Annotated in this window: 86 protein-coding genes, 5 tRNA genes and 1 other RNA gene (1 of these 92 only partly in view); 37 read left to right on the plus strand and 55 right to left on the minus strand. The window is 67.8% G+C overall.

Going from position 1 to position 88469, the window contains the following annotated elements; translation table 11 throughout:
* Positions 1-198: the end of a TetR family transcriptional regulator gene (locus ACWCPQ_RS17840; RefSeq protein ID WP_449900010.1), read on the plus strand. It extends 507 nt beyond the left edge of the window; 198 of the gene's 705 nt are visible here — the last part of the coding sequence; its start codon lies beyond the left edge, outside the window; its stop codon occupies positions 196-198.
* A gap of 36 nt (positions 199-234) precedes the next feature.
* On the opposite strand, the gene ACWCPQ_RS17845 is transcribed toward ACWCPQ_RS17840, so the two are convergent.
* The 8 genes from ACWCPQ_RS17845 to ACWCPQ_RS17880 form a co-directional block, all read right to left on the minus strand.
* On the minus strand, positions 235-789 hold the full coding sequence (locus tag ACWCPQ_RS17845) for a hypothetical protein (protein ID WP_449900012.1): 555 nt from the start codon (positions 787-789) through the stop codon (positions 235-237).
* 511 nt (positions 790-1300) lie between these two features.
* Complete coding sequence (locus tag ACWCPQ_RS17850; protein ID WP_449900014.1) at positions 1301-1732, minus strand: acyl-CoA thioesterase; 432 nt, start codon at positions 1730-1732, stop codon at positions 1301-1303.
* 19 nt (positions 1733-1751) lie between these two features.
* Positions 1752-2705: an AraC family transcriptional regulator gene (locus ACWCPQ_RS17855; RefSeq protein WP_449900016.1), complete on the minus strand. Its 954-nt coding sequence runs from the start codon at positions 2703-2705 to the stop codon at positions 1752-1754.
* A complete protein-coding gene (locus ACWCPQ_RS17860; protein ID WP_449900018.1) occupies positions 2636-3274 on the minus strand; it encodes a hypothetical protein in 639 nt (212 codons plus the stop codon). Before ACWCPQ_RS17860 ends, ACWCPQ_RS17855 begins: the two co-directional genes overlap by 70 nt.
* Before the next feature lie 77 nt (positions 3275-3351).
* The gene (locus ACWCPQ_RS17865) at positions 3352-4491 is read right to left on the minus strand and encodes a DUF5925 domain-containing protein (protein WP_449900021.1); all 1140 of its coding nucleotides are present in this window, start codon (positions 4489-4491) and stop codon (positions 3352-3354) included.
* A gap of 319 nt (positions 4492-4810) precedes the next feature.
* Positions 4811-6232, minus strand: coding sequence for an NAD(P)(+) transhydrogenase (Re/Si-specific) subunit beta (locus ACWCPQ_RS17870; protein ID WP_449900023.1), 1422 nt, complete (start codon positions 6230-6232; stop codon positions 4811-4813).
* A gap of 3 nt (positions 6233-6235) precedes the next feature.
* Positions 6236-6556, minus strand: coding sequence for an NAD(P) transhydrogenase subunit alpha (locus ACWCPQ_RS17875; RefSeq protein ID WP_327148238.1), 321 nt, complete (start codon positions 6554-6556; stop codon positions 6236-6238).
* A complete protein-coding gene (locus ACWCPQ_RS17880) occupies positions 6556-7689 on the minus strand; it encodes a Re/Si-specific NAD(P)(+) transhydrogenase subunit alpha (protein WP_449900026.1) in 1134 nt (377 codons plus the stop codon). Before ACWCPQ_RS17880 ends, ACWCPQ_RS17875 begins: the two co-directional genes overlap by 1 nt.
* A 278-nt stretch (positions 7690-7967) precedes the next feature.
* On the opposite strand from ACWCPQ_RS17880, the gene ACWCPQ_RS17885 reads away from it, so the two are divergent.
* The 3 genes from ACWCPQ_RS17885 to ACWCPQ_RS17895 all read left to right on the plus strand — a co-directional run bounded on the left by ACWCPQ_RS17885 (position 7968) and on the right by ACWCPQ_RS17895 (position 10022).
* Positions 7968-8426, plus strand: coding sequence for an HIT family protein (locus ACWCPQ_RS17885; RefSeq protein ID WP_449900029.1), 459 nt, complete (start codon positions 7968-7970; stop codon positions 8424-8426).
* Positions 8427-8542: 116 nt separating this feature from the next.
* Complete coding sequence (locus ACWCPQ_RS17890) at positions 8543-9379, plus strand: maleylpyruvate isomerase family mycothiol-dependent enzyme (RefSeq protein WP_449900031.1); 837 nt, start codon at positions 8543-8545, stop codon at positions 9377-9379.
* A 1-nt stretch (position 9380) separates the two neighbouring features.
* Positions 9381-10022 (plus strand): Type 1 glutamine amidotransferase-like domain-containing protein, encoded by a 642-nt coding sequence (locus tag ACWCPQ_RS17895; RefSeq protein ID WP_449900033.1) that lies wholly within the window; start codon positions 9381-9383, stop codon positions 10020-10022.
* A 50-nt stretch (positions 10023-10072) separates the two neighbouring features.
* Here the strand turns inward: ACWCPQ_RS17895 and ACWCPQ_RS17900 are convergent, their stop codons facing one another.
* Positions 10073-10519, minus strand: coding sequence for a GtrA family protein (locus ACWCPQ_RS17900; RefSeq protein WP_449900249.1), 447 nt, complete (start codon positions 10517-10519; stop codon positions 10073-10075).
* A 167-nt stretch (positions 10520-10686) separates the two neighbouring features.
* On the opposite strand from ACWCPQ_RS17900, the gene ACWCPQ_RS17905 reads away from it, so the two are divergent.
* The 3 genes from ACWCPQ_RS17905 (at position 10687) to ACWCPQ_RS17915 (ending at position 13494) form a co-directional block, all read left to right on the plus strand.
* Positions 10687-11742 (plus strand): NAD(P)/FAD-dependent oxidoreductase, encoded by a 1056-nt coding sequence (locus tag ACWCPQ_RS17905; protein WP_449900035.1) that lies wholly within the window; start codon positions 10687-10689, stop codon positions 11740-11742.
* A gap of 65 nt (positions 11743-11807) precedes the next feature.
* Positions 11808-13166 (plus strand): FAD-binding oxidoreductase, encoded by a 1359-nt coding sequence (locus tag ACWCPQ_RS17910; RefSeq protein ID WP_449900037.1) that lies wholly within the window; start codon positions 11808-11810, stop codon positions 13164-13166.
* A gap of 40 nt (positions 13167-13206) precedes the next feature.
* Complete coding sequence (locus ACWCPQ_RS17915) at positions 13207-13494, plus strand: GNAT family N-acetyltransferase (RefSeq protein WP_449900039.1); 288 nt, start codon at positions 13207-13209, stop codon at positions 13492-13494.
* 87 nt (positions 13495-13581) lie between these two features.
* Here ACWCPQ_RS17915 and cutA read toward each other — a convergent pair whose 3' ends face one another.
* Complete coding sequence (gene cutA, locus ACWCPQ_RS17920; RefSeq protein ID WP_449900041.1) at positions 13582-13908, minus strand: divalent-cation tolerance protein CutA; 327 nt, start codon at positions 13906-13908, stop codon at positions 13582-13584.
* Between the two features lie 227 nt (positions 13909-14135).
* Here cutA and ACWCPQ_RS17925 point away from each other — a divergent pair, with 227 nt between their 5' ends.
* Positions 14136-14702, plus strand: a complete 567-nt coding sequence (locus tag ACWCPQ_RS17925) for a Uma2 family endonuclease (protein ID WP_449900044.1) — start codon at positions 14136-14138, stop codon at positions 14700-14702.
* An 84-nt stretch (positions 14703-14786) separates the two neighbouring features.
* On the opposite strand, the gene ACWCPQ_RS17930 is transcribed toward ACWCPQ_RS17925, so the two are convergent.
* Positions 14787-15440 (minus strand): hypothetical protein, encoded by a 654-nt coding sequence (locus ACWCPQ_RS17930; protein WP_449900046.1) that lies wholly within the window; start codon positions 15438-15440, stop codon positions 14787-14789.
* Positions 15441-15491: 51 nt separating this feature from the next.
* Between ACWCPQ_RS17930 and ACWCPQ_RS17935 the strand changes: the two genes are divergently transcribed.
* The gene (locus tag ACWCPQ_RS17935) at positions 15492-15989 is read left to right on the plus strand and encodes a hypothetical protein (RefSeq protein WP_449900048.1); all 498 of its coding nucleotides are present in this window, start codon (positions 15492-15494) and stop codon (positions 15987-15989) included.
* 3 nt (positions 15990-15992) lie between these two features.
* Here ACWCPQ_RS17935 and ACWCPQ_RS17940 read toward each other — a convergent pair whose 3' ends face one another.
* Positions 15993-16451, minus strand: a complete 459-nt coding sequence (locus tag ACWCPQ_RS17940) for a VOC family protein (RefSeq protein ID WP_449900050.1) — start codon at positions 16449-16451, stop codon at positions 15993-15995.
* A 63-nt stretch (positions 16452-16514) separates the two neighbouring features.
* Between ACWCPQ_RS17940 and ACWCPQ_RS17945 the strand changes: the two genes are divergently transcribed.
* Positions 16515-17102 carry a TetR/AcrR family transcriptional regulator gene (locus ACWCPQ_RS17945; protein ID WP_449900052.1) on the plus strand — a complete coding sequence of 196 codons (588 nt, stop codon included), beginning with the start codon at positions 16515-16517 and terminating at the stop codon, positions 17100-17102.
* Positions 17103-17216: 114 nt separating this feature from the next.
* On the opposite strand, the gene ACWCPQ_RS17950 is transcribed toward ACWCPQ_RS17945, so the two are convergent.
* The 7 genes from ACWCPQ_RS17950 to ACWCPQ_RS17980 all read right to left on the minus strand — a co-directional run bounded on the left by ACWCPQ_RS17950 (position 17217) and on the right by ACWCPQ_RS17980 (position 23673).
* Positions 17217-18032, minus strand: coding sequence for an alpha/beta fold hydrolase (locus tag ACWCPQ_RS17950; protein ID WP_449900054.1), 816 nt, complete (start codon positions 18030-18032; stop codon positions 17217-17219).
* A gap of 78 nt (positions 18033-18110) precedes the next feature.
* A complete protein-coding gene (locus ACWCPQ_RS17955) occupies positions 18111-18326 on the minus strand; it encodes a hypothetical protein (RefSeq protein WP_449900056.1) in 216 nt (71 codons plus the stop codon).
* A gap of 280 nt (positions 18327-18606) precedes the next feature.
* Entirely contained in the window at positions 18607-19767 is a 1161-nt protein-coding gene (locus tag ACWCPQ_RS17960; RefSeq protein ID WP_449900058.1) for an acyl-CoA dehydrogenase, read from the minus strand.
* Positions 19768-19884: 117 nt separating this feature from the next.
* Positions 19885-20589 carry a TetR family transcriptional regulator gene (locus ACWCPQ_RS17965; RefSeq protein WP_449900061.1) on the minus strand — a complete coding sequence of 235 codons (705 nt, stop codon included), beginning with the start codon at positions 20587-20589 and terminating at the stop codon, positions 19885-19887.
* Between the two features lie 33 nt (positions 20590-20622).
* Positions 20623-21903: a hypothetical protein gene (locus ACWCPQ_RS17970; protein ID WP_449900063.1), complete on the minus strand. Its 1281-nt coding sequence runs from the start codon at positions 21901-21903 to the stop codon at positions 20623-20625.
* A 77-nt stretch (positions 21904-21980) separates the two neighbouring features.
* Positions 21981-22508: a 5-(carboxyamino)imidazole ribonucleotide mutase gene (purE, locus tag ACWCPQ_RS17975; protein ID WP_449900066.1), complete on the minus strand. Its 528-nt coding sequence runs from the start codon at positions 22506-22508 to the stop codon at positions 21981-21983.
* Positions 22501-23673, minus strand: coding sequence for a 5-(carboxyamino)imidazole ribonucleotide synthase (locus ACWCPQ_RS17980; protein WP_449900250.1), 1173 nt, complete (start codon positions 23671-23673; stop codon positions 22501-22503). The genes purE and ACWCPQ_RS17980 overlap by 8 nt, the downstream gene beginning before the upstream one ends.
* Before the next feature lie 87 nt (positions 23674-23760).
* On the opposite strand from ACWCPQ_RS17980, the gene ACWCPQ_RS17985 reads away from it, so the two are divergent.
* Positions 23761-24312, plus strand: a complete 552-nt coding sequence (locus tag ACWCPQ_RS17985; RefSeq protein WP_449900068.1) for a GtrA family protein — start codon at positions 23761-23763, stop codon at positions 24310-24312.
* A gap of 19 nt (positions 24313-24331) precedes the next feature.
* On the opposite strand, the gene ACWCPQ_RS17990 is transcribed toward ACWCPQ_RS17985, so the two are convergent.
* The 6 genes from ACWCPQ_RS17990 to ACWCPQ_RS18015 form a co-directional block, all read right to left on the minus strand.
* Positions 24332-25642: a sensor histidine kinase gene (locus tag ACWCPQ_RS17990; RefSeq protein ID WP_449900071.1), complete on the minus strand. Its 1311-nt coding sequence runs from the start codon at positions 25640-25642 to the stop codon at positions 24332-24334.
* A gap of 1 nt (position 25643) precedes the next feature.
* Entirely contained in the window at positions 25644-26321 is a 678-nt protein-coding gene (locus tag ACWCPQ_RS17995; RefSeq protein WP_030522487.1) for a response regulator transcription factor, read from the minus strand.
* A 72-nt stretch (positions 26322-26393) separates the two neighbouring features.
* Positions 26394-26906, minus strand: a complete 513-nt coding sequence (locus tag ACWCPQ_RS18000; RefSeq protein WP_449900074.1) for a PH domain-containing protein — start codon at positions 26904-26906, stop codon at positions 26394-26396.
* Between the two features lie 338 nt (positions 26907-27244).
* Entirely contained in the window at positions 27245-29380 is a 2136-nt protein-coding gene (locus tag ACWCPQ_RS18005; protein ID WP_449900251.1) for a 3-hydroxyacyl-CoA dehydrogenase NAD-binding domain-containing protein, read from the minus strand.
* A 133-nt stretch (positions 29381-29513) separates the two neighbouring features.
* Positions 29514-30725, minus strand: coding sequence for an acetyl-CoA C-acetyltransferase (locus ACWCPQ_RS18010; RefSeq protein WP_449900076.1), 1212 nt, complete (start codon positions 30723-30725; stop codon positions 29514-29516).
* A gap of 297 nt (positions 30726-31022) precedes the next feature.
* The gene (locus ACWCPQ_RS18015; protein WP_449900078.1) at positions 31023-33572 is read right to left on the minus strand and encodes a DNA polymerase III subunit gamma and tau; all 2550 of its coding nucleotides are present in this window, start codon (positions 33570-33572) and stop codon (positions 31023-31025) included.
* Between the two features lie 140 nt (positions 33573-33712).
* Between ACWCPQ_RS18015 and ACWCPQ_RS18020 the strand changes: the two genes are divergently transcribed.
* Positions 33713-35989 (plus strand): MMPL family transporter, encoded by a 2277-nt coding sequence (locus ACWCPQ_RS18020; protein ID WP_449900080.1) that lies wholly within the window; start codon positions 33713-33715, stop codon positions 35987-35989.
* Positions 35986-36681 (plus strand): TetR/AcrR family transcriptional regulator, encoded by a 696-nt coding sequence (locus tag ACWCPQ_RS18025; protein WP_449900083.1) that lies wholly within the window; start codon positions 35986-35988, stop codon positions 36679-36681. The genes ACWCPQ_RS18020 and ACWCPQ_RS18025 overlap by 4 nt, the downstream gene beginning before the upstream one ends.
* A gap of 1 nt (position 36682) precedes the next feature.
* Here the strand turns inward: ACWCPQ_RS18025 and ACWCPQ_RS18030 are convergent, their stop codons facing one another.
* Positions 36683-37594 carry a neutral zinc metallopeptidase gene (locus ACWCPQ_RS18030; RefSeq protein ID WP_449900085.1) on the minus strand — a complete coding sequence of 304 codons (912 nt, stop codon included), beginning with the start codon at positions 37592-37594 and terminating at the stop codon, positions 36683-36685.
* 299 nt (positions 37595-37893) lie between these two features.
* Between ACWCPQ_RS18030 and ACWCPQ_RS18035 the strand changes: the two genes are divergently transcribed.
* Positions 37894-39501, plus strand: coding sequence for a DUF2207 family protein (locus ACWCPQ_RS18035; RefSeq protein WP_449900087.1), 1608 nt, complete (start codon positions 37894-37896; stop codon positions 39499-39501).
* Between the two features lie 58 nt (positions 39502-39559).
* Here ACWCPQ_RS18035 and ACWCPQ_RS18040 read toward each other — a convergent pair whose 3' ends face one another.
* Complete coding sequence (locus ACWCPQ_RS18040) at positions 39560-40837, minus strand: ROK family protein (protein WP_449900089.1); 1278 nt, start codon at positions 40835-40837, stop codon at positions 39560-39562.
* A 655-nt stretch (positions 40838-41492) separates the two neighbouring features.
* On the opposite strand from ACWCPQ_RS18040, the gene ACWCPQ_RS18045 reads away from it, so the two are divergent.
* The 3 genes from ACWCPQ_RS18045 (at position 41493) to ACWCPQ_RS18055 (ending at position 44274) form a co-directional block, all read left to right on the plus strand.
* Positions 41493-41867: a hypothetical protein gene (locus tag ACWCPQ_RS18045; RefSeq protein WP_449900092.1), complete on the plus strand. Its 375-nt coding sequence runs from the start codon at positions 41493-41495 to the stop codon at positions 41865-41867.
* 107 nt (positions 41868-41974) lie between these two features.
* Entirely contained in the window at positions 41975-43558 is a 1584-nt protein-coding gene (locus ACWCPQ_RS18050) for a hypothetical protein (RefSeq protein ID WP_449900094.1), read from the plus strand.
* Positions 43558-44274 (plus strand): ESX secretion-associated protein EspG, encoded by a 717-nt coding sequence (locus tag ACWCPQ_RS18055; protein ID WP_449900097.1) that lies wholly within the window; start codon positions 43558-43560, stop codon positions 44272-44274. Before ACWCPQ_RS18050 ends, ACWCPQ_RS18055 begins: the two co-directional genes overlap by 1 nt.
* A gap of 22 nt (positions 44275-44296) precedes the next feature.
* Here ACWCPQ_RS18055 and ACWCPQ_RS18060 read toward each other — a convergent pair whose 3' ends face one another.
* Entirely contained in the window at positions 44297-44869 is a 573-nt protein-coding gene (locus ACWCPQ_RS18060) for an HhH-GPD-type base excision DNA repair protein (protein WP_449900100.1), read from the minus strand.
* A 266-nt stretch (positions 44870-45135) separates the two neighbouring features.
* On the opposite strand from ACWCPQ_RS18060, the gene ACWCPQ_RS18065 reads away from it, so the two are divergent.
* Entirely contained in the window at positions 45136-45942 is an 807-nt protein-coding gene (locus ACWCPQ_RS18065; RefSeq protein ID WP_449900103.1) for a methyltransferase domain-containing protein, read from the plus strand.
* 15 nt (positions 45943-45957) lie between these two features.
* Here ACWCPQ_RS18065 and ACWCPQ_RS18070 read toward each other — a convergent pair whose 3' ends face one another.
* Together ACWCPQ_RS18070 and ffs are read right to left on the minus strand one after the other, a co-directional pair.
* Entirely contained in the window at positions 45958-47244 is a 1287-nt protein-coding gene (locus tag ACWCPQ_RS18070; RefSeq protein WP_449900105.1) for an aminotransferase class I/II-fold pyridoxal phosphate-dependent enzyme, read from the minus strand.
* An 816-nt stretch (positions 47245-48060) separates the two neighbouring features.
* Positions 48061-48155: signal recognition particle sRNA small type (gene ffs / locus ACWCPQ_RS18075), an RNA gene on the minus strand.
* A 144-nt stretch (positions 48156-48299) separates the two neighbouring features.
* On the opposite strand from ffs, the gene ACWCPQ_RS18080 reads away from it, so the two are divergent.
* Positions 48300-49328, plus strand: a complete 1029-nt coding sequence (locus ACWCPQ_RS18080; RefSeq protein ID WP_449900107.1) for a hypothetical protein — start codon at positions 48300-48302, stop codon at positions 49326-49328.
* Positions 49329-49371: 43 nt separating this feature from the next.
* Here ACWCPQ_RS18080 and ACWCPQ_RS18085 read toward each other — a convergent pair.
* Positions 49372-49457 (minus strand) — tRNA-Ser (locus tag ACWCPQ_RS18085).
* Positions 49458-49613: 156 nt separating this feature from the next.
* Here ACWCPQ_RS18085 and ACWCPQ_RS18090 point away from each other — a divergent pair.
* Entirely contained in the window at positions 49614-50351 is a 738-nt protein-coding gene (locus tag ACWCPQ_RS18090; RefSeq protein WP_449900108.1) for a hypothetical protein, read from the plus strand.
* Between the two features lie 28 nt (positions 50352-50379).
* On the opposite strand, the gene ACWCPQ_RS18095 is transcribed toward ACWCPQ_RS18090, so the two are convergent.
* Positions 50380-51732, minus strand: a complete 1353-nt coding sequence (locus tag ACWCPQ_RS18095) for a wax ester/triacylglycerol synthase domain-containing protein (protein WP_449900110.1) — start codon at positions 51730-51732, stop codon at positions 50380-50382.
* Positions 51733-51840: 108 nt separating this feature from the next.
* Positions 51841-52038, minus strand: a complete 198-nt coding sequence (locus ACWCPQ_RS18100) for a DUF397 domain-containing protein (RefSeq protein ID WP_449900111.1) — start codon at positions 52036-52038, stop codon at positions 51841-51843.
* 449 nt (positions 52039-52487) lie between these two features.
* Between ACWCPQ_RS18100 and ACWCPQ_RS18105 the strand changes: the two genes are divergently transcribed.
* Genes ACWCPQ_RS18105 through ACWCPQ_RS18115 form a run of 3 tightly spaced genes read left to right on the plus strand, consistent with a single transcriptional unit; the run spans position 52488 to position 54740 of the window.
* The gene (locus ACWCPQ_RS18105; RefSeq protein ID WP_449900113.1) at positions 52488-53045 is read left to right on the plus strand and encodes a DUF309 domain-containing protein; all 558 of its coding nucleotides are present in this window, start codon (positions 52488-52490) and stop codon (positions 53043-53045) included.
* Entirely contained in the window at positions 53042-53980 is a 939-nt protein-coding gene (gene gluQRS, locus ACWCPQ_RS18110; protein WP_449900115.1) for a tRNA glutamyl-Q(34) synthetase GluQRS, read from the plus strand. Before ACWCPQ_RS18105 ends, gluQRS begins: the two co-directional genes overlap by 4 nt.
* A gap of 46 nt (positions 53981-54026) precedes the next feature.
* Positions 54027-54740 (plus strand): RDD family protein, encoded by a 714-nt coding sequence (locus ACWCPQ_RS18115; RefSeq protein WP_449900119.1) that lies wholly within the window; start codon positions 54027-54029, stop codon positions 54738-54740.
* A gap of 15 nt (positions 54741-54755) precedes the next feature.
* Here the strand turns inward: ACWCPQ_RS18115 and ACWCPQ_RS18120 are convergent, their stop codons facing one another.
* A complete protein-coding gene (locus ACWCPQ_RS18120) occupies positions 54756-55316 on the minus strand; it encodes a DUF4190 domain-containing protein (protein WP_449900122.1) in 561 nt (186 codons plus the stop codon).
* Positions 55317-55353: 37 nt separating this feature from the next.
* Between ACWCPQ_RS18120 and ACWCPQ_RS18125 the strand changes: the two genes are divergently transcribed.
* Positions 55354-56127, plus strand: a complete 774-nt coding sequence (locus ACWCPQ_RS18125; RefSeq protein ID WP_449900124.1) for a queuosine precursor transporter — start codon at positions 55354-55356, stop codon at positions 56125-56127.
* 408 nt (positions 56128-56535) lie between these two features.
* Here the strand turns inward: ACWCPQ_RS18125 and tgt are convergent, their stop codons facing one another.
* The 5 genes from tgt to ACWCPQ_RS18150 form a co-directional block, all read right to left on the minus strand.
* A complete protein-coding gene (tgt, locus tag ACWCPQ_RS18130) occupies positions 56536-57789 on the minus strand; it encodes a tRNA guanosine(34) transglycosylase Tgt (RefSeq protein ID WP_449900126.1) in 1254 nt (417 codons plus the stop codon).
* A 123-nt stretch (positions 57790-57912) separates the two neighbouring features.
* Positions 57913-59823 (minus strand): ABC transporter ATP-binding protein, encoded by a 1911-nt coding sequence (locus ACWCPQ_RS18135; protein WP_449900128.1) that lies wholly within the window; start codon positions 59821-59823, stop codon positions 57913-57915.
* Positions 59824-59956: 133 nt separating this feature from the next.
* Positions 59957-61690, minus strand: a complete 1734-nt coding sequence (locus ACWCPQ_RS18140) for an ABC transporter ATP-binding protein (RefSeq protein WP_449900130.1) — start codon at positions 61688-61690, stop codon at positions 59957-59959.
* Complete coding sequence (locus ACWCPQ_RS18145) at positions 61684-62217, minus strand: RrF2 family transcriptional regulator (RefSeq protein ID WP_449900133.1); 534 nt, start codon at positions 62215-62217, stop codon at positions 61684-61686. Before ACWCPQ_RS18145 ends, ACWCPQ_RS18140 begins: the two co-directional genes overlap by 7 nt.
* Before the next feature lie 47 nt (positions 62218-62264).
* A complete protein-coding gene (locus tag ACWCPQ_RS18150; RefSeq protein WP_449900136.1) occupies positions 62265-62855 on the minus strand; it encodes a TetR/AcrR family transcriptional regulator in 591 nt (196 codons plus the stop codon).
* A 256-nt stretch (positions 62856-63111) separates the two neighbouring features.
* Between ACWCPQ_RS18150 and ACWCPQ_RS18155 the strand changes: the two genes are divergently transcribed.
* Positions 63112-65499, plus strand: a complete 2388-nt coding sequence (locus ACWCPQ_RS18155; RefSeq protein WP_449900137.1) for an MMPL family transporter — start codon at positions 63112-63114, stop codon at positions 65497-65499.
* A gap of 73 nt (positions 65500-65572) precedes the next feature.
* Here ACWCPQ_RS18155 and ACWCPQ_RS18160 read toward each other — a convergent pair whose 3' ends face one another.
* The 3 genes from ACWCPQ_RS18160 to ACWCPQ_RS18170 are packed head-to-tail and all read right to left on the minus strand — an operon-like array spanning position 65573 to position 67905.
* Positions 65573-66292: a maleylpyruvate isomerase family mycothiol-dependent enzyme gene (locus ACWCPQ_RS18160; RefSeq protein ID WP_449900139.1), complete on the minus strand. Its 720-nt coding sequence runs from the start codon at positions 66290-66292 to the stop codon at positions 65573-65575.
* A gap of 27 nt (positions 66293-66319) precedes the next feature.
* Complete coding sequence (locus tag ACWCPQ_RS18165) at positions 66320-66775, minus strand: very short patch repair endonuclease (protein ID WP_449900141.1); 456 nt, start codon at positions 66773-66775, stop codon at positions 66320-66322.
* Positions 66772-67905: a DNA cytosine methyltransferase gene (locus tag ACWCPQ_RS18170; protein WP_449900143.1), complete on the minus strand. Its 1134-nt coding sequence runs from the start codon at positions 67903-67905 to the stop codon at positions 66772-66774. Before ACWCPQ_RS18170 ends, ACWCPQ_RS18165 begins: the two co-directional genes overlap by 4 nt.
* A 303-nt stretch (positions 67906-68208) precedes the next feature.
* On the opposite strand from ACWCPQ_RS18170, the gene ACWCPQ_RS18175 reads away from it, so the two are divergent.
* A complete protein-coding gene (locus ACWCPQ_RS18175; RefSeq protein ID WP_449900146.1) occupies positions 68209-69273 on the plus strand; it encodes an alpha/beta hydrolase in 1065 nt (354 codons plus the stop codon).
* An 8-nt stretch (positions 69274-69281) separates the two neighbouring features.
* On the opposite strand, the gene hisC is transcribed toward ACWCPQ_RS18175, so the two are convergent.
* Positions 69282-70364: a histidinol-phosphate transaminase gene (hisC, locus tag ACWCPQ_RS18180; RefSeq protein WP_449900148.1), complete on the minus strand. Its 1083-nt coding sequence runs from the start codon at positions 70362-70364 to the stop codon at positions 69282-69284.
* Positions 70365-70458: 94 nt separating this feature from the next.
* Between hisC and ACWCPQ_RS18185 the strand changes: the two genes are divergently transcribed.
* From ACWCPQ_RS18185 to ACWCPQ_RS18200, 4 genes are all read left to right on the plus strand, one after another.
* Positions 70459-71199 carry a dienelactone hydrolase family protein gene (locus ACWCPQ_RS18185; RefSeq protein WP_449900151.1) on the plus strand — a complete coding sequence of 247 codons (741 nt, stop codon included), beginning with the start codon at positions 70459-70461 and terminating at the stop codon, positions 71197-71199.
* A gap of 92 nt (positions 71200-71291) precedes the next feature.
* Positions 71292-71381, plus strand: a tRNA-Ser gene (locus tag ACWCPQ_RS18190).
* A 36-nt stretch (positions 71382-71417) separates the two neighbouring features.
* A tRNA-Arg gene (locus tag ACWCPQ_RS18195) sits at positions 71418-71490 on the plus strand.
* Positions 71491-71561: 71 nt separating this feature from the next.
* Entirely contained in the window at positions 71562-71870 is a 309-nt protein-coding gene (locus ACWCPQ_RS18200; RefSeq protein ID WP_449900153.1) for a putative quinol monooxygenase, read from the plus strand.
* 327 nt (positions 71871-72197) lie between these two features.
* On the opposite strand, the gene ACWCPQ_RS18205 is transcribed toward ACWCPQ_RS18200, so the two are convergent.
* The 3 genes from ACWCPQ_RS18205 to ACWCPQ_RS18215 all read right to left on the minus strand — a co-directional run bounded on the left by ACWCPQ_RS18205 (position 72198) and on the right by ACWCPQ_RS18215 (position 74396).
* Positions 72198-73046 carry a hypothetical protein gene (locus tag ACWCPQ_RS18205; protein WP_449900155.1) on the minus strand — a complete coding sequence of 283 codons (849 nt, stop codon included), beginning with the start codon at positions 73044-73046 and terminating at the stop codon, positions 72198-72200.
* A 131-nt stretch (positions 73047-73177) separates the two neighbouring features.
* Positions 73178-73714, minus strand: a complete 537-nt coding sequence (locus ACWCPQ_RS18210) for a VOC family protein (RefSeq protein WP_449900158.1) — start codon at positions 73712-73714, stop codon at positions 73178-73180.
* A 70-nt stretch (positions 73715-73784) separates the two neighbouring features.
* The gene (locus ACWCPQ_RS18215; RefSeq protein WP_449900160.1) at positions 73785-74396 is read right to left on the minus strand and encodes a TetR/AcrR family transcriptional regulator; all 612 of its coding nucleotides are present in this window, start codon (positions 74394-74396) and stop codon (positions 73785-73787) included.
* 177 nt (positions 74397-74573) lie between these two features.
* On the opposite strand from ACWCPQ_RS18215, the gene ACWCPQ_RS18220 reads away from it, so the two are divergent.
* Positions 74574-75398 carry a ferredoxin reductase gene (locus tag ACWCPQ_RS18220; protein WP_449900162.1) on the plus strand — a complete coding sequence of 275 codons (825 nt, stop codon included), beginning with the start codon at positions 74574-74576 and terminating at the stop codon, positions 75396-75398.
* An 82-nt stretch (positions 75399-75480) separates the two neighbouring features.
* Here the strand turns inward: ACWCPQ_RS18220 and ACWCPQ_RS18225 are convergent, their stop codons facing one another.
* The 4 genes from ACWCPQ_RS18225 to ACWCPQ_RS18240 form a co-directional block, all read right to left on the minus strand.
* Positions 75481-76737, minus strand: coding sequence for an SGNH/GDSL hydrolase family protein (locus tag ACWCPQ_RS18225; RefSeq protein ID WP_449900164.1), 1257 nt, complete (start codon positions 76735-76737; stop codon positions 75481-75483).
* Between the two features lie 420 nt (positions 76738-77157).
* Positions 77158-77245: transfer RNA gene (locus tag ACWCPQ_RS18230), tRNA-Ser, on the minus strand.
* 180 nt (positions 77246-77425) lie between these two features.
* Positions 77426-77860, minus strand: coding sequence for a nucleoside deaminase (locus ACWCPQ_RS18235; protein WP_449900166.1), 435 nt, complete (start codon positions 77858-77860; stop codon positions 77426-77428).
* Positions 77861-77888: 28 nt separating this feature from the next.
* Positions 77889-78428 (minus strand): tRNA adenosine deaminase-associated protein, encoded by a 540-nt coding sequence (locus ACWCPQ_RS18240; protein ID WP_449900167.1) that lies wholly within the window; start codon positions 78426-78428, stop codon positions 77889-77891.
* A 58-nt stretch (positions 78429-78486) separates the two neighbouring features.
* On the opposite strand from ACWCPQ_RS18240, the gene ACWCPQ_RS18245 reads away from it, so the two are divergent.
* Positions 78487-79446, plus strand: a complete 960-nt coding sequence (locus tag ACWCPQ_RS18245; RefSeq protein ID WP_449900169.1) for a prephenate dehydrogenase — start codon at positions 78487-78489, stop codon at positions 79444-79446.
* Between the two features lie 7 nt (positions 79447-79453).
* Here the strand turns inward: ACWCPQ_RS18245 and ACWCPQ_RS18250 are convergent, their stop codons facing one another.
* Entirely contained in the window at positions 79454-80068 is a 615-nt protein-coding gene (locus ACWCPQ_RS18250; RefSeq protein WP_449900171.1) for a putative glycolipid-binding domain-containing protein, read from the minus strand.
* 179 nt (positions 80069-80247) lie between these two features.
* Between ACWCPQ_RS18250 and ACWCPQ_RS18255 the strand changes: the two genes are divergently transcribed.
* Positions 80248-81249 carry a zeta toxin family protein gene (locus tag ACWCPQ_RS18255; protein WP_449900173.1) on the plus strand — a complete coding sequence of 334 codons (1002 nt, stop codon included), beginning with the start codon at positions 80248-80250 and terminating at the stop codon, positions 81247-81249.
* 52 nt (positions 81250-81301) lie between these two features.
* Here ACWCPQ_RS18255 and ACWCPQ_RS18260 read toward each other — a convergent pair.
* The 3 genes from ACWCPQ_RS18260 to ACWCPQ_RS18270 all read right to left on the minus strand — a co-directional run bounded on the left by ACWCPQ_RS18260 (position 81302) and on the right by ACWCPQ_RS18270 (position 83100).
* Positions 81302-81386, minus strand: a tRNA-Ser gene (locus ACWCPQ_RS18260).
* Positions 81387-81465: 79 nt separating this feature from the next.
* A complete protein-coding gene (locus ACWCPQ_RS18265) occupies positions 81466-82641 on the minus strand; it encodes an alpha-hydroxy-acid oxidizing protein (RefSeq protein WP_449900175.1) in 1176 nt (391 codons plus the stop codon).
* A gap of 90 nt (positions 82642-82731) precedes the next feature.
* Positions 82732-83100 (minus strand): hypothetical protein, encoded by a 369-nt coding sequence (locus tag ACWCPQ_RS18270; protein WP_449900176.1) that lies wholly within the window; start codon positions 83098-83100, stop codon positions 82732-82734.
* 173 nt (positions 83101-83273) lie between these two features.
* Between ACWCPQ_RS18270 and ACWCPQ_RS18275 the strand changes: the two genes are divergently transcribed.
* Complete coding sequence (locus tag ACWCPQ_RS18275; RefSeq protein WP_449900179.1) at positions 83274-84296, plus strand: NAD(P)H-quinone oxidoreductase; 1023 nt, start codon at positions 83274-83276, stop codon at positions 84294-84296.
* A 62-nt stretch (positions 84297-84358) separates the two neighbouring features.
* On the opposite strand, the gene ACWCPQ_RS18280 is transcribed toward ACWCPQ_RS18275, so the two are convergent.
* On the minus strand, positions 84359-85561 hold the full coding sequence (locus ACWCPQ_RS18280) for a cysteine desulfurase-like protein (protein WP_449900181.1): 1203 nt from the start codon (positions 85559-85561) through the stop codon (positions 84359-84361).
* 197 nt (positions 85562-85758) lie between these two features.
* On the opposite strand from ACWCPQ_RS18280, the gene ACWCPQ_RS18285 reads away from it, so the two are divergent.
* The 3 genes from ACWCPQ_RS18285 to wzt all read left to right on the plus strand — a co-directional run bounded on the left by ACWCPQ_RS18285 (position 85759) and on the right by wzt (position 88309).
* Positions 85759-86349: a bacterial proteasome activator family protein gene (locus ACWCPQ_RS18285; RefSeq protein WP_449900184.1), complete on the plus strand. Its 591-nt coding sequence runs from the start codon at positions 85759-85761 to the stop codon at positions 86347-86349.
* Positions 86350-86568: 219 nt separating this feature from the next.
* A complete protein-coding gene (wzm, locus tag ACWCPQ_RS18290; protein ID WP_449900253.1) occupies positions 86569-87423 on the plus strand; it encodes a galactan export ABC transporter permease subunit Wzm/RfbD in 855 nt (284 codons plus the stop codon).
* Positions 87424-87436: 13 nt separating this feature from the next.
* Positions 87437-88309, plus strand: a complete 873-nt coding sequence (gene wzt, locus ACWCPQ_RS18295) for a galactan export ABC transporter ATP-binding subunit Wzt/RfbE (RefSeq protein WP_449900186.1) — start codon at positions 87437-87439, stop codon at positions 88307-88309.
* The last annotated feature ends 160 nt before the right edge of the window (positions 88310-88469 follow it).

Below are 88469 nucleotides of genomic sequence, written 5' to 3' on the forward strand. Positions count from 1 at the left end.
ATCCTGACATCCCTGGACCGGGTGATGCACCGGCTGACCAGCGACAACACCCGGCTGGCCGAACAGAGACCGGCCACGGGCGATCGATCGGCCGCGCCGACGCTGGATTTCTCCCTTTTCTCCCTGTTCGGCCCCGGTGTCGGAAGCCCCGCCGACGGACACGAAGCGAACCGGGCCGGCGGCCGGCGTAGCCACTAGACCACGGACAACCGGCGCCGGACCCCGGAAAATCGGCTAGTGCTGCCCGTGTGCCGTCCAGAGCACCTCGGCGACCGGCTGCCCATGGTGCGCGATGCCGACCGCGTCCAGGGCCGCACGCTTGAAAGCCTGCCCGGCCAGGCTCACACGATGGGGTGTGACCACGGCGAATCCCGCGCCGATCTCGATATCCGGGCCCCGGCCCCAGAGGTAGCTCTGCTGCGCCGTCCGCTCACGCCGCACCCGGAAGATTTCGCGCACCCGCGCGTCGGCCAGGTAGATATCCGTGGCGGCGGCCAGTACATCCAGATCATCGGCCCATTCCGCATCGGCGGGCACATCCACCCGAGCCGACGCTTTCGCGCCCAGGATCTCCAGCGCTCGCGTATCCCCGGGATCCGCCGTCAGCACGATGGTTTCGCAACCCGCGGTGGTCCGATCGAATATCCAACCGCCCAGGGAGTTCACGACCTCTGCCACTGTGGACGCCACCACCGCACCACGGTTGCGCATCGGCCGGCCCCCAGGATGGCCGGCCACCCGGCCGGCTTCACTTCCGAGATCGCCGGAAACAGCGAATTGCACTGCCATAACTGACTTTCCGTTCTATCGAACTACACCGCCGACGACCGCGGCGCCGCGTACACGCGGAGGCCACGGATACGCAACGGGATCCATCTCGCACGGCGAACCGGAACCCGGGGGCCGGACGCACCGGCCCGGGAAGTGCGGGCGGCCGGATCGGCCGCTCGCCGTGCCGACACCCACCGCGGCCGGAGCGGCAAGGCCGCCCGACCCGGTACGCGACGACCGCGCGGGCACCGACGATCACATGCACAGGTACCGCCCTTCCGTGCGACCGAGGAGATACCCCGGCCACCATGCCGCGCTGAATTCGACGCTGTGATCAGCACTCGGCGGCACCGACAGTAACACGGTTATCGCCTGTTCATGAGTGAATTCGATGGTTCTCGACGGTCGGCCCGCCGGAGCCGCGGGAGCGTCGCCGGGGTTGCGGAACTTCCGCGCGCAACCGGCGTGGGACCGCCGCACCCGCTTCGGGACTTCCCGGGCGCGGCCGTAGATCGGCGCGTTCCGCGATCTAGGCTTCCGTTTCGGTGACCAGCGCCGCGGCCGCCTCACGGATCACCTCGGGGATCTCCACCGGTTTCCGTGTCTCGGAATCCACGTAGACGTGCACGAAGGTCCCGGTCGCCGCCAGTTCCAGCTCGCTACCGGCCTCTCGGAAGATCGCGAGGTCGTAGGTGATGCTGGACCGGCCGAGCCGGGCGATCCGCAGACCCACCCGCAGCAGGTCGGGGAAACTCAGCGAAGCGTGGAAACGGCACGAGGTCTCGGCCACGATCCCGATGGCGGGCAGATCCCGGATATCGGTGCCCGTGGCGTCGATGAGCCACGCGTTGACGGCCGTATCGAAGTAGGCGTAGTAGGTCACGTTGTTCACATGGCCGTAGTGGTCGTTGTCGGCCCATCGGGTGGGCACCGGCCAGAGCACCGGATACTGCTGGGTCACCCGGCCGACGATACCGGGGTCAGCCGGCGGCGGGCACCGCGGCGGCCGCGGCGCCGAGCCGGTGATCACGGGGGCTCACCCCGAACTGTCGTTTGAAGGCGGTGCTCAACGCGAAAGCGCTGCCGTACCCGACCCGGCGGGCGATGGACTCCACCGTGTCCTCGCTGCCCTGTAACAGGTCGGCGGCCAGATCCAACCGCCATTCGGTGAGGAAGGACATCGGCGGTTCGCCGACCAGTTCGGTGAACCGCCTGGCCAGCGCCGCCCGCGAAACCCCCACCTCGCGAGCCAGGTCGGCAACCGTCCAGCCGTGCGCGGGATTGTGCTGGAGCAGCCGCAGCGCCTTGCCGACCAGCGGATCACTGTAGGCGTGGTACCACGGCGGGGCCTCGTTTCCGGCGAACCAGGTGCGCAGGGTCGCGATCAGCAGCAGGTCCAGCAACCGGTCCAGTACCGCACTCTGCGCGGGCTGGTCCTTGACCGTTTCCTCCACCAGCAGACTCAGCACCCGATCGTCGGAACGGCCACGGGGCACCACCAGCGTCCGGGGCAGCGCGCGCAGCAGACGCCGGCTCACCGCTCCCGCCTGCTCATAGGAACCCGTGACCAGTACCGTTTCCCCATCGGGGTCGTTACCCCACTGCCGCACTCCGAGACTCATCGTCTCGCAGAGCACCTCGCCGTCGACCGTGGTGGTGACCTGGCCGGGATTGATCAGGATCTGTGGCTCGGTGGCGGGGTCGTCGGCGACGGTATACGGACTCGGGCCCCGGAACACCGCCACATCACCGGCACCGAGCCGGTGGCGGCCGCCGTCCTCGGCCAGGATCCACGCATGGCCCCGGATCACGGCCGCGACGGTCAGCGGGGATTCATCCTGGATGCGTAGCGACCACGGCGGGCTCAGCAGCGACCGCAACACGAACGCGCCCCGCGCCCTCGGGCCCTCCAGCAGTGCCGCCAATGCATCCACTCCGCCAACGATAGCGGCGCCCTCTCTCTGGGAATACCCGTGACGACGGCATACCCGGCCAGGCGTACCGGGCCTGCCCGCGCACGGCGGATCTCCGCGCGGAGCCCGGGCGGGAGCAGCGGGCGGAACAGACCGTCGCGGCCGGCGCCACCGCACACCGACCGGCCCGACCCGGCCCAGGCGAGCGTCCAGACCGTCAGCGCGAGAAGCGCGATCAGATAGGCGTAACCACCGAATCGCCCCACCGCCACGAGCCGGTCCGCGCGCGAACTGTGCACGGACAGACCCGGACAGCCGGTCCGCAGCGTCATCCAGGGGAATTGATATTCCGGGTTGTCCCCCATGTCGGGCAGAGTGAGGGCGCTGGTCAGGAGCAGGATATCGGCGATCAGGAGTAACGGGTACGCCTCGGCCGGCGCAACGAACCCGAAGAGCACGAGCGGGCCGGTGAGCAGGATCGGGACGATACCGAGGGTCAGCATCGCGAAGATCAAGAACCAACCGGCCGCGAGGAATCGGGTACCGATCGCCAGCACCGCAACCCCACACTGCACAAGCCCCATCGACACCGTCCGCTCCTCCCGCCGCTCAGGTGATGCCCACAAGGTAACGGCAGGCACCGACAACCGTGGCGGGCCGGCGCGTGCTACAGATACATCCCGGTGTCCGGCGCCGCGTCGTGGACCGCGATGCTGCCGGTTCCATCGCGCAGTGCGACCAGTTCGGCGAGCGTCGCGCCCGCCGCCGGCGCGGACCCGCCCCGGTCACCCAGCCAGCGACGCGCCTCGGCGGCGGACAACCGGCCGATCTCCAACTGCGCGAGGCAACGGCCGGGCCGGGTCACCGCGGGGTGCAACCGGGAGAGATCCTCGTTCGTGCTGATCGCGACCAGGACGTCGCGACCCTGCCCCAGCATGCCGTCGGTGAGATTGAGCAGCCGGGAAAGCCCCTGCCCCGACGAGGACTTCGCCTCACTGTGGATCAGTTCGTCGCAGTCCTCGAGGATCAGCAGCCGCCAGCGGTCGGCCTCCTCGTCCTCCCCTTCGGCGCCCATGGCGGCCCGCATCAGATAACCGGGTTTGGCGAACAGCATCTCCGGATCGAGAACACAATCGGCCTGGCACCAGTCCGACCATGCGCGCGCCAGGGCTCGCAACGCGGTCGTCTTACCGGTGCCGGGCGGACCGTGCAGCAGCAGCAACCGGCCGCGGATATCGTCCGGGCGCAAGGCCATGAGCCGGTCCAGCGCGGTGGCCACCGGATCGCTGTAGTTGTCCCGGATCTCCGTCCACTCCGGAGTGGTGACGGCCAGCGCGCGCCGATGCGCCCCGTGCTCACCCTGGTGCCAGAAGCCCATCTTGACCGTCGCCCGCTCGTCACCGACCGGTTCTTCGGCATCGCGGACCGATTCGGTCACCACACGTTCGGCGAGCTCGTCGCTGACCGCGGTGACCTCTACCTGAGCAGATCGGTCCGGCCAGCGGTCGGCCCGCAGCGTCCAGCCGTCACCGAGCACCAGGATCGACCGCGAATCGGAATCGACCACCGAACGCGCGATCCGCGATCCGGCGGGACGCAGTTCCGCTTCCGGGCGGATCCGGTCCAGCCGGCGTTTCCGGTAATAGGGCTGTGTCCCACGGCCGAAGAACCCCAGCGTGAGCATGTCCAGCAGATCGCGGGCGGTGGAGTAGGAATCGAGTACGGCGTTCCACGCCAGCAGTTCGGCGGGATCCGCGGCGGGGGTGTCGGGACCGATCAGGCGCAATGGTTCGTGGTGTTCCAGCATTGCCGACAATCATCGACCCGGGCCCGGGCAGCGTCCACCTGTTTTTCACCACGGCACCCGCCGCGCCGAGACCCTGGGCAGTGAGCGTCGATTCGACCAGCGAAACGGTCTCGATCCCCTGCCCGGTCGCCTCCTCGATGATTCCGCTCAACCCGAACAGGAATCCCAGCCGGGCCCGGAACAACCAGATCGGCGACCGGACGAACCAGCGGACTGCAACAGTTTCGCTCCGGGACTCGCCATCGACCGACGGTACAACAGCAGCACGGCCCGGGCGCGGTCGTCGACCGCGGAACCCGGGACCGTGCTGCTCCCGTGACTACAGCGCTTTCAACTCCTCGGTCACCGCGCCGACGGATTTCTTCGCGTCGCCGAACAGCATCGAGGTGTGGTCGGAGTAGAACAGCGGATTGTCGATACCGGCGAAACCGCTGTTCATCGAACGCTTCAGTACGATCACCGATTTGGCCTGGTCGACATTGAGGACCGGCATCCCGTAGATCGGGCTGGCGGAATCCTCGCGGGCCGCCGGGTTGGTGACGTCGTTGGCGCCGATGACCAGGGCGACATCGGTACGGCCGAATTCGCCGTTGATATCGTCCATTTCCTTCATGGCGTCGTAGGACACCTCGGCCTCGGCCAGCAGGACGTTCATATGACCGGGCATCCGGCCCGCGACCGGATGGATCGCGTACTTGACCTCGACGCCCTTGGCCTCGAGCAGTCCCGCCATTTCCTTGACCGCGTGCTGCGCCTGAGCGACGGCCATACCGTAGCCGGGCACCACGATCACCTGGTTGGCATAGGCCATCTGGATCGCGGCGTCGGCCGCCGAGGTGGCCTTGGCCTGCTTCTGTTCGCCGCCACCGGAACCGGCGACCGCACCGCCGCCGCCACCGAAACCGCCTGCCACGATCGCCGGGATGGACCGGTTCATGGCCTTGGCCATCAGGTTGGTCAGGATGGTGCCGGACGCGCCGACGATCATGCCGGCCACGATCATGGCGGTGTTGTTCAGCGCCAGACCGGCCGCCGCCGCCGACAGCCCGGTGAGCGCGTTGAGCAGCGAGATCACCACCGGCATGTCCGCGCCACCGATGGGCAGCACCACCATCAGCCCCAGCACCCCGGCGGCCACGAGCAGACCGACCATCCACAGCTGCGAGACACCGCCGTCGGCGGCACCGAGCCCGATGACCACCGCGGCCGCGACCGCGATCACCAGCAGCAGCAGGTTCACCACCTGCTGCAATTTGCCGAGGCCGATCGGGCGGCCGGGCAGGATCTCCTGCAGTTTGCCGAACGCGATCAGCGAACCCCAGAAGGAGATCGAGCCGATGATCGCGGCGAACAACGAGCCGACGATGATGTGCACCGTCGGTTCCTCGCCGTGCTGGAAGGCCGAGAAGCCGGTGGTATCGATGAATTCGGCCCAGGCGATGAGGGCGACCGTACCGCCGCCGACACCGTTGAACGCCGCCACCAGCTGGGGCATCGCGGTCATCTTGGTGTAGCGCGCCGGTGGAACACCCAGCGCCACACCGACGATCAGGCCCGCCACGATCAGGATCCAGTTGGTGCTGTCCCGCACCGCGATCAGCGTGGCGACCACCGCGATCGCCATACCGGCCGCCGCGATCCAGTTGCCCCGGACCGCGGTCTTCGGACCGGTCAGCCCCATCAGACCGTAGATGAACAGGGCGAAGGACAGGATGTAGAGAATATCGACCAGATTGTCCATGGGTCACTTACCTGCCTTCTCGGCACCCGCGGCGGGCTTCTTGCCCTTGAACATGCCCAGCATCCGGTCGGTGACCACGAAACCACCGATCACGTTGAGCGTTCCGAAGACCACGGCCACGAACAGAATGGCCTGCACCCCGATCGAGGGATCCTCGACCCGCCCGAGGGTGACCAGCGCACCGAGCACCACGATGCCGTGGATGGCGTTGGTGCCCGACATGAGCGGGGTGTGCAGAGTATTGGGGACCTTGGAGATCACGGCGAAACCCACGAATCCGGACAGCACCAGAATCGCGATATTCGCCAGCAGCTCGGTGTACATCACTGCGCCTTCGTTGTCGGTTCGGCGTCACGGGTGACGCAGGAATCGGCCAGCACCTGGTCGGCGAAGTCCGGTTTCAGTTCGCCGTCGGCGAGCATCAGTTCCAGCAGCGCGGCGATGTTCTTCGAGTACAGCTCACTGGCGTGCTCGGGCATCGTGGCCGGCAGGTTCAGCGGCGAGCAGATCGTGACATCGTGCTTGACCGCGGTCTGCCCGGGCTCGGTGAGTTCGCAGTTGCCGCCGGTCTCGCCGGCGAGATCCACGATGACGCTGCCCGGTTTCATCCCGGCCACCGCGGCGGCGGTCACCAATCGCGGTGCCGGACGGCCGGGAACCAGCGCGGTCGTGATCACCACGTCGAAACCCTTGATGGCGTCCTCGAGTGCCTGCTGCTGCTTGTCCTTCTCCTCATCGGTGAGTTCGCGGGCGTAACCGCCCTCACCGGCGGCGTCGATACCGAGATCGAGCCACTGGGCGCCCACCGAACGCACCTGGTCGGCGACCTCGGGACGTACGTCGTAGCCGGTGGTGCGGCCGCCGAGGCGTTTCGCGGTGGCCAGCGCCTGCAACCCGGCCACGCCGACACCGAGTACCAGCACGGTCGCCGGTTTCACGGTTCCGGCCGCGGTGGTGAGCATCGGGAAGAAACGGGTCGATTCCGACGCCGCCAGCAGTACAGCCTTGTACCCGGCCACGTTGGCCTGCGAGGACAGTGCGTCCATCACCTGGGCGCGCGAGATCCGCGGAATGGACTCCACCGCGAACGCCTGCACACCGGCCTTCTGCAGCGCGTCGATCTGGTTGTCGGCGTTGCGCGGGGCGAGGAATCCGATGAGCGTCTGTCCCGAGGACAGTTTGCCCACTTCGGCATCGCTGGGCGGGGCCACCTTGACGACCACATCGGCCGACCACGGATCCCCGATCCTGGCACCGGCTTCCTCGTAGGCGGTATCGGGAATGAGCGCGCCCGCTCCGGCTCCGGCTTCGACCACCACTTCCACGCCCTGCTTCAGCAGGGTGGGGATGATCTTCGGAACCAAGGCGACCCGCCGCTCGCCCGCGGCGGATTCGCGAACGACACCGACACGCGCCCCGCGCGACGACGAATCGCCTACGGCCTGCGTTGTCTCCACTAGTCTGCTTCCCTCTCCTGCTATTCGGCCGCCGATCAACGGCGCGGGCGGAGGTGTCCTGGGACACCACCGCCCGAAATCCTGGCAACCGTACATCGGCCGAAGTGAGATTAGCTGAGATGCCCGTCACATTCCGCAGCGGCGTGCGGTTGTCTTCGCATCGGTAAATCCTGATCACGGGCCATATCCGCAGAAGCGTGCCCGAGAGTTTGAAAAGTTTGCCAAGCCGATCGGCGGACAGCGGGACCGATTCGCCCTTACGCCGTAGAGTGCGGCAGGTGAGCGACTGCGTTTTCTGCCGGATCGTGGCCGGCGCCGCGCCGGCCCACCGGGTCTACGAGGACGACACCGTGACCGCGTTCCTCGATATCCGGCCGATCACCCGCGGGCACACCCTGGTGATCCCGAAACGGCATGCCACCGACCTGTCCGAACTCGACGCCGAGACCGGAGCCGAGTTGTTCCGCGTCGGCCACCGGATCGCCAGGGCCGTACAGGGTCCCGGGTTCGCCGCCGACGGCGCGAACCTGTTGATCAACGACGGCAGAGCCGCGTTCCAGACGGTCGCGCACGTCCACCTGCACGTGATTCCCCGCAGCCACGGCGACAAATTCCGGTTGGCGACCGGCCTCGTCCTGCGCCGCTCGCACGAACCGGAGCGCGTCGCCGCCGCACTGCGCGCGGATCTGGCCGCCCTGGAACCGGAGACCGGAGCCGGGGGCGACCCCGCCGCCTGACCGGCAGCGTCCGCCCGGTTTCCGACCGGTGCACGGAGGACACTGCCGATCGATGCGAGGCCCCGGCCTGCACTGCGGCTCCACAGATCGCCTGTACCACCTCGAAGGAGGACCCGATGACCGACACTCCCGACCGGACCGAGCTCACCACGCTGTTGTCCGAACAGCTCGCCGCCCTCGCCGCCCTGGTCGACGATCTCGACGAGGACCGCTGGCGCACCCCGTCACCGTTGCCGGGGTGGACCGTCTTCGACGTAGTGAGCCATGTGATCGGCACCGAATCGCTGCTGCTCGGCGACAAACCCCCGGCTCGTGATCCGCAGGCCCCCGAAATCGATGTGAAGACTCTGCCGCACGTCCGCAACGATATCGGCGCGCTCAACGAGATCTGGGTCCAACGCTTGCGGCCGCGGCCGGGCACCGAACTGCTCGACCTGTACCGCGAGGTGACCGACCGCCGCCGCGCGGCACTAGCCGCCATGGACGATGCGGCATGGACCGCACCGTCCCCCTCACCCATCGGCGAGGTCCCCTACGCGCGGTTCATGCGGGTGCGGTTGTTCGACTGCTGGATGCACGAACTCGATATCGCCGACGCCCTCGGCAGCGAGGTGGACGAGGGCGGCGCCCGGGGTGAACTCGCCTTCGCCGAATTCGCGTATTCGCTACCCCGGGTGGTCGCGAAACGTGGAAAAGCACCGGCGGGTTCGCTGATCTCCCTGGAGCTCACCGGACCACTCGCCCGCACGCTGTATATCGAGGTCGCCGATCGGGCCGGCTATGTGGACACACCGGCCGGGGAACCCACCGTGACCCTCGGGCTGGACTCCGGTCTGCTGGTCCGGCTCGGCGGCGGCCGGGTGGACGCCGAAGCGGCGCTGGCCCGGATCACCTTCCGCGGTGACGCGGAACTGGGCCGCCGGGTGGTTCGCAATCTCGCGTTCACCATCTGAGATGCGATTGTTCCTGGCGAGCTACCGATTCGGCGCGCACTACGATGCATTCACCGCACTGGCCGGAAAACCGGGTCCGATCGCGGTGATCGCCAACGCCTGTGATGCCTGGGGCCGGGCGCGTGCGGCCGCCCTGACCAGCGAACTGATACCGCTGCGGAAACTCGGTTTCCGACCCGAAGAGGTCGACCTGCGCGAATATGCCGGGCGCACTGCCGAATTGAGCCGTCGGTTGGCGCAGTTCCCTGCGGTCTGGGTGCGCGGTGGGAACACCTTCGTGCTGCGTGCCCAATTCGCGCGCAGTGGCGCCGACCGGATCATCCCGGAGCTGCTGGCCGCGGACACACTGCTCTACGCGGGTTACAGCGCGGGTGCCTGTGTGCTGAGCCCGGACCTGACCGGCCTGGAGACCGCCGACGATCCGGCGGAGGTGCTGCCGGCCTGCGGGATCGAACCGATCTGGGACGGCCTCGGCGTGATCGACCGCCCGATAGTCCCGCATCTGGGTTCGCCCACCGATCCCGAGGGCGCCGGGGACGAGTTCGCCGCCCGCCTGCGCGCGGCCGGCACCCCGCATTGGCCGCTCACCGACAGTGATGTGGTGGTCCGCGACCGTAGCGGAACCCACTTGTACACAGGCTGATCCGGCACCGGGCCGGCTCCCGGCGCAACCGCCGAACCGATCGGGCCGGTTCAGTTTCGCCGGAATACCACCCAGCGCATGGCCGAGTACATGTACCCCGCCTCGCAGGCCCCGGCCAGTAGGCGGGACAGGTGGTACTGCACACCGAGCGCGGCCAGGCCGGCCCCGACGCCCAGGACGAAGACCAGGTAGTTGATCAGTACGACGAAAACGTAGACCACCGCCTGCCTACCGGCCGGCGCGTGGGAGCGGAAGTTCAGCCGCCGGTTCAGGTAGAACGCCAGCGCGAAGGCGCAGATGTAGCCCACCGATACCGACAGCCAGCCCGGCAGGCCGAATCCGCTGCGCATGGCGGTGAGGATGAGCAGATCGACGCCGAAGGTGAAGCCGTTGATCAGCGCGAAGCCGAGGAACGTGGGGGCGACGATCCGGCTGAGCCCCCACGGTAGGCGCGCGACCAGCTTCGCGCACCATCGGGCGAACCGGATCTCCCCCATATCAGCGTTCGTCACCAGATCCTGCACGGCGCCAGCCTCGCAGGATCAGGTGACCGGCAGATGAGCGTCCGGCAAACCCACAGTTCGGGCGCGGCTTCCGGGCTACCCCGCCTTGTTCGGATCTCAACTAATTGCCGATACAGCAAATTTATTTGCCAGTTTCCTCGATGAACCGGATAGTCGGCGACGAGGAGGTGGTCACGGTGACCGAGCAACTGGAGAACGACTACGACGTGGTGGTGGCCGGCGGCGGCGCGGCCGGGCTGAACGGGGCACTCATGCTGGCCCGCTCGCGGCGCACGGTGGTGGTGATCGACGCGGGACGACAACGCAACGCGCCCGCCGACGCTGTGCACGGGCTACTGGCCCGCGACGGGATAGCGCCGGCGGAACTACTGGAAACCGGCCGTGCCGAGGTGCGCCGCTACGGCGGGCACGTGGTGTCCGGCGAGATCACCGCCGCGGCCCGCGACGGGGCAGGTTTCGTGATCACTCTGGCCGACGGACGAACGGTCCGGGCCCGGCGGCTGCTGGTGACCACCGGACTGACCGACGAACTCCCCGATATCCCCGGCCTGCGGGAACGCTGGGGCCGCGATGTGGTGCACTGCCCGTACTGCCACGGCTGGGAGGTACGCGACCGGGCGATCGCGGTGCTGAGTCGCGGGCCGATATCCATGCATCAGGTGCAGTTGTTCCGGCAATTGAGCGATGACGTCGTGTACTTCACCCACGACCAGCCCGACCCCACCCCGGAAGCCGCCGAACGCCTCGCCGCCCGCGGTGTGCGGGTGGTACCGGGCAAGATCACCGGGATCGAGATCACCGACGACCGGATCACCGGGATCCGACTCGCGGACGGCACCGTGATCGCCCGCGAGGTCGTCGCCGTCGGCACCCATATGGTGGCCAGGTCCGGATTCCTGGACGGTCTCGGGCTGACCGCGGTCGACCACCCCGCCGGGTTCGGCCGCTACCTCACCACCGACGCCACCGGCCGCACCGAGGTGCCGGGGGTCTGGGCCGCGGGCAATGTCACCGATGTGGCCGCCCAGGTCGGGGCGGCCGCCGCCGCGGGCGCGACGGCCGGAGCGCAGATCAATGCCGATCTGGTGGAAGCCGAATTCGAGCACGCCGTCGCCGTGCGACGGGCCGGTTTCGGCACCGCCGGGGAGGCCGAGCTCGCGGAGTCGGTGAACGCTTCGCGCGGGCACGGCCTGTGACATCGCGGGGTCCCGTCCGCGCGGACGGGACCCCGCCCCGGCCCCGGAACGGTTAGCGTTGGGGCGTGGACCTGCGTGAACTGATCGACCGCCTCCCCGCCGGCGCGGTACTCACCGACCCCGATGTCCTCGCCGGATACCGGCAGGACTGGGCCAAGGACCCGGCGGCGGGCACACCTGTGGCCGTGGTCCGCGCGAACACGACCGCGGACGTGTCCGCCACGCTGCGCTGGGCCGACGAACACCGGGTCCCGGTGGTGCCACGCGGCGCGGGCTCCGGACTCTCCGGCGGGGCGACGGCGGTGGACGGCGGGATCGTGCTGAGCACCGAGCGGATGCGCGAGATCAGCGTCGACCCGGTCACCCGGACCGCCGTTGTCGGCCCCGGGTTGCTCAATGCCGAGGTCAAACGAACGGTCGCCGAGCACGGCCTGTGGTATCCACCGGATCCCTCGTCGTTCGAGATCTGCTCGATCGGTGGTAACGCCGCCACCAACGCCGGTGGACTGTGCTGCGTGAAATACGGCGTGACCACCGACTATGTGCTCGGGATGGAAGTCGTACTGGCCGACGGCACGGCGGTCCGGCTGGGCGGTCCCCGGCTGAAGGATTCGGCCGGACTGTCGCTCACCAAGATGTTCGTCGGCAGTGAGGGCACACTCGGCATCATCACCGAAGTCACCCTGCGCCTGCTCCCCGCCCAGCCGGCGCAGAGCACCGTGGTCGCCTCGTTCGCGACACTCACCGCCGCCACCGAGGCGATCCTCGCCGTCACCGGCGCATTGCGCCCGGCCATGCTCGAATTCATGGACACCGTCGCCATCAACGCGGTGGAGGACGAACTACGAATGGGCCTGGATCGTGGCGCCGCCGCGCTGCTGGTCGCCCGGTCCGACGCACCCGGCGACCATGCTGCCCAGGAGGCCCGCGTCATACTGGAAGCCTGCCGGGCCGCCGGGGCCACCGAGGCGTTCCACACCGCCGACGCGGACGAGGGCGAGGCGTTCACCGCGGCCCGCCGCTACGCGATCCCCGCCGTCGAACGGCTCGGCCCGCTCCTGCTCGAGGATGTGGGGGTACCGCTGCCCCGCCTGGGCGATCTGGTCACCGGTATCGCCGAGATCGCCGAGCGGAACAAGGTCACCGTCTCGGTGATCGCGCATGCCGGGGACGGCAACACCCATCCACTCATCGTGCACGATCCGGCCGATCCCGACGAGACCGAACGCGCGCACCGCGCGTTCGGCGAGATCATGGATCTGGCGATCGCGCTCGGTGGCACCATCACCGGCGAACACGGTGTGGGCCGTCTCAAGAAGGCCTGGCTGCCGGATCAGCTGGGACCCGAGGTGATGGACCTGACCAGGCGGATCAAACATGCTCTGGACCCGCACGGCATCCTCAACCCCGGCGCCGTCCTCTGATACCGGAACAAACCACCCCCGGCCCGGGGTTCCATCGGAGGTGAGTACCGAACTGCGGCACAACGCCGACGACACCCGCTTCGAGATCTACCTCGACGGAGACCTCGCGGGCTACGCCGACTACGCGGAGACCGAGTCGCCGAAGGTCCGCAATTTCCACCACACCATCACCTTTCCGGAGTTCCGGGGACGGGGTGTGGCGGCGCAGGTGGTGAAGTACGCACTCGACGAGACCCGCGCCGCCGGCTTCGCGGTCGCGGCCACCTGCTGGTACGTCGACGACTACATCGGCGCGCATCCGGAATACGCCGATCTGGTCCATCGCTGACATACGACCGTTCACCGAACCCGGATCACCTGGCCGGGCCTGCGTAGCGGACCCGAGCCACCCGGCCGGATATGGGAACGTTGGCGTTCAGCTCGCGGTCTCGTCCAGGATCCACTGCCCGTAGGCGGGGTTCACATCCGCAACCGGTACCGCGACGACCTGCGGAACCTCGTCGGGGTGCTCGGAATTGGCCCGTTCGACGATCGCGGCGACGAGCGACGCCCGGGTGTGCAGTACGACGACCGCCTCGGACGCGTCTTCCACCGCACCTTCCCACCGGTAGATGGACCGCACATCCGGAAAGATGTTCCCGCAGGCCGCCAGCCGATCCGTGACGAGCCGGTGGGTGAACTCGGCCAGCCATTCCTCGTCGGGTCCGCTTATGGTCACATCCACAAGATCGTTATCGCTCACGGCCTACATGATCCACGAGGTCGGCGAGATACGCCGAGGCGGCCTGCGACCAGAACACCGTGCTCGTGACCGCCTACCCGAAGCGGGTGCCTGTCGTCGCGCCGCCGCGACCAGAGCTCTGAATGCTCGCGGCGGCCACAACTCGGGAACAGGGCAGTGGCAGCGCGACACAGTAGACTTCGTGCAGCGGGACAGAGCCCGCCCGACAGGTGTCCGGGAGGAGCGTCATGAGCGCCGAGACGATAGCCCCCGCGTGGATGCACGAGCAGATCACACCAGCGGAGTACGACTCCTGGTCCGAGGAGCAGTGTGCGGGGATCGAGATCGTGGACGGAATGGTCGTCGTGAGCCCCAGCGCGTCGAAACGGCACAACCGTCTTGCGAGGATCCTGGCGAACGCGCTGGACGCAGCGGCCGGAGCGGACTGGAACGCCGATACGGATTTCGATGTCCGGCTCCAGGATGTTCCGCTCAACAACCGGCGGCCGGACGTGGTGGTGTATCGCGCGGATACGATCGACATCACGCCGACCCGCCCCGAGCACGTGCTGCTGGTCGCCGAAGTCGTCTCGCCGGGCTCGGAGACCACCGACCGGCTGGTGAAAGTCGAGCAGTACGCGAGGGCAGGTATCGCGTTCTATTGGCGAATCGAACACGCCGCGACCGGAGTTCCGCTGATCTACACCTACATCCTCGACCCGGCGACCGGGTCCTATCGGACCGGAGAGATGTTCACCGGGATCGTCCGGGTTTCCGCCCCGTTCACCGTCGAGATCGATCTCGGCCGGATCTGACCCCGCACCTGGAATCGCGGGAGTGCCTCTGACGAGGGCACTGGATCCACAGGATCAGCGCATTCGACATCGGCCCGCCCGGGGTCACAGACCGAACGCACGCCCTATCCGATCGGTCGTTTCGCCGATCGTCAGTGATCCGTCGACTTCGAGTATCGGCAGACTCAGATCATGGGCCCGCGCGCGTACGCGGTCGGTGAACATCTCGTCACGTCGCAGCAGATTTCGCCGCGCGCGAGCCGGATCGCCGGTACGGCAGGCAATCTCCCAGCCGCGGTCGGCGAACACGGTCCGGCGGAATGCCGGTCCGGGCAATAGCCAGATCGCCCGGGTCGAGTCGGCGAGCAGGGGCGCCACCAGTTCCGGCAGCAGGCGGAACCCCTCGGCGACAGTACGATCGGATATCCCCAGCAGATCGTCGATGATCGCCCCGAAACACTCACCCCGGAACCAGTGGAAAGTCTCGAGCATCTGCTCCGGAGTGCGGTTCACCCAGCGCTCGTCCATGCTCATGCTCATGAACTCGGAAAGACGCGGAGCGTCGCCGGGTGTACTGCGCCGAGCGTGGTCGGCCATGGTGGCATCGGTCGAATACACCCGCAGGTCGTGCCGGGCCGCGATACGCGCCGCTACAGCCGACTTCCTGGCGCCGCTTCCACCACCGATCCAGTAGATGTGCCGTAGCCGCGCCCGGAGTTCGCCCGGATCGCCGAGCCGCGCATACACATCGGATGTCATTCGGTCCATTGTCCGCCCATCCGGCAACGCCGGCACACCGAACCACACCGCATGCCTCAACCAGCTGGTTCCGACTGCGCTTGCCTGCTCGAGCCCTGGATCCATATCGGGATGCTCGTCACCAAGACCGCCACCGGCCTGTACCGATGCCCGGAGACACTGCACTGCCTGCACGGGACGACCGTGGTGGGCGGCCGGGTGGCCGAGCACTGGCGCAATGTGCCCGGCGAATGCCCCTGGGTCGGAATAAAAGTCACCGAGAGCGCCGTCTGCCGGCGCGGACACACGCCGTGGATCAGTTCACGTCAGCTGCGCAGTCCGGTCCACCGCGACCGTGCCGGTTCGATTACCGGTATCGGCTGCCCCGGGTTGTGTCCCGCCCGCAATGTCACCATCGTGGACGGGCGCGTCGGCGAGCATCTGCGCGACAGCCGCACGATATGTCCGTGGTCCGGTACGCGGATCGTCTCCAGGGATTTCCCCCCGCCGCTGCTCTTCCGGAGGTCCGGTTCCGGCGAGCCCCGGGCCGGGGGCGGGGAAGCGAACTGAACATCACCCGGCCGTGGACCCGGCGGCGAACTGCTCGGCGTACTCGGCAGCCGGTGGTATCTCGGTGATGACATCGATCAGGACACCGCTCGGATCCGCGATGATGAAGTGCCGCTGCCCGAAATCCTCCGAGCGGATGTCGAGTTCGGCCGGCAGCCCACCTCGGACGACCAGACGCTCCCATTCGGCATCGACATCGTCGACCTCGAAATTCAGCAGCAGACCCTGGACGGGCCTGCGGTAGTTCTCGGGCACGGTCGCGTGTGTGGGATCGAGCAGGGCCAGTTCGTACTGCCGCTCGCCCTCGGTCCGCCGCAGGCTGACGTACCAGTCGGCGTCGAAGACGATCTCGAATCCGAACCAGCGGGTGTAGAAATCACGCGCCTGCGCGATCCGGGTGGTGCCGATGACCGGGTAGAAGCTGCTGAGTGCCATGGGGACCTCTTTCGCACGAGTTTTCACATACCGACGGTATGCGAACTACGCTAGGTCGCATACCGTCGGTATGTCAACGGAAGGTTCGCGATGATCGGGCGCGCCCAGCAGCGGGAACAGACCCGCCACACTCTGCTGCACGAGAGCCGGCAGCTCTTCGCCACCAAGGGTTATGCCGCCGTGGGTCTTTCGGAGATAGTCGCCGCGGCCGGGGTCACCAAGGGCGCGCTCTATCACAGCTTCGACAGCAAACTCGCCCTCTTCCGCGCCGTCCTGGCGGATGTCCAGAACGAGGTCGGCGTCCGGGTCGCCGCCGCCGCTGATGCCGAACCCGATCCGTGGACCCAGCTCGTCACCGGCTGCGAAACCTTCCTGACCACCTGCACCACCCCCGAGATCCAGCGCATCATGCTGATCGACGGCCCCGCGGTCCTGGGCTGGCAGGAGTGGCGGGCCATGGACGAAACCGCCTCCGCCCGCCATCTCGAGGAAGCCCTCACCGCCCTGGTCGCCGACGGGGTCATCCCGCCCCAGCCCATACCGCCGCTCACCCATCTGCTGTCCGGTGCCATGAACGAAGCCGCCCTCTGGCTCGCCACCGCTCCCGGTCCCGACGCCCTCCCGGACACTCTGGCCACGCTGCGCCGGATCCTCGAAACGGTCCGCACCGATCGATGACCCGATCCGCGGCCACCGCTGTCGCCGCCCCGGGATATCCGGCGAGACGAAGAGACCGAGCACCGTTCGCCTCTTCGGCGAATGCCGCCGGCCCAGTAGTCGCCGACCCGCGGGTCATCGGCTCGACGAGTCTTCCCGCGCAGCGATCTCGCGGACGGCGTCGGCGACGGCACGGAAATCCTTGCGAAGGACAGCACCGTGATCACTGGCCACCTTCGCGCTGATCTCGATATTCGAGTTACGGGCCAGCGCGGAGTCCAGGCCGGCCCGGATCTTCTCCTGCTCGTCACCGCGACTGCCGAAGGACGTCCCCGAGGCGACCACATACCGCGCCGGAACGGTGATGGCGTCCAGCACCGGGCCCAGCTCACGCTCGCGCGAGATCCGGCCGACCTCGATATTGCTCTCGGCCTGCTGTTCGGCGGTCATCCGCGGCGCCAGACCCGTCGGACGCAGCAGCGGCAGAAACCAGCTCAGCCGTTTGAACAGTTTGCGGATCCGCCGTTCCATGGCCTCGTCGAGCCAGTCGTAAGGGAACGCGCCGTCGACCAGGACCGCGCCCGTCGTGCGCTCCGGATTGCGGCTCGCCCAGTGCGCCCCGACGAACGCACCGTAGGACCAGCCCACCAGCAGAACCGGTCCGTCCACGCCCCGGGCCGCGAGCACCGCGTCCACATCCCGGACGGCGACCTCGAAGGAATAGTCCGCGGAACGCTTCGACTTACCACGAGCTCGCTCGTCATAGGTGATGTGCCGGAACTCCGGCCCCAGTTCGGCGATCACCTTCTTCCAGTAACCCTGGGTGGCGAACTGGCCGTTGAGATAGACCACGGGGATCCCGGAGCCGCCGGTATCGGTGACCGCCAGGGCCGTATCGTCGACCGCCACCATGCCGGTCCACCCGGTCGGGGAATTGCTGTTCTTCGTCATGACAACGACTATCGGCACCCGCCCTGACACTCCGCTGATGCTGCGCTGACACTGCCCCTGGCACAATATTCGGCCGGCTCACCCGGGGGTTTCGTCGCCTCCACGCCGCCGCGCTTTGTCGAGATCCAGATAGAACCGCCCACACTTGTACACCGCCTTGTTCGGCGCATCGTCGTCATCCGGGTCGCCGCCATCCGGGTCGTCGTCATCCGGGTCGCCGGAGTCTCCGGGATCAGGCAGTTCGGCGATCTCCTCGATGACGATCTGTGCTCGCGCCGCGCCGGGATCGAACATCTCCTGAAACGGCCCGACGAACGCCCCCGAGGCCGCGGTGCTTCGCCCGAACAGCCGCCCACCCGAACAGCACCAGCGGGCCGATGGTGACGATCAGCACCCATGAATCCCCACCCATACCGCGAGCGTACCGACGAAATCCCTTGCTCCCGCTGTGTACCGTCGGCGGAAGGTTTCGACCGGCCGCCGTCACCCGGGCCGGGTGACGGCATGTCCGGGCTGCCCGGCGGCGGCCCGGACACGACTCCGGGCCGCCTGCCGGACAGTTCGATCCGGAGAACTAGCCCTTGAGCAGAGCGCGGGACATGACCACCCGCTGGATCTGGTTGGTGCCCTCGTAGATCTGGGTGATCTTGGCGTCGCGCATCATCCGCTCCACCGGGAAATCGGTGGTGTAGCCGGCGCCACCGAAGAGTTGCACCGCGTTCGTGGTGACCTCCATCGCCACATCGGAGGCGAAGCATTTCGCGGCGGCCGAGATGAAACCCAGGTTGGATTCACCGCGTTCGGCACGGGCGGCCGAGGTGTACACCATCAGCCGGGCCGCTTCGATCTTCATGGCCATATCGGCCAGCATGAACTGGGTGTTCTGGAAGTCGGCGATGGATTTGCCGAACTGTTTGCGGTCCTTGGTATAGGCCAGCGCGGCGTCCAGGGCACCCTGGGCCAGGCCGACGGCCTGCGCGCCGATGGTGGGACGGGTGTGGTCGAGGGTCTGCAGGGCGGTCTTGAAACCGGTGCCGGGTTCGCCGACGATGCGGTCGCCGGGAACCTTGCAGTTCTCGAAGTACAGTTCGGCGGTCGGGGAACCCTTGATGCCGAGCTTGTGCTCGAGCGGGCCGACCACGAAACCCTCGTCGTCCTTGTGCACCAGGAACGCCGAGATCCCGTTGGCACCCTTGTCCGCGTCGGTCACGGCCATGACCGTGTACCAGGAGGACTTGCCGCCGTTGGTGATCCAGCACTTGGAGCCGCTGAGGATCCAGTCGTCGCCCTCCTGCCGGGCACGGGTGCGCATACTGCCCGCGTCGGAGCCGGCTTCGCGCTCGGAGAGCGCGTAGGAGGCCATCTCACCGTTGACGATATCGGCGAGCACCTTCTGCTTGAGCTCCTCGGAACCGTTGAGGATCATGCCCATGGTGCCGAGTTTGTTCACGGCCGGGATCAGCGAAGAGGAACCGCAGACGCGGGCCACCTCTTCGATGACGATGCAGGTCGCCACCGAATCAGCGCCCTGGCCGCCGTAGGCCTCGGGGACGTGGACGGCATTGAAACCGGCGGCGTTGAGGGCGCTGAGGGCTTCCTCGGGGAAACGGGCGTGCTCGTCGACGTCCTTGGCGTGCGGGGCGATCTCCTTCTCGCACAGGGCGCGGATGGCCGAACGCAGCTCATCGTGGAAGTCCGCCAGCTTGAACAGATCGAAATCCGGGTTTCCCGCCATTGGGTTCACTCCTGTTGCGTACGGGGCGGTGCCAATATTCGGCACTCAGTGTCAAGTCTTCGGCCCAGTATACCGCGTGCTGATCCGTGGTCGCTCGTCGCATCTTGGCACTCAGTGTCAGTCGGTGGGTGCTTCTGCCAAACTACCCAGGCGCTGCCGCAGCAGTTCGGCGACATGCCGGGCGGGCAGGTCACGGCGGAACACGGCGAGCACCAGATCATCCTCGCCGCCGGGACGGCGGCCACCCCGGGGGATCTCGCTCAGCGCGGTCCGCAGATCGGCGGGGCCGGCGGCCGATTCGCCGCGGATCATCCGGCGCAGCAGGTAGTTGTGCGTCGCGGTCACCGCGGCCGCGAACTGGACCCGCGCCAGATCGGGAGAATCGGGCAGCCGCTCACGCAGGTAATCGGTGAACAGGCGCTCGTAACGGAAGACGGTGACGATCTCCCGGTCGCGCAGCGCCGGAACCCGGCGCACCACGCGGTACCGCCGATCGGCGATATCGCGCCAGCGGGTGAACCGCTCGAAGACGCCGACCGCGGCCTCGCAGACCGCATCCCACGGGTCGATCTGCGCCTGCTGCAGATATTCCTGCGCGGCAGCCAGCTGAGCCTCGTGGTCAGCGAAGATCACATCTTCCTTGGACCGGAACTGCCGGAAGAACGTCCGCCGCGATATCCCGGCCGCCTCGGCTATCTCGTCCACCGAGGTCGCCTCGTAGCCCTGGTCCGCGAACAAGCGCAACGCCTCGTCCACGACACCGAGCCGGAAACGGACGAGCTCGGCGCCGCCGACTCGGCGGACGGTTTCCTCGTTGTCCATGGCGCCACCGTAGCGAGTGGGGCCGCGCCGCCCTCAGAGCCGTCCGTCGAGCGCGATATGGAGATCGGCTCCGCTGAACAGCAGGTCGGCACGGCGACGCGGCGGCGGGCCGACCTCGACGGGCCGCGTCCCGGGAGCGAGCAGGTACAGCTGGTGCAGAAAAACCTCGACCGCGAGCGTGGCGAGTTGTTTGCCGGGGCAGATATGCGCGCCGAAACCGAATGTCAGCGGTAGCTTTCCGCCCCGACGCAGACTCAGGCAGTCCGGGAAAGCCGCCGGATCGCGATTGGCCGCCGCGAACATGACGAGCACCGGTCCCACCGGGAGCTCGGTCCCACTGGTCAGTGTGAGCGGCCGCCGGATCCGTCGTTTCCAGGCCACCAGCCCCGGGTCCAGCTGCAGCACTTTGACAGCCACCTCGGTCGCGGTCCGCGGTTCGGCCAGCAGCCGCCACCATTCCCGGTCGGGGTCGTGCAGGAGCCGGGCGACGCCCTGCTGGATACTGCCGCTCACCGTGTGTACCCCGGCCGCCAGCGAATTCGCCACCGCCGACACCGCCACCCGGCGCGGGATCCCCGCATCGCGCAGGCGGGCAGCGAAACCGACCGCATCGCTGCGCAGACCGTGATCGACGGCACGACCGCTCACCGTGAACAACTGTCCCAGCGCGGCGACCGCGCCGGCCAGCTCCCGGCCCCGCATCGACCGACCCAGTAGTCCCGACTGCGCACCGCTCCACACCGCGACCCGCGACCACTCGCCGGCGGGCAACCCCACCGCGGAACCGGTCACCCGGGTGGCATAGGCGATGGACAGCGCCGTGACATCCAGCTCCGGGCCGGACGGTGCGATGGTGGCGAGGGCGGCGTGGAAATGCTCTGTCAGTGCCGCGATATGCCGCGGCCGGTCGGTGGCCCGGATCGTGAAATGGCCGGACGGCCCGGCCATGGTGTTCCACACCCGGTCGTGCAGGGGCTCATCGGTCAGATCGGCGGTCGCCTTCGCGGGCAACGGGACCAGATGCCGGAACAGATGCGGAAGCGCTCGTGGAGTCGCGGCGATCCGTGGATAGCCGACCAGCGGGTCCAGTGAATTGTCTCGGGATATCTCCGGATCACCGGCGGCGAGCACCTCCCGCACATCGTCGTATTTCCAGATCATCCGCAGACCCGACCGGTGTGGGCAGGAGCGCTGCGGCCATTCGTGCAACAGCCGGTAGCGCTCGTCGCGTTCGGTGAAGGACATCTCGTTCGCGGTCACCCGGTCGAACGGGAACTCCGCCATCGGCACCGCCTGACTGTCGAGCCTGTACACCGACAGGATCGTAGGCCGCGCAGGTGTACCCCACTTCCCGGGAACGGTGAGGCAGCGGCCGTCCCCGGGAAGCGTGATCAGCCGAGCAGACGCGCGCGCAGCGCCTCGTCCTTCGCCAGCACCATCGTCTCCAGACCCGCCTGGAACTGTTCCATCCGTTCGCGCAGCGCCGGGTTCTGCGCACCCAGGATCCGGGCGGCCAGCAGGCCCGCGTTCCGGGCACCGCCGATCGACACCGTCGCCACCGGCACCCCGGCGGGCATCTGGACGATCGAGAGCAGCGAATCCATCCCGTCGAGGTACTTCAGCGGTACCGGTACCCCGATCACCGGCAGCGGGGTCGCCGAGGCGACCATGCCGGGCAGGTGCGCGGCACCACCGGCACCCGCGATGAGCACCTGGATGCCGCGCCCGGCGGCGGCGCGGGCGTAGTCGAGCATGCGCTGCGGAGTCCGATGCGCAGACACCACACCCACCTCGAACCGGATCCCGAACTCGGCCAGCGCCTCGGCGGCCGCCTCCATGGTGGGCCAGTCCGAATCACTGCCCATGATCACCCCGACCGCCGGGGAGCCCGGAACACTGCCTTCCACCACGTCACTCATGCGGGTCCCATCCATCGGTCCATACCGCGTGCGACATCCAATACGCCGCCCGCTCGGCTCGTTCCCGTACCACCGCGACCTCGTCACCGAGCACGTTCACATGCCCGATCTTGCGGTCCGGGCGTTCGCCCTTGCCGTACAGGTGCACCTTGGCGTCCGGCATCCGGGCGAACAGATGATGCAGTCGCTCGTCCATCGACATGGCGGGCGCTTCGGGCGCACCGAGAATATTCGCCATCACCGTCACCGGTGCGAGCGGGCGGGTGTCGCCGAGCGGATAGTCGAGCACCGCACGCAGATGCTGCTCGAACTGCCCGGTGCGGGCACCGTCCATCCCCCAGTGACCGGAGTTGTGCGGGCGCATCGCCAGCTCGTTGATCAGCAGGGTTCCGTCGGTGGTCTCGAACAGTTCGACTGCCATCGCTCCCACCACGCCGAGATCGGCCGCCAGGCGCAACGCGAGCTCCTCGGCCTCGGCCGCCAGTTCCTCGGGAAGATCGGGCGCCGGCGCGATCACCACGGCGCACTGACCGCGCCGCTGCACCGTCTCCACCACCGGCCAGGTCGCGGCCTGACCGTACGGGGAGCGCGCGACCATGGCCGACAGTTCGCGTTTCAGCGGGACCCGCACCTCGGCCAGCAGTTGCACACCCGCGGCGAGCTGCCCGGCGGTGATCTTCGCCGCCTCGTCGGCGGTCTCGGGCATCCACACCCCGCGGCCGTCGTATCCGCCGCGGATCGCCTTCAGCACGATCGGCCAGCCGTGTTCCTCCCCGAAGCCCACCGCCTCGGCCTCCGACTCCACGACGGTGAAGGCCGGCACCGGCAGCCCGCGCGCGGACAGCTCCCGGCGCATGGCCAGCTTGTCCTGCGCGAAGCGCAGCGCCTGCGGCGGCGGGAGGACGTTCACCCCCTCCGCGACCAATGCCTCCAGATGTTCGGTGGGCACATGCTCGTGGTCGAAGGTGAGCGCGTGCGCGCCGGTCGCGGCCCGGCGCAACGCGCCGAGGTCGGAATGGCTGCCGATCACCACATCGGGGCTCACCTGAGCCGCCGGGTCGTCCGGCCGTTCGGCGAGCACCCGGAGCCGCTGCCCCAGCTCGATGGCCGCCTGATGCGTCATCCGCGCCAGCTGGCCGCCACCGATCATGGCGACGGTCGGCATCGCGGCAGGGTCGAAACTACGTGCGTTCACGTCGGTAAATACTGTCACGTCCTGCGCGAACACCGGCTGGCGGTATGCTCCGGTCTTGTGTCATTCGTCGACGACGTGGTTCGCGTCCTCCCGCAGCCCCTCCAGGAGATCGCCTTCCGCCAACGCGAGCTCATCAAGTTCGCCATTGTCGGAGCGACCACGTTCGTCATCGACGGCGGAATCTTCTACGCCCTGAAATGGACGGTTCTGGAGGAGAAACCGGTCACCGCGAAGATCATCTCGGGCGTGATCGCGGTGATCGCCTCCTACATCCTGAACCGAGAGTGGTCGTTCAAGAACCGCGGCGGCCGCGAACGCCATCACGAGGCACTGCTGTTCTTCGCGGTCAGCGGGGTGGGTGTGGTGCTCAGCATGCTCCCGCTCTACATCTCCCGCTACGCGTTCCAGCTCCACCAGCCCACGGTCAGTTTCATGGTGGAGAACATCGCCGATTTCATCAGCGCCTACATCATCGGCAACCTGTTGCAGATGGCATTCCGGTACTGGGCGATGCGACGCTGGGTCTTCCCCGACGAGGTGGACCAGATGCTGGAGAAGCTCGAGGAGTACGTCGAAGAGGAACACGACCGGCGCCGGCTCGGCAGCTGAGCCCCGAGCTGCCCATCCCCTATCGAGGCTCTCCCACCACCCGGTTCTCTACCCGCGTGGCCAATGGTTTCCCGAGGAATACGGCGAACAGCGCGGGCCGGCGGCGTTGTAGTTCCAACCGGCCTCCGTCGGCCTCGATCAATGCCCGCGCGAGCGCCAGGCCCACACCCGTGGATCCCGCGCCGGAGAAACCGCGGTCGAAGATATGCGGCGCCAGATCGTCGCTGACCCCCTCGCCCTCGTCGGCCACCTGCACACACACCAGCGGTTCCCGGTCCTGCCCCGGCCGCACCGTGCGCACCGACACCGTGCAGGTACCGCCGCCGTGCATCAGCGCATTGTCGACCAGCACCGTCACCGCCTCCCGCAACCGGGAACCGGAGATCGGGGCGCGCAGCGATTCGTCCCCGGTGAGGTGCAACGTGCGGCCGGCCTCCCGGAACGGGTGCGTCCACTCGGTGACGATGCCGCGCAGTTCGTCCATCACCGGTACCGGATCGCGGTCGGTGGCGTCCTCGTCGCGCGAGGCCCGGACCAGATCGTCGATGGCCTCGGTCAGCCGGTCCACCTGAGCCATGGCTTCCTCGGCCTCGTGCACCACATCCGGATCGGTATGGGCGGACAGTTCGTCCAAGCGCAGCCGCACCGCGGTCAGGCGGCTGCGCAACTGATGCGAGACATCGGCGACCAGGGCATGTTCGCGTTGCAGGCGGCCGGCGATCTCGACGGTCGCCGAATCGAGCACATCGGAGACCCGGTCCAGTTCGGCGATACCGTGCCGGCGCGGATCCGGGCGGAAATCGCCCATCGCGAGCCGGGCCGCCCGCGCGGCGACATCCCGGATCGGGTCGGCGACCCGGCGTGCCGTGACGATGGCGACCGTGATCGCCGCCGCCAGCGAGATGGCCACGGCCAACGCCACCCCGGCCACCGCCTGCCGCTGCCGGGCCTCCATGGGAGTGGCCGGCACCTCCAGCCGCAGCGACACATCGGTGCCCATCGACAGCGACTCCACCAGTGGGTCGTCCACTGTCGACGATCCGACCTCGACCTTCACCGCCGTATCCTCCGGCGCCGGATAGACGACCGTGAGCCGGCCACCTTCGGGCACCAGCGGCTGCACCGTGTGCAGATCCAACCCGCCACTGATCACCCCGCTGCCGTGCTCCTGGCCGATCACCTCCGCGGAGATCAGTTCGAGCCGGCTGCGCAGATCGTTGCGGGTGATGTCCTCCACCCACAGCCAGGCCGTGTACGTCAATGGCAGGCCGAGCACGACCGTGGTCAACATCAGCACGGTCAGCATCGACCGCAGAATCCGCCGCCGCACGTCAGTCGGTGTTCAACCGGAAACCGACACCGCGCACAGTGACGATCCGGCGCTCCGCCATCGGGCCCTCGTCGCCGATCTTGCGGCGCAGCCACGACATGTGCATATCCAGCGTCTTGGATCCGCGCAGCTCCGCGTCACCCCACACTTCACGCAGGATCGTCTCCCGGGGCACCACCTGACCGGCCCGGTCGATCAACACTTTGAGCAGTTCGTACTCCTTGTTCGCCAACCCCACTTCCACCCCGTTGACCAGCACTCGCCGCGCCGCCGGTTCCAGCCGGATCCCCCCGACCTCGACGGTGTCGTCACCGATCCCGCTACGTCGCAGCAGCGCCCGGACCCGGGCCAGTAGTTCGGCCAGCCGGAACGGTTTACCGACGTAGTCGTCCGCGCCGGCGTCCAGCCCGACCACGAAATCCACCTCGTCGGTGCGGGCGGTGAGCATGAGTACCGCCATCTCGGCGCCCCGGGCCCGTACCTGACGGCATACCTCCAGCCCGTCCATTCCCGGCAGCCCGAGATCGAGGATCAGCAGATCATGGTGTCCTTCCAGTGCGCGGTCCAATACCGCGGGACCGAAACTCTCCACGGTCACCGAATACCCTTCGCGGCCCAGCGCCCGGGACAGCGGCGCCGCGATGGCCTCGTCGTCTTCGCCCAGCAATACGGCGGTCATGCGACAAGATTACGGTCCGCGGCCGCGGAGCCCGGCGCCTCACGCCCGGCACACCGTCCGGCGGTGCTCGGATCAGAAGCCGCCGTACCGGGGCGCGGCCTCGAAGACCTGGTGATAGAGCAGTGCGTGCACCTGCTCCACATCCGGGATATCGCTGTATTCGAGGGGTTCCTCGGACGAGGATCCGATGATCAGCTCCCCGGTCCCGAACATCCGATCGACCAGCCCGTGCCGGAACTGGACACTCGAGATCCGGGTCATCGGGATATCGATACCGGTGTGGGTCATCACACCCTCACGGACCAGCACCCGGCGATCGGTCACGATGAAATGAGTCGATTTCCAGCTGACGATCGGCGCGATACTCCGCCACGCCAGGATCAGCAGCCATACGACCAGAACAGCCAGCAGCGCGATCGACCGCCACGACTCGTCGGCGGTACGCCACACCAGTCCGCCCAGGAACCCGGCCACCGCCGTCACCACGATCAGCGTGGCGACGGGCCAGAACAGCATCTTCCAATGCGGGTGGGTGTGCAGGATCAACTCTTCGTCGGGCGCCAGCGCATCCTCCGGATAACCCATGGCCGCACATTACCCCCAAAAAACCCCGAAACGCCCGACCCGGGCCGGTCACCGACCCTCAGAACACCGCCCCTTCCAAAAGAGACCACCCTGCCCCCGAACCCGACGCAACCACCGGAGTCGAGTTTTACGAGACACCTGAAAGGTTGAGGCCCGTCTCGCCGTTCAGGCCTCGAAGCGCATGCGCGAAGCGCGAGTCTCGAGGCCTGAACGGCGAGACCGAGGGGGCCTCAACCCCGCGCCGCCGCAGGCGGCGCCGAAAAGCACAGCAACCCGCCCCACATAACGTGGGACGGGTTGCCGACAGGTTCTACAGCCGGTTCACACCGGCCCGGAACCTACTTGCGCAGCGAAGCCGGGACCTCGAAGCGCTTGCCGTACTTCTTCGCCAGTTCGTCGGCCCGGGCCACGAAGCCCGCCTGGCCGCCGGGGTAGCCGACGATGAACTGGTGGACACCACCGGTCCAGGCCGGGAATCCGATGCCGAAGATGGAGCCGATGTTGGCGTCCGCGGTGGACTCCAGAACACCTTCGTCGAAACACTTCTGGGTTTCGATGGCCTCGGCGAACAGCATGCGGTCGATCAGGTCCTGCAGCGGCACGTTGAACCCGGAGGTGGTCTTGAAGTGCTCGCGCAGCTGCGGCCAGATATTGAGGCGCTTGCCGTTCTCGTCGTACTCGTAGAAGCCGGCCTTCTCGAGGCGGCCCGGACGGCCCTGTTCGACCATGTAGTCGACCACGTCGATGGCCGGGTGCCGTTCGGTGCCCATGGCGGCGTCGCCGGCCTTGGCGGCTTCCTCGGTCTCCTTGGCGATCTTCTGCATGAGCTTCATGTTCAGCTCGTCGGTCAGCTGCAGCGGCGGCGCCGGGTAGCCCGCCTGCGAACCGGCCTGCTCGATGGTCGCGGGTTCGATGCCCTCGCCCAGCATGGCGATCGCCTCGTTGACGAAGGTGCCGATCACGCGGGAGGTGAAGAACCCGCGGCTGTCGTTGACGACGATCGGGGTCTTCTTGATGGCGAGGGTGTAGTCGAACACCCGGGCCAGGGCCTCGTCGGAGGTGCGCTCACCCTTGATGATCTCCACCAGCGGCATCTTGTCGACCGGCGAGAAGAAGTGGATGCCGATGAAGTCTTCCTGGCGCTTCACACCTTCGGCCAGGCCGGTGATCGGCAGGGTCGAGGTGTTGGAGCCGAGGAGCGCGTCGGGGGTGACGATGTCCTCGATCTCCTGGAAGACCTTGTGCTTGAGCTCGGTGCTCTCGAACACTGCCTCGATCACGAAGTCGACGCCTTCGAAATCGGCGACATCGGCGGACGGCTTGATCCGGTCGAGCAGTTCCTTGGACTTCTCTTCGGTGGTCTTGCCCCGGGAGAGTGCCTTGGCCTCGATCTTCTCCGAGTAGTTCTTGCCCCGCTCGGCCGCCTCGATGGTGACGTCCTTGAGGACGACCTCGTAGCCGGCCTTGGCCGATACGTAGGCGATACCGGCGCCCATCATGCCCGCGCCCAGGACGCCGACCTTCTTGATCTCTTTCTTCGGCACGTCCTTGGGACGCGAGCCACCGTTGTTGATGGTCTGCAGGTCGAAGAAGAAGGCCTGGATCATGTTCTTGGCGACCGGCCCGGTGAGCAGGTGCACGAAATAACGCGATTCGATCAGCGAGGCGTCGTCGATCCCGACCTGCGAGCCTTCGACCGCGGCGGCCATGATGGCACGCGGAGCCGGCATGTTCGCGCCCTTGATCTGCTTGCGCAGGTTGGCCGGGAAGGCCGGCAGGGTCGCCGCGAAGGACGGGCTGGCGGGGGTGCCGCCGGGGATCTTGAAGCCCTTCTTGTCCCACGGCTGGACGCCGCCTTCGGGGTTGGCCTTGATCCACGCCTTGGCGGCGGGGACCAGTTCCTCGATCGAACCGACCAGCTCGTCGACCAGGCCGATCTCCTTGGCCTTGGCCGGCTTGTTGCGCTGGCCCTGCAGCAGCACGCCCATGAGCGCGTTCTGCAGGCCGAGCATGCGCACGGTGCGGATGATGCCGCCGCCGGCGGGCAGCAGGCCCAGAGTGGCTTCGGGGAGGCCGATCTGGGAGCCGCGGACATCGGCCGCGATCCGGTGATGGGTCGCCAGCGCGATCTCCAGGCCACCGCCGAGGGCGGCGCCGTTGATGGCGGCCACGACCGGCTTGCCGAGGGTCTCCAGGCGGCGCAGCGCCGACTTGATCTCGGACAGTTCGGCCATCAGCTCGGGGCCGTTGTCCGGTCCGACCTGCATCATGTTCTTCAGGTCACCGCCGGCGAAGAAGGTCTTCTTCGCGGAGGTCAGCACGACACCGGTGATGTCGTCCTTCTCGGCCTCGAGCCGCTCGACCGTCGCGGTCATCGACTTTTTGTAGAGGTCGTTCATGGTGTTGGCGCCCTGGTTCGGGTCGTCCATCGTCAGTACGACGATGCCGTCCGAATCCTTCTCCCAACCGATCATGTTGGCTTCGCTCACGGTTTTCTGATCTCCTGAGGAATAGGCGATGTTCGAAGGCCCTGCGTGGTTACGCAAGCTGCCGCCTCCGGGCCTGATCCGAACATCGCGCGGGAAAAATTGAGAATTCGGATCGGCGTCAGACGCGCTCGATGATGGTGGCGACACCCATACCGCCACCGATGCACAGAGTGACCAGGGCGTACCGGGCGTTGCGACGCTCCAGTTCGTCGACCATGGTGCCGGTGATCATGGCGCCGGTGGCACCCAGCGGGTGGCCCATGGCGATGGCGCCACCGTTGACGTTGAGCTTCTCGTCCGGGATCTGCAGATCCTTCTGGAACTTCAGCACCACCGAGGCGAACGCTTCGTTGATCTCGAACAGGTCGATATCGTCGACCGTCAGACCGGCCTTGGCCAGCACCTTGTGCGCGGCCGGGGTGGGGCCGGTGAGCATGATGGTGCTGTCCGCGCCGCTGGTGGCGGTGGCGACGATGCGGGCGCGCGGAGTCAGGCCCGAGGCCTTACCGGCCTCTTCGGTGCCGACCAGGACCAGCGCGGCACCGTCGACGATGCCGGAGCTGTTGCCGCCGTGGTGGACGTGGTCGATCTTCTCCACGAAGTGGTACTTCTGCAGCGCCACCGCGTCGAAGCCGCCCATTTCACCGATACCGGCGAACGACGGGTTCAGCTTGGCCAGGTCCTCCAGCGTGGTGCCGGGACGCATGTGCTCGTCGGAGTCCAGAACGGTCAGACCGTTGATGTCCTTGACCGGGACGATCGACTTGGCGAAGTAGCCGCCGGTGGTCGCCTTGGCGGCCAGTTCCTGCGAACGCACCGCGTAGGCGTCGACGTCTTCCCGGGAGAAGCCCTCGATGCTGGCGATCAGGTCGGCACTGATGCCCTGCGGGACGACGTAGGTGTCGTAGTTGGTGGCCGGGTCGAGCATCCAGGCGCCGCCGTCGGAACCCATCGGTACGCGGGACATCGATTCGACACCACCGGCCAGCACCAGGTCCTCGAACCCGGAGCGGACCTTCTGGGCGGCCATGTTCACGGCCTCGAGGCCGGAGGCACAGAAGCGGTTGATCTGCACGCCGCCGACGGTCTGCGGCAGTCCGGCGGTCAGCACGGTGGTGCGAGCGATATCGGAGCCCTGGTCGCCGACGGGGGACACGACGCCGAGGATCAGGTCCGAGATCCGGTCCTCATCGAGATTCGGGAAGCGGTTGCGCAGCTCCTGCACCAGCCCGGTGGTCAGATCGATCGGCTTGACCGAGTGCAGCGACCCCTTCTTGTTGCGGCCGCGCGGGGTGCGGATGGCCTCGTAAATGTAGGCCTCTGTGGTCATATCGGAATGTCCCTTCGTAGGAATACGCCCGCCCCCACCTGGCGGGGCAGACGCGAGTTACCTCGCCGACCGGCCGTTCGACCGACCGTCCGTATTCAGTTGGCAGCGCTGACGGGCCGGATCACCCGCGCGGGCATACGCTGTACAAACCACGGCACACGCCGACGAGCGGGTACCGAGCGGCCCGTACCTCACGGCCCACCATAGAACCTCGTCTCGCCGAAGTCCGCAGCCACCCGCCCATACTACCGCCGGATGCGAACTCCGGTTAACTTAACGTGGTCGAGACGGTGCTTGTCAACCATTCAACGGGGTGGCGCCCAGCTCACTGGCCAGCAACCGCAGCGCGACCTCGTCCGGGTCGCGCCGGTCACCCGGGGCGACCGGCTGCGCCGACTCCGCGAGCATCTCCCGTTCCTCCTCCGGAGTGGACGGCGGCACGCTGTTCGGTGTGTAACCGTGATCACCCGGGCCCGGGTCGTCGGGCAGATCCGGATAGTCCGGGGGCGGGATGTCGTCATAGGGGCCGGCCGCGCCGGCAGCCTTGGCCTGGCTCGGCCTGGAGAACCGCGGGGGCCGCCGAACCGGATCACCGTTGCCACCTCGCGTGCCCGCGCTCGGCCGGGCACCGTTGCCGGAGGCGGGGGCACCGCCGTCGGGCGCCGGGGCCGGACCCGCCGGCGGCTCGGTGGTACCGTCCGGCTCGCCACCGGGCCGGACCGGTGCCGGTCGTCGTGGGCCGTCTCGGCGACCGCCGTCGGATTCACCCGACTCCGTATCACCGGATCGGCGCCCGCCCCGCTCCCGGCCGCCGGGTCCCCTGGCGACCTGCTGCCCCGTGACAACCCACCGGACCGGGTGTTCCCGGCCGAGCACCGCGGTCACGGCCGACCGGACCGCCGACAACGGTTGCGGCTGCGAAAGACGCTGGACCAGTGCGGCGTGATGGGCCAGCACGATCTCACCGCCCTCGACACCGGCCACCGACGCACCCGAGGTGAGCATGGCCCCGATCGTCGGCCCGAAGTCCCGGACCTTGAGCTTGATCTCCGGCCACGCGGCCTCCACCGCCGCCAGCAGTTCCGGGTCCGCCGCGGCCGGATCGGAATCCGGCCCGATCGTCGCGGGCGCGGCAGCCGAAGTCGTCTCGTCCACAGCCGGTGAACCGGCAGCGGGTTCGTCCGCAGTCGCCGGCTGCCCGGCGGGGGCGTCGGAAGGTGCGTCGGAAGGTATGGAGTCCGCCGAGGCGGTCGGCGTCGCCACCACCGGATCCGGCGCGGGAGCGGTGACCGGGGGCGGCGCCACATCCGGCCGATGCGGCCCTGCGGTCTGCGGGGGGCCCGCCGGCGCGGCGGGTGGATCCTCGGCGACAGGACGTTGCGGTCCGGTCGGATCGCCCGTTGTCGGTGACGCCTCGGGAGATCCGGTCGAGGCAGCGGCGATCTCCCGGTCCGGGCGACCGCGATCGTCGTCGGGAACTGCCGGACCCATCTCCGCGGCCTCGACCGGCTCGTCGGCGGTGGAACGTTCCGGAGCCCGCCCGGTCCTGGATTCCCGCAGGGCGGCCAGAGCTTCGGCCCCCCGCCGGCGGGACGGATCGGCTGCCGCCGGCCGCGCGGGTGGCGGCGCGTCCCCGGCGGGCGGACCACCGGCAGGAGCACTCCCCGCCGGCGCGGCGGCAGCGGGGACACCGGAGGCGACCCGCCGCTCGAGCTGTTCCAGGCGCTGTAGCGTCGCGGCATCGGTTCGGTCGGCGGCGGGCAGCAGCATCCGGGAGCAGACGACCTCGAGGAGCAGCCGCGGCGCGGTGGCCCCGCGCATCTCACCCAGCCCGGCATGCAGAAGTTCCGCGTAGCGCGTGAGGGACGCGGGCCCGAGCCGGGCGGCCTGGTCGCGCATCCGGTCCAGCAGATCGGCGGGCGCGGCGACGAGTCCTCGTTCGGTGGCATCGGGTACGGCCTGGATCAGGATCAGATCGCGCAACCGCTCGAGCAGGTCGACCGCGAACCGGCGCGGATCGTGACCGGCCTCCATCACCCGATCGACGGTGCCGAACAGCGCGGCACCGTCGGCAGCGGCGAGCGCGTCGACCGCGTCGTCGATCAGCGCCACGTCGGTTACCCCCAGCAGTGCCACGGCGCGCGGATAGGTGACGCCCTCGGACCCGGCGCCGGCGAGCAACTGGTCCAGCACGCTCAAGCTGTCGCGCGGGGAACCACCGCCCGCGCGGATCACCAACGGGTACACCGCTTCTTCCACGGCTACCTGTTCCTGCTCGCAGATATCGCCGAGCAGCCCTCGCATGGTGGCGGGCGGCAGCAACCGGAACGGGTAGTGATGGGTGCGTGACCGGATCGTCGGCAGCACCTTGTCCGGTTCGGTGGTGGCGAAGACGAAGATCAGATGAGCCGGGGGTTCCTCGACGATCTTCAGCAGGGCGTTGAACCCGGCCGTGGTGACCATATGCGCCTCGTCGACGATGAAGACCCGGTAGCGGGATTCGGCGGGCGCGTAGAAGGCTCGGTCACGCAGTTCGCGGGTGTCGTCGACACCACCGTGGCTGGCCGCGTCCAGTTCGATCACATCGAGGTTGCCGCCACCGCCGGGCGCCAGCGCCGTGCAGGAGGCGCAGGTGCCGCAGGGCGTGGAGGTGGGCCCCTGCACACAGTTCAGCGAACGCGCGAGGATCCGGGCCGACGAGGTCTTACCGCAACCGCGCGGACCCGAGAAGAGATAGGCATGACTGATCCGGCCGGTGTCCAGGGCGGTACACAGCGGTTCGGTGACGTGCTCCTGGCCCACCACGTCAGCGAACGTTGCCGGTCGGTACTTCCGGTACAGAGCCACGGCCAGAGGCTACCGGCGGACCCCGACAGCGCGCACCCGGCGTCGGTTCCGGCTCGCCACGAACTTCGGCCGGCCTCTTCCGTCCCTGAGTTAACAGCGTTACGCTAACGCCACTAACTTACGAGGTCGGGGGCCACGACATGTTGCTACGCATCGCGCAGTTCACCACCAGGTTTCCGCGCGCAATACTCATCGGCGCGCTGGCTGTCGCACTGCTCTGCGGGATCCTCGGCGCCACCGCGGCCGCCGGGCTGAAATCCGGTGGGTTCGTCCCCGAAGACGCCGAATCCATCCGGGCCGCCCAGACGCTCACCGATGATTTCGACGGCGCCGCGCCCAACTACATCCTGCTGGTCGAATCGTCCGACGGAGTCGACGCCGACCGGGTACGCACCCGCGCCCTGCAGATCATCGATGTCCTGAAGGCCCGCCCGGACACCGCCGGGGTCCAGTCGTACTGGACCGCGCCGTCACCGGCGATCGCGAGCGCGTTGCGCAGCACCGACGGTGAATCCGGGCTCATCGCTGTCAATTTCGAGGGCGACGAGACCCAGATCCAGGAAGCCGCCGGCGAGCTCAGCGGTCAGGTCACCGGAAGCGCCGACGGCGTGACCGTGCGGGCCGGCGGTACCGCCGCCACCTTCCACGAGGTCAACAACCAGATCACCCACGACCTCGCGGTGGCCGAGACCGCGGCGATCCCGTTGACCCTGATCGTGCTCGTCCTGGTCTTCGGCAGCCTGATCGCCGCGTCGCTGCCACTACTGGTCGGGCTGTTCGCGATCGCCGCCACCCTGGCGATCCTCAAACTGTTCACCCTGTTCACCGACGTGTCCATCTACGCGATGAACCTGACCACCGCGCTGGGCCTGGCCCTGGCCATCGACTACAGCCTGTTCATCGTCAGCCGGTTCCGCGAAGAGCTCGCGAGCGGTCTCGACCCGCGCGCGGCGACCGTCCGCGCCCTGCAGACGGCCGGGCGAACCGTGCTGTTCTCGGCAGTCACCGTGGCGCTGTCGCTCTCGGCGATGCTCGTGTTCGACCTGTACTTCCTGCGTTCGTTCGCCTACTCCGGGGTCGCGGTGGTGGCGGCGGCCGCTGTCGCGTCGATCGTGGTCCTGCCCGCCGCGCTGGTCCTCCTCGGCGACCGGGTCAACGCGCTCGACCTGCGCGCCCCGATACTGCGCCTGTTCGGCCGCGAACCCACCCCGCTGGGCGCGATGGTCCCGGAGCAGACCGGCTGGTACCGGCTGGTCAAACGGGTCATGCGGGCCGCGGTGCCGGTCGCCGTGGTGATCGTGGCACTGCTGCTCGCACTGGGCTCACCGTTCCTCTCGGTGAAATTCGGCTACCCGGACGAACGAGTGCTGCCGAACTCGGCGGCGAGCCGGCAGGTGGGCAACGAGGTCCGTGCGGAATTCCCGCGCGCCGATCCCGGCAGCAACACCACGATCGTGTTGAACGGCTATCGCGACGATCGCGGAATCGGCGATTACGCGGCCCGGCTCTCCGAGGTCGAGGATGTGACCGCGGTGCTGTCCGCGTCAGGGGTGTACGTATCCGGGAACCGGCTCGCGCCCACCCCGCCCGGGATGCGCAACGACACCGGCACCTACCTGACCGTCACCTCGTCGCTGGACCCGTTCGCACCGGCCGGCGCGAAACAACTCGACGCGTTGCGGGCGGTCGACGCGCCCACCCCGGCGCTGTTCGGCGGTTCGGCCGCGGTGAACGAGGATTCGCTCGACGCATTGGCCGATCGGCTTCCGCTGGCAGCGCTGCTCATCGTATTGTCGACGTTCGTGGTGCTGTTCCTGTTCACCGGCAGCATCGTTCTGCCACTGAAAGCGCTACTGCTGAACACTCTTTCGCTCACCGCCGCGTTCGGCGCCATGGTGTGGATCTTCCAGGAGGGCCACCTGGAGGGGCTGCTCGGCTTCACCGCCGTCGGCTATCTGGTGCCGACCATGCCGATCCTGATGTTCTGCCTGGCTTTCGGCCTTTCCATGGACTACGAAGTGTTCCTGCTGTCGCGTATCAGGGAGGAATGGTTGCGCCGGCGGGCCGGGCGAACAGGTACGGAATTCGCGGAGGAGGACAACACCGAGGCCGTCGCCGTCGGGGTGGCGCGCACCGGCCGGATCTTCACCGCGGCAGCCGTGCTGATGGCGATCGTGATCGGCGCCCTGACCACCTCCAAAGTGTCGTTCATCCAGCTGATGGGTCTGGGGCTGACCCTGACCGTGCTCGCCGATGCCACCCTCATCCGGGCACTGTTGGTCCCGGCGCTCATGCGACTGCTGGGTCCGCTCAACTGGTGGGCGCCGAAACCGCTGGCGCGCCTGCACGACCGGATCGGGTTCGCCGAAGAACCGGCGGCTTCGCCGGCGACCACCGAACCGCCGGTGCGCGTATGACCCGGCGGCCGCGATCTCCGCGTGGCGCCGGCGGCCGGTTACGCGCGGAGATCATCGCCGCCACCCGGGAGTTGCTCGAACGTACGGGCAGTGTCGGAGCGGTATCGATCCGGGCGGTCGCTGGGCTGGTCGGGGTCAGCGCACCCTCGATCTACCGGCACTTCGCGGATAAGGACGCGCTGATCGACGCGGCGGTGGCCGAGGTGTTCGAAGCGCTGAACACCGCCATGCAGGCGGCGGTGGATCCGGCCGATCCGCCGGCGCTGCGCCTGCATCGGCTCGGCCTCGCCTATGTCCGATTCGCCCTGGATCATCCCGAGCAGTACCGGCTGGCGACCATCCCGACCACCCACCAGGGCGCGGTGGACATGGTGCTGACCAGCGGCGCGTTCCGGTATTTCGCCGCGACGGTCGAGGAGGCCATGGCCGACGGGCTGATCGACCGCGCGGACCCGACCCCCCTGGTACTCGAATTATGGGCAGCGGCACACGGTATCGCCTCATTGCTGCTGGCGAAACCGTATCTGCCCTGGGGTGATCCGATGACCGTCGCCGAAAGAGTGCTCGACGCGGCATGTTTCGGTCATATCCTGGGCGAGCTGATGGGACCGGACAAGACCCCGGCCGAGATGACCCAGTGGGTGATGGATCTCCGCGGCCGGCTCCGCGCGCCGGGCCCGGCCGCGGACTGACTCAGTTCACCGCGTCGGCCGAAGCGGTGAAGGTATTGCACTCGGCGGTGAGATTGTGTTCGACGCCCAGCCCGAACCAGCGTCCGCCGTTCGCCGGAGTGCCGTGATCACGCATATCGCCGTGCTGATCGCCGCGATGGTCGGCGTCGGTACGCGCATCGGTCAACTGCCCGCTGGTGAGCGCACCGCCGTCGGCCGAGGACACCAGATACATCCCGTCGAAACAGTTGGCCTGCAACTCCACCCGCCGCGACAGTTCGAGCCCTTCGGTGCTGCGCGCGCCCGCGTCCACCCGGGCACTGTTCGCGGCGAGCAGGATTCCGGACATGTTCTGGATGTGGTGCCCGTACTCGTGGGCGAACACCGACAGATAGACCACCCAGTTGTCCTCGTAGTAATCGGTCTGCAACTGGCTGATCGGCATATAGACGGTCCGATTCGCCGGGCAGTAGAACGCGGCGAAATCACTGGCGGAACCCGTACACGGCGTGGTGATGCCGTCGGTGTTCGCCGAGACCAGCACGGTGGGTGGCTCGAACGGCAGACCCGCGTCCTCGAGTACCGGCTGCCAGGCCGCCTCCAAGCATTTCTCGGCGCTTTCGAAGAACGCCCGCGCCGTGTCCTCGTCGGTCGACCACGGCGAGTAGTCGCAATCCGCGGGAATCAACGTGGCATCGGGATCGGTGAGCAGTGGGTTGGTACCGGTCTGGGCGGGACCGGTCTCGCCGGTGTCGTAACTGTGTTCGGGTTGCGGACCGAGCACTCGCAGGGTGTCGGAGTTCAGCGCTCCCCGAACCAGCGCGCCGACCAGCACGACGATCACGGCGAGCACCACCAGCAGGGTGCTACCACTACTGCGGCGGCTACGCGGCCGCGGCGCGTTGGGTACCCGGTAGGGCACCGGTGGAGGCATGGGCGGTGCGACGATCGGCCGATAGCCGGCCATCGGTCCCGGTGGTGGATAACCTGGCGGCCGGTGCGGATATCCGGGGGCGGGAGGGTATCCCGGGCGAGGCCCTGGGTAGGGCGGCCGCTGCGGCCCACCCGGGCGGGGACCGTACTGGGGCCGGCCACCGGGCGGTATCGGCTGCCTGCCGGGAGGTACCGGTCCGCGTCCGTAAGGTGGTTGTGTCACTCCCCCGGACCCCCTCGCCTTCTCCGATCACCAACAGCCGCTGACGCAGGATAGCAAGCTGTCTAAGGTAACGAGTCATGCTCATATTTCGGGGGGGCGCGCTCGCGCTGCTGCTCGCACTGACCGGACTTCTCGCCGTGCTCGGGCCGGGTACACCGATCGCGCGGGCCCAGGAGCCGGCCGGTTCGATCCTGTACCTGGATATGACGCTGAACCGCGAGGGCGTACTGGAAGTGACCGAGCGCGTGGTGGTTCCGCCCGGTGAACGATTCACCATGACGCTGCCGCTGCGGGTCCGGATCAGCGAGGATTCCGAACGCCGGTTCGCGGTGACCGATATCGAGACCAGCGGGCCGGGCAGCGCGACGATCGCCGACGATCTGTTCACCGTCGACGCCGGTCCCGGGGAGACCACCGTCCGCTATTCGGTACGCAATACGGTGAGCGATGCCGAGGGCAGTCAGGTCTTCCGCTGGTTCGGGGTGCTCAATGTCGATCTCGCCGAAATCCACGCCTCGCTGATCAGCCCCAGTTTCGAAATGGGCATCGTGGAATGCCTGCTGGGCCCGATCGGTGCCACGCGGCCGTGCGCACAGGTGCGGATCGAGCCGGACGGCGTCATGTATCTGGACCAGACGAACCTGCGCAAAGGCGAATCCGTCGATCTGACATTGCAGATACCGCCCGGGACCGTACCGCCGAACGCCGATATCACCGGCCCCGGCGATTCACCGTTCGCGGTGACCGGGCCCGTTCTCATCGCCTTCGGCCTCTTGCTCGTCGCGCTCGCCGTCCTGGCCGCCTACATCGTCTGGGTGCGCCGACAGTCGGTTCCCGCCGAACCGATGGAACCGCTCGTGCGCAGCAACGGGCGGACCCAGTTCAGTTCACCGGCCGGTATCCTGCCGGGCGAGGCCGGAGTCCTGCTGGACGGCCATTCCGATCCCACCGATATCGCCGCCACGGTGGTGGATCTGGCGGTCCGCAACTATCTGTGGATATCGCGGATCGGTGAGACGCAGTGGCGGATGGTCCGGGTCAACCCGGCCGACGACCAGCTCCGCGGCTACGAGCGGACGGTCTACGACGCCCTGTTGCCACCCGGCACCGACGAGGTCACGATGGCCGAACTCGGCGTACCCGGCCGTCTGCCGACCGAACCGCTGCGGCAGGCCATGGTCGCCGACGCCGTCGAGCGCGGCGCCTTCATCGATCCCGTGCGCCGCCGAATTCCGCTGTGGCTGGGCGGCGGCCTGGTCGTACTGGGCGCGGTGGTGACTGTACTCGCAGCGCTACTGGCCGGCCACGCCCTGGTGGGGGTGGCGATCGCGCTGGCCGGTGGCGGACTGCTCGCCGCCCAGCGGTTCCTGCCGGTGCGCACCGCTTTCGGCCGGACACTGACCGCTCAGGTCCGCGGCTTGCAGCAGGGCCTGGAACAGGTGACCAGCCGGCAGATCCCACCCGGCGATCGCGAACTCGTATTCTCCCGCGGTCTGCCCTACATGGTGGTCTGGAGCCGGCCCGACTACTGGGTCCGCACCTTCCGCGATATCGACCCCTCCGCCGACGACGATCCCGGCCTGTACTGGTTCGGCGGTTTCGAAGGCGACCGGGATCTACACCGCTTCGCCGTGCACTTCCCGTATTTCATCACCGCGATCGAATCGCTCTTCCCCGCGAAGTGAACGGACAAAGCCCCGTGCGGCAATCGCCGCACGGGGCTTTGTCAGGGGTTTCAGCGCCTCACGCGGTGACCCGGCGCAGCGCGGCGAGCGGATCGGCGTACAGCGCACTCAGCGAGGTGACGACGGCCGCGAACTCCTGCACCTTCGAGGCATATCCGGTGACCCGGATATCGGTGGGCGGCAACACGGTCGATTCGTTGAAGGCACGGGCCACATGCGCGAGACCGGGCCGGTAGGTTGTGAACGCCTGACCACCGAGCACCACCCGGTCCGGGTTGAGCATATCCCGCACCAGGGCCACCGTCCGGCCGAGCACGGTCGCCCGTTCGGCCAGCAGTTCGCGGGCCGGTTCGGAGCCACGCGCCGCCGCCCGGTAGAGATCGGCGATGGTCGAGCTGGCCTTTCCGTTGTGCGCGGGGATGATTCCGCGGCCGACGGCGCGCGCGTGGAGCCCACGGTCACCGACGGTCGCTTCCAGGCAACCGCGCCGGCCGCACGAGCATTCGACATCGGAACCCGTGGGCAGATGCGCGATGGAACCCGGTCCGTTGCTCGGGGTGTGCACCCGGCCGTCCAGGGTCACCGAGATACCCGCGGTCTCACGGACATAGAAGTAGAGGCTGCTGCCGTGCGCGGCCCGGCTGTGATCGTCGGCCGCCTCCTGACTCACGCCGGGCAGCAACAGCTCCGATGCGGCCATCGCCTCGACGTGCGGAGCGACCGTGACCGGTAGGCCGAGCACCTCGCTGAACACCGCACCCACCGGCGCGGTCTGCCAGCCCAACTTCGGATGATCCACGACCCCGGTACCCGGATCGACCCGGCCGCCGATCGCGACTCCTACCCACAACGGGTTGCGCCGATACCAGCGCTGCAGAAACGATTTCGCGCTGTGCGCGACGGTCTTGACCGCGAACTCCTGCCCCGTCTGCGGGGTGGCGATGGTCAGACCGCCGAGAATCCGCCCACGCAGGTCCGAGACCACGATCCGGGTGGAGGCCGCGCCGATATGAACGCCGAGCGTCCCGAACGTATCGTGATCGACCTCGAACGGCACCCGGGGGCGGCCGACCGCGCCGGAGGCGGTCAGATCGGCACGCTCGCGCAGCAAACCAGCGGTGAGCAGCGAGGAAACCTGCCGATTCACCGTGGCAATACTGAGTCCGGTGGCGCGTGCGGTCTTGTCCCGGAAGACCGGTCCGGTGGTGGCGGCCCGGAGGACGGCCGCGGCGGGATTATCCGATAAGCGCAGATCAGGGGCTACTACCGGACGGGGAACTCGGGTACGGACAGCGGGAGCCTGCGACGCGGTGCGTTCGGCGGTGCGGACGGCCATATGAATTTCCTCGATGAATATTTTCCCGCGAAACGGGATATGCCTACAACTGAAACGAGGCGGCTGGGAGATTCAAATCGCTCAACCGCGGCAGCGGCGGCAACACAACTCGCGGGTGAGGGGCAGACGCAGACCGAGAGCGGCGGTCACATAGGGGACCTTCCGCGAGTCGGCGCTGCTGGTAGACATAACAAATAAATTAACATCTCCCCGGTCGCAACACCAAGGTTTCCGAGATCTTCGCCACCCGGCCTCGGGCATTTCCCCAGCTCCGTCCCAGTATCTCGCCGGCCCACCGGCCATCGGCCGGCACTGCACGGCCATTCTCGACCGTCCCATGATGTGGTATCGGCCTCGCCTCGACCCGTACCGAATTCCCGACGGATCCGAATTCGATTCTCCGCGCCCGCGCGGGAAATACCCACATCGCCCGCCCGTGCTATTTCCCGCGAACTTCCGGGGAATATTTCCCGTCCATTTCCGGAGAATATTCTCCGCGCGCGGGCGGAGAATCCGGCCCGTTCCCCGCGGCCCGCGCGTTCCGGACCGCGAATTTCGGCGCGGCGGGCTCGGCGAGTCGCGAAAGACCCTGGTCCACGGCTTTTTCCGCTGCTATGCTCCGAGCGCACGGTGGGGAGCCGAAGGGGGAGAGAAGATGTCTGTACCCGATCTGGGTCAATCCGCAGCCGTTCGCCTGTACGAGGCGGCGCGCGCCGGGGAGTTCCACATGTCCGAGGATGCGGCCCGCGGCCTCGCGGAATCCTGCGACCGGCTCGCCGAGCGGCTGCGCCGGGCGCGCGCGGACGCCGCGGCCCTGACAGCCGTACGCGGTTTTCCGGACCTCCCGTCCGGGCATGCGCTCACCCGGGGATTCGCCGCGAAGGGCCGGGAGTATCTGGATACACTCAGCGCCTTCGAGCAGACGGCGCTACGCCACAAGGCCGCCTATCTGGCGGCCGCGGCACTTCTTTCGGAAGCCGACGCCGCCAACAGCGCGGCACTCGCCCGGACGGTGGCGGATACCGCATGACATGCGGCATCATATCGAATTACGCAGGGGTGCAGAACAATTGAAACCATGCGGTCCGACGTGCCGTCACCGGCGCGCACCGGATCGACAGACCGAGGGGGCCGACAGTGGCGCAGCAGGGGCAACCGGGCACGACAAAGGCGGGTACGGATCCGGCCTATGTACCCGACCGTGATGTTTTCGACGCGTACACCCATCGACAGATCTGGGACCTGGCACGCACCGTCCTGGACCCGGCCGAATTGAGCCGTATCGCCGGTATCTGGGGCGATACCGCCACGGAGGTGGAATCGGCTTTCGACGAGTTCGCCCGTGATATCGCCCGGTTCTCCGACGACTGGTCGGGAGTGTCGGCCGCTGCCGCGGCCCGGGCGGCGACCACCTACCTCCGCGGCGGTGACGACGCCGTCACGACCTGCCGTGTGGTGGAGCAGCTGCTGTCGGCGGATTCCGCCGCAGCCGAATCGGTACGCGCGGCGATACCACCGCCGCCCGGCCCCTACCTGCCCGATCCCGACCCGGCTGTCGAAGCGGCCACCGGCGCCCAGCGGCGCACGGCCTACAACACGACCGCAGCCGCGCTGACCGCCGCGGCCCAGGACGCCATGACCTTCGGCTACAACCCGACGATCCCGGCCAGCGGCGACAATGTCCCGAGATTCCCCACTCCGGCGGACGAGGATCCGGCGGTCGACCGCCCCACGGCCGCAGCGCCGGGCACGACGGGTCCCCCGGCGGTACCGTCGGCCTCGGACTCCGCGCAGGTCCGTACCCCGGCCGACGGGGAAACCGAACCGCCGCCGGCCGCGGCCCCACCGGGAACCCGCGCGAGCAGATCCGAGGGCGGCCCCGATCGGACTGCCTCCGGCGAGGAGAGCACCGAGCCACCGGCCGCCACCACCCGGCCGGATTCCGGTGCATCCCCCGCCGGACCCGCACCCGGCCCCCCGGGCGACCGGGCCGATACCGACGGCCCCGCACCCGGTCCCGACACCACCGGAACCACGGCACCGGCGGCAGCGGACAGCGACCCCGGCGCAGCGGGCTCCACCACCGGACACGTCACAACCGCCGATACGCCGCGATCGCAGTCCACCGCACCGGCCGGAACGACGCCGCCGGCGGACCGGGCCGATCCGGTCACCGTTCGTACGGCCGAACCGAACCGGACGGCACCGAACGGCCGGGGTCCGGCGGCAACGGGTGGGTCCGATACCGCCGGCGGGCAGCCCGCACCGGCTGCCTCGCCCGGCGGCAGCCGCCCGAGCCCGCTCGGTTCGCCCGCACCCCCACCGGACCGACAGCCCGCGTCCGTGGCAGGTTCCGATTCCGGCGCCGCCCAGCGTCCCGGCCACGGCGAGCAGATCGCACGGCCGGGACCGCCACGCACGGCCACCGAGGCGGCCCGGGATTCACCCGGCCCCGCGAGCACCCGGCCGGATACCGCCGCAGGCGACAGATCCGAACAAACTCCCGGCGCACGTGCGGCCCGCCCGACCGGCCTGCCGCTACCCACCCCCGCGAGACCGGCACCGCCACCCGGGCCCGATCGAGAACGCACCGGCCCGGACTATCTGCGTGCACCGAACGAGCACCTGACCGCCACACCGCCCGCCACTCCACCGGTATTCGGTGAGTACACCGACGACGAGAAACCGGACCGCACCGAACCGGGTGGCGGTAACCGCTGATGGAGTGGGTGTTCACGCCGGACGAGTTCGGTCATATCTGGCAGACCGAGACCGGACTCGACCGGCGGCCCCACCCGATAGATCTCGCCCCGCGCGCAACGGTGACCACCGAAAGTGCCCGGACCGCACTGGAACTGGAACACCGGTTCCCACCCAACAGCGATGCCGATCTCACCGGTACGCTGCGCTTCCTGGCGCGCACCGATGTCACCCGGGTAACCGTGTTCGGCGACGAATTCGACGGCGACCTACGCCGCCCCGACCCGATCCTGGCCCTCGCCGTCGCGTTCGGAAACTGGGGCGCGGTAATCCACGCGCACTCCGGACGAGTGCGCGTGACAGCCTGTCACGCGCGGAACATCGGAAAACATCTCGCGACCGCGCTCGGGCCCGTCGGCCCCGGAACGCTTCCGGCCATGCGGGAGCCACGCGAGGCTGTCCTGTGCCCGGACCCGGGACCGCGGGAATCCGGCCGCCCGGCCGGCCGGGCCGCGCGGCTCCGGGAGATACTGCACCGGCCCATCGATGCGCGCGGGTTCGTCACGGTCACCGTGACCCCGGAAGACCCGATGTCGCCGCCCCCGGCCCATCGCACCTGGCTGGATTTCACCGGCGACGGCCGCTATCTGCTGAGTGCGGGCAGCCACCTGACGCTCACCCCGGTCGGCGAATCCGATCTGGCCGCCGAACTCGTCCGAATGGCCCGAATCCCCTGACCCGAACCACCCCGGCCGCCGATCACTTCTGCTTGGCGGCTGCCTTCATCTGCTTCTTGAACGCCCGCACCTCGAGCAGCGTCTCCCCGTCGACGATATCGGCGGCCGAACGCCGCGACCCCGGTTCGGAGTAATCCCCCGCCGCGGCCTCCCAGCCGGCGGGCCGCACACCCAGCTGTTTACCGAGCAACGCGAGAAATATCCGAGCCTTCTGGTCGCCATACCCCGGCAGTGCCTTCAATCGCTTCAGCACCTCTTTGCCATCGGGATCTCCGGCTGTCCAGATCGCGGCCACGTCCCCGTCGTAGTTCTCGATCACATAGCGCGCCAGATCCTGGATCCGGCGCGCCATGGAGCGACCATAGCGATGGATGGCGGGCGGGGTGGCGGCCATTTCCTCGAACTCGGCCTGATCCGCGGCGGCGATCGCCTGGATATCCAGCCCGCCCATCCGGTCGGCGATCTTCTTGGGTCCACGGAAAGCGTGCTCGAGCGGATACTGCTGGTCCAGAAGCATCCCGATCACCAACGCCAGCGAACTCTCCGACAGCAGTTCGTCGGCGTCCGGTTCCTGCGCCAGACACAACTTGGCCATGCCGTGCTCCTCACTCTGGACTACCAGCGATGATCCCATGAGCGGCGAGCAATCCTCACAAGGCGTACCTCCGCGTTCGCTCCGGCCGTGCGCTCCCTGCGTACCTCCGCGTTCGCTCCGGCCGTGCGCTCCCTGCGTACCTCCGCGTTCGCTCCGGCCGTGCGCTCCCTGCGTACCTCCGCGATCGGCCGGCTGCAACCATTAGGCTCGCCCCCATGCCACACACGGCCACAAAACCACCCACCACACCGGATGGACACGGACCCATGGACAGTTTCGGGTTACGCCCCGACCGTTTCGATGCCGCCGGCCAGGATCAACTGGTCGATATCCGCGATCTACAGGCCACGCTGCCGGGGCTCACCCGGCTGCGTGACTGGGGACACGAGGCCCTCGCACTGCAGCCCGGTGAGCACGCGGTCGATATCGGCTCCGGCAACGGGTCGGAGGTGATCACCTTCGCCGACGCCGTGGGGCCCACCGGCACCGCCGCGGGGGTGGAACCCGACCCGCGCCTGCTCGCCGCAGCCGTTGCGCGCGCCGCCGAGACGCGATCGCCCGCCACCTTCCACTCCGGTGACGCCTACGGGGTGCCGTTCGGACCCGAGACCTTCGATGCCGTGCTGTGCGAGCGGGTCTTCCAGCACCTCACCGCGCCCGCCCGGGCCGCCCGGGAAATCGCCCGCGTACTGCGCCCCGGTGGCCGGGCAGTGGTGATGGACGCCGACTGGGGTTCGGCGATCGTGCACCCCGGCGACCACCGGGTGGTCCGCGAAGTCGTGGACACCCTCGTATCCGCGACCACCAACCCCTACTCGGGGCGGCGGCTGAGCGGTCTGCTCACCGCGGCCGGGCTGGAGGTGGAGAGCACCGGTTCGCAGGCACTGATCCAGGACCGTTCGGTCGGGGCCGGTGCGCTGGTCAGCCGGGTATCGGCCATGGCGGTGGCCCGGCGGGTGATCACCGAGGCCGAACGCGAGAAACTACTCGCCGACCTGGCCAGGGGCGCGGCAGCCGGCGATATCCACCTCTCGGTGACCATGTTCGCCGTGCACGTCCGCAAACCCGCCTGACCCGCCGCCGGGCCGCTACTTCAGCAGTTTCTCGGTCGCTGCCAGCAGCACACAGGTCGCGAGGCCGTCCATGGCCCGCTCCAGCTCCGGCAGCGCCGGGAAACTCGGCGCGATCCGGATGTTCTTGTCGTCCACGTCTTTCTTGTACGGGAAGGCCGAACCCGCGGCGGTCAGCGCTATTCCGGCATCCTTCGCCAGTTCGATCACCCGGGCGGCCGTACCCTCGAGCACGTCGAGACTGATGAAGTATCCGCCCTTGGGCTCGGTCCAGGACGCGACCTTGGAAGCACCCAGGCGCTCCTCCAGGATCCGCAGCACGAGGGCGAACTTCGGTTCGAGGATCGCGCGATGCTTCTGCATATGCGCACGCACCCCGGCGGCATCGGTGAAGAACCGCAGATGCCGCAGCTGATTGACCTTGTCCGGGCCGATACTCTTCTTCCCGGCATGACCCAGGTACCAGTTCAGGTTCTCGGTCGAGGCACCGAAGAAGCTCACCCCGGACCCGGCGAAGGTGATCTTGGAGGTCGAGGCGAAGACCAGCGGCCGGTGCGGATTTCCCGCCGCCGCGGCCATCGAGAGAACATCCAGCACCGGCGCGGCAGTATCGGTGAGCGGGTGCACGGCGTAGGCGTTGTCCCAGAACAACCGGAAATCGGGCGCAGCCGCCGGAAGCGAAACCAGTTCGCGGACCACATCTTCGGAGAAGACGACACCGGTCGGGTTCGAATAGTTCGGAACCGCCCACATACCCTTGATCTGAGGATCGGCGGCCAGCAGTTCGGCGACGACCCGGGTATCGGGTCCGTTGTGCAACATCGGCACGGTGATCATCTCGAAGCCCAGCGATTCGGTGATCGCGAAATGCCGGTCGTAACCGGGGCTGGGACACAAGAATTTCACCGTGGGCTCATCGGCCCAGCGTCGCGGCGAATCGGGCAGCCCGAACAACGTGGCGAACGCGATGGTGTCGTGCATCAACTCCAAACTGGCGTTGTTCCCGGCGATCAGATTGTCGACACCGATACCGAGCAGTTCGCCGAAGATGGCCCGCAGCTCCGGAAGCCCGTGCAACCCACCGTAATTACGGCAATCGGTACCGGTCCCGTCACGGAAGTCACCATCGCCGGGCAGCGACAGCAGCGCCGAGGACAGGGCGAGTTGTTCCGGCGAGGGCTTGCCCCGGGTCAGATCGAGTGTCAGCTGAGCCGCCTGCAGCGTCGCGTAGTTCGCGGACTGGAGTTCGTGCTCGGCGGTGAGTTCCTCGGGACTCATCAAGCCGATCTGCGTTTGCCGGGGCATCGTGGAGCCTTTCCAACTACCTGGTGCGGTTGTATTCGCTTACCGACGGCCGCTGCGTCCGGCCGCCCCGAGCCACGTTACCCGGGCAACCACCGCCACCGGGAAGTGTTGGCTGTGTTTATCTGCCCCGCCTTCGGCGGGGCAGGCGGGGCCCTCGTGACCCCGGTTCTTCACTCCTACGCTCAGTCGCTGCGCTCCTTCGCTTCGTCGCTCCAGAACCGGGGCGGGCCCCGCCTTGGTGGTGGGCCTCGCCTTCGGTGTCGTATCGGGGGGTCGTAGCCCCGGTCCTTCGCTCTGTTGCGCCAGGACCGGGGGTAGGCCCGATCACGGATGCCGACCGTTCAGAGGGGACGAGGAGGTGGATGGGAACAGGTGGCGCGGAGGCGGTATCGGGCTGGGCTCGGTGTTCGTGCGCGCTTCGGACCGTTGCGGGTTCCGGGACGCTGGATCAGGCCGTCCAGTCGAGCGGGTGTCCAGGGGAGCGAGCGGTGGGTGGGAAGCGCCGGCGAACCCTTCCGGAGGTGGAGCTCGGCGTACAACCGGGTCGGCTGCGTTCGTCACTGCGGAACGGGCGGATCTCCGAAGGCCGCCCGTCGGGCACCGTGAGGACAGGGATCGCACCATTTCGACCGCATGATCTCGACCACCCGAGCAGGACTACTACGACACACTATGAGTGCTCGAACAGTCGTCGAAAATCACCGTTTCGACCACCTGAGCGGGATCACGACACTGTAAGTGCTCAATGTTCCCCCACCTATGAACGGCCACCGCACGCGCACGACGCATATCGCCTTGCGGGGCACTCGGTCCGGATTAAGGGGACCCCGCGCACCCGGCAGAGCCCGTTGACCCTTGCTGCCTTCCGGCCCTGGGGGAGTTCACAGGATGCGCGCCGCGCGGGATCCGTCGGCCAGTGTAGCGGCTGCCCACGATTGCATGCCGCAGGGGGCGGTATCGCCTGTACCGGGCCGGGTACGGGCAGGCCCTGTGCTCGCTAACATTCTTCTGAGTCGGCGGGGGATATTCCCTCACCACACGAGGGGATGGCCAGGATGACCAAGGAGAATCCGCCGGAGCACGAGCGCGCGGAACAGACGAAGTGGTGGGAGACGCCGGGCGGCGGGGCCGGCGAAGCGGGACCGGGTGCCGATCCGACAATGGTGAACCCGAACGCGGGCGCGCAGTTCCCCAGCGATCAGAACCCGCACGCGGCGCCCCATGCCGGCGGCGGGCAGCAGCACCCGAGTGGGCAACAGCCGTACCCCAGTGGTCAGCAGTATCCGAGCGGCCAGCAGCACCCCGGAGGGCAACAACAACAGTTCCCGAGCGGACAGCAGCAGTACGGGAGCGGACAGCAGTACGGAGGCGGGCAACCGCAGTATCCGGCTCCCGGTCCCACCTGGCAGGGACAGCCCGGCTTCCCCGGCCCCACCGGGTACGGGGCCACAGCGGCCGCCCGGTCGCGGTCGAAGAACAACACCGCTCTGATCGTGGTGGGTGTGGTGTTGTTCGTGATCCTGCTCATCTGCGGGATCGGGGGTATCGCCCTGGTGAACTCCGATTCGGGGTCGGAGGGGGCGGACGGCGACTACAGCATGGAGGATGTCACCAACTCCTGTGACCTTGTCGACGCCTCGGTTCTGGACCAGTGGGCCACGAACCTGGACGAGACGACCCATCAGGAGAATGCCCCGGAGAGCTACGGCGGCGGATCGCTCAACTGCCAGGTGAGCAAGGAGGGGACCGACTCCAACAGCGCCCGGCTCGCCTTCGACGTCGCCTTCGAAAGCAAATACGGCTCCTACGGCTACGACGACTGGAAGAAATCCGATACCGCCACCACCGGCACCGACTACGCCTCCGGCGCGGTGACCGGGCTGGGCGAGGACGCCTACTACGCGTCCGAGACCACCGATTACTCGTCGTTCCAGACCCTGGACTACACGGTCGCGGCGAAAGCGGACAATGTCTCGGTCAAGGTGAACCTGTACATCACCTACGACGGGACGATCGACCGCTCGACGGTGGACCGGATCTGCCGGGACCAGGTCCGCAAGGCACTGGACGAACTGCGCAAATAGATACAGAAACCGCCGGTGGGAATCCCACCGGCGGTTTCGGCTGCGGAGGATGCGGGATTCGAACCCGCGAGGGCTGTTAACCCAACCCGCGTTCCAGGCGAGCGCCATAGGCCACTAGGCGAATCCTCCGCCGAGCAGCATACCTGCCACCCCGGCGCATCGTGAAAACGCCCGCTCATCCCCGGTCCGGTGACCGGCCCGAGATCGACACCGAGTCGGCTTTCATAGCATGAATCCCGTTACCCTGCAAGATATCCAGTAGTATGCCACGCTGATCACCGAATTGTGACGGCCGTCGCGCCTGCTCGCGCCGACGGTGCCATGATGGGCGCCGTGGATCCCCAGGTGATCGAAGTCGTTCAGAGTTCCCCGGCTTGGTGGCAGTCGTGGCTGCCACTGCTCGGTTCGCTCATCCTCGGCGGAGTGGCCGTGATCGCGGTACTGGCCAACAACCGGACGAACCGGGACGCGATAGTCGCTGCCGACGAGCGCGCCCAGCGAACCCTGTCCGCGGCCGCCCAGCAACAGAACGACAGTGCGAAACGTCAGGTCGATACGACCCGGCTGCAACTCGATGCCGCGCATCACCAGGTGGAGTCCGCGCATGCGGTGGCCCTCGGGCAGGCCGGTGAGAACTGGCGTCGCGGCACGGTGGTCACGGCGATCGCCGATACGCTCAGTATGTCCGGCCGGCTCTGTCAGGCGCTGCGGCGGGACGAAGAATGGACCGATGAGCTCATCGGTGATCTGATCCACGATCTGGAGGACGGTTCGGAGCGGGCCAATGTGCTGCGCCTGGTTGGTTCCGACCAGCACTACAAGCAGTGGCGCCGGCTGGCCGATACGCTCTCCGACGCGCTGCTGGCCGCGCTGACGTTGCAGCGAAAGAAGTTGCAGGACGCCCCGGCCGAGGAGATCCGCGCGGCGCGCGACCACAAGAACCAGTTGCTCGGCGAGGTCCGGGTGGCCGAACGCGAACTCATCGGCGCCACCCGCGAAGAGCTGGATATCGAACCGAACTGACCGATCGAACCAACCGGCGGCGCCACGCTCACCCGGTTCGCCGGATATCACGCACAGCCGCACGCAGCTGATCGGCATAGTCGTCCGGATCCGGAACGACCGCTGGATCGGCGTGCAGCGACAGCGTGACCGTCTCACCCATCCCGTGGATACCGTGCGTGAGATGCATCACCGCGCCGAGAGCGGGGAAACCGGCGGTGAAGCGAACCGGCGCCGCACCGAAGCTCAGATCGGCCGGACCGCGGTTCACGCTGGAGACAACGGTGTGACCGGTGATCTCCGCGGGGACGATATCGATCGGATAGTTCCGGACATCCCGCCGCAGCAGCAGTGGGGGCAGGACCGCAGTCACCGCGTCCTGAGCCGCCAGGAGGGGGTGCAGTGCCCGCGTACGCCGGGTGGCCAGATCGGTGGCGATGTGCGCGGCCCGCCGCGCCGGCTCCTTCTCCCCGATGGCCAGGTCCACCCCGAGGCTGCGGTAGTTGTTGCGCACGCCGGGCCGGGGCGGTATCGCCATGGGCACCTGAGCACCCATCCGGGTCACCTCCGCGCCACGGCCGCGCAGATACCGTTCGAGCGCGAGGGAGATCGCCGTCAGGCCCGCCACGGTGACACTGTGGCCCGGTAACCGGAAATCCGCGGCGGGGAACACCAGCATGCGCGCCGCCCGACCGGTGATCTCCCCGGGCACATTGAGCGGGCCCGGCGGATACCCGTGCGCGGGCGGTGGAACCTGCCCGGCCGCAGTCAGCTCTGCCAGCTCGGTCCGGGCCCGTCCGGCCGCGAAACCACGCCGGAGGGTTCGCACCGTACCCGGCGGCAGCTCCGCCGCTCCGCGCAGCGCGCGCAGCGCGATCCGCGACCGCGGCGCCGGTGCGATCGCGGCGGCCGGGGAGCCGGCACCGTCCTCGTCCGCCGCGGTGAACAGCGCACGGGCGATGCGGGCGGCGCCGCGGCCGTCGACCAGCGCATGCGATATCTGCAGGACCACGACGGTCACCCGCGGATCCGGTGCGGGGCTGTCCCGGATACCGCGGAAGATGTGCAACCGCCAGGGATGTACCGCCGCATCGACTCCGGTGTCCAGCAGCCGGCCGAGGGCGGCGAGCAGTTCGGGCCAGTGCGGCCGGTCGAGGTCGTGCGTCACGACCTGATCGGGATCGAAGCCGGTGGGAACCCACACCGGATAGGAGAGCCCGGTCGGGTCCGGAAGCAACCGGACCTGCAATTCGGGGATCGCGGACCACCGCCGCATCAGCGCGGCGCGTAACCGGGCGGTTTCCCGATCCGATTCCGCGAAGCAGTAGAGGAGGAACTGGTCGTTGCGGGTACGCCGCGACAGCCAGTACATGGTCGCGTCCGGGGGCGCCAGCGGGATCACCGGCCGACCCTAGAGGATGGTTTCGGATCGAGTTCATCCGCGTCCGCGCACGCAAAGACCCCGGGTCGGATCGACCCGGGGCCACCTTGCCTGATATCGGGAAAACCGTCAGGCGCCGCGGCTTTCTCCCGCCGATACTCCGGACAGGAACTCGGCCCAGTCGCCCGGCGCGAAGGCCAGCATCGGCCCACTGCCGTGATCCTTCGTGTCACGGACCGCCACGCTGCCGTCTACGAGAAATGCCACCTCCACGCAGTTCCCGTCCGGGCCACTGTGTGAACTCTTCCGCCACACAGCACCCGTCATATCCACCTTCACGGCACTGCACTCCTTCGCTGCGTCGATAATGATATTCGATTCCTGCACAGTTCCTGACTAGCTGGTATCCGATGGACTACACCGAATACACCGATGCACGCGCAGTAGCGAGCAAATATCCGGTTTGCCAGGATCGGACTCGCACTTCCGCGAACACATCTGACGCGGTGACCAAAACCCCTAGTGAGGGGGCCCCGCAACCCGAACAATAGCAGGTTCACACCAGATTTGCCGCTCTCTTGCCAACTGGGCCAAGGCTTTTGCCAATCCTGCTAAGATGCCGTATTGCTGCGTAATTGCAGACTTATAAGGACGATTTTGCTCAAAAAACCCGCGGGCTCACTAATAGTAAAAATGATTGTTAGGTGATGGACTGTAAAACATTTGTCAATACCCCTACCGCAACGGCGATCGGGCCACGGCGGGATGATGGCGCCATGCCCGAACGCGATCGAGACGAGCTGGGGCGTGCCACCAACGCCAGGCCCCGGGACCGACTGGGGCGCCCGCTGCCGCCGGGAAGTCCCGGCGTACCGCGGATACCCGACGACCTGGACCTGGCCCCCGCCGAGGCCCTCACCTATGCCCAGCAGTTGCTGGATCAGGGGCTGGCCTTCAACGCGCACGAAGTACTGGAGTCGGTCTGGAAGAACGGCCCGAACGCCGAACGCATGCTATGGCAAGGCCTGGCGCAGTACGCAGTCGGCCTCACCCATATCCAACGTGGCAACCCCAAGGGCGCGCGGACACTGCTCGTCCGGGCCGTCGAGCGGCTGCGGACCTTCGATCCGGTCGCCGCGGGGCACGCGGCCGGCGAACTCCCCTACGGGCTCGACGGCCCCGGTCTGATCGCCCATGCCGAAGCACTGCTGTCCGATCTGACCGCGCCACCCGGGCCCGAAACGGATACCGACGACACCGGCGACCGGCGACACGTTCCACCGGATATCGATCCGTCCGAACTCATGCCCCGGCTGCGCCGCGGCCTACCATGAGCCCGATGCCGTCCTCACCTTCCGCGAACCCGGCCGGGCGGTACGCACCCAGCCCGTCGGGAGATCTGCACCTGGGCAACCTGCGTACCGCCCTGCTGGCCTGGCTCTTCGCCCGCGGCAGCGGGCGCCGTTTCGTGCTGCGGATCGACGATCTGGACCGGGTGCGACCGGGCGCCGAGGAACGTCAACTCGCCGACCTCGCCGCCATCGGTCTCGACTGGGACGGTCCGGTGGCCCGTCAGTCCGATCGGCTCCACACCTACGCCGCGGCGGTGGACCGGCTCACCGACGCCGGACTGACCTACGAATGCTTCTGCACCAGAAGGGAGATCCAGCAGGCCGTCACCGCCCCGCACGGACCGCTGGGCGCCTACCCGGGCACCTGCCGCGATCTCACGGCCGGTGAACGCGCACAGCGCCGCGCCGCCGGACGACCCGCAGCCCTGCGACTGCGTTCGGCCCGTACCGATTTCGAGATCGCCGATCGGCTGCACGGGCGGTACCGGGGCCCGGTCGACGATCTGGTCCTGCGGCGCGGCGACGGGATCCCCGCCTACAACCTCACCGTTGTCGTCGACGATGCCGAACAGGGTGTCGACCAGGTGGTTCGCGGTGACGATCTGCTGCCGTCCACGCCCCGGCAGGCCTATCTGGCCACGCTGCTCGACCTACCGATACCCGAGTACGCGCACGTTCCGCTGGTCCTCAATACCGAGGGCAAGCGACTGGCCAAACGTGACGGCGCGGTCACCCTGGCCGACCGGCTCACCCACGGGGAAACAGCGGATCAGGTGGTGGCGCTGCTGGCCGACTCCCTCGGCCTCGCGGGCCGCGGCGCCGGTGAACTGCTCGCCGGTTTCGATCCCGGCCGGCTCCCTCGCGAACCCTGGGTGCTCGATCCCGACAGCTTGGTGGTCGCGGGCCGCTGTCCGTAACCTGGCCTGCGACCAGATCTTCGGATTTCGAGTTCAGGCAGGCGAGATGACCAGTGGCGGGTACGACCCCAGCAACCACCCCCAGGCCGGGCAGCCGTACGGGCAGCCCCCGCAGTACCCGCAGCCCGGGCAGTACGTTCCGCACCAGGAGCAGTACCCGCCGCAGCCGGACCCGTACGCACAGCCCTACCAACAGCCCGGCGCGCCCGCACCGACCTTCGGGCAGCAGGCGCCACCGGCCGAGCCGGTCCCCCGCTACCAGCAGACGGTGTTTCCTCGAGCACAGTACGGAGGTCAGCAGTACGGGCAGTATCAACCCGCGTTCGGGGTCCCCGGCAACCTCTGGCCGCGATTCGCCGCGCGGCTGATCGATAATCTCATCATCGCCCTGCCGCTCGCACTGCTGCTGAACTTCGTCCTCATGCCGAGCCTCACCGGGCTGACCGGGCCGTCGGTGAGCTACGCGATCATCTTCGCGGTCACCCTGGTCTATTACGTGCTCATGGAATGGAAGACCGGCGCCACCCTGGGCAAGAAGATCCTGGGCCTCAAGGTCGTGGCGCCGGACGGAGCACCCACCGTCGCGCCGCTCGTCTCACTGAAGCGCAACATCTATCTGGCGATCCTGATCGTGCCCTGCGTGGGCTGGGTGGCCGGGGCCGCCCTCATGCTCTACACGGCGGCAACCCTGGACAAGGACCCGAACCGGCAGGGCTGGCACGACAAACTCGCGGGCGGCACCCAGGTCCTCGCGGCCTGAGTCACACCCGGCGGCTCACGCTCCGGCGGCACTCGCGACGATCATCACCACGAACCAGATGATCCCCAGCGCGATGAGACCCACTCCGATCCAGATACCGGCGAGCGCCATACCGCGGCCCTCCTGACCACTGTCCTTGATCTGGTTGAGCGAGATCACGCCGAGGATGATGCCGACGATGGAGGTGGCGCCGCAGGTCGCGAAACCGGCCAGCGAAGTGACCAGCGAGGCGATCGCCAGCCCGTTGGTACCGCGGTTGGCGGGGTAACCGTAGGGCTGGTAGTTCGCCGGATAACCGGCCCCCGCGGCACCGTACGGCGAATAGGACGGTGTCGCCGGGTAGGGCGTGGCCGGGGGCGGAGTGCCGTAGGACGGCTGCGCCGGCGGCGGCGTGGGGCCGGCGGCCGGGGTCGAGGGGTACTGCGGCGCCGAAGGATACTGCGGTGCCGACGGATACTGCGGTGCCGACGGATAGCTGGAGGGCCCCGACGGGTGCTGCGCGGCAGCGGGGTCCGACGATACGCCCGACCCCCCGTACTGTTTCCACCACTCGTCGGATTCACCGGGGTTCGTCATGACAACAGCCTATTCGAGAGTTTGATTGGATAGTCGGGTGGAAGAGTCGAACGAAACACCCTTACCCGGCAAGTCTGGACACCCCGCGCCCGCACATGCGGCATACGCACCGGTGGCGCGGGGGTACTACCCACCTATCGTCGCCCTGTTCACCGCAACACTGATCATCTCCAATATCTGCGCGACCAAGGGGGTGCAGTTCTTCTCCGGCAGTTCGCTGACCCTCGGACCTCTGGAGATCCTGCCGATCAGCACCGACGCCGCGTTCTTCCTGTTCCCCCTCGCCTACATCCTCGGTGACGTCCTCAGCGAGGTCTACGGATTCCGTGCCACCCGGCACGCTGTCTTCTATGGTTTCGCCGCACTGCTGCTCACCGTTATCTGTTTCGCCGTAGCGATCCGGTTGCCCGCCGCGGTGTTCTACGAGAACCAGGAGGCCTTCCGAACCGTCATCGGGACCACACCGCAGTTGGTGCTGGCCGGATTGGCCGGCTATGTGGTCGGCCAGCTGCTCAACTCCGCGACCCTGGTCCTGATCAAGGAGCGGACCCGGGAGAAATACCTGTGGGCCCGGTTGATCGGTTCGACGGTGGTCGGCGAACTCGCCGATACGCTGATCTTCTGCTCGATCGCCGCGACAGCCATCGGTATCGACAGCTGGAGCCAGTTCGTCAACTACGTGGTCGTCGGCTTCCTGTGGAAAACGCTGTGCGAGGTACTGGTCCTGCCGGTGACCTACCGGGTCATCGCGTGGTTGAAGAAGAACGAACCGACCTACGCACCGAGCACCGCCGCCCCGCTGCGCTCCTGACCCCAGCCCGTTGTCCCCGGCCACCGCGCCGGGACAGCGGCCGTCCACACCGGTAGAGCCGCGTTCGCCCGGCAACACCTCACGTGATCTGGCGCGCCCACTTCCTCATCGGCGGTCCGCACGGTCGACGACGCCCTGACGCCGGATCGACGGAGCACGGCGATCGAGCGTGTACCGTCGCTCGTCCGTCGCCGGCAATCGTCGCGCATCTACTGTGCCGCCGCCCGACCGGTTCGCCGAGTAGGCCCTCCCGCACACCTTCCCTATGCTCCGGATGGTCCACACCCGCCGGCGGGGCCCGCCCCGGTTCTGGAGCGACGGAGCGAAGGAGCGCAGCGACTGAGCGTAGGAGTGAAGAACCGGGGTCACGAGGGCCCCGCCCCCGCGGCGCCGGAGGCGACGCCGAAACTACGGCGCGGTGATCCGGCCCTGCCAGCGGCCGAGGGTTTCGGCGCGGAACTCGTCGAAGTATCCGCCGTCGATACTCGCCCGGATCTGGTCCACCAGCCTGATGGTGAACCGCTCGTTGTGGATCGTGCACAGCGTCGAGGCCAGCATCTCCTTGGCCTTGAACAGGTGGTGGATATACGCGCGTGTGTAGTTCGCGCAGGTGTAGCAGTCACAGGTCTCGTCGATCGGGGTGAAATCCCGTTTGAACCGCAGGGTGTCGATGTTGAACCGCCCGGCCGCCACATAGATTCCGCCGTTGCGTCCCACCCTGGACGGGTTCACGCAGTCGAAGGTGTCAGCGCCGGCCTCGATCGCGGCGAACATATCCTCCGGTTCGCTGATTCCCAGCATATGGCGGGGTTTGTCCTCCGGAAGTTCGTCGCAACACCAGCCGACGATGGCGCCGAGGTTGTGTTTCTCCAGCGCACCGCCGATTCCGTACCCGTCGAATTCGGTGCCGGCCCCACCCCGGATCTCGGTGAGCTCACGGGATGCCTTGCGTCGCAGATCCTCGTACTGCGCGCCCTGCACCACCGCGAAAAGCGCCTGGTAGGGCCGGTGCGCGCGTTCGGTGGTGAGCCGTTCGTGCTCGTCGATGCAGCGCTGCGCCCACCGGTGGGTGCGCTGTACCGATTTCTCCTGGTATCCACGGGTGTTCATCAGGGTGGTGAGTTCGTCGAACGCGAACATGATGTCCGCGCCCAGCTGATGCTGGATCTCCATCGAGACCTCCGGGGTGAAACGGTGTTTCGACCCGTTCAGATGCGACCGGAAGGTCACCCCGTCGTCGTCCACTTTCGCCAGGCGTTCCTTGCCCTTGGCGATCACATCGTCGCTACGTACATCGACGGTCTCCATCGCCAGGACCTTCTTGAACCCCACGCCGAGCGACATGACCTGGAAACCACCGCTGTCGGTGAAAGTGGGACCCGGCCAGTTCATGAAGGCCGCCAGGCCACCGGCTTCGTCGACGATATCCGGGCCGGGCTGCAGGTACAGGTGGTAGGCGTTGGCCAGCACTGCCTGCGCGCCCAGTTCACGCACCGCCTCCGGAAGCACCGCTTTCACGGTCGCCTTGGTTCCCACCGGAACGAACGCCGGGGTGGCGACGGTTCCGTGCGGGGTCCGCAGCACACCGGTGCGGCCGTGCCGCCCCTCGAGGCGGGTACCGACACTGAACGAGAATCCGACACCATCCGACACGGCCGACATCCTCTCAGGCAGTATCGACAGGGCATGAGCGAGGGCCTGCGATCGGCAAACCAACCGACGCGGAGGCCGGAGCGCAGGCGGAGGTATCGCACTACCGCCTCCGGGCCCGACTCGCTCCCGGGATCAGGCTTCGACCGCGGCCGCCGCGAACTGCGCGTTGTAGAGGCGGTAGTACGCTCCCTGCTGCTCCAGGAGGTTGTCGTGGGTTCCGGTTTCCACGATCCGGCCCGCTTCCATCACCACGATCAGATCCGCGTCCCGGATGGTCGACAGCCGGTGCGCGATGACGAAACTGGTCCGGTCCCGGCGCAGTTCCGCGGTGGCCTGCTGGACCAGCAGTTCGGTGCGGGTATCGACCGAACTCGTGGCCTCGTCCAGCACCAGGATCGCCGGTTTGGACAGGAACGCGCGGGCGATCGTGATGAGCTGCTTCTCACCGGCGCTCACGCCGGTGCCCTCTTCGTCGATCACGGTGTCGTATCCGTCCGGCAGCGCGTGCACGAAACGGTCCACATAGGCCGCGCGCGCGGCGGCGAGGATTCCGTCCTCGTCCACGCTCGGGTCGCCGTAGGAGATGTTCTCCCGGATGGTGCCCTTGAACAGCCAGGTGTCCTGGAGCACCATTCCGATCCGCGACCGCAGCTGTTCCCGGCTCAACCTGGTGATATCGATCCCGTCGATGGTGATGGCACCGGAATCCAGTTCGTAGAACCGCAGCAGCAGGTTGACCAGCGTGGTCTTCCCGGCACCGGTGGGGCCGACGATCGCGACCACATGCCCCGGCTCGGCGACCAGCGAGAGATGCTCGATGATCGGCGTCTCCGGTTCGTAGCGGAAGGACACATCGTCGAATTCCACCCGGCCGCGTTCGGGCGGGCGGGCGATCTGCTCCGCCGGGTCCGGGCTCTGTTCGGGGGCGTCGAGGATCTCGAAGATGCGTTCCGCCGAGGCGACCCCGGACTGCAGGAGGTTGGCCATGGCACCGATCTGGGTCAGTGGCTGGCTGAACTGGCGCGAGTATTGGATGAAGGCCTGCACCTCGCCGAGTGACAGCTGTCCCGAGGCCACCCGCAATCCGCCGATCAGCGCGACCAGTACGTAGTTGACGTTCCCCAGGAACATCGACGCGGGCATGATCAGGCCCGAGATGAACTGCGCCTTGAAACTCGACTTGAACAAATGATCGTTGCGCTCGTCGAACTCGGCGCCGACCTGCTTGCTGCGGCCGAACGCGGTGACGACCTCGTGCCCGGTGTAGGCCTCCTCGACCTGGGCGTTCACCAGGCCGGTGTACTTCCACTGGTCGACGAAATGCGGTTTGGACCGTTTGGCGATCTGCGCGGTCACCACGATCACCGCGGGCACCGTCAGCAGCGCGACCAGGGCCAGCAACCAGGAGATCCAGAACATCATCCCGAGGATGCCGATCACCGAGAGCACGGAGATGAGCAGCTGGCTCATGGTCTGCTGCAGGCTCTGCGAGACATTGTCCACATCGTTGGTGACCCGGCTGAGCACATCACCGCGGGGCGCGGAATCGAAATAACTCAGCGGCAGCCGATGGATCTTGTCCTCGACATCGGAGCGCAGCCGTTTGATGACGCGATTGATCACATCGTTGAGCAGGAAGGCCTGCAACCAGCCGAACACCGCTGCACCCAGGTAGAGCACGAGCACCACGACCAGTACCCGGCCGACCGCGTCGAAGTCGACACCGGCTCCCGGTACGACGTCCATCCCGGACAGCATGTCGGCCATGGTGTTCTGACCCTGGGCACGCAGCCCGGCGATGGCCTCGTCCTTGCTCACGCCCGCGGGCAGCTGCCGGCCGACGACCCCGTTGAAGATCAGGTTCGTGGCCTTGCCGAGCAGATAGGGGCCGGCGATATTGAGGACGACCGAGACGACGCCCAGCGTGATGATCACGCCCACCAGCATCCGTTCCGGCACCAGCCGCCGCACCAGCCGCTTCAGCGACGGTTTGAACGACTTCGGCTTGGCATCCGGAGCCCCGGTCGGCATCCCCGGCCTCATCGGGCCTCCTTCGAGACGATTACATGCGGCCCGCGGAGCCCGTAGCGAAGGCGGAGGTATCGCATCGAGGAGCCTCCCCGGGAATCAGTACATACGGTCCGGCGGAGGCCGTAGCGAAGGCGGAGGGATCGCCTCATCGGGCCTCCTCCACGCTCAGCTGGGATTCGACGATCTCACGGTATTCCGCGCAATCACGCAGCAGTTCCTCATGGGTGCCGACACCGGCCATCTCACCGTCTTCCAGGACGACGATCCGATCCGCGTCGCGGATCGTGGTGATCCGCTGCGCCACGATGATCACCGCGGCGTCGCTGGTCGCCGGGCGCAGGGCCGCGCGCAGCCGCGCGTCGGTGGCCACGTCCAGGGCGGAGAACGAATCGTCGAACAGATAGATCCGCGGTTCCCGTACCAGGGCTCGCGCGATGGCGAGTCGCTGCCGCTGACCGCCCGAAACCGTGGTGCCGCCCTGCGCGACCGGGGTCTCGAGGCCCTGGGGCATGGCCCGTACGAAGTCGGCGGCCTGGGCGATCTCGAGGCAGCGCCACAGTTGCTCGTCGGTGGCGTCCGGATTGCCGTAGCGCAGGTTACTCGCCACGGTGCCGGAGAACAGGTACGCCTTCTGCGGAACCAGGCCGATCTGCGACCGCAGTTCGGCCAGGTCCAGGTCGCGCACATCGGTGCCGCCGATCTCGACCGTGCCCTCGGTGACATCCATGAGACGCGGGATCAGGTTCAGCAGGGTGGTCTTACCGGAACCGGTGGAACCGACGACGGCGGTGGTCTCGCCGGGCCGCACCTCGAAATCGATCCGGCACAGCACCGGTTTTTCGGCGCCCGGGAAGCTGAATGCGACATCGCGGACCCGCACCTCGGCCGGGTCGCCGCGGAACGGTTCCGGTCGCTCCGGCGACCGCACCGAAGCGTCGGTGTCCAGCACCTCGGAGATCCGGTCGGCCGAGACGGCCGCGCGCGGTGCCATCATGGCCAGGAACGACGCCATCATGACGGCCATCAGGATCTGCATGATGTAGGAGAGCAGCGCGGTCAGCGAACCGATCTGCATCTCGCCTGCGTCGATGGCCTTGCCGCCGAACCAGATCACCGCCACCGAGGTGACATTGCTGATCAGCATGACCGTCGGGAACATCAGGGCCATCAGGCGGCCCACCCGCAGCGAGATATCGGTGAGGTCGGTGTTCGCGACACCGAACCGCCAGGTCTCCAGCGGTTCCCGGACGAAGGCGCGGACCACGCGGATACCGGTGATCTGCTCGCGCAGCACCCGGTTCACCTCGTCGAGCCGGGCCTGCATCTGCCGGAAGGCGGGCACCATCCGGGCGATGATGAGGCCCATGCTCAGGGCGAGCGCCGGTACCGCGATCAGCAGCAGCCAGGACAGCCCGAAGTCTTCGCGCAGCGCCATGACGATGCCGCCGACGCACATGATCGGCGCCATCACCGCCACGGTCGAGGCCATGACGATGAGCAGCTGGACCTGCTGGACATCGTTGGTGTTGCGGGTGATCAGCGAGGGCGCGCCGTACATCCCGACCTCACGCGCCGAGAAGGTGCTCACGCGGTGCAGCAGTGCCCCGCGCAGGTCCCGGCCCGCGCTCATCGCGGCCTGCGCGGCCAGGAACACCGAGGACGCGGACGCGAGGATCTGCACCCCGGAGACCAGCAGCATGCGCAGACCGGCTGTCCAGATGTAGCCGATATCGCCCTTGGTGACGCCCTCGTCGATGAGATCGGCGTTCAGGCTCGGCAGGTACAGCATCGCGATCACCGAGATGAGCTGCAGTACCACGATCCCGGTCAACTGTTTCCGGTACGGGACCAGGAAACCACGGAGCAGTCGGATCAACATGATGACCGAACGCTACCGTCCGAACCGGTGGGACGCCCGGTGATTTTCCCCGTGGCCGGGAGGTGCGGCTCGCGGCGGGCCCAGGCACCGGGATCGCTGGTCAGCGTCCCGATGAACTCGGGTAGCCCGTTCGTGGTGATATCGGCCAGGCTCACGTTCTCCAGGACGGCGCGCAGGTTCACCCGCAGCGCGATCCACACCTCTTTCAGTGGTTGCGCCACTCCCGCGTACTCGACTTCTTCCGGTCGTAGGCCGCGGACCGAGGCGAGCGGGCCCTCGATGGCACGGATGATGTCGGCGATCGAGATATCGGCGGCCGGGCGGGCCAGCCGGTATCCGCCGTCGGGGCCGCGCCGGCTGGTCACCAGTCCGGCCCGGCGCAGTTCGGCCAGGACGCTCTCGAGCACTTTGGGTGGTATCCGCTGGGCCGCCGCGATGGATTCCGCCTTCACCGCGACAGCCTGATCGGATGCCGTGATCTCGAGCAGAGTCCGCACGGCATGATCCACCTTGGCGGTGATGTGCACGACTGACCTGACCTTTCGCTGTGCCCGGGCACGATGACCCGACAAACCTAGTCGGCGCCGGGTTGCAGAGCGGCGATCGCCGCGTCGAGCAGCGTCGCCTCCACCACATCATCTCCTGTGTCCTGGACGATCTCGTTCGAAATCAACGCGACGGCCAGGATTTCCATGGCCGCGCTGGCCCGCAGCAGCCGGACCGCGGTGGGATCGGGTCCCGCGAGCCAGTTCCGCAGCACCTTGTTGGCGTCGACTATCACCGGATACTGATCGGCCAGCGCATTGACGATGGGTACAGCGTTGCGCAACATCATCTCGCCGGCGTCGCGGTGCCGGATCATGGTCCGGATGTAGGTCTGCAGGACATTTCGGTGTGCGTCGGGGTCGGGGCTGGTCTGCTCTACTTCGTCGGCGAGCGCACGCAGATCGTCGAGGAGTGGGTTGACGATCGCCACGAGCAGTTCCAGCTTCGAGGCGTAGTGATAGTAGAGCGACGGCTTTGTGATTCCGACCGCATCCGCGATCTCGCGCAGGCTCGTCTCTTCGAAACCCTTGGCCACGAACAGCCGTACGGCTGCGTCCAGGATGGCCCGCTTAGTGTCTCGACCTGCGGTAACGTGATCGCCAGCTCTGCGATTCGCCATGCTCGGCCCCTCTCGTTCTCCCGGATGACCCATCCGCTCGGCACCGGAAGTCGAGCTTGTTCCTCCACTTAACCTACCGGTAGCCTACCTACCGTACGGTAGATACATCTGACGTCCACCGTGTAGGCGGATCCACCGGCTGCGGGCACGCGAAAGCGTCCGGCCGCGCAGCCCGATCCGCGATAGCGACGTCGGCCGTCAGTTCGTCACAGCGCATATGACCAGACCGTCCCGGCCTCGCTAGGAGAAATCCCTCGTGTCCGTATTCCTGTACAGATGGGGAAAGCTTGCTTTCCGCCGGAAATGGATAGTGCTGCCCATCTGGGCACTGATAGTGGTAATCCTCGGTGGCGCGGCCGCCACCCTGGCCAAACCGTTCCAGGACAGCTTCGAGATGCCCGGCCTGCCTTCGGAGAAGGCGACCGCCATCCTCGAGGAACATATGCCGCAGATGGCCGCGATGTTCAGCATCGACGCGATCAACGGCACCTATGTGATCGCCGCACAGAACGGCACTCTGGCCGACGAACCGAACAAGGCCGCGCTCGACGCCATGGTCGGCCGGCTGAACGGGCTCGACATCGTCGACCACTCCGAGAAGATCGTCAACCCCGTGACGGCCACCTCGATGATGCCCGCGAGCCAAGAGGCCGCCAAGGAACAGGCACAGGCCGCCGCCGAACTCGCGCCGGGCGAAACCCCACCGACACCGGAACCCAACTGCCTCGACGGCCGGGACTCCCCCGAGTTCAAAGGGCTGTGCGGCGGCGCCCCGCTGAACGTCCTGAACGAGAACGCGCCGCAGACCGTCGCCGTGATCGACGCGAAATTCACGATGCCGACGTTCTCCGATGTCACCGAGGAGAACCGGCAGGCCGCCGAGGCCATCGCGCAGGAAGGGCGTAATGCGGGCCTGACAGTCGAACTCACCGGGGCCATCGCCCAGACCCAGCCCGAATCCGGCCAGTCCGAGATGATCGGCATCGGGGTCGCCCTGATCGTCATGATCATCGCGTTCGGCGCCATCGTCGCGGCCTTCGTCCCGATCATCACCGGAATCGTCGGCGTCGCCTGTGCGGGCGCGTTGCTGCTGACCGGTACCTCGCTCACCGAAGTGCCGACCTTCACCCCGATTCTCGCCTCGATGATCGGACTGGCGCTTTCCATCGACTACGCCCTCTTCATCGTCTCCCGGTACAAACACGAACTGGTCGTGCAGGATTCACCGGAGGAAGCCGCGGGCGTCGCGGTCGGTACCGCGGGATCGGCCGTCGTATTCGCCGGACTCACCGTTGTGATCGCGCTGCTGGGGCTGTCGGTAGTCGGAATCTCCTTCCTCACCGCGATGGGTATCGGCGGCGCCATCGCCGCCGGGTTCGCGGTACTCGCCGCCATCACCCTGATGCCGGCCCTGCTCGGCGCGCTCGGCCGCTTCCTGTTCAAACCGAAACTGCCGCTGGTCGCCCAGCACGACCCCGAGGACGACGATTCGGTCACCAACGGGATGCGTTTCGCCCGGCTGATCGCCCGGGTACCCGTATTGACGCTGGTCGCCAGCGCACTGGTACTGGGCGCGCTCGCCGCCCCGGCCACGCAGTTGAACCTGGGCCTGCCCGGCGGCGACAGCATGCCCGCGGATTCCTCGGTCCGCAAGGCCTACGAACTGCAGACCGAAGGCTTCGGTGAGGGCAAGAACGGCGCACTCGTGGTGGCGGTCGATCTCTCCGAAACCCCGCAGGACCAGCGGGACGCCGCGCTGACTGCACTGCGGGACACGCTGGCGAGCTATGACGGCGTCGACTATCTCAGCGTCGCGCAGCCCAGTCAGGACGGGACAGCGGCACTGTTCCAGGTGGTCCCCGAGTCCGGTCCGAACAGCGCCGAGACCCAGGATCTGGTCGAACACGCCCGCGATGCCGAAGCCGCGCTGAAAGCGCAGTACGGCATGGAGTACGGCGTCACCGGTCAGACAGCCATCTACGCCGATGTCAACAGTGTGCTGCTGACCAGCATCATTCCGTACCTGGCGATCGTCGCGGCGGCCGCCTTCGTCCTGTTGCTGCTGGTGTTCCGGTCCATCCTGGTACCGCTCACCGCCGCGCTGGGCTTCCTGCTGTCGATGGCGGCAACCTTCGGTGTGACGGTGCTGATCTTCCAGGAGGGCGCTTTCGGCATCGTCGAGGACACGCATCCGATCATCAGCTTCCTGCCCATCGTGCTGATCGGCCTGGTGTTCGGTCTGGCCATGGACTACCAGGTCTTCCTGGTGACCCGGATGCGCGAGGAGTTCGTACACGGCAAGAGCCCGAAGGAGGCGATGGTCAGCGGTTACCACCACGGTGCCCGCGTGGTCACCGCGGCCGCGATCATCATGATCTCGGTCTTCGGCGGCTTCATGCTCTCGCCGGACATCACCTCCAAATCCATGGGCTTCGCCCTGGCCGCGGGCGTGTTCTTCGACGCCTTCCTGGTCCGGATGGTGCTGATCCCGTCGCTGCTGGCGCTGCTGGGCAAATGGGCCTGGTGGATGCCGGCCTGGCTGGACCGGATTCTCCCGGATATCGATGTCGAGGGCACCAAGGTGCGCGAGATCCAGCAGCGGTCCAAGGCCCCTGCGGTCGAATCCGAACCCGCCGGGGTCTGACCCGCGGCAGCCGAACGAAACGGCCGGTGTCCAGTACGGACGCCGGCCGTTTCGTTTCCGGTCCGGGGCTACCTCATCGCCACGCGGGAAGTTCGGGTAGCGGTCGCGGCAGCGCCTCGTCCGCGCCGCGGCCGAGCAACCAGGCCAGCAGCGCCGACGCCGGTCCCGTCACGGTCTGTTCGGGCTCACCCGCGCCGATGATCGCCGTGAAACCCGAATCGGTCGCGTCGATCCCGAAGGGCCGCACTCCGGGACGACCACCCAGATCGACAGCGGCCTCGGCGAGCAGTTCCGCGACGAAATCGCCCGGCCACTGCGCGGGGGTGTAACCGGCGCCCAGATCCACGTGATGGATCAGCACCTCCTGCAACCGCATCCACGGAATCCGGGTCGCCTCGATCGGCGTGCCCTGTCTGGTCCGGATCTCGGCCCGCCACTGTTCGGCGGTGAGCACTCCCGCCATCCCGGACAACCGGTCGGCCGACTCCACCAGATCGGCCCGTTGTTCGGCGAGTGGGCGCGGGGCGCCCGCTTCGATATCGGAATCCCGCAGGGCCGCACTGGCGTACTGCGGGGTCTCCACCCCCGTATGCGCCCAGAGCAGCAAGTTGACCAGGCTGTCGGCATTGCGGGCCAGATGAGTCAGGACATGGCCCCGGGTCCAGCCCGGTAGCGGCGAGGCGGCGGCGACGGCCGCGTCGTCCAGGGTGTCGACAGTGGCGAGGAAGTCGCGGGTGGCGTCGGTTACCGCCTGCATCCGCGAGGTGAGCAGTTCGATGAAATCGCTGGGCACAGAGCCGACCCTACGACGGCGACAGGACTACACCCCAGTATTTTCCGGCCCCGGGCTCAGCGCGGCCTGTACCCGGTCGGCGGCCTGCACCGGGTCCTCGTGTTCCCAGATCCGGATCACCTGCCAGCCCGCCGCGCGTAACGCGGTGTCGGTGGCCCGATCCCGGGAGACATTGCCGGCCAGCTTCTCCGCCCACCACGCGGCATTGTTCTTCGGATCGGTGGCGTGGTCGGGGCAGCGATGCCAGAAGCAGCCGTCCACATACACCGCGACCCGCCGCCGCGGGAACACCACGTCGGCGCGCCGCCGCTGCCCGCGAATGGGCGCGCGATCCACGAAATAGCGCAGACCGCGCCGATGCAGTTCGCGGCGCAGCGCGAGTTCGGGAGCGGTATGCGCGCGCCGCTGCCGCGACATCCGCGCACTGGTCACCGCATCAGTGGTGGGTCGCCGGGAACGCGGCACCGGAGCTTCGCCGGTCATGCCGCCCAGCCGCCCATCCGATCCAGATGGGCCTGCACATCGTCGAGGAAACCGGCCGGGAAACGCAGCGACCCCATAGCGGTCCGCCGGAGGAATCCCGCGGTCGCCCGCGCCGAGAGCAACTGGGTGTCACCGAGGAAGAACCGCAGATCCTCGTACGGGTTGTGCACGGGCCAAGGTGAGAGCGGTACCTCGAACGCCTCGCCCGCCCGGCCCCAGGCCGCACCCGGCCAGGTGCTGCCGGGCGGCAGCGGGATATGTCCCGGTATCGGTTCGCCCGGTTCCCGCAGCCGCGACCCCACCCACGCCGCCATCCGCACGCTCACCGCGTTGCCCACGAGTTTCCAGCGCTGTCCGGGCCGGAACCCCGGGATACCGAGCGCCGGTTCGGTCCATCCCGCGGCGAACCCCTGGAGCCGCTCCCCGTCGGTGATCCCCGGTGTGACGATCTCCCCCGACGGCAACCGGACCGCCGGCGGACTGGCGATCCCCAGCCCCGAACCCCCCTTCAGTGTGGGGACGGCGTTGGCCACCCAGCCCAGCCCCCGGACGCCCTCGGTCCAATAGAACCCGCACGGGTCGTGTTCCGGTGATCCGAGCAGACGCGGCCCGGCCTCGTCGGCGAACAGCACCGGCCGCGGATCCTCGGTACGCGATGCCAGCATCAGCACCCGGTTGCGCCGCTGCGGCAATCCGAAAGCCCGCGCGTCCACCACCCGGTAGGCCCAGGTGTAGCCGAGTTCGTCGAGCACTGTGGTGATATGACGCATGGCCGCGCCCCGTCCGAGCTGCAGCATGAAGGGCACATTCTCGATCAGCAGCCAGCGCGGGCCGCGTTTGCGCCGGACCAACCGGAACACATGATCGACCAGGCTCGACCGGGTACCGGTGATACCCGCGGTCCGACCCGCCTGCGAAAGGTCCTGGCACGGAAATCCCGCCGCGACCAGCTCGGTATCCGGCGGCAGCGCGCGCAACCGGGTGATATCGGTGTGTAGTTCGGCATCGGGAAACCGGGCCGCCAGTACCGCCCGCGCCCCCGGGTCGATCTCACAGAGCAGGGTCGAATGCCAGCCGTGCGCTGCCAAACCGAGTTCCAGTCCTCCGATCCCGGCGAAAAGCCCAACCATCCGCGCGCCCGTCACGAGGTCCTCTCTCCATCCGGTCCGGCTCCCGAAGGGAGGTTACTCCGCGCATCGCGGCGGCCCGACGGGTCACGGTGCCCGCCCACACGACGGGGAACCGGCCCCGCGCCGGTGGCCGGCGGCGAGGGTGAGATACGCCACCGCGCCACCTGCGCCCGGCCCGCGCGTCGAGCACCGGCGATCGAGAGCCTTTCAGCGACAACGGCATAGAAACCGCTGGTCAAGCGGTTTCTCACGAGTGCTGTCAGGTCCGCGGTCCCGGCCCGCGGTTCTGGCAGGATGGGCGCCATGAAGTTTCGCGTCGGTCTGGCCACCGTGGTGTCGGGTGCTTTCGCCCTGTCCGGTGCGCTCCTGCCCGGCGCCGCGATGGCCGCCCCCGGCCCGGTGCACGCCGCGCCGGCGCGGCCCGATACCGGCTCCGCCGAGGATCCGGGTCCGGTGGAGAAAGCCGAGCCGGTCCCGGCGCCGCACGCCGCGATCACCGGCGTCCAGCCCGTGAACGAACGCCTGATGCGGGTGTTCGTGGACTCACCGGCCATGCATCGCACGGTCCAGGTACTGGTGTTGCTGCCCGCCGACCGCGGCACCCCGCGCCCCACCGTCTACATGCTCGACGGCCGCAGCACCCAGCCCGACAGCAACAACTGGCTCGACCGCGGCGGCGCCGCCCAGTTCTACGCGGACAAACAGGTGAACGTGGTGTTCACCGTCGGCGGGCCCGCCAGTTTCTACACCGACTGGCAGCGCCCCGACCCGGTGCTCGGCGTCAACAAATGGGAAACCTTCCTCACCGAGGAGTTGCCCCCGCTGCTGGACGCCGAATTCTCCGGGAACGGCCGCAATGCGGTGATTGGTACCTCGATGGGCGCCGAGGCGGCGATGATGCTCGCCATCCGCAGGCCCGAGCTGTACTCGGCCGTCGGTGCGCACAGTGGATGCTTCTCGACCGGGACCGATCTCGGCCAGGCTCAGGCGCGCGTCGTCGTCTCCACCTACAAGGGCGATCCCGAGAACATGTTCGGTGCGCCCGAGGACCCGGAGTGGCTGGCCCACGACGTGACTCTGCATGCGGCCGCCCTGCGCGGTAAGGCGCTCTATCTGTCGGTCGGCAGCGGCCGACCCGGCATCCACGACACCGTGGACAACCCGGAAACACCGACCAGCGTCGTGATGGGCGGCCCACTGGAGGCCGCCACCGATTTCTGCACTCGTCGCCTGGCCCAGCGTCTCGACACCCTCGGGATCCACTACACGGCCCACTTCCGCCCGGACGGGACCCACTCGTGGCCGTACTGGGCCGACGAACTGGTCACCTCCTGGCCCACCATCGCCGGTGGCCTCGGAATCGACTGAGCCGCCGGTTACGCGCCACCCGCGAACCGCGCCGCGGTCGCCGGATCCGTTGCGAAGTCCAGGAACAGATCGTTCTCGTGCGGATCCCCCGCGGTGACCCGTACGCCCTCGCCGGCGAACGGCCGGATGATCACCCCGGCCGCCGCGCCGGCCTCCGCGAAATCGACTGTCGCGGCCCCCAGGATCATCCACAGGAAGTTCGATTCGCTCATCGGCACCCGGTAGCCGGCTCCGAGCAGCGCGGCGCGCATCCGGTCACGTTCGGCGATCACCGCCTCGGTGCGGTCCAGCAACTCGTGCCGGGCCTCCAGCGAAGCGATCGCCGCTGCCTGCGCCACCCGGCTCACACTGAACGGGATATGCACCTTGAGCAGCGCGGCGATCACGTCCGGGGCCCCCACCGCGTACCCCACCCGGAGCCCGGCCAGACCGTAGGCCTTCGAGAAGGTGCGCAGGACAACCACATTCGGCCGGCTCCGGGCCAGCTCCACCCCGTCGGGATGATCACCGGGCGTCATCCGCAGATATTCGTAGTACGCCTCGTCCAATGCGACCAGCACATCGCCCGGGACCCGGTCGAGGAACCGCTCCAGCTCCGCCCGGCCGACAGCGGTCCCGGTCGGGTTGTTCGGATTGCAGACGAACACCAGCCGCGTCCGGTCGGTGATCGCGGCGGCCAGCGCGTCCAGATCGTGTACCTGATCGGTCAGCGGCACAGTCACCGCGGTCGCGTTACCGACCTGGGTGATGATCGGATACGCCTCGAACGAGCGCCATGCGAAGAGCACCTCGTCGGCCGGATCCGCGCAGGTGATCTGTACCAGTTCCTGGCACAGCGCCACGCTCCCGCAGCCGACGGCGATGTTCGCCGGCTCGACGCCGAGAAACTCCGCGAGCGCCGCCCGCAGTTCGCCGGACTGATTGTCCGGATAGCGGTTGGCCAGGTCCACCGCCTCGGCGACGGCCTTGCTCGCGGCGGGCAGCGGACCGATGGTGGTCTCGTTGCTCGCCAGTTTGACCGCGCCGGGATGGCTGCGGCCGGGAACGTACGCCGGAATGGAATCGAGGTCCGGCCGGATGTGCGCGGTCACGTAACGAGCTTAGTTCCGGTCTCGATCGAGCCACTTTCGGGCTGCTCAACTGCTAATTCTCCCCGCACCCGGGATATCGCCCTACGCTGGGAACATGTCGGGCACTTATGACGATATCGCGCTGCTGCGGCGCGGCGAACCGGAAGCGAACGGACACGACGGAGCGCCGACACAGGCTGCCAACAGCCCGAAAGCCGACGAACATGTGCCCATCACCGTTATCGAACCGGACGGATTCGCGCGCGGCGGCATCGTGCTGTTGCACGAGGCCCGGGAGTTCACCGGATCGTTGCTGGAGTTCATGCGTGCCCTCGCCGGCGAGGGCTGGCTCGTCGTCGCACCGAACCTCTTCCACCGGGCGACGGCCTCGTCGGCCGGGGTGTACGGCGACGAACTCTTCGAGGATTTCGACGCCTGCTTCGACTGGCTCACCCATCGCGGCGTCTTCCCGGACTGCATCGGTGTACTCGGTTTCGACACCGCCGGCACCGCGGCCTTCCTGGTGGCCACCAACCGCCCCGTCGGCGCCGCGGTCAGTGTCGGCGCCCACGGCATCGCCGACCCCATCACCGAGCAGGCCGAAGCGCTCGTGGTCGCCGCACCCCGCCTACAGGCTCCCTGGCTGGGTCTGTTCGGCGCCGAACCCGGCACCCCCGCCGACGACATCGACTCACTGCGCGAGGCCACGGCCCGAGCCGCCGTCGCGAATCTCGTCGTCATCTATCCGGGCCTGCTGCACCGCGCCGACAACCGGGCGAGCGATGAAGACGACGCCGACGATCTGGTCGACTCCCGAACCCGCATTTTCGACTGGTTCGACGCCAACCTACGCTGATCGACCAGCCGTTTTGCAGTTTCTATGTAAGCTCGGGTAGCCTTTCTGCTCGGCGGTTCGAAAGGACCGGTGCCCTCGAAGAGAAGGCTCCAGGAGGCGTGCCAGAGCGGCCGAATGGGACTCACTGCTAATGAGTTGTCCCTTCACGGGGACCGGAGGTTCAAATCCTCTCGCCTCCGCCACGCCCGGGAAACCGGGCGACAACTGAATATGTGCACGCGCCCGTAGCTCAACGGATAGAGCATCTGACTACGGATCAGAAGGTTAGGGGTTCGAATCCCTTCGGGCGCACAACAATCAACCCCCACTCGGCATCGGCCGGGAGGGGGTTGATTCGTCTGGGCAGCCGAATAGAAGGGTCGATGTTCGCACTAGTGGTGAGGTTCGACCTGAAGGACGCCGAGGCCGCCGGAGCTTTCGACCGGTTGGTAGCCGAGACAGCCGAAGGCATTGCCGAGCTCGAACCCGGAACCCTCGTCTATGCCACACACACGGTCGCTGACGCCCCATTGGCTCGGGTGTTCTACGAGGTCTACCGAGACCGCGAAGCGTTCGAAGAGCACGAGCGGCAGCCGCATACGCGCCGATTCCTCGACCGACGCGCCGACTATGTCGCCGACTTCCGGGTCGAGTTCCTCACACCCGCGGCCGCCAAGGGACTTCCTCGCTGACCTGATCACAACGTGCCCGGACTCGCTGCCCTGATCGCACTCCATCACCTGCTGGAATCCGTCTCCGACGTAGTAGTGCTCGCGCACCTCAGAGAACGAGGTGCACAGAAATCGGGCGTGGAACGCGGTGATCGCGTTCGCGGAGCCCTCGTCGCGCTTCACCGCCTACCCGGCCCGGCCGATTCGGCAATTGACGGCCCGACAGAGACCATCGAGATCCACAAGCCGGTATTTACCGACGGCGTCGAAGTCGCACTGCGGTAGCGGCTTCCGGTCCGCAGACATGGGGAGGTGGTCGTCACGGTGCCCCTTGCCCGTTCCGTCCGATCAGGCCGACGGCCGGTTTCCGTTGCGGACCCAGCCCTGGGCGATATCGCCCAGGTTCCACCAGGCGACGTGCCGGCCGTCCACGGATTCGAGCGACCATCCCGCCGCCAGGCGCTCGAAGAAGGCGCCGTCGCCGGTTTTGCCACCCGCGGGTTCGCCGACGTAGATCAGCCGGCGGCCGCCTCTGGCCTCGAACAATTCGAGTGCGGCCGACGCCATCCGGTCGCCCCAGCCCGGCGGCCAGCACAGGAACAGGATGGAGTTCTCGTCCAGTTCGGTCTCGAAACCGTCCACAGTGCCGACCGGGAACCACACCGGCCGGTTCCCGGCACTCCCCGGGAAGGACACGTTCACCGAAGTATCCGGGGGCGCGGAATCGAAGGCTCGCACCGGTACGCCCCGATCGGCGAGCAATCGTGCCCAGTAGCCTCGCCCGGCTCCCAATTCGATCACCGGCCGACCGGCCCCGAACGCCTCGATCCAGTCGAGCGTCTCCGGTGACGGGATCGCATAAGCGTAGGCGGCCTGCAGGATCGTCTGGGCAAACCCCAGCCGGACGCTTCCTTCCGCGTTGCCACCGTGGACGACCCGGCGATCTCCGGCGGTACCGGCGGACGGGCCGACTATCTCCCAGTACGGATTACCCGATTCGGCGTCACCTCCGGTCATGAAGTGCACGAATCGCAGATCGAAGGCCGCATCCGCCTGATCGTCGCCGGTCCCGCCCAGCAGCGGGGCGGTGGACAGATACTCGGCGACCTTCGGGTATTCCGCTCGCAGCCGGGCCTCGTCGTCGAGCAGCGCGGCCAGTTCGGTTCGGCGTTCGGGTGTGAGGACGAGACCGGTCATACCTCGATTCTTCCGGACCGCCGATATCGTCCGCCGATTTCCGCAATCCGTGCCGGTTCGACGGCGTGGGCAATTCACTACCCCGCCGGAACCGGACGGATGCGGACATCGGGGTCCCGCCCGGCCCGGAGCTAGGAGGCCGGGCCGGGCGGCGCGGACAGTTCTCGCATGGCCCGGCAGATCGTGGCATGGACCTCGGATTCCTCGGTCGCCGCGTCGGGATCCCAGGTCGGTTCCGGCGCGCCGTCGATCGCGGGGCCGAACAGCCACCACACATTGCTCCACGGGTCGACGAAGCGGGCCAGCGAGGAACCCCCGTAGAACGGGGTGGTCCCGGTGATCACCCGCGACCCGTGCGCGGCGGCGCGGCGCAGGATCTCGTCGCAGTCGGTCACATTGACCTGGAGGAGGGCCGGGCTGAAGACCCAGTCCGGCTTGGAGTCGACCACCATCAGGCACGAATCTCCGATGCGCACTTCCGCGTGGATCAGCAGTCCGTCGGTATCGACGGCGTGTGCGTCCGGTGTCTCTCGTCCGTCGAACACCGCGGTCAGGAATTCGATGAAGGCCCGGGCACCGCCGGGGCCTTTGACAGCGGCGAACGCGTTGAGACTTCCGTACCCGTTGCCGAGGTCCGTGGTGCGGCTGATCAGGGGTGATGTCGTCATGCCGCGAGCATGGCACCAGAACAGGACAGAACGCGGCCGCAATTCGGCGGCGCGTCCCGGAAATCCGGTCTCAGTGCTCCAGGGTGACTATGGGAACCACATAGTGGCGGGCGAATTCGTCCAACTGCTCGTCCGATTCCAGGGGCACCAGGCCGGTCGGGCACAGGATGAACGAATGCACCAGTCGGCATGCGACTTCGGCGCGGGTCAGCAGATCGGCGGGTTCGGCGAACATCCCGGCGTCCGCGGCGCGGCACAGCGCGGTATGTGCGGCGGCCACCGACATGGCGAACACCGGGCCGCCTTCTACGGTCAATTTTTCCAGGATGCGTTCCGGTTCGACGGTCAGCATCCGTTTGACCAGTGGATGACTCCGCCATCGTGTGACTACTGTCACAAAGATATCGGCGACGAGGTCGGCCAGAGTCGAGTGCCGGGTGGAGATGGCATCGACCTCGATGAGGACCGCGGCTACCTCCCGGCTCACCACCGCCTGCACCACGTCGTCGCGTGATCCGATGCGGCGGTATACGGTGACGCGGTCGACACCGGCCTGCCTGGCGATGTCTTCGATGGTCGTCTTCTTGACGCCGAACTCGCTGAATCTGATCAACGCCGCGTCCAGAATGCGAGCCTCGATACCATCCTGCAGCCCGGGTGACGATGTGTGCGCGGCGGACATGCAGTTAACGCTAGCAAGTACCGCGTGAGCGCAAACACCTATCGGGCACTCGCAATATTGCAACATTGCTATTAATTATGTTGTGATGTACATTCGCCGAATGGTGCAGACCAGCCAAGCAGCCGCTTGTTTCTATCTGGTGCGTCGTCGTCCGACCCGACTATCGGGAGGTAGCTGATGGGCACCCAGGTACCGGCTCGTGGGTTCCAGATGATCGGGACAGCCGTGGATGTCTGCCGTTCGATATTTGTCGCACACCGCCCCGCCTCGTTTCTACCGCAGTCGAAAGTACTGTGGAACAACGGATTCAACAGGCAACTCGTGGTCGCCGCCATCCAGCGCGAAGCGGCGGATGTGGTCGGAGTGGTACTCGTCGACCCGGAGGGCGAACCACTGCCCGCCTGGCTCCCCGGCGCCCATCTGGACGTATTCCTACCCTCCGGCCGCCGCCGGCAGTATTCGCTGTGTGGAGACCCACGGGACCGGTCGTCCTACCGGATAGCCGTCCGGCTCATGCCGCACGGTGACGGCGGGTCCATCGAGATCCACGAGAATCTGCGCAGCGGCGATGCGCTGCGGGTGCACGGGCCGCGGCACACCTACCCCTTTCTGGACGCCCCCGACTATCTGTTCATCGCGGGCGGTATGGGCATCACCGCGATCCTGCCCATGGCGCAGGCGGCCGGTCGGCGCGGCACCCTGATCTACACCGGACGCAGCCGGGATTCGATGCCGTTCCTCGACCGGGTGCCCGGCGCCCTGATCCGCCCCGACGACGAATTCGGGCCCCCCGACATGGCCGAACTCCTCACTCGCGCGGAACCCGGGACGGCGGTATACGTGTGCGGCCCCCCGGCCATGCTCGAAGCCGCGATCCACGCCGTACCGCGCGTCGCTCCGACGAGTTCGCTTCATCTGGAACGGTTTCCGGCCGCCCGGGCAGCCAGGGCCCGAGCGCACGACGACCCGGATCGTGGCCGCCCCTGCGGGCCACCGCACTGAACCCTCCATCCACACAGGCAGAGGGAGGGTTCAGTGCGGTGGCGCAGGATCGACCTGCCACCCGGCTACGGGTTCCCGTCCATCAGAAAGCCTGCTGATCGACGGCGGCGGCCATGACCGCGTACCCGGCGGCATTGGGGTGTTTGTGATCACCGGAGTCGTACGCTCCGTTCATCCGCTCCGGATCGGTGGGATCGGCCATCACCGCGTTGAGATCGACGACCGCGTCGTATTCACCGCTGGTTCGGATCCAGTTGTTGACGGCCCGGATCTTCGCCGCGGAGGTGTCGGTGTAGTACTCGGCACCCTTCATCGGTAACAGCGTGGCGCCGACGACGGTCACTCCGGCCCGGTGCGCGCGGGCGATCAGGTCGCGGTACCCGGCGATGAGCTCGTCCACCGACACATCGGCATCGGGTTTGTAGGTCGGCAGATCGACCTCGGAGAAACCGATATCGTTCAGGCCGCCGAGCACGATCACCGTATCCACGCCGGGCGTGCCGAGCACATCACGGTCGAAACGGCGCAATCCGCTCTCGCCGTACCACTTCGAATCGCGCAGGATCATATTCCCGCCGATACCGGCGTTGAGCACTGTTCGCTCCGGCCCGTCCCCGGCGAGCGATTCGGCGAGCACGTCGGGATAGCGATTGTCGCCGTCGTTGTCCGATCCGAAGCCGTCGGTGATCGAATCACCGAACGCGACGACGGTCTCGACATCTTCGGGACCACCGGAGACCTCGAGGTCGGACAGGTAGTACCAGGAGTGCGTCGCTTCGGTGAAAGCGGTTCCCGCGGCGTCCGAGACATGATCACCCGTGGCGCGATAGGTACTGGCATACCCCTGGGCGTGGAAGGTCGCCGGACCGGTCGGATCGGCCAGATACAGCGTGACCGTCGCCGATTCGAACGGCGCCAACCGCAGTTCGGCAGCGTCACTGGTGACTTCCGCACCCGGTGCCACGGTCACCGAGTCGGCACCGGCGAACTTCAAGGGCCGAGTCGTGTCCGCGTGTACCTGCGCACCCCGGTCGGCACGCGCGATGGTGCCCCCGGCGATCCGGAGTTCGTCGTCGCCGAAGAGGTTGGACAGGGTGATCCGGGCCCGGGTGCCGCCCCCGGTGGCCCGGACCACCTGCCGGACTGTCTGGTCAGCGAAGCCGTCGATAGCCCAATTCGGTTCGAACCCTTCGCTCGGGGCCTGCATGGGGACAGACCACGCGGTGGTCCAAGTCTGCGGCCCACCGGATTCGCCGGGTGCGGGTGAGCATGCGGCGGCCAGGCCGACAGCGACGACCGCCGCGGCGAGGACGGCCAGCGGTTTACTGCTGATATTCATCGGTTCTTCCGATCTCGGAGTTGTTGCGGGGCATATGAGCCGGGCGTTCGCTCGAACGCGTCGGCCGCGATATCGCGGCCGTGCGGAGCGTGGCGATTCGGGCGGAGTTGCGCCGGTGCGCCGGAAAGCACCGGAGGCGAGTGCGAATCGGGCGCCGGAAGCGGGCGGCCCGCCGCGGGGATCGACCGATAGCCGGTCTCAGTCGCTGTCATATCGAGACCCAACCGAGCTAACGGAACTATTGTTCCATTAACATGGAACCGTGACGGAGACCACACTTCCGAGCGGATCGATCAGCCGGGAAGTGGTCGGCAGAGCGGCGGTCGGCACTGCGTCACTTGACGGGGCCGCGGTCGGAGATGCGGCCGTACGCGCACAGCAAAAAGCCCCTCACCCGGACATCCGGATGAGGGGCTGCAGCGGTGGCGGAGGGATTTGAACCCTCGGAGGGGGGTTACCCCTCACACGCTTTCGAGGCGTGCTCCTTAGGCCGCTCGGACACGCCACCGCCCGCCAGAATACCGGACCGTTCCGGTATCCCTAAATCGGGGCCGCGACCTGCGCACATACCGGACCGTTCGCGCTCTCCGTCTCATCCCGGAGCGACGTTCCGCTCAGCGCTGCCACCCGGACAACGCTCCAGCGCCGCCACACGAACAAACGCTCACCGCTGCGGCCGGAAGAACGTTCAGCGCTGTGACCGGAAGAAGTCGTCGAGAAGCGCCACACATTCGGCCTCCAGGATTCCGCCGCGCACCTGGGGCCGGTGGTTCAGACGCCGGTCGCGCACCACATCCCACAATGAACCCACCGCACCGGTCTTCGGCTCCCAGGCCCCGAACAGCAGCCGGTCCACCCGGGCCGCGACCAGCGCGCCGGCACACATGGTGCACGGTTCCAGCGTCACCGCGAGGGTGGCGCCGGTGAGCCGCCAGCCGTCACCATGGATCGCGGCGGCACGGCGCAGCGCCAGCACCTCGGCGTGCGCGGTGGGGTCGCCGGTGGCTTCACGCGCATTGGTGGCGCGGGCCAGTTCGCGGCCCCGGCTGTCGAACACCACCGCCCCCACCGGTACATCGCGTGGATCTGCCGTGGCAGCGACGGCCAGGGCCGTACGCACCATCTCGGTATCGGAGAGCGAAACGCTCAACTCAGCGGGGAAGTTTGTCGAGCACCGCGGAGAACTCCGACGAGAAACCCAGGCGCTGGGCGATCATCGTGAGCTGCTCGTCGGGATAGAGGTCGGTTTCGGCGAGGATCACACTGAGTACCGGTTCGGGCAGACCCAGATCGGCCAGGATGCCCAGATCGCCCTCTTCCCACGGTTCGACGTCGTCGAGTTCGTCGGGATCGATATCGGGAATCTCGATATGCAGTTCCTCGAGGACATCGGCGGCGATGTCGTAATCGATGGCCGCTGTCGCGTCGGACACCAGCAACCGGGTGCCGCTGGGGGCGGGGCGGACCACGATGAAGAATTCGTCGTCGACGTCCAGGAGACCGAAGACCGCACCGGAGGAACGCAGAGCCTTCAGCTCGTTCTCCGCCGCGGACAAGGTGGTGAGCGCGGCCTCGGTCAGCGGGGTGCACCGCCAGGTACCGTCTTCCCGGACAACGGCCACCGCGAACCCCTCCACGTCGTCGTAATCTTCCGACGCCGCCTTGTTCGTGCCCGCGCGCTGTGCTGCCATGGGCGCAACGGTAGTCGGCCCGGGGCCGTTAGATGAAGTCGTATGCGAATCTGTTCCGGTGACTGCTGACGACCATACGGCGCTCTGTGTTCTCGGGACCGGTTTGATCGGCGGATCGCTGCTGCGTGCGGCGACCGCGGCCGGTCGCACCGCCTGGGGATACAACCGCTCGGCGCCGGGCGTGGCGGCGGCCCGGACCTCGGGTTTCGATGTCGGCGACGACCTCCCGGCGGTGCTGCGCCGGGCCGCCGGAAGCGATGCGCTCATCGTGATCGCTGTACCGATGCCGGCGGTCGACGCGATGCTCGACGCGATCGCCGAGCACGCACCGGAATGCGCACTGACCGATGTGGTGAGTGTGAAGGCCCCTGTCGCGGCGGCCGTCCGGCGCTACGGGTTGGAGGGTCGCTACGTCGGCGGACATCCGATGGCCGGCACCGCCGAATCGGGATGGCAGGCAACCGATCCGGAACTGTTCCGCGGCGCGGCCTGGGCGGTGGGAGTGGACCCGGGGACCGATGCGGCCACCTGGACACGAGTGACACGGCTGGCCCTGGACTGCGGGGCGGTGGCCGTACCGGTGATCGCCGCCGAGCACGATCGCGCCGTAGCCCGGATCTCGCATCTACCGCATATCCTCGCCGAGGCACTGGCGGTGGCGGGCGCCCGCGGCGGCGACCTGGCGCTGGGACTGGCCGCCGGATCGTTCCGGGACGGCACCCGGGTCGCCGGGACCGCACCCGACCTGGTGCGCGCGATCTGCGAACCCAACTCCGACGCCCTGCTCGCGGTACTGGACGAAACACTGACCGCACTGCACGAAGCCAGGGCGACGCTGAGCGCCGAAACCTCACTGGCCGACCTCACGGCGGCCGGGCACGCAGCCCGGCTGCGCTACGAAGCGGCGGCCCGCTGGGAGATCACCGGGATCGTCCCCGGCGCGGACGGCTGGCTGGAGAAACTACAGGAGGCCGGGCGGGCGGGCGGAGTCGTCACCCGGCTCGACCCAGCCGGCTGATCCGCGCTCAGACCCGCTCGGCCAGACCCGGATAGTCGAGAACGAAACCGTCCGGGTCGACGGTCAGGGTGGCACTGGACACCGGCGAGAGAACGCTGATCCCGTCCCCGGCGCTGCTGTAGGTGAGATCGGCCTCCTGCACCGTCAGCTCCGGCAACCGAACGTAGACCACCGGGACCTGCACATCCTCCATGGCGTGCTGCAGCCCGAACCGGCGGATGGGCAGAGTATTGAAGAACGGGCTGAGCACCACATCGGCGTCCAGCGCTCCACCGAACGTGGACCGGACATGGGTCCCGGTCGCATCGACGAGCCAGTAGTTCTCCTCGTCGCGGGCGAGGGAGGCGTGCCGCTCCCCGGCGGCGGTGGTACTGCTCAGCGACAGCCGCCTGGTCGCCCCGTTCTCGTCGGTGACCAGGTCGTAGGAGGCGCTGAACGCACTGTGCTCGCCGCAACCGCTACCGATGATCCGGCCGCTGGCCCGGATCCGCTTGCCGTTGAGAGTTACGCGAACCGATTCCATCCGCGAGCCGTCGTGCGCACGCCAGGTCAGCACGGCGGGCCACCGCCCGGAGGCCGGTGTCACGGCCGGGCCGGGGGTTACGTCGCTCGATTGCGTCACGTGTCCACCGTACGCAACACGGGGTCCGCCGGCGTATACCCGGAGCTTTCGCGCGTCCGCCACAACCCCGGAAAAGCCGGACCACGGCAGGTCGACTGTCGCCGCACGTTGTCACCGTGGAGAAGGCGACATCCATCGCCCCGAGACAATCGAAAGTTGTGGATGGTGCGAGTTCGGCTGTGGCGGCAACCGTATGCGGGGGACTCGGACGTATCCGCCACACTCTGCACACCGCGACCGATTACTGGAGCAGGACGGGTCACCATTTCGCGGGCCGACTACGGGAGGGCGTCCAGCGTTATGCGTTGTCCGAGCGCGATATGCAGCGCATCTTCGACAAGGAGATAGTCCCCGAGCACTTGGAGGCGGCAGTCGGCGGCAGGAAGACCTCCGGACGACTCGTGCTGACTACAGTGGTGGGACAGCCCGGCGCCGGCAAGACGACAACAGTCCGGGCTGTCGCCGAGTCCTTCCGAGGGCGAGGCGAAGCGGTCCCGCTCATCGCCGACAACTACGTCCGCCACCACCCTGAGTTCGCGGCACTGCGGGACTGCGATGACTTCACCACCGGTGACCACCTGTATCCCATCGCCGAGCGATGGCTCGATATGGCCGCCGATTACGTGATCGCCCGACGCCGGTCCGCCGTCCTCGAAGAAGGTGCGAGCGACCCGATGCGAGCAGCGCAACTCATCCGCCGCTTCCAGCAGAACCGCTACGGCTCGGTGGTCGAGGCCGTAGCGGTATCGCGGGCCGAGAGCGAGGCCTCTGTCCTGGCCCGGTTCCTCCGTGAACGCCTGCGCTACGGCACCGGGCGGTACGTGCCGGGTACCGCGCAGACGGCCTGCTTCCACGGTTCGGCCGATCTGCTCCGAATGCTCGAATCGGACCGGCCACCGGTAGCTGTCGACGCACTCCGGGTGCGAACCCGCTCAGAAGTACTGTTCGAAAACCATCGGATGGCGACAGGTGAATGGGCCGATCCACCCAGAGGCTGGCACACCCTGCAGGTAGAACGGGACCGTCCGCCGACCGCGGATGAGGAATACGCGTATTTCGAGAGGGCCATGAGATTCCGGGAAATGCTGGCGCAGGCAAATATCGACGCGCCCGAGCGGGCGGCCGACTGGCAGCGGCTGCTGGTCGAAATGGACCACGCGTCCATGCTGGTACCGGGCTGACCCGGCTCGGGCACGGACGGCGGTACGCCGGCGCCGGTCACGCAACCATGAGCGGAGACGGAGGGATTTGAACCCCCGGTCGCTCTCACGACTCTCGCTTTCAAGGCGAGTGCATTCGGCCGCTCTGCCACGTCTCCAAGGCCTCGATGGTAACCGATCCGGCCGGTGGCGACCGAAACCGAGCAACCCGGTGGCATCCGGACCACACGGTTTCGATCAGCGCGGGACGGCGAGCAGTTCGCGGGTGATACCGGCGAGCTCCGCGCAACCGGAAAGTCCCATGGCGGAGTCGAAATCGGCCAGCAGCAGGCGCAGTGCGTGACGTACGCCCGCGTTACCGGCGATACCGAGGGCGTAGGCCCAGGGACGGCCGTACCCTACGGCTTTGGCACCGAGAGCGAGGGCGACCAGGACATCGGAGCCGGTGCGGACACCCGAGTCGAACAGGACATCGGTGCGGTCGCCGACCGCGCCGACTATCGGGCCCAGGGCATCCAGCGCGGCGATCGAATTGTCGACCTGGCGTCCACCGTGGTTGCTCACCCATATCCCGTCCGCACCGGAATCCACCAGTAGCCGGGCGTCGTCGGGGTGCAGCACGCCCTTCACCGCGATCGGCAGGTCGGTCCATTCGCGCACCTTGGCCAGGTCCGCGGGCCGCAGGCTGTGGTTGCCGAACAGACCGACCCAGGTGAGGATCGCCATCCGCATGGCGTCCTCGCTCTCCTCCGGTGGCGCGGCGAGCTTCGCCCGGAAGACCGGGTCGGACACATAGTTGGCGATCCCCTTGCCCAGCAGGAAGGGCAGGTGGCCGAGTTCGAGATCGCGTGGGCGCCAGCCCAGCGAAGGAGTGTCGACCGTGACGACGACGGCTTTGGCCCCGGCTCGCTCCGCACGCTCGACGAACGAACGGGCGAGCTCGTCGTCGGCCGGCCAGTACAGCTGATACCACCAGTCGCGGGCGACCTCGCCGACCTCCTCGATGGTGGCGGAGGACGCGGTGGACAGGACCGTACCCACCCCGAGTTCCCCGGCGGCCCGGGCCACCTCCACCTCGCCCTTCTCGTGCAGCAGTTCCAGCACCCCGACCGGGGAGGTCAGCACGGGAGCGGCCAGTTTGGTGCCCAGGACCTCGACGGAGGTGTCGCGTGCTCCCGGGCCGCTGGTACCGCGCAGCATGCGGGGCACGATCCGGTACCGGTCGAATGCGGAGGTGTTGGCCGCTGCGGTCCGTTCCGCGGCGGCGCTCCCGGCCACGTAGGCGTACGCGCGGTCGTCGAGCAACTCCCGGGCCCGTTCCGCGAAACCGGCCGCGGTCATCGGCAGTTCGGGTACCGATCCGCCCATTCCCTGGAGGTAGATCTCGTTCTGGAAGTCGATGAAGCTGCTCACGGACACCCACGCTAGCCCTGTCCGGTCACGGCGTGGGCACTCTTCCGATTGTTCGCGTGGGCATGCCCGGCGCTGTCGGTCGTCGCGCTGTCAGTCGTCGTCGAACGACCGCTGGTAGTCGGTCTCCCCTCCTGCGTTCCACAGGATCGGATACGCGCCCGGACCGCAGTCCTCGGTCCACTCGATCGTCGATTCGCCGCGCATTCGTTCCGCCTGACGGTAGAGAATGCGCAGGTTGGTGCACAGGCCCGCCATTCCGGCGGTGGCGGCACCCACGTCGGTATTGGTACATTTCACCTCGACTCGGGTGTCGACGGGAACTGCCACACAGTGCACGAACCCCGGCGGCGCAGCCTGTGCCGAACCGGTTCCGATCACCGAAATACCCGCTACCGCCGCACCGGTGATGATCGCACCCAGGGAGGAAGTTCGTCTCTTTCCGGTGGTGAGTCCCGACATCCGATTTCTCCTCTACCAGTGCAATGTAGTGAGGCACTCTAAACAACCGGAACGGGCCTTCTCCGGAGCGAGAAGCGGAGTGCAGTAGCCGTCCCGGGGGCTGCGGCCCGGCGGGCCGCGACATCGGAGTTCTCCTGGCGCACTACGCGGATCTCCTGGGGCACTATGGGACGGTGCGCGCGATCAATATGAACGGTTTCGGTGGCCCCGAGGTCATGGAATGGTCCGATGCACCGGATCCGGTGCCGGGCCACGGCGAAGTGCTGATCGAGGTGGCCGCGGCCGGCGTGAACCGGGCCGATCTCCTGCAGCGGCGAGGGTTCTACGCGCCTCCGCCCGGGACCACCCCGATACCGGGGCTCGAATGTTCGGGGGTGATCGCCGGGGTCGGCGACGGGGTGCGCGACTGGTCGCCCGGCGACCGGGTGTGCGCGCTGCTGTCCGGCGGTGGATACGCCGAGAAGGTCGTGGTGCCCGCCGGACAGGTGCTCCCGGTACCGGACGGCCTGGATCTGGCCGCGGCGGCGGGGCTGCCCGAGGTCGCGGCGACCGTCTGGTCGAATCTGGTGATGACCGCCGGACTGCATTCCGGACAGTTGCTGCTGGTCCACGGTGGGGGCAGCGGGATCGGTACCCACGCCATCCAGGTCGCGGTCCAGTTGGGCGCGCGGGTCGCGGTGACGGCCGGGTCGGCACAGAAGCTGGCGCGCTGCGCCGAACTCGGTGCGAGCGTCCTGATCAACTACCGGGAACACGATTTCGTGGACCTGATCCGAGCCGAACAGGGTCTGGGCGGCCCGGGCGCCGACATCATCCTCGACAATATGGGCGCCGCCTATCTGGGGCGCAATGTGGCGGCGCTGGCACTCGACGGACAGGTGCTCGTGATCGGCATGCAGGGCGGCCTGAACGCGGAACTGAACCTGGGCGAACTCATGGCCAAACGCGGCACGGTGCGCGCGCTCAAACTACGCGACCGTCCGGCCACCGGGCGGGGCAGCAAGGCCGACATAATCGCCGAAGTCCGCGCGCATGTCTGGCCGCTGCTGGAGACGGGCGCGGTCGTACCGGTGATCCATGCCGAGGTTCCGGTGGCCGAGGCCGCCCGGGCGCACGAACTGCTCGACGAGCACGACACCTTCGGCAAGGTGATCCTGCGGATCGGGGCGGACGGCACGATCGGGCCGGCCGGCTAGGCGGAGCGTGACCGCAGCGGCCCTCGCTCGTGCGTGAGGCGACCGAGGTGCTCGCGGGCAGGTCAGCCGAGCGCGGCCAGGGCCCGGCCGAACTGATCGATCTCCCGCCGAGTCGTGTACGGCGCGAGACCGATGGTCACCGCGCCGCCCTCGTCGTTCACACCCAGTGCGTCCAGTAACCGGCTGCCGCCGTGCGCGCCCGCCAGCACATTGATGCGCTTATCGGCCAGTTCGGCGGCGATCTTCTCCGCCTGCATACCGTCGATGGTGAAACTGACCGTCGGGATCCGGGTCGACGCCCGGCCGATCACGGTCAGCCCGGTGACCTTCTCCAGGGTGCTCATCAGATGGTCGAACAGCTGGTCGTGATAGTCCTGCAACGAGGTGATCGACAGTTCCAGCCGTTCCCGGCGGGTGCCTCCGGCGCGTTCGTCGAGTCCGGCCAGGTAGTCGATCGAGGTGGTGAGCCCGGCCAGCAGCGCGTACTGGTGCCCACCGACCTCCAGCCGTTCGGGACCCTTCGCGTACGGGTTCAACGCCATGGACGGGATCCGGTCCAGGAAGGCGGGATCACGGAAGACGAGCGCGCCGACCTGCGGACCACCCCAGCTCGGCGCGCTCAACGCCACCACATCGGCGTTCAGGTCGTCGATATCGATCAGCGCGTACGGCGCGGCACCGACCGCGTCGGCGACCAGCAGACCGCCGACCTCGTGCACCCGTTCGGCCGCCACCCGCACCGAGGGCGCCGAACCGACGATCGGGGAGGCTGCCGTGATCGCGACCAACCGGGCGGTGGGTCCGATGAGTTCCTCGAACTGCCAGCCCGGCATCTCACAGGTCTCGATCTCCACCTCGGCCCAGCGCACATGCGCTCCGTAGCGGTTGGCTATCCGGAGCCAGGGCGCCACATTCGCCTCGTCGTCCAGGCGGGACAACACGATCCCGGTACCCAGGCCCAGCCGGGAACTCAGGGATTCGGCGAGCCAGGCCAGCAGTACGGCACGATCGGGCCCCAGCACGACCCCGCTCGGGTCCGCGCCGACCAGGTCCGCGACCGCCACCCGGGCGTCGTGCAGGATATCGGCGCTGCGTTTGGCGGCGCCGTGGCGGCCGAGGTGGGAGAACGACGACGAGCGGAAACCGGTGGACACCGCGCGCGAGACAGAATCCGGAACAAGCATGCCCGCCTGCGGAGCCAGGTTGATCCAGCCGTCGGCCAGGGAGGGGATCAGTCCCCGGACCCGCGCGACGTCGTAAGTCATGCAGGTCACTTTAAGGCAGGGCCTATATATCGGTAACCCTGGTCCAGCCGATTTTTCCCGGGCACGAGCGCAGGCCCGCGCGGCCGGGCCCGGTTTCCGCGTCCGGGCCCGTTTCATCGCTCGGCCGCCCGGCCGACAACTCGCGCCGTCACCACCGGCTTTAGCGCGTTCGGCTCGAACACGACATGATGGGGACCATGACGCAATCGGATGACGCATCGGATCCCGTTGTCGTGATCGGCCCCGAAGGCCGGCCGCTGGTGCTGCCCGCGGGCGCCGCTACGAGCGCGTCGTTCCCCGGCCGGGATGCCCCCGAACAGGACGCGGCCGAACGTGACAACTCCGAATCGCTGGCCGATATGGTCGAACAGCCGGCCAAGGTCATGCGGATCGGGACCATGATCAAACAGCTGCTCGAGGAAGTACGGGCCGCTCCGCTCGACGACGCCAGCCGTACCCGGCTGGCCGAGATCCACAAATCCTCGATAAGGGAACTCGAACAGGGCCTGGCCCCGGAGCTGCGCGAGGAGCTCGAACGCCTGGCCCTGCCGTTCGGCGAGGACGCCGTCCCCTCGGACGCGGAACTGCGTATCGCGCAGGCGCAGCTGGTCGGGTGGCTGGAGGGTCTGTTCCACGGAATCCAGACGGCGCTGTTCGCCCAGCAGATGGCCGCGCGGGCACAGCTCGAGCAGATGCGCCAGGGTGCGCTGCCTCCGGGTATCCACACCGCGGACGTACGCGGCGGACAGCCGGGCCAGTCCATCGGAGGGACCGGGCAATACCTCTGAACCCGGTGGTATATAACCGGCCCGTACCGGGACTCGCGCGCCGGGGTAGTGTCGTGCACCGTGCCTGCAGCTTCCGCTCGCTCCGACCTGGTAAACACCGAAGCCCCGGAGAGCACCGACGAGAGCCCGGTGCGCCCCGACCACGACCCCGCCGCAGATGAGTTGCCCGTGAGTTCCGAGCAGACCCCGGTCGCCGACGCCGATACCGCCGTCTCCGATATCACCGAGGTGAGCGACGCGGATCCCATCGAATCGGATTCGCAGTCGTGGACCCGGGCCTGGCGCGATATCCGCGATGGGTTCCGGCAGCGCGAACTATGGCTCTCGCTGGGCTGGCAGGACATCAAACAGCGCTACCGGCGGTCGGTGCTGGGGCCGTTCTGGATCACCATCGCCACGGGTGTGCAGGCCACCGCCATCGGTATCCTGTACGCCGCGCTGCTCGGCCAGCCGCTCGCCGACTATCTGCCGTACGTGGCGGTCGGCCTGATCGTGTGGAACGTCATCAACGCCTCGATCCTGGAGGGTGCTGATGTCTTCGTCGCCAACGAGGGGCTGATCAAACAGCTGCCGTCCGCGCTGAGTGTGCACGTGTACCGGCTGGTGTGGCGGCAGATCCTGTTCTTCGCGCACAACGCGGCGATCTACTTCGTCGTGCTGGCACTGTTCGGGGTCTGGCGTGACCTGCACTGGACCGCGATCTTCGCGATACCGGCCCTGATGCTGCTGTTCCTCAACGCCATGTGGGTTTCGGTGCTGTTCGGCATCTTCAGCACCCGCTACCGCGATATCGCGCCGATCCTGGGCAGTATGACGCTGATGCTGTTCGTACTCACCCCGGTGATGTGGAACACCAAGAGCCTGCAGGAGCAGGGCGGTCAGGTCGCCGAACGGGCCCGGCTGGCCGAGGTGGTGCCCACCTACCACTATCTGGAGATCGTGCGCGCGCCGCTGCTCGGCGACGACCAGAAGCTGTACCACTGGGTAATCGTCGGTGCGATCACCGTGGTGGGCTGGATCGCCGCTGCCCTGGCAATGCGCCGGTACCGTTCACGCGTGCCCTACTGGGTTTAGGAGTCAGGCGATCATGAGTGATCACGTGAGTATCGAAACCCGCAAGGCGTGGGTGGAGTTCCCGATCTTCGACGCGAAGTCCCGTTCGCTGAAAAAAGCGTTCCTGGGCAAGGCGGGCGGTTCGATCGGCCGTAACCAGTCCGATGTCGTCGTGGTCGAGGCATTGCGCGATATCAACCTGTCGTTGAAGGAGGGCGACCGGGTCGGCCTGGTCGGTCACAACGGCGCGGGTAAGTCGACGCTGCTGCGCCTGCTGTCCGGTATCTACGAGCCCTCGCGCGGTAGTGCCCGCATCCGTGGCCGGGTGGCGCCGGTGTTCGATCTCGGGGTCGGGATGGATCCGGAGATCTCCGGCTACGAGAACATCATCATCCGCGGCCTGTTCCTGGGGCAGACCCGTAAACAGATGATGGACAAGATCGACGAGATCGCCGATTTCACCGAACTCGGCGAGTACCTGTCCATGCCGTTGCGCACCTATTCGACCGGTATGCGGGTGCGCCTGGCCATGGGCGTCGTGACCTCCATCGACCCGGAGATCCTGCTGCTCGACGAGGGGATCGGCGCGGTCGACGCGGAGTTCATGAAGAAAGCGCGAATCCGGTTGCAGGAGCTGGTGGCCCGGTCCGGCATCCTGGTTTTCGCCAGCCATTCCAACGAATTCCTGGCCCAGCTCTGTGATACAGCGCTGTGGATCGATCACGGCCAGGTCCGGTTGCACGGCGGAATCGAAGAAGTCGTGCGAGCCTACGAGGGCCCGGAGGCGGGTAACCATGTGGCGACGGTCCTGCGGGAGATCGAAGCCGAGAAGTCCGGCAGTGGCACCGCGGAACCAGCACAGCGGCCGGCCGACGGCGAAAGAGAACTGGAGAACAACACAGCATGAGCGAGTCAGGCCCGGAGGCGGAAGCGAAGCGTGACCACGCAGGGCCCTCGCTCGTGCCCGATGAACACAGCATGAGCGAGTCAGGCCCGGAGGCGGAAGCGAAGCGTGACCACGCAGGGCCCTCGCTCGTGCCCGATGAACACAGCATGAGCGAGTCAGT

This window comes from Nocardia sp. NPDC001965, from assembly GCF_053594175.1.

Bases quoted from the DNA above. Each gene is read 5' to 3' on its own strand.
- purE (WP_449900066.1), bottom strand. From the start codon at position 22,508: ATGAGTGACGTGGTGGAAGGCAGTGTTCCGGGCTCCCCGGCGGTCGGG.
- ACWCPQ_RS18175 (WP_449900146.1), top strand. From the start codon at position 68,209: ATGAAGTTTCGCGTCGGTCTGGCCACCGTGGTGTCGGGTGCTTTCGCC.
- ACWCPQ_RS17950 (WP_449900054.1), bottom strand. From the start codon at position 18,032: ATGACGAAGAACAGCAATTCCCCGACCGGGTGGACCGGCATGGTGGCG.
- ACWCPQ_RS18030 (WP_449900085.1), bottom strand. From the start codon at position 37,594: ATGCCTCCACCGGTGCCCTACCGGGTACCCAACGCGCCGCGGCCGCGT.
- ACWCPQ_RS18105 (WP_449900113.1), top strand. From the start codon at position 52,488: ATGCCCGAACGCGATCGAGACGAGCTGGGGCGTGCCACCAACGCCAGG.
- ACWCPQ_RS17895 (WP_449900033.1), top strand. From the start codon at position 9,381: ATGCGATTGTTCCTGGCGAGCTACCGATTCGGCGCGCACTACGATGCA.
- wzt (WP_449900186.1), top strand. From the start codon at position 87,437: ATGAGTGATCACGTGAGTATCGAAACCCGCAAGGCGTGGGTGGAGTTC.
- ACWCPQ_RS17905 (WP_449900035.1), top strand. From the start codon at position 10,687: ATGAACCGGATAGTCGGCGACGAGGAGGTGGTCACGGTGACCGAGCAA.
- ACWCPQ_RS17980 (WP_449900250.1), bottom strand. From the start codon at position 23,673: ATGCCGACCGTCGCCATGATCGGTGGCGGCCAGCTGGCGCGGATGACG.
- ACWCPQ_RS18100 (WP_449900111.1), bottom strand. From the start codon at position 52,038: ATGACGGGTGCTGTGTGGCGGAAGAGTTCACACAGTGGCCCGGACGGG.
- ACWCPQ_RS18080 (WP_449900107.1), top strand. From the start codon at position 48,300: ATGACCAAGGAGAATCCGCCGGAGCACGAGCGCGCGGAACAGACGAAG.
- ACWCPQ_RS18285 (WP_449900184.1), top strand. From the start codon at position 85,759: ATGACGCAATCGGATGACGCATCGGATCCCGTTGTCGTGATCGGCCCC.
- ACWCPQ_RS18060 (WP_449900100.1), bottom strand. From the start codon at position 44,869: ATGGCCAAGTTGTGTCTGGCGCAGGAACCGGACGCCGACGAACTGCTG.
- ACWCPQ_RS17845 (WP_449900012.1), bottom strand. From the start codon at position 789: ATGGCAGTGCAATTCGCTGTTTCCGGCGATCTCGGAAGTGAAGCCGGC.
- ACWCPQ_RS18170 (WP_449900143.1), bottom strand. From the start codon at position 67,905: ATGGTTGGGCTTTTCGCCGGGATCGGAGGACTGGAACTCGGTTTGGCA.
- ACWCPQ_RS17945 (WP_449900052.1), top strand. From the start codon at position 16,515: ATGATCGGGCGCGCCCAGCAGCGGGAACAGACCCGCCACACTCTGCTG.
- tgt (WP_449900126.1), bottom strand. From the start codon at position 57,789: ATGTCGGCCGTGTCGGATGGTGTCGGATTCTCGTTCAGTGTCGGTACC.
- ACWCPQ_RS18280 (WP_449900181.1), bottom strand. From the start codon at position 85,561: ATGACTTACGACGTCGCGCGGGTCCGGGGACTGATCCCCTCCCTGGCC.
- ACWCPQ_RS18185 (WP_449900151.1), top strand. From the start codon at position 70,459: ATGTCGGGCACTTATGACGATATCGCGCTGCTGCGGCGCGGCGAACCG.
- ACWCPQ_RS18025 (WP_449900083.1), top strand. From the start codon at position 35,986: ATGACCCGGCGGCCGCGATCTCCGCGTGGCGCCGGCGGCCGGTTACGC.
- ACWCPQ_RS18235 (WP_449900166.1), bottom strand. From the start codon at position 77,860: ATGGTGCGTACGGCCCTGGCCGTCGCTGCCACGGCAGATCCACGCGAT.
- ACWCPQ_RS18055 (WP_449900097.1), top strand. From the start codon at position 43,558: ATGGAGTGGGTGTTCACGCCGGACGAGTTCGGTCATATCTGGCAGACC.
- ACWCPQ_RS17995 (WP_030522487.1), bottom strand. From the start codon at position 26,321: ATGACCGCCGTATTGCTGGGCGAAGACGACGAGGCCATCGCGGCGCCG.
- ACWCPQ_RS18215 (WP_449900160.1), bottom strand. From the start codon at position 74,396: ATGTCCGCCGCGCACACATCGTCACCCGGGCTGCAGGATGGTATCGAG.
- ACWCPQ_RS18225 (WP_449900164.1), bottom strand. From the start codon at position 76,737: ATGAATATCAGCAGTAAACCGCTGGCCGTCCTCGCCGCGGCGGTCGTC.
- ACWCPQ_RS18115 (WP_449900119.1), top strand. From the start codon at position 54,027: ATGACCAGTGGCGGGTACGACCCCAGCAACCACCCCCAGGCCGGGCAG.
- ACWCPQ_RS18010 (WP_449900076.1), bottom strand. From the start codon at position 30,725: ATGACCACAGAGGCCTACATTTACGAGGCCATCCGCACCCCGCGCGGC.
- ACWCPQ_RS18240 (WP_449900167.1), bottom strand. From the start codon at position 78,428: ATGGCAGCACAGCGCGCGGGCACGAACAAGGCGGCGTCGGAAGATTAC.
- ACWCPQ_RS17870 (WP_449900023.1), bottom strand. From the start codon at position 6,232: ATGGACAATCTGGTCGATATTCTCTACATCCTGTCCTTCGCCCTGTTC.
- ACWCPQ_RS18045 (WP_449900092.1), top strand. From the start codon at position 41,493: ATGTCTGTACCCGATCTGGGTCAATCCGCAGCCGTTCGCCTGTACGAG.
- ACWCPQ_RS18120 (WP_449900122.1), bottom strand. From the start codon at position 55,316: ATGACGAACCCCGGTGAATCCGACGAGTGGTGGAAACAGTACGGGGGG.
- ACWCPQ_RS18150 (WP_449900136.1), bottom strand. From the start codon at position 62,855: ATGGCGAATCGCAGAGCTGGCGATCACGTTACCGCAGGTCGAGACACT.
- ACWCPQ_RS18200 (WP_449900153.1), top strand. From the start codon at position 71,562: ATGTTCGCACTAGTGGTGAGGTTCGACCTGAAGGACGCCGAGGCCGCC.
- ACWCPQ_RS18035 (WP_449900087.1), top strand. From the start codon at position 37,894: ATGCTCATATTTCGGGGGGGCGCGCTCGCGCTGCTGCTCGCACTGACC.
- ACWCPQ_RS17900 (WP_449900249.1), bottom strand. From the start codon at position 10,519: ATGGGGGAGATCCGGTTCGCCCGATGGTGCGCGAAGCTGGTCGCGCGC.
- ACWCPQ_RS18140 (WP_449900130.1), bottom strand. From the start codon at position 61,690: ATGTTGATCCGACTGCTCCGTGGTTTCCTGGTCCCGTACCGGAAACAG.
- ACWCPQ_RS17865 (WP_449900021.1), bottom strand. From the start codon at position 4,491: ATGCTGGAACACCACGAACCATTGCGCCTGATCGGTCCCGACACCCCC.
- ACWCPQ_RS18205 (WP_449900155.1), bottom strand. From the start codon at position 73,046: ATGACCGGTCTCGTCCTCACACCCGAACGCCGAACCGAACTGGCCGCG.
- ACWCPQ_RS18020 (WP_449900080.1), top strand. From the start codon at position 33,713: ATGTTGCTACGCATCGCGCAGTTCACCACCAGGTTTCCGCGCGCAATA.
- ACWCPQ_RS17930 (WP_449900046.1), bottom strand. From the start codon at position 15,440: ATGACATCCGATGTGTATGCGCGGCTCGGCGATCCGGGCGAACTCCGG.
- ACWCPQ_RS18220 (WP_449900162.1), top strand. From the start codon at position 74,574: ATGGGCACCCAGGTACCGGCTCGTGGGTTCCAGATGATCGGGACAGCC.
- ACWCPQ_RS17875 (WP_327148238.1), bottom strand. From the start codon at position 6,556: ATGTACACCGAGCTGCTGGCGAATATCGCGATTCTGGTGCTGTCCGGA.
- ACWCPQ_RS18210 (WP_449900158.1), bottom strand. From the start codon at position 73,714: ATGACGACATCACCCCTGATCAGCCGCACCACGGACCTCGGCAACGGG.
- ACWCPQ_RS17935 (WP_449900048.1), top strand. From the start codon at position 15,492: ATGCCTCAACCAGCTGGTTCCGACTGCGCTTGCCTGCTCGAGCCCTGG.
- ACWCPQ_RS17960 (WP_449900058.1), bottom strand. From the start codon at position 19,767: ATGGCGGGAAACCCGGATTTCGATCTGTTCAAGCTGGCGGACTTCCAC.
- ACWCPQ_RS17955 (WP_449900056.1), bottom strand. From the start codon at position 18,326: ATGTTCGATCCCGGCGCGGCGCGAGCACAGATCGTCATCGAGGAGATC.
- ACWCPQ_RS17925 (WP_449900044.1), top strand. From the start codon at position 14,136: ATGAGCGCCGAGACGATAGCCCCCGCGTGGATGCACGAGCAGATCACA.
- ACWCPQ_RS18165 (WP_449900141.1), bottom strand. From the start codon at position 66,775: ATGACCGGCGAAGCTCCGGTGCCGCGTTCCCGGCGACCCACCACTGAT.
- gluQRS (WP_449900115.1), top strand. From the start codon at position 53,042: ATGAGCCCGATGCCGTCCTCACCTTCCGCGAACCCGGCCGGGCGGTAC.
- ACWCPQ_RS18005 (WP_449900251.1), bottom strand. From the start codon at position 29,380: ATGATCGGTTGGGAGAAGGATTCGGACGGCATCGTCGTACTGACGATG.
- ACWCPQ_RS17890 (WP_449900031.1), top strand. From the start codon at position 8,543: ATGACCGACACTCCCGACCGGACCGAGCTCACCACGCTGTTGTCCGAA.
- ACWCPQ_RS18135 (WP_449900128.1), bottom strand. From the start codon at position 59,823: ATGAGGCCGGGGATGCCGACCGGGGCTCCGGATGCCAAGCCGAAGTCG.
- ACWCPQ_RS18270 (WP_449900176.1), bottom strand. From the start codon at position 83,100: ATGTCGGGACTCACCACCGGAAAGAGACGAACTTCCTCCCTGGGTGCG.
- ACWCPQ_RS18040 (WP_449900089.1), bottom strand. From the start codon at position 40,837: ATGGCCGTCCGCACCGCCGAACGCACCGCGTCGCAGGCTCCCGCTGTC.
- ACWCPQ_RS17965 (WP_449900061.1), bottom strand. From the start codon at position 20,589: ATGGACAACGAGGAAACCGTCCGCCGAGTCGGCGGCGCCGAGCTCGTC.
- ACWCPQ_RS18000 (WP_449900074.1), bottom strand. From the start codon at position 26,906: ATGGGTTATCCGGAGGATGCGCTGGCGCCCGACGAAGAGTTGATCCTG.
- ACWCPQ_RS18065 (WP_449900103.1), top strand. From the start codon at position 45,136: ATGGACAGTTTCGGGTTACGCCCCGACCGTTTCGATGCCGCCGGCCAG.
- ACWCPQ_RS18070 (WP_449900105.1), bottom strand. From the start codon at position 47,244: ATGCCCCGGCAAACGCAGATCGGCTTGATGAGTCCCGAGGAACTCACC.